Source organism: Gordonia sp. KTR9, assembly GCF_000143885.2.
Taxonomy (GTDB): domain Bacteria; phylum Actinomycetota; class Actinomycetes; order Mycobacteriales; family Mycobacteriaceae; genus Gordonia.
This window is the reverse complement of the sequence record NC_018581.1, coordinates 3,621,036-3,736,378: the sequence shown is the minus strand read 5'-3', so window position 1 is coordinate 3,736,378 and position 115,343 is coordinate 3,621,036. Positions and strand designations below refer to the sequence as shown.

The following is a 115,343-nucleotide window of genomic DNA, read 5'->3' as shown; positions in this document are numbered from 1 at the left end:
GTCTTCGGGTTGTAGTTCCCGGTGCCGATGTGGCAGTACCGCTTGATCGTCGAGCCCTCACGACGCACCACAAGGCAGGTCTTGCAGTGGGTCTTGAGTCCCACGAGGCCGTAGACGACGTGGACGCCGGCCTGCTCGAGCTTGCGTGCCCACTTGATGTTCGCCTGCTCGTCGAAGCGTGCCTTGATCTCGACCAGGGCGACGACCTGTTTGCCGGCCTCGGCGGCGTCGATGAGCGCGTTGACGATCGGGGAGTCGCCGGAAGTGCGGTACAGCGTCTGCTTGATGGCGAGTACCTGGGGGTCGGCCGCGGCCTGCTCGATGAATCGCTGGACGCTCGTCGAGAACGAGTCGTACGGATGGTGCACGAGCACGTCGCCGTCGCGCAGTGTCGAGAACACGCTCTTGGGTGTTTCCCGCTCGCCGAACGCCGGATGGGTGGCGGGGACGAACGGGCGGTCCTTCAGGTGCGGGCGGTCGAGCGCGTAGATCTCGAAAAGTGATGACAGATCGAGGAGTCCGGGCACCTGGATGACATCGGCGGGGTCCACCTCGAGCTCGCGCAGCAACAACTCGAGCATGTGCTCGGTCATGTCATCGGCCACCTCGAGCCGCACCGGGGAGCCGAACCGGCGCCGGGCGAGTTCACGCTCCAGGGCCTGGAGCAGATCCTCGTCCCGGTCCTCCTCGACTTCGAAGTCGGCGTTACGGGTGATCCGGAACACGTGGTGCTCAACGATTTCCATCCCCGGGAACAGATTGCCGAGGTTGGCCGCGATCAGACTCTCCAGCGGCAGATACACCGCGCGTTTGGCCGCCTTGTCGTCGGTGCCCCGATACGGCGACAACCGGTCGACCCGGATGAAGCGGTTCACGTTGTCGGGGACCTTGACCCGCGCGAAATGCTCGCCGCTCTCGTTGACGTCGCGGACCGTCACGGCGAGGTTCAACGACAACCCGCTGATGTACGGGAACGGGTGAGCGGGATCGACGGCCAGCGGCGTCAGGACCGGGAAGACCTCGTCCTGGAAGTAGTCCGTCATCCGCGCCTGCTGCTCGTCCGTGAGCTGTGACCAGGTCACCACGTAGATGTCGTTGTCGGCCAACGCCGGTCGGACCGAGTCGAGGAATACGCGCGCGTGGCGGTCGGCGATGGTCTGGGCACGGCCGGCGATCCGCATGAGCTGCTCTCGAGGCGACAGCCCGTCCGCGGACCGAACCGACAGGCCGGTCTCGTCACGACGTTTCAGCCCGGCCACCCGGACCATGAAGAACTCGTCGAGATTCGAGGCGAAGATCGCGAGGAACTTCGCGCGATCGAGGAGCGGCAACGAGGTGTCCTCGGCGAGCGCGAGCACGCGGGAGTTGAAGTCCAGCCAGCTCAATTCCCGGTTGAGGTAGCGGTCCTCGGGCAGGTCGGCGGACTCGTCGGGAACCAAGGTGGCGGCCGGCGGTGCGTGGGGTATCGGTGACATGGTGAACGTGGTGGTGGTCTTGGAGGAGTCGTCGTCGGCGGGGCTCACCCCCCAATGATGACCCATCTCGGTCCTCGGCGTACACGCCCGCCGGATAGACCGGGATCGATGCCGTGTGCGGGTCAGAGATGACGCAGCGCAGCGGTGGTGTGTGGTCCGAGACCGAGTTCGCGGGCGACGGCGAGGTCCGTCGCGGTGTCGACGTCGGTGCGCAGGTCGGGCCAGTTCCGGCCCGCGGGATCGAGTTCGACGGCGCCGGCCGATCGGTGTGCGGCCGCGGAACCGGGGCCGAAGCGCGGTGCCGCGTCGTCGGCGACGGTTCCGTGCAACAGGACCGTCCCGGTGCCGTCGCGGTCGGTGAGGAAGCTGGATCGATGGTGCTGTGCCTCACGCAGCACGGCGGTGATCGACGTGCTCGTCGCGGCGGGCAGGTCCGCCTGGACGTACATCATGCCCGTCGACTCGGGCCAGGCCTCGCGTGCCCATCGTGCGCCGTCGACGAATGCGGCATTGAGTCCCGCAGCCGCAGGAGCCGCCGACTCCCGCAGGCCGCGCATGCCCGAACGCCGCGCCGCGGCGAGGACCTCGTCGTCGGGGCTGACGACGACGATGCGGGAGATCCCCGCGCCGCGCAGGGCGTCGACGGTGTCGAGGAACATCGCGAGCACCAGCGAGCCGCGGGTGACCGGATCATCGCCTTCGAACGCGGTGGACAGGGTTGCGGCCAATCGCGACTTCGCGCGATGCAGGCTCTTCACCGCCAGCACAGCCGCGACGGTCGGCGCGACGGGCTCGCTGCCCCCGGCGTCGACGATCGTCGGGTCGGCGTCCGCGCCGACAGTGCCGTGTTCCATGCAGACCATCATGATGCACCGACCGATGGCCGGTGACATTCCGGGTCGGTCACACCGGGGAGGGCACTAGGGTGAGCAGGGTCGCCACGGCCAGGAGGCCGCCGGTGTGGATGTGGAATTGGGCTTGCCCGGTGGGAGGTTGCGGTGCGCGCGGCGGTGATGGGAGCGGGTTCCTGGGGAACCTCGGTGGCGAAGGTGCTCGTGGATGCCGGGACGGACACCGTGATCTGGGCCCGACGCCCCGAGCTCGCCGAGGCGATCAACACCGAGCACGTCAACGCCGACTACCTACCCGGGATCACGCTGCCCGGTGCTCTGACGGCGACGAGTTCGGCGGTCGACGCCCTGATGGGTGCCGACATCGTCGTCTGCGGTGTGCCCTCGCAGTCGTTGCGCCCCAACCTGACGCAGTGGACCCCGTACATCGGTTCGGATGCGTCCCTGGTGTCGCTCGCCAAAGGCATCGAATCGAACACGCTGTTACGGATGAGCGAGGTCATCGCCGAGGTGACCGGCGTCGACGACAACCGGATCGCGGTGCTGACCGGTCCGAACCTGGCCCGTGAGATCGCCGAGGGGCAGCCCGCGGCGACGGTCATCGCCTGCGCCGACGAGGCGCGGGCGGTGACTCTGCAGAGTGCGTTCAGTACGCGGTACTTCCGGCCGTACACGAACACCGACGTCGTCGGATGCGAGATCGGCGGTTCGGCCAAGAACGTCATCGCGCTGGCCTGTGGGATGGCGAGCGGCATCGGGTTCGGTCAGAACACGTTGGCGACGATCATCACGCGCGGGCTCGCCGAGACGATCCGCCTGGGTGTCGCGGTGGGCGCGCAGATCGAGACCTTGGCCGGCCTGGCCGGGATCGGGGACCTCGTTGCGACGTGCTCGTCGCCGTTGTCCCGCAACCGGTCGTTCGGTGCACGGCTGGGGGAGGGCGCCACCATGGCGCAGGCTCAGGAGGCCACGAACGGACAGGTAGCCGAAGGCGTCAAGTCGTGCTCGTCGGTGCGCGCGCTGGCCGAGCGGCATCAGGTGCCGATGCCCCTCACGGACGCGGTCCACCAGGTCTGCCACGAGGGGATGTCGGTGGCCGACGCCGTCGACTCGCTGCTCGGCCGCAGTACCAAGCCGGAGATCTACCGGGACTGATCTCCCCGGCTCGGAGGATCAGCCGAAGTCGAGCGGTCCTCGTTCGAGGGTGCGGTCGATCAGGCCCGAGATGTCGGTGATGGGTCCGTTGCCGGCATTCGCCGGAATCCACATCGCGACATACGGCCGGTGATCGACGCACACGTAGGCCTGGCCCGAGCCGTCGACGGTGTCGGTGATGAACCACTGGACGCCGGCCTGACCGACCGCGTGGATCTCCTGGAGATTGCTCGTGGGAGACAGCTCCGCCGGCCGGGTCACCCCGCACCGCAGTGTCATGTCGTCGCCAGAGCCGGTCGCCGGCCACGTCGCGCTGTCGCCGGACACCTCTTTCGGGCCGAATCCTTCGAAGGTCTCCGGTGCTTCGGCGAGGAGTCGGCTGCACCCCTCGGCGACCGGGCCGGCGGAGTCGTAGGACTCGATCGGGGTCACCGGGTCGGGACGCAGCGCGGCGAACACGATGAACCCGGCGAGCACCATCACCGGGATGGCGACCAGCGTCGCGACGAGTGCCGGGCTGAGCCGCCCGCCGCCGCCGTACCGCGAGGTGTCCTCGGTGGGGTCGTCGGGATCGCTGCCGAGGGGGCTCTGCGGAGTGTCATCCGAACCTGCTGACGTCACCCCACAACAGTAGGAGTCCGATTGTCGGACCCGCGCGCGGGGACCTGTCGCCCGGAGATGCGCGCGGACGGCGGCCGCCGAAGGTCAGCGTGTGGTCGTGACCACCGGGCAGGTGAGGGTACGGGTGATCCCGTCGACCTTCTGGATCTGCGGAACCACGTTCTCGGTCAGATGCGTGACATCGGCCGCATCGACCCGGACGATCACGTCGTACGGCCCACTGACCTCCTCGGACGAGGCGACCCCGGCGATCTCGGCGATGGTCGCCGCCGCGAGTGCGGCCCTGCCGACCTCGGTCTGGATCAGTATGTATGCCTGAACCACGGACATCCTCTCCGTCTGTGTCGTACCCGGGCCACCATCATCTGGGGCACATCGCCGACACGGGCTGTCGATACCGGCGGCTCGGCGCGTGCACGATCGTCGGGCAGTGTACGACGCCGTCGGCCGACCCGGGGTCTGCTCCGAACCGGTCTCGCCCGGCGGCCCATACACTGTGGCACACATTGTCACCGACAACCCCGTGCGCGCGCGACCGGAAGAGGAAAGGCCCGACGAGTGACCTTCGACGAGACCGGTCGGTCCGATCTCCCGATCGACCGGACCGCCACGGTCGGTGCGATCGGTGAGCGTGCCGTGATCGCGGCGCTGACCGCATCCGCGACATCTGGTGAGCCCACGCAGGACATCGTGATCGGATCAGGTGACGACGCAGCCGTTCTCGACATCGGCGGGTCGGCGGTGATCAGCACCGACACCGTCGTCGAGGGTCGCCATTTCCGGTTCGACTGGTCGACGCCACAACAGGTCGGTGCCCGCGCGGTGGTGCAGAGTTCGGCCGATGTCGCCGCGATGGGTGGTCGCACAACGGGTCTCGTCGTATCCATCGCATGTCCGGCGGAAACGCCGGTCGGCGTGGTCCTCGACCTCAACGACGGCGTGGTCCGTGCGGCGCACGACCTGGGCGCGCGGGTACTGGGCGGTGATCTGGTCGCCGCGGGTCAGGTGGTGGTGAGTGTCACCGCGGTCGGTGCCCTGGAGGACCGCCGCCCGGTGTCGCTGGGTGGCGCGCGAACCGGTGACGTCCTTGCCGTGAGCGGTCCGCTCGGAGCCAGCGCGGCGGGGCTCGCGGTGCTGTCCGATCCGCGTGCCGCCGACGAGGATTGGCCGGAACTCGTTGCGCTGCATCGTGTGCCGGCTCCCGACCTCACCCAGGGGCCGGTCGCCGCAGCGGCGGGCGCGCGCGCCATGACCGACATCTCCGACGGTCTGGTCGAAGAACTGCTCACGATGTCGAGAGCCGCGGAGCTCACGATGACCGTCGATTACGATGCCGTGCCGCGACGCCCCGATCTGGCCGAGGCGGCAGACCGGCTCGGGGTGGACGTCGCGCGGTGGGTTCTCGCGGGGGGCGAGGACCATCACCTGCTCGCCGCGTTCGAAGCGACGTCGGTGCCCCCGGGCTGGAGTGCGATCGGCTCGGTCGGTGCGAGGTCGTCGTCGGCGCCCGAGGTCTGGATCGACGGCCGGCGCGTCGGCGGGCCCGACGGACCGGACCTGCACGGGTGGCAGTCCTTCGCCGACCCGACCGGTGACTAGCGAGACGCCCCACTAGAGTCGCCGTCATGGCGATCTACGCACTCGACGATCGAGAACCGGTCCTGGGACAGGATACCTACGTGCACCCGGACGCGGTGGTGATCGGCGCGGTCACCCTGGGCGACGGGGTGTCGGTGTGGCCGGGCGCGGTCCTGCGGGGCGACTACGGGACCATCACCGTCGGTGCTCGCACCAACATCCAGGACGGCACCGTCATCCACTGCACGGTGTTCGAACCGACAGTGATCGGCGAGCGGTGCGTCGTCGGCCACAACGCCCACATCGAGGGCGCGACGATCGGTGACGACTGCCTCATCGCATCGGGCTCGGTGGTCTTGAACGGCTCGACGGTCGGCGACGGCGCGATCGTCGGCGCCGGCGCGGTGGTCCCGTTCAAGTTCGACGTCCCGCCGCGACGGATGGCGCTCGGTGTGCCGGCACGGCTGCGCGACGGCTACGAGGTCCCGCAGGGGCACACCGAACTCAACTGTGAGATGTACTTCCAGAACGCACAGCACTACCGCACCGCGCTCAAACGACTGGACTGACGACCACGCACGACGGAGGCAATCGAGTGACCGCACCACCCAAACCCCTCGCCGAACTGATCGACCCGGGTTGGGCGCAGGCGCTGGCCCCGGTCGAGCCGCTCATCACCGAGATGGGCCGGTTCCTGCGCACGGAGATCACCGAGGGGCGCCGCTATCTGCCTGCGGGACAACATGTCCTGCGGGCATTCACGCGTCCCTTCGAAGACGTGCGCGTCCTGATCGTCGGGCAGGATCCGTACCCCACGCCCGGACACGCAGTCGGACTGAGCTTCTCGGTGGCGCCCGACGTGCGTCCGATCCCTCGCTCACTGACGAACATCTACACCGAGTACTGTGCGGATCTCGGCTACCCGACACCGACCACGGGTGATCTGACGCCCTGGGCGGACAATGGTGTGCTCCTGCTCAACCGTGTGCTCACGGTGGCGCCCGGCGAACCGGCCTCCCATCGTGGCAAGGGCTGGGAAACGGTGACCGAGTGCGCCATCAAGGCGCTCGCGGCTCGCGACGAACCACTCGTCGCGATCCTGTGGGGCCGGGACGCCGCGGGTCTGGAGAAATGGCTTCCCGATGTACCGACCATCGTGTCGGCGCATCCGTCGCCGCTGTCGGCCTCGCGCGGCTTCTTCGGCTCCCGGCCCTTCAGCCGGGCCAACGAGGAACTGCTCGATCTCGGCGCGGAGCCGGTGGACTGGCGCCTGCCCTGACCCTTCGAGGCTCGTCGCTATCGCTCCTCGCGCCTCATAGCTCCTATGTCAAGCGGCGTCTTGTTGTGGGGTTGTGCGGTTGTGGTGGTCGAGGGTGAGGTTGTTGTAGACGACGCGGGCCAGACGTCGTTTGAGGCAGCGCATGGCTTCGCGTTTGGTTTTGCCTTCGTCGCGTTTGCGTTGGTAGTAGGTGTGGCCGAGGGACTCGGGCATGCGGGCTTGAGTCAAAGCGATCCGGTGCAGGGCGGCGTTGAGCTGTCTGTTCCCTGAGCGGGTCAGGCGGTGGCGGCCGGGGTTGGCTGACCACACCGGCACGGGTGCGACACCGGCGTTCCGGGCGAACTGCGCCTCGGTACCGAAGCGAGTGATGCCGGCGGATTCGCCGAGTAGTTTCGCCGCGGTCAGTTCCGCGCAACCGGGCATCGCCATCAACGTCGGCACGGCGTCGCGCGCCAGGGTGGTGATCTCGCGGGTGACCTGTTTGATCTCAGCGGTCAACGCGATGATCGCGGCGACCTCGTGGCGGGCCAGTCGGGCATCGATCCCGGGGCGGTCGACCAGCCACGCCGCGAGGTTGTTCTGGTGTTTGTTCAGCGTCAACCCGCCCCGAGGAATGTGGTATTCGGGGTCGAGTTGATGCACCCGCCACAACACCCGGTTGATCTTCGACGTGCGTTCCCGCACAAGGGTTTCCCGATAGTCCACCAACGCCTTGGCCTCATACGACACCTCATCGTGGGAGGCCACCGGCAGATCAGGTTCACGGGCGGCGGCCCGCGCCACAGCCAACGCGTCGATGGGATCGGACTTACCACGTTCACGCCCGGTACGGCGGTGTTCGGCCATCAACCGCGGGGTGACCCGCACGACCTTCTGCTTTGCGCCGAGTAGGTCGCGTTCGAGGCGGGCGGACATGTTGCGACAGTCCTCGATGGCCCAGAGCAGTTCGTGACCGAACGTCTCGTTGGCCCAGCGCAGTGCTGTGTGATGACCGGCGGTCGTTGTGGGTACGACCGTGGATCCGAGTTTGCGGCCGACGTCATCGACGGCGACAAAGGTGTGGGAGCGCTTGTGAACATCAGCACCGATGACGATCATGGAGCTTGCCTTCCTGTCACAGGGTGGGCGGACAGTCGGGCCGGTCGGTGGACATACTTCAGTGGAGGGGCGCTGCCACGCTCCTATCAAGTCACGCCGGCCGGTCCGTCACACCAGATGTCGGCACGATGAGGCAACACCAACCCAGCAGGGGTGGCAGGGAGCAAGAGAGCCAAACACCTGGTGGACGAAACCCAATCACCACTCACGTGGCTCCACAACCCTGACACTGAAGGGAGCAGGGGGCGACGCTCGCGCTCCTCGCAGCTCAGGGAGCCGGGGGCGACGCTCGCGCTCCTCGTACCTGAGTGAGCAGGCGGGCCAGCGCGTCTGACGGTTCTCTGGGATCAGGGAGCAGTGTCGGCGCGCCCGCGGGTGAAGTCCGGTGCACGCTTGCCGACGAAGGCGTCGACACCCTCGATGCCCTCGGGCAGCCCGGACCGCTCGGAGATCGAGCGGGCCTCGAGAGCGAGGTGCTCGATCAGCGTGGTGTCGGCGGAGACGGCCAGCAGATGTTTCGTGGCGGCGTCGGCGGCGCGGGGGCCCGACGCGATGGTCTCGGCTGCCGTGCGCGCGGCGGATTCGACCTCGTCGTCGGCGACGATCTCCGAGAGCAGCCCCCACTGCTGGGCCTCCTCCGCGGTGATGACGCGGTCGGTCAGGATGATCTGTCGCGCACGGGCGGCGCCGACGGCGCGCGGGAGTGTCCACGTGAGTCCACCGTCGGGGGTCAACCCGATGCCGCGGTAGGCGGGCCGGAGCCTGGTCGACGAACCGCCGATGGCCACGTCGGCGTGCAGAACCAGGGACATGCCGGCGCCGGCGGCCCAGCCCTTGGCCGCGACGACGACGGGTCGGTCGGCCTCGTAGAGGGCGCCGACGAGCCGATGGAAGTTGTCGGCGATCTCGCGGAGATAGGTCGGACGGTCGTCGGCGCCGGCGAAGGCGCGGACGTTCCCACCGGCGCAGAAGTTCTTGCCCGGCCCGACCAGCAGGACGGCACCGACGTCGCGCTGACCGCGCGCGACCTCGCGCAGCGCCTGTGTGCCCGCGGCGACCGCCGCGTCGTCGAGCGAGTTGCCCGCGCCCGTGGTCGACACCGCGAGGGTGAGTACTCCGTTGTGTTCGGTCACCAGGGCGTCGGTGTCCGCCTCGGCGGCGGTTGCGGTGGGGGCGGCGTGGTTCGATGAGGCCATGTGCGAAACCCTATCGCGCACACGACAAAGACCCGACGCCGGGGAGCTTGCGCTCGCGGCACCGGGTCTCGCGTCTCGGCTTCTGCACCCGCGGGGGTGCGGAAGATCAGACAGCTGCGGTCTTGCCGGCCTTCAGGCAGGAAGTGCAGACGTTCTTGCGCTTGCGGTTGCCGGGGGCGACCTCCACGCGAACGGACTGGATGTTCGGGTTCCAGCGTCGGTTGGTACGGCGGTGCGAGTGAGACACCGACTTGCCGAAGCCCGGGCCCTTGCCGCAAATATCGCAGACGGCAGCCATCGTCGAACTCCCTTGGTAGATGATCATGGTCTGTGGTCAGCCTCTCGGATCGATCGGCACCACCTGGAGGTGTGCACGCCCGAGGCGAAAGGCAACCCTGCAAGGATAACCAGGTCGTGGGGGCGTGACCAAATCCGGGTCGATCCCGGCACGCGGTCCAGCTCGGTCGCGTCGCACGGTCGGACACCCCGAGTAGCCTTGCACACAACCTCACCCGCCGGTCACGTCGCCCGCGAGAGCACTGCCCGTCGCGCGCCGCGTCTGCAAGAAAGAGTCACCGTGTGATCGCCCGCACCGTCAACCCGCAGTTGCTGCGCGACTGGGCCCGTGCCTCGGTCGACCAGCTCGAGTCGCTGCGCGGTGAGATCAACGACCTGAATGTCTTCCCGATCCCGGACTCGGACACCGGCAGCAACATGCTCTTCACGATGCGCGCGGCGGCCGAGGCAGTGGAGAAGACCCCGCCCGACGCATCCCTGCCCGAGGTGGCGCGTGCGATGGCCGACGGTGCGGTGGCGCAGGCGCGCGGCAACTCGGGGATCATCCTGTCCCAGGTCCTCGTCGGCTTCGCCGACGGTGCGGAGATCCTGGGCGACACCGACGCGCTGACCTTCGCCGAACTGTCGACGCTGGGTCTCCGGCTCGGTTCGCTCGCCGCGACCCGCGCCGTGAGCGAGCCGCGTGAGGGCACGGTCCTCACCCTCGTGCGGGTGGCCGCCGAGTCGGCCGCGGCACACGAGAGCGAGTCGCCGGCCGACCAGGTGCGCGCGGTGGCCGACGACTGCGCCGAGGCGCTCGAACGCACTCCGGAACAGCTGTCGGTGCTCGCGAACGCGGGTGTGGTGGATGCGGGCGGACGCGGATTCCTCGCGATCGTCGACGCCATGGTCAAGGTGATCACCGGCGTCTCCCACCGCCGGCGCCGCTACCGGGGCATCCTCACCGACAGCACCACGCTCGGACACGGGCCGGACGACAGCTGCGTCGACGGCAGTGACCAGGACTTCGAGGTCATGTACCTCCTGGACGGGGCGGCCGGTGAGCAGATCGCCGAACTCCGCGCCCGGCTCGACGACCTCGGTGATGCCGTGGTGATCGTCGGCGACAGTTCCAGCGGTGAGGGCGAACGCTTCTCGGTGCACGTCCACACCTGCGATCCGGGTGCGGCGGTCGAGGCCGGCGCCGGGATCGGCCGGCTCTCGGACGTCCGGATCAGCTGCTTCGCGCTCGACGCCATTCGGGCACAGGCTGATTCGTCGGAGCCCCCGCCTCGGCACAAGCGTGCGGTGGTGGTCGTCGTGTCCGGTGACGGTGCGGCCGAGTTGTTCGGCGAGGCCGGCGCGGTCGTGCTGCGCGCCGACGAGGGTCTGTCCGCCCACGACCTGGGGCGGGCGATCCGCGACACCGACAGTGCGCATGTCGTCGTCATGGCCAACGGGGCGTTGACATCTCAGGATCTCGTCACGGTGGCCACCGAGGTGCGCTCCACCCAGCGTTCGGTACTCATGCTGCCGACGTCCTCGATGACCCAGTGCCTGGCGGCGCTCGCCGTGCACGATCCGAGTGAGGTGCCCGACGTCGACGCCTACGCGATGGCCGAGGCCGCGGCCGGTGCGCGGTGGGGCTCGCTGCAGTCGGCGACCACGAGGATGATGACGCTGGCCGGGATGAGCGACGTCGGCGACGTGTTGGGGTTGATCGGCGACGACGTGCTCGTGGTCGCGCCGGATCAGACGTCGGCGTGCACCGCCCTCGTCGACCTCATGCTCTCCACCGGAGGCGAACTCGTCACGGTGCTCGCCGGCGTCGACGTCGACGAGGCCGCCCTCGAGGCCGTCGCCGAACAGATGAGGCGCAGTTACCCCGGTATCGAGCTGGCGGTGTATCGCACCGGGCAGCGCACCGATCTCGTCCAGGTGGGTGTGGAGTGACGGAGCTGATGCTGTCGGATTCGCTGGCCGACGTGCTGGGGGTCAAGCCCGCCGAACAACTCGCCACCGTCGGAGTGCACACGGTCGGCGAACTGCTGCGGTACACGCCGCGCCGATACATACGACGCGGCCACGTGGCCGACCACGAACGTCCCGAGCCCGGCGAGTGGCTGACGATCGTCGGGCGGATCACCAAGTCCGATCTCATCAAGATGAGGAGCCGCAAGGGATCGTTCCTCAAGGTGAAGATCACCGACGACAACGACGTCTACGAGGCCAGCTTCTTCAACCCCTACCGGATCAAGGGACTGCTGCGTCCCGGTGCGCGGGTGATGATGGCCGGCGCGGTCAAGTACTTCCGCGACCAGATCCAGTTGTCCCATCCGGAATGGATGATCCTTCCCGACGGCGACCCGGAGATCGAGGACGTCGTCGGTTCCAAGATGCTGACCGAGATGTACGCGATCGAGGAGCAGGTCACCGGAGAGCACGGTGACCATCCGCTGATCACGATGTTCGACCGGGACATCCTGCCGATGTACCCGGCCAACAAGAACATTCAGACCTGGGACATCCTCGGTGCGGTCCGGCGGGTGCTGAGCGAGAGTGCGCCGATCCCCGATGCGCTCACCGAGTCCGAACGACGGGCGCGGGGGCTTGTGAGCACCGACGAGGCGATCCGCAAGATCCATCTGCCCGAGTCCGAGGACGACGTGAAGATCGCGTCCCATCGGCTGAAGTTCGACGAGGCGCTGGCCATCCAGACCGTGCTCGCCCAGCGTCGGCTGGCGGGACGGAATGAGTCGGCGCCACCGTGTCCGCGTGTCCCCGGCGGTCTCGAGGACAAGTTGCGTGACCGACTCCCGTTCACGCTGACCGATGGTCAGGTCGAGGTGGGGGAGGAGCTCGCCGAGGATCTCGCCCGCGCGCAGCCGATGTCCCGATTGCTGCAGGGTGAGGTCGGCTCCGGCAAGACCCTCGTGTCGTTGCTCGCGATGCTCCGGGTGGTCGACAACGGATTTCAGTGCGCGATCCTGGCGCCGACGGAAGTTCTTGCCGCTCAGCATCATCGGACGATGAGGACGATGCTGGGCGACCTCGCCGAGGCGGGTGAGCTGACCGCCGCCGAAGGTGCGACGCGAATCGCGCTGCTGACGGGTTCGATGAAGACCAAGGGCCGGCGCGAAACGCTGCTCGACGTGGTCACCGGGCAGGCGGGGATCGTGATCGGGACGCATGCGCTCCTCGAGGACAAGGTGGAGTTCTTCGACCTCGGCCTCGTCGTGATCGACGAACAGCACCGATTCGGTGTGGAGCAGCGAGACGTCCTGCGCGGCAAGGGGCGCAACGGACGCATTCCGCATTTCCTCGTGATGACCGCGACGCCCATCCCGCGAACCGTCGCCATGACAGCCTTCGGCGACCTGGACACCTCGGTACTCCGGGAACTACCGCGCGGCCGTCAGCCGATCACCACCTCCGTGGTGCCCACGAGCAGAGCCTCGTGGGTCGACCGGGTCTGGTCGCGCGCCAATGAGGAGATCGCGGAGGGTCGCCAGGTCTACGTCGTCTGTTCGCGCATCGGCGACGGTCCCGAACCCGAACCGGACGGGGACGAGGAGAAGGGCCCGAAGACGACGTCGGTGCTCGAGCAGTACGAGGCCCTCGTCTCCGGACCGTTCGCACACCGGCGGGTGGAACTCTTGCACGGCCGGTTGCCCGCCGACGAGAAGAACGCCGTCATGGACGCGTTCGGCCGGGGCGAGATCGACGTCCTGGTGTCGACGACCGTCATCGAAGTGGGTGTCGACGTACCCAATGCGACCACGATGGTCATCGTCGACGCCGATCGCTTCGGCGTGAGCCAGCTGCACCAGTTACGCGGTCGCGTGGGGCGCGGTCGGCATGCCGGACTGTGCCTGCTGATGACGAACGCCCGGGACACGTCTCCGTCGATGGACCGCCTGCGTGCCGTCGCGGGATCGAACGACGGATTCGAACTCGCGCGAGTCGATCTCGAACAGCGGCGGGAGGGCGATCTGCTCGGGTCGCTGCAGTCGGGCGTGAACACCTCGTTGCGGTTCCTCTCGCTGCTCGAGGACGTCGAGGTCATCGAAGATGCGCGCGAACTCGCGGAAGACGTTGTGAGCGAGGACATCACGTTGCTCGAGCATCGGCCTCTCGCCGACCTCGTCGACGGCATCCTCGTCCCGCACAAGATCGCGTACCTCGACAAGTCCTGACGGACACGACCGGCGCTCAGTCGTAGTGCGCCGTTGCGCGGGGCGCCACGATCTGCGGCACCTGCGCGCGACCGCGTTCCCGACGGAACCGGATGCGCATCGCGTGCGTCTGAGCATGCATGGTGGTGCGTGATCTTCGGCTGCGTTCGCCGGCACTGCGGCGCCTGCGCATGCGGGTGCGATGGATGCTCTCGAATCCGCGGAACGCGCCGTCCTGGCCGACGCGCCGGTGGGCGGCGCTGGTCGCTGTCGTCGTGACAGCGGTGGCGGTCGCGGTCGGCGTCGACGGTTTTCGGGCCGATCCCGACGTCGGTCCGAGGATACGAGCGATGGCGAGTGAGGCGGCAGCGTCCCTGGCCGCGATACCGGTCTCTGCGAGCCGTACCGACCGCGAGGACTACGACCGGTCCGCGTTCGGCAGTGCCTGGTCCGACGCCGCGTCCGTACCCGGGAGTGCCAACGGATGCGACACGCGCAACGACGTTCTGGCGCGAGACCTGCGCGAGGTCGACGCCGGCCCGGTGTCGAGTTGCCCGCGCGCGGTGCTGGTCGGCGAGCTGCGGAGTCCCTACACCGGCGACTTCGTCGTCTTCCGACGAGACCGAGGCGCGTCTGCGGTACAGATCGACCACATCGTCCCGCTGTCGTACGCCTGGGACATGGGTGCGTGGTCGTGGACGGCCGCCAAGAGACTGGACTTCGCGAACGATCCGGCCAATCTCGTTGCTGTCGACGGGCATTCGAATCAGGACAAGAGCGACTCGGAACCGGCGCGATGGATGCCGCCCGCGACGGGCTTCTGGTGCCAGTACGCAATCCAGTTCGTGATCGTCACCGCCGCCTACGGATTGGCGATCGACGAACCATCACGTCGCGTCTTGTCCGAGGCGTTGCGGTGCGGGGGATAGCGTCAGTGCGCCTCCGCGCCCGCCGTGTTGTGCAGGAGATTCAGTCCGACGACCCCGATCAGGATCAGGAAGATACATCCCAGGCGAGCGAGACCGGCGGGTTCGCGCAGGTACAGGATGCCGTAGATCGCCGTGCCGACCGCGCCGATCCCGACCCAGACCGCATAGGCCGTGCCGAGCGGGATCGAACGGATCGCATAGGCGACACCGGCCATGCTGATGACGACGCCCACGACGAACACGGCCGTCCACAGCGGGCGTGTGAAGGTGTTCGACTTCTCCAGGGCTGCCATGTAGATGATCTCGACCAGACCCGCGGTCACCAGGACAAGCCACGCCACTTCGCGATACTCCCGTCGTCGGACATCCGTACCGGCGTCACAGTAGGCGGGTGACGGGCGGGATGCGCGCCGAGTTCAGTCCGAGAACGTCGGAGGTCCTCCCGCAGGCCGCTTCACCTGTGAGAACACCGACACGCCCGCGAGCGTCACCAGCGACGAGAAGAGTGCGTTCGCTTCGTCATCGGTCGGGATGTCGGAGAGGACGGGACCGAAGAAGTGCGTCCCGTCGACACCCAAGATCGGGCTGCCGCCGGTCTCGCCCAGCGCATCCTGGCTTCGGCGGTGCGACTCCCGCAGTGCGTCGTCGAATGACTCGTCGTCCATTGCGTCGGACAGTTCCGCGGGGAGGCCGTCCGCGGCCAGGGTCTCGGCAACCGCAGCGGGCGTCATCTCATCGCCTGCATGGTGTAACCGGGCGCCGATCGCGGCGTACAGGGGTTCGACCGATTCCGCACCGCCCTTCTCGACGGCCGCCATGAACACACGACCGAGTCGCCGGGATGTGTCGAGCTGCCGACGTTGCTCGTCGGAGTCCGGTTCCTGGTCTTCGTTGAGGATCGCGAGACTCATCACATGCCAGTCGACGGTCGCGCCGTGCGCGCCTGCCTGGTCGGTGAGCCACCGCGAGGCCGCCCAGGCGAAGGGACACACGGGGTCGAAGTAGAAGTCGAAGTGAGCCGTCATGAGAACTCCTCGGTAGGGGCGGGGGCCCGGTGGTCAGGACTGTGTGGACAGGGCGTCGATCGCGGCGCGCAGCTTCTCTGCGGCGTCACGGGCGACCGGTTCGAGTCCTGGCTCACCCGAGACTTGCACCATGAGACCGGGATCCATCGCTTCGATCAGAGTGCTGCCCGGGTTGTCCGGGTCGGCCCGGACGACGACGTTGCAGGGCAACAACAGTCCGATCTGTCGTCGAACGCTCAGCGCACGGTGTGCCAGGGGTGGGTTACAGGCGCCGAGGATGAGGTACGGCTCCATGTCCTCGTCGAGTTTTGTCTTCAGCGTCGCCTGGACGTCGATCTCGGTGAGGACACCGAACCCCTGGTCCGCGAGTGCGGTCCGAGTCCGTTCGACCGCCTCGTCGAACGGGACAGTCAGTGTGGTGGCCAGTGCAAGTGACATCGTGTTTCCTTTCTCTCCGACCGTTCAGGTCGATGGTCTACCCGGTTCGGGTGGGTTCAATGCGAGAAGCTGATCGAGGGGAGTACCCGCCGCAACCAGGCGGGCGTCCACCACGCGGCCCGGCCGGTGATCCGCAGCAACGCCGGGAGGAGAGTGAGACGGATGAGGACGGCGTCGAGCAGAACCGCGACACCCAGGATGATGCCCATCTCCTTGGGGGGAAGCGGTTCGGCCAATGCGAAGGTGAAGAACACCGCCACCATGACCGCGGCCGCGGCGAAAATGATGCGTCCTGAGTGAGCCATCCCGTCCACCTGGGCGGTCGCCGGATGCCCCGAACGCTCGAGGTGTTCCTTGGCCGTTGCGAGGAGGAAGACGGTGTAGTCCATCGCGATCGCGAAGATCATGGCGAAGAAGAACACCGGTCCCCACCCGTCGAGGAAGCCCTGGGGTGTGAAACCCAACAGGTCGGAAAGGTACCCGTCCTGGAAGATGAGCTTCGCCACACCGAATGCCGCGGCGGTCGACAGCAGGCTCACCACGGTGCCGATCAGGGCGATCAGCGGTGCTTGCAGCGAGACCAGCAGCAGGAGGAAGCCCAGGACGAGAATGACCGTCACGACGAGCGGGAAGTGGTCGTTCAGTGCCTGCTGCAGGTCGAGGTTCTCGGTGGGCGCCCCGCCGACGAGCGAGCCGTCGGGTAGAGCAGCACGGAGATCCTCGACAACCGGCCCCATCCGCGAGTCCGATGGATCGACCGACGGAATCGCTTGCAGCAAGACGTATCCCGAGTCGTCTGCCGCTGGCATCGGCGGGGTGACCATCTCGATACCCGGTGAGACCGCGGCGATCTCGGCGCTCTGCGCGGCCTCGGCTGCCGGGGCAACGATCTGCAGCACCCCCGGTGCGCCCCTGCCCATTTCGGACGCGACGAGCGCGTAGCCCTGGCGGACCGGGGCGTCTTCGGGGACGACGCTGATCGACGGCATCGCCACCTTCAATCCGAAGACCGGGATCGACAGTGCGATCAGGACGGCGAGCGATCCCACCGTGACGGTCCACGGATGGCGGTGCAGGAAGCCTCCCCAGCGGGCGAAGACCGGTGACCGGTGCTGTTGGCGACGTGCGTAGGGCAGCGACACCGCATCGACCTTGCCGCCCAGTTTCCCGAGTGCAGCGGGCAGCAGGGTCAGCGTTGCCGCGAGGACGAAGACGACCGCCAGCATGATGCCCACCGCCATCGTCCGCACTGCCGGCGCGGGGACCAGCAGCACCGCGGACAGGCTGACCAGGACAGTGATGCCGGAGAGCAACACCGCCTTGCCCGCGGTGTCCATGGTCTCCGCCACCGCGGCGCGGATGTCCTCGCCGTGTGCCCGGATCGAGTCGCGGAACCGCGAGACGACGAACAGCGCGTAATCGATGCCCAGCGCCAGCGCGAACATCATCGCGAAGTTGATCGCCCAGACCGAGATCAGTGTGACCTGGTTCAGCAGGACCAGGCCGCCCGCCGAGGCGACGAGACCGGCGATGGTCAGCAGCAGCGGCAGTCCGGCGGCGACGAGCGACCCGAATGCCAGGACCATGATCGTCAGCGTGACCGGCCACGAGAACAGTTCGGCCTTGATCATGGCGTCGTGGTTGGCCTTGTTGAAATCGCTCCACAAGGCGGAGGCGCCCGTCGGGTACACCTCGATCCCGTCGGTGGACAGTCCGGTCAGCTCCGCCTTGTGCTCGTCGACGGCGCGCACCATGTCGTCGGTGTCGGCGGCGGCGCCGATGATGACGATTCCCGTGTGACCGTCAGGGCTGATCGACGTGCCCGGCTGTGGTGGGATGACCTCGGCGAACCGGCCATCCGTCGCGGCCAGATCGGCGATCTTTGACACCACCGCCTGTACCGGGGCGCTGTCGATGCGTGTGTTGTCGGAATGGACGACCACCTGCACCGCGGCCGAGGAGTTCCCGCCGAAGTGCTGTTGGGCCAGCTCGCGGACCTGGACGGACTCGGATCCGTCTGCCTGCCAGCCCGCGCCCGCCAGGGAGGAGAACACCGACGGGGCCGCTGCGCCGAGGGCGACGAGCAGGAGCACCCACACGCCGAACACCCATGTCGCCCTGCCGACCATCGCCGCTCCCCATCGGCTGAGCGCTCCGGGTGCGGGACGCGTTGTGCCGGGTGTCGTTTCGTCTTCGGTCAGGGCCGGTTCGGGCGTCATGGGCTTCCTTCCGTCTATACCCCCAGGGGTATTGCATCTGGCGGCCAACATACCCAAGGGGGTATGTTGGCGTCAAGAATTCCGCATCCAACCGGACGTTCGGTGGTGCCCGATCCCGAGGAGGCCGCGATGGCCGGTGACGAGAGGCCGCACATGGCCGTTGGTGAAGAAGCGATGAGTGCCGTGCTCAATCGCCTACGCCGGGCGCAAGGACAACTCGCGGGGGTGATCGCGATGATCGAAGCGGGCCGCGACTGCAAAGACGTCGTCACCCAACTCGCCGCGGTGTCGCGGGCGCTCGACCGCGCGGGCTTCAAGATCGTGGCCTCGGGAATGCGACAGTGCATCGAGACCGTTGACGGTGAGCAACCGCCGCTGACCGAGGCCGAACTGGAGAAGTTGTTCCTCGCCCTCGCCTGACGAGCGGAGACCGGTACCTATCGTCGGGTACCAGATCTCGTTGGGTACTCCGAACGGCCGGCGCTACTCTTGAGAACGGCACTTTCCGGCGATGCCGCCCGGAACCACCGCGAAGTCGAGGATGTTGATGAGCGCACCCACCGCAGAGCAGTCCGTCGCAGGAGGCGGGCCCGGCTCCGAGAAGTCCGCCGGCGAGAAGTCCGACATCGAGAAGGTCGTTCTCGGACTCGCCCGAGCGGCCCGGTCGGCGTCCCGCTCGCTGAGCGGTCTGACGACAGCCGCCAAGAACGAGGTCCTGCTCGCCGCGGCCGATGCCGTGGAGGCCGCGACGGAGACCATCCTCGCCGCCAACGCCGAGGACATCGCGCGTGCCGAAGAAGCCGGCACCGAGGCGAGCCTGCTCGACCGTCTGCGGCTCGACGAGTCGCGCGTGGCGGGGATCGCCGACGGTCTGCGGCAGGTCGCAGTGCTGCCCGATCCGATCGGCGAGGTGGCCGCGGGCAAGACCCTCCCCAACGGCCTGCAGCTGCGCCAGCTCCGTGTACCCCTCGGTGTCGTGGGCATCGTGTACGAAGCGCGGCCCAACGTCACCGTCGACGCATTCGGGATCTCCTTCAAGTCCGGCAACGCGGTCCTGCTGCGTGGCTCGTCGTCCGCTGCGTCGTCGAACGCCGAACTCGTCCGCGTGCTGCGGGAGACCCTCTCGTCGAAGGGCGTCAGCGCCGATGCGGTCTCGTTGCTGCCCAGCGACGACCGGTCCAGCGTGACCGCACTCATCCGGGCGCGCGGACTCGTCGACGTGGTCATCCCCCGTGGTGGCGCCGGGCTCATCGAAGCCGTGGTGTCGAATGCGACCGTGCCGACGATCGAGACCGGTGTCGGCAACTGCCACGTCTACGTGCACGCACTCGCCGACCTCGACGTCGCGGCGCGTGTCATCCTCAACTCGAAGACTCGCAGGCCCAGCGTCTGCAACACCGCGGAGACCGTGCTCATCGACAAGGCTGTCGCCGCCGACGCACTGCCGCGGATCACCTCGGTCCTGCAGACACAGGGTGTGGTCATCCACGGCGACGAGCCGGGCATGGAGCCGGCAACCGAGGACGACTGGTCCAAGGAATACCTGTCGATGGACATCGCCATGAAGGTGGTCGACGACCTGGACGCGGCTGTCGCCCACATCGACACCTACGGGACCGGCCACACTGAGGCGATCATCACCACCGACCTGTCGGCCGCCGACGAGTTCACCCGGCGCGTGGACGCCGCCGCGGTGATGGTGAACGCCTCCACGGCTTTCACCGACGGCGAGCAGTTCGGTTTCGGGGCCGAGATCGGCATCTCCACCCAGAAGCTCCACGCCCGCGGCCCGATGGGTCTGCCGGAACTGACCTCGACCAAATGGGTGGTCTGGGGCAACGGCCACGTGCGGCCCGCCTGATGAGCGGCACCACCCCGGGCGAGGGGACTGCTCAGTACACGGGTTCGGGACCGGCCGTCGTGCCCTCGTTCGAGGGTGTCGACGACGTCGTCGGGCGTTTGCGGGCGACGGGTTATCTCGCCGACGACGCCACCGCGACGTCGACCTTCCTCGCCGATCGGCTCGGCAAGCCGCTTCTGGTCGAGGGGCCCGCGGGTGTCGGCAAGACCGAACTGGCCCGATCCATAGCGGCGGCCACGGACGCCGAACTCATCCGACTGCAGTGCTACGAGGGCATCGACGAGGCCCGCGCCCTCTACGAGTGGAATCACGCCAAGCAGATCCTGCACATCCAGGCGACGGGGGACCGCGCCTGGGATGAGGCCAAGGCCGACATCTTCTCCGACGAGTTCCTGCTGCCGCGGCCGTTGCTGAAGGCGATCTCGCGCGAGGGTGCCACCGTGCTCCTCATCGACGAGGTCGACAAGGCCGACGTCGACATGGAAGGCCTGCTGCTGGAAGTCCTCAGCGACTTCGCCATCACCATTCCGGAGATGGGAACCGTTGCCGCGCAACGGCGTCCGATTGTGTTGCTCACGTCGAACGCGACCCGCGAACTGTCCGAGGCGCTCAAGCGCCGGTGTCTCTACCTCTACATCGACTTCCCGGACGCCGAGCGCGAGAAGGAGATCCTCGCGTCGCGGGTGCCCACTCTCTCGGACTCGCTCAGCGCCGAACTGGTGCGGATCGTCGGTGTCCTGCGCACCTTGGACATCCGCAAGAAGCCGTCGGTCGCCGAGACCATCGACTGGGCCAACACGCTGCTGGCGCTGGGAGCCGGCGAGAAGGCAACTGCGCGAAGCGGGGGCGGATTCGACGACGGGCTCATCGCCCGCACGCTCGGTGTGGTCCTCAAACACCGACCGGACCTCAAGACGGCCCTCAAAGAACTCAAGCTGGGCTGATGACGGCTCCGCTCGTCGCGCACCTCACCGACTTCGTCGATGAACTACGCCGACGCGGGATCGTGGTCGGGCCGTCGGCGCTGATCGACGCGGCTGGTGCGATGGAGGTTCTCGACCTCCTCGAACGTCCACGGCTGCGGGAGGGCCTGGCGACGACGCTGCTCGTCGATCATGCTCATCGCGGTGTGTTCGACCGTGTCTTCGACCTGTGGTTCCCGGTCGGTGCCGGAATGCGCACCGTCACCGAGGATCTGCCGCGCACGCCCGACGGCCGACTCGACATCGACGCGGTGCGGGACGCGCTCGCGGAGATGCTCGCCGACGACGCGGCAGCCGGCGACGGCCGGCTCGATCAGGCCGTCGCGATGATCGTCGACGAGTTGGGGCGATACGGATCGACGCGCGGCGAGGCGTTCTCGGCCTACCAGGCCATCAACGCGGTGAGCCCGCAGACGCTGATCGCGAAGATCGCGGCGGCCATGGCCGGCGAGTCGGGCGGTGATGACGGCGGACGAGCCGGCACCGAACCGCTGTACCGGCGGGCGGCGCGCCAGAAGGCCGGCGATCTGCGTGCGGCGATCGAGCGAGAGACGCAGCGACGCATGGCCGACCGCAACGGTCGCGAGAAGGTCGGCGCCTACGCGGTGCCGGCCCTGCCGGAGAACGTCAACTTCCTGTCGGCGGGTGCCAAGGAACAGGTCGAGATCCGCAAGACCATCGAACCGCTGGCCAGATTGCTGGCCGCGAAGCTCGAGACTCGTCGGCGCCGAGCTCATCGGGGCGCGGTCGACGTCCGGAAGACGTTGCGCGCGTCGATGTCCACCGGAGGCGTGCCCATCGAACTCAGCCACCGCAAGCCACGGCCGGGGCGTCCGGAACTCGTCATCATCTGCGACGTGTCGGGCTCGGTCGCCGGGTTCAGTCAGTTCACGTTGCGGCTGGTGTACGCACTGCGACAGCAGTTCTCGAAGGTGCGGGTGTTCGCGTTCGTCGACACCGTCGACGAGGTGACGGACTACTTCGACCACGGCGAGGAGGACTTCGGCGCGGCGATGCACCACATGATCTCCACCGCGCGGATCTCGACCCGCGACGGTCACTCCGATTACGGCAACATGCTGGCCGGGTTCGTCGCCGACTATGGCGACTCGCTGACCCACCGGGGTGCGTTGCTGATTCTCGGTGACGGCCGGAACAACTACCACGACCCCCACGCAGCCGCCCTGGCGGAACTGGTCGAACGTGCCCGCCACGCCTATTGGCTGAACCCGGAGGCCAAGCAGCACTGGGGCACGGGGGACTCGGTCGCGACCGACTACGCGGATGTGATCGACATGTTCGAATGCCGCAACGCCACGCAACTGGGCACGGTCATCGCCGACCTCCTGCCGATCTGAGCAGCGCCGCCGTTTTCGATCAGCGCCCGACGCGTAGACTGACCGTCCATGTCACCCGACCGCCCACGTGCGCGCCGTATCGGCGTGATGGGCGGCACGTTCGACCCGATCCACAACGGGCACCTCGTCGCGGCCAGTGAGGTCGCCCACCGGTTCTCGCTGGACGAGGTGATCTTCGTCCCGACCGGCCGTCCGTGGCAGAAGATCGGCGAGCAGGAGACCGTGAGTCCGCCGGAGGATCGATACCTCATGACGGTCGTCGCAACCGCGTCGAATCCGCAGTTCAGCGTGAGCCGCGTCGACATCGATCGCGACGGCGACACCTACACCGTGGACACCCTCCGCGATCTTCGGGCGCTGCTGCCGGAGGCCGAGCTCTACTTCATCACCGGTGCCGATGCGCTGGAATCGATCCTGTCGTGGCAGGACTGGGAAGAACTGTTCGGGCTCGCCAGGTTCGTGGGCGTCAGCCGGCCGGGTTACGAACTCGACGCCACACACCTGGCGCACCACCTCGAAGCGATGCCCGAGGACACCCTTCACCTGCTGGAGATCCCGGCTCTGGCGATCTCGTCCACGGAGTGCCGGACGCGCGCGTCGCTCGGACGGCCCGTCTGGTACCTCGTGCCCGACGGCGTCGTCCAGTACATCGCGAAGCGGAAGCTGTATCGTGCGCCTCGGGCGTCGTCACCGGGCGTTTCCGCCCCCGCTCTGCCGGGGGCCAACCGCCCCGAGAAGCTCCCGGCCGAAGAGTTCCGGCCGGGGGAGTCGACGGACGGTACCGATCGATCGGGCCGGGCCGTGGGCGAACAGGCCGTAAGCGAATGAGAGGACAAGTGTGACTGCGTCAGCTGAAGCGCTGGAGATGGCCAAGGTGGCCGCCCTGGCCGCGGCCGAGAAGCTCGCCCACGAGGTGACGGTGATCGACGTGTCGGAGCAGTTGGTGATCACCGACGCCTTCGTCATCGCGTCGGCGGACAACGAGCGTCAGGTGAATTCGATCGTCGACGAGGTCGAGGAGAAGCTGCGGGAGGCCGGTCACAAGCCGCTGCGGCGTGAGGGCACACGCGAGGGTCGCTGGGCGCTCCTCGACTACGCCGACATCGTGGTGCACATCCAGCACACCGACGAGCGGCGCTTCTACGCGCTGGAGAGCCTCTGGAAGGACTGTCCGGTGGTCGAGGTGGAAGGGCTGTCGTGAGTGGCGGTCCGGATTCACATGACACCGCGGTCGAACGTCTCACCCCGGTGGTCCGACGCCTGATCCTGTTGCGGCACGGGCAGACCGAATACAACGCGGCGAGTCGGATGCAAGGCCAGCTCGACACCGATCTGTCCGAACTCGGTGTGAAGCAGGCCAATTCGGCGGCAGTGGAGCTCGCCAAGCGACAACCGGTCGTGATCTGGTCGTCGGATCTGCGGCGGGCACGTGACACCGCCGAGGCGCTGGCGCAGCGCACCGGGTTGCCGGTGACCACCGACGCCCGCCTGCGCGAGACGCATCTGGGTGAGTGGCAGGGGCTGACCCATCTGGACGTCGATGCCGCGATGCCGGGGGCCCGTGCCATCTGGCGTGACGACGCGACATGGACGCCGCCGGGCGGTGAGAGTCGCGTCGACGTCGCCCGACGTTCCACCCCGCTGGTCGACGAGTTGATCGAGCAGCTGCCGGAGTGGGGTGTCGGCGACAATCCGGAGGCTCCGGTGGTGCTCGTGGCCCACGGCGGCGTCATCGCCGCGATGACGGCGGCACTCCTCGGACTGCCGGTCGAGAACTGGCCTGCCTTCGGAGGCCTCGCGAACACAAGCTGGGTGCAGCTGTCGGGTCACGGTATGCCGGGCGAACTGCCGCGATGGCGCCTGGACGTGTGGAACGCGTCCGCCGAGGACTCCGACCCGGCGGTGCAGTGAACTCCGGTCCTGCGATGAGCGGGACTGCCGGCGGTCCTCGTCGGTCCCCCGACGCGCCGGACCGGTGCGTGCTGGTCCTGTCCGACTCGCTGGCCTACTACGGCCCGCAGGGCGGTCTGCCCGCGGACGACTCCCGTATCTGGCCGACGCTCGTGGGGGCCGCGACCGGTTCGCCGGTGCGGCTGTTCGGCCGGATCGGCTGGACCAGTCGGGACGTCTGGTGGGCGCTCACCCAGGATCCGAACATCTGGGCCACCGTGCCCCGTGCCGATGTCGTGGTGCTCGCGTTCGGCGGGATGGACACCTTGCCGTCGCCACTGCCCACGGCGTTCCGGGAACAGATCCGCTATATCCGGCCGAATGGATTGCGGCAGAAGATCCGTGAGGCCTACGCCTGGGTCCAGCCGCGGGGCGCGCGCCTCGGGTGGCCGCTCGCATTGCCGCCGCGCGTCACGATCGAATACCTCGAGAAGATCCGGGCGGCGCTCACCCAGTTGCGACCGGATCTCCCGATCGTCGTGTGCCTGCCGCCCACCCACCGCAGTCCGTACTACGGCAACGTCCACACCGGCCGGATCCCGACGACCGCGGCGATGTCCCGGTGGGCGTCGCGCCATTCGCTGCCGTGCGTCGACTTCTACCCGGTCACCCGGGACTCGTTCGACGACCCGGAGGTCGAGATGAACCCGGACGGGATCCACTGGGGATTCGAGTGTCATCGCGGGATCGCCGAGCTGGTCTCCCCGGTCATCGACGCGGTCCGGGGGAGCAGGGACCGCGACATCGAGGGGCCGACGGCGACGCCCGTGTGAGCTCGGCGCGTGAACCCGTTAACGTAGACGCGTGCCTGTCGTCGTCGTCACAGACTCCTCGTCCCGACTGCCGCGGTCGGTGACCGAGCATTACGGGATCCGGCAGGTCCCGCTGCACGTCACGGTGGATGACAAGGACTACCGCGAGGGCGTCGACGACATCCCCACCGACATCGTGTCGACGCCGGGCGTGACCACATCGGGCGCGAACCCCAGCGATCTGTCCGAACACTTCGACGCCGCGCTCGAGGCGAGTCAGGGCGACGGGGTTGTCGCCGTCCACATGTCCCGCCGGCTGTCGGGAACGTGGAGTTCGGCCCGGATGGCCGCGGAGAAGTTCTCCGGGCAGGTGCGTGTCGTCGACTCCCGATCTGTCGGTCTCGCAGTCGGTTTCACCGCCGTCGCGGCCGCCCAGGCCGCCGCGGGCGGAGCCGACCGCGACCGGGTGTACGAGTCCGCCATCCGGCAGGCCGCGACGGTCGACTCACTGCTGTGCGTGCAGCAACTCGACAATCTGCGCAACAGCGGCCGGATCAGTGCCGCGGGCAAGCTGTTCGGGTCGGCGTTGTCGATCAAACCGATCCTGCACATGGTCGACGGCACCCTGACGCTCAGGGAGCGTCATCGTACGTTCTCCAAGGCGCTGGACAAGATGGTCGACGCCGCCGTCGACTCCGCGGGTGGCCGCGCGGTGACGGTCGGGATCCAGCACTGCCAGAGCCCCGACGTCGCCGAGGAACTGCGAGCCGCGGTCCACGCCAAGCTGCGGGTGGTGACCTCCGAACTGATCGTCGACCTCGGACCCATCCTCGGCACCCACGTCGGCCCCGGCGCGGTGGGCGTCGTCATCGCCGCGCACCTCGACCCGATCGAGGGTCTCGAGGAGCACTGAGAACGGGCAGGCCCGCCCGTCCGGCACCATCCACAGGTCGCAGTGACCGTCCACAGATTCCGGTGTTCGCCCGTCCGGACGTGAAGAAGTGGTGGTGACGGGACCTACCGTGTGGCGTCATGAGCGCATCAGGACGGCGGAATCCGCTGGACCGGCTGGCGCCGGTGGCCGAGCTGCCGGGCCGCCGGAACGGCGCGGCAGGGATCGATCCCGATTCCCCGGCGCGCGCAACGGAGACCGATGACCCGGCCGGACCGGTCGGGGAGCTCGAGCACCCCGGGTGGGGGATCGGCGGGATGCCGACCTGGCTCGACACCCCGCCGGCGCGATCGCCGCGTCGGCGAACGGACCCTGGCGACGTCGACACCGAGGACGATGACGACGCCGACGATCCCTTCCCTCGACGACGCTTCGCGGTCGCACCGCCGGCCGCCCTCGCACTGATCGCGGTCGGTGTCGTCGTCTGCGCGGTGGCGGCGTTCGGGCTCTTCCGTGGTTCGGAGTCGGCGCCCGTGGTGGATTTCGGTGCGGTGGCCGGCACGTCGAAGGTGCCGGATTCATCGTTGCCTGCGACGCCGGCCGAGCCGACTCCGGCGCAGATGGTCGTCAGTGTCGTCGGGCTGGTCCACAAGCCGGGGCTGGTGCGCCTCGCGCCGGGGGCGCGGGTCGCCGAGGCGATCGACCGGGCGGGTGGGGTGCGCAAGAATGCCGATCTCCTGTCCCTGAATCTCGCGCAGGTGCTTCGGGACGGCGATCAGATCCTCGTCGGCTATGCGGGCGGCGAAGGACAGATGTCGTTGCGCAGTGCCGTCGTCGGGGCTGCCGGCGCGCCATCCCCGCCGGCAGTGGAAAATCCGGCGGGTGCCGGTGCTCCCGCCGGCGGTGCGGAAAGTACGCCGGACACCGGTGGACTCGTGAACCTCAACACCGCCACCGAGGCCGACCTGGACGAGCTGCCCGGAGTCGGACCCGTCACCGCGAAGGCCATCCTGTCGTGGCGGGAACGGAACGGACGCTTCACTTCCGTGGAGGAGCTCGCCGAGGTCGAGGGGATCGGTCCGGCACGTCTGGCCAGACTGCGCGACCTCGTGACGGTGTGAGGGGTGGACTACCGCCTGCTGGTGCCGGCGGCGGCGGTGTGGTCGGTGACGGCGCTCGGGCTCGCGGTGCCGACGGCGTACACGCTCGCGCTGGCGATCTGCTCGGGCGCGGTCGCCCTCGCCGGCACGGTGGCCTGCCTCGCCGGTCGGATCGGTTGGGACACGGTCGGTCTGGTTGTCGTGGTCGCCGGACTCGCGGCGGTGTGCGCGACCTCGCTGGCCCTTCGGCAGGAGGCCCGCACCGAACATCCGCTGGCGACGACGACGGGCAAGGCGACGGTCGTGCTGACCGTGCGCGGCGACCCGACGATCGTCGGACAACCGTCCGCAGGGCGGGTGCGCGTCCGGGTGGGGGTGGAACAGATCGGATCGCAACGAGTTCGACCGGCTGCTGCCGATCTGATGGGTGATGTGCAGGAGTGGTCGGGACTGTTGCCCGGCCAGCGGGTGGTGACGATCGTTCGGGTACGACCGCCGCCCGCACACTCACTTCTCGTGGCGACGGTGACGGCACAGCGGCCCCGGCCGGTCGGACCACCGCCCGGCCACCAGGAGGTGGCCGGTGCGATCCGAGAGCGGCTGCAGACGCTGGCCGCACGAGGACTCGATGCGGATGCGGCCGGACTCCTGCCCGGGCTCGTACTCGGCGACGAGAGCTCCCTCGACGACGGCCTACGCGAGGACTTCCGCGACGCGGGACTCAGTCACCTCACCGCGGTGAGCGGCAGCAACTTCGCGATCGTGTGCGGCGCAGCACTTCTGGTGGTACGCAGTGTGGGTGTCCCGCCGCGGGCCGCCGCGATCGTCGGCTTGGTCGTGATCCTGGGGTTCGTCGTTCTCGTCCGCCCGTCGCCGAGTGTGCTGCGTGCTGCCCTGATGGGCGCCGTCGGGGTGCTGGCGCTGTTCGCCTCTCGTCGAGCGCAGGCTGTTCCGGCGTTGGGAGCGGCGGTCGTCGGCGGCCTGCTGTGGTGGCCCGAACTGGCGCTGCAGCCGGGGTTCGCGCTGTCGGTCGCCGCGACCGGAGCCATCGTGGTGTGGGCGCCGCGACTCCGGGATCGGCTACGCGAGTGGCGATGTCCGCCCGGCGTGGCCGAGGTGATCGCGATGGCGGTCACCGCCCAGGTGGTGACGGCGCCGATCGTCGTCGTGGTGACCGGAACGTTCTCGGTGGTGGGGATCGTCGCGAACCTCCTCGTCGCGCCGGTCGTCGCCGTGATCAGTGTGGTCGGCACCCTCGCCGCACTCGTCGGTGCGATCGGGCCGCCCGACGGGCCCGGGGCGCTCGTGGGCGAATTGCTGGTGCGCGCCCTCGCGCCCGAGCTGTGGTGGATGGTCGCCTGCGCGCGCACCCTCGGCGGGGTGAGCTGGGCGAGTGTGGACGTGTGGTCGCCATTTGGGTGAGGGCGTCGATGCGCCGGCCGACCTCGGCGGTCAGACCTCGCGGTCGGCCAATTCGCCCGCGGTACGGTTCCACACCAGGTAGCCGATGCCGACGGCGGTGAACCAGACCGCCCCGACGACGAGCGCGATCCGGCCGTCGCGGTCGAAGAACAGCAGGACGAACACGAGCGCGAGGAAGCCGAGTGCGAGCCACGTGGTGACCGGGGCGCCGGGCACCCGGTAGTCCGAGCGAGGCAGTTCGCCGCGCGCGACCTTGCGCCGGTACGCCATCTGGCACAGCAGGATCGTCGACCAGATGACGATGATGCCCACCGTCGACACCGCGGTGATGTAGGCGAAGGCGTGCTCGGGGTCGATGACGTTCACCACGACGCCGATCGCCATGACCGCGGCGCTCAGGGTGATGCCCGCGGCCGGGACCTTGCGGCTCGAGAGCCAGGTCAGCTGGCGCGGGGCGTCGCCGGTGTGGGCGAGGGAGCGCAACATGCGACCGGTGGAGTAGATGCCGGAGTTGCACGATGACAGGGCGGCGGTCAGCAGGATGAAGTTGACGATGCCGGCCGCGCCGGGGATGCCGATGTAGGAGAACACCGAGACGAAGGGGCTCTCGCCTTCCTGGAAGTCCTTCCAGCTGCGGACCGAGAGAATCACGATCAGTGAGCCGACGTAGAAGATGCCGATGCGGAACGGCACGGTGTTGATCGCCTTGCGCAGCGTGACGCGCGGGTTCTGCGCTTCGCCCGCGGTCACGCCGACGAGCTCGACACCGACATAGGCGAACATCACGATCTGCAGGCTCAGCAGGGCGTTGCTGAACCCGGTCGCGAAGAAGCCGCCGTCGTTCCAGAGGTTCGTCACCGACGGCCCGGTCTCGGGTCCGAGTCCGGCGATCGGGAGCAGCACGCCGATGCCGACGATGATCATGCCGAGGATGGCGGTGACCTTGATGGCGGAGAACCAGAACTCCGCGCGACCGAACACCCCGACCGAGATCAGATTCGCGCCGAACAGCACGATGAGCGCGATGAGGGCGGTGACCCAGACCGGAACCGACGGCCACCAGTAGTTGATGTACTTGCCCGCCACGGTGATCTCGGCCATGCACGTCGTCGTCCACACGGCCCAGTAGGTCCAGCCCTGGCTGAAACCGGCGAAGCGGCCGAGGAACTCGTCGGCGTACTCGCTGATGCCCCCGGAGACGGGCCGGTAGATGAGCAGTTCGCCGAGGGCGCGCATCACGATGAAGATCGCGAGCCCGGCGAGCGCGTACGCCAGGATGAGTGCGGGTCCCGCCTTCTCGATCGCACCACCCGCGCCGTAGAACAGTCCCGTGCCGATCGCGCCGCCAATGGCGATCATCTGCACGGTGCGGGCGGTGAGGCCGCGCTGGTATCCCTCGTCGGTGTCGGCACCCGTGTCGGTGCCGGGATGCTCGACAGTCACGCGGGCGACTCCCTGAAATGTCGGTGGACCTCTGGCAGAAGCTCACCGTAACGAGCCGCGATCACCCCGATTCATTCGGCCACAGGCGTTGTCCACTTTGTCGTATTCGGCCGACCTGGTGGCGGTCCGGCGATCGTGTCGGGTTCGTCTGGCACCATTGTCGCCGTGACCGATCGCCTGCACCTGCTGCTCGGAGACGACGACTTCCTCACCGGCCGGGTGATCTCGGCGGTGGTCGACGCCGCGACGAAGGCTGCGGGAACCCCCGTTCCGGTGACCCGGGTGCGCGCCGGCGATGTGAGCGAACACGAACTCGCCGAACTGCTCAGTCCGTCCTTGTTCGCCGAGGAGCGGATCGTCGTCGTCGAGGCCGCCGCCGAGGCGGGCAAGGAGCCGGCCGGGCTGATCGTCGCGACGGCGTCGTCACTGCCCGAGGGCATCACCCTGATGGTCGTGCACCACGGCGGAGGGCGGGCCAAGTCGATGGTCCCCGCACTCAAGAAGGCCGGTGCCGTCGAACACGAGACCACGGCCCCGAAGTGGCCGTCGGAGCGGATGACATTCGTGCGCAACGAATTCCGGTCACTGGGCGTGAAGGTCGGCGCCGACGTCGTCGAGCAGGTCGTCGAAGGCGTGGGATCAGAACTGCGCGAGCTGGCCGCCGCGTGCGCGCAGCTCGTGGCCGATACGGGTGGCAAGGTCGACCGCGACGCCGTGCGGTTGTACTACCAGGGTCGTCCCGAGGTGACCGGTTTCGAGGTGGCCGACCGTGCGGTGACGGGCGACCGCGCGGGCGCGCTGGAGTCCCTGGCCTGGGCCCTGCACCACGGAGTGCCACGGGTGCTGCTGGCCGACGCCCTCGCCGAGGCCGTGCATGCGATCGCACGCATCCGGCCGATGGGGTCGATCAACCACTTCGATGCGGCCCGAGAGCTCGGCATGCCGCCCAACCGGGTCAAGAACGTGCAGGCGAAGGCCAAGGCGTGGGATTCGGAGTCGATCGCGCGCGCGATCGGCGTGGTGGCCGCGCTCAACGCCGATGTGAAGGGGCAGGCTGCCGACCCCGACTACAGCCTCACCCATGCGGTCGCGACGGTCGCCGAGCTCAGGCCCGACGGGCGTCGACGCAGCTGACCCACCTGACAGAACGCCGCTCACCCCGGCAGCTGCGTGGACGCTGCCGGGGTGAGCGGAGATATGAAGAGATGGCGACGGGTCAACCCGTCGGGCCGACCGGGGTCGGTGTCAGATCAGAGCTTGTTGACCGCGAGGGCGATGGCCGACTTCTTGTTTGCGGCCTGGTTGGCGTGGATGACGCCCTTGCTGGCAGCCTTGTCGAGCTTGCGGCTGGCGGTCTGGCCGAGCTCGGCAGCCTTCGCCTTGTCGCCGGAGTCGACAGCCTCACGGAAGCTGCGGATCGCGGTACGAAGGGCCGACTTCACCGACTGGTTGCGCTGGCGGTTCGCTTCGTTGGTGCGATTGCGCTTGATCTGAGACTTGATGTTTGCCACGCGTGTTACCTCTGTCGTTGCTGGTGGATACGTCTGTCTGTTCGGGTCGGGCGGTCGGCCTGGGAGGTCGAACTCGCACCGGGCGGCGTCGGCGCGTGAAGCATCTCCACGGCGTCACCGCAACAGCGCACAACATTACCAGTCGGGGTCAGCCCGCCAAAATCCACGCCGCCGACACACCCCGTGCTCGCGCCGCACGATAAGAATCATCGTGAACGAAAGTCTACGGTGGACTCATCATGTCCGTCGTTTATGTGCACATCGGCCTCCCCAAGACCGGGACCACCCATCTGCAGGATCGCCTCTGGCGAAACCGCGACCTGGCGTTGCAGTCGTCCGGACTGCTGTACCCGGGAAATGTGATCTCCGATCACTTCCACGCCGCGGTGCACCTGCAGCCCGAGCGATACCTCGACTGGGTCGATCCCGCCTTCGCCGGCACCTGGCCGAAGCTGCTCGGTCAGATCCGCGCCTGGCCGCAGATCTCCCTGCTCTCCCATGAGCTGTACAGCACAGCGACGGTCGACCAGATCGAACGGCTGATGACCGATCTGTCCTTCGCCGACGAGGTCCACGTGATCGCGACCGTCCGCGACCTGGGCCGTCAGCTGCCCTCCGTGTGGCAGGAGAATGTCAAGAACCAGCGCCGGGCCTCGTTCGACGAGTTCGTCGATTCGGTGGCGTTCGCGTCCGAGGGGCGCAGCAACGGCGAGCCCGTCACGGCGGATGCCATGGACGAGGAGCCGTTCTGGGAGTTCCAGGACTACATCGGCATCCTCGAGCGCTGGTCTCGATTCGTCGGCCCCGAGCGTGTGCACGTGGTCACCGTGCCGGGGCGTGGGGCCGCGCCGGGTGACACCTTGTGGGACCGGTTCCTGGGGGTGATGGGCATCGACCCCACACCGCTGCGCATTCCCGTCCCCAGCCTGAACAGTTCCCTGTCCGCGCCGCAGGCGGAGTTCCTGCGCGGGCTCAACCGCCGGCTGCAGCCCGAGGTCATCGAATGGCGCCGGTACGAGCGGATCATCAAGGGTCAGCTGATCGGCGAGATCCTGTTCGAGGCGCCGTCCGGTCCTCCGCAGGGACTCTCGGACAAGAGTCGGGAATGGGCGGCGGGGGAGTCCCGGCGGATGGTAGCGGCGGTTCGTGAGGCCGGCTACGACGTCGCCGGCGACCTCGCCGACCTGGTGGTGTCGGCGGAACACGACGCCACGGACGTACCGTCGCCGTCGGAGGGCGAGGTGCTCGACGTCGCACTCGACACGATCGCGGCGATGGTGCTCGCGGCGCCACTGCCCAAGGTGGGTCCTCGTGCGCGGACCCGCGCGGCGAACGTACTCAGGAGGGTCAAACGGCGGGTGATCGCCGCGCGCCGATCATCCTGATCGGCGACCTCCGCGCGACGTTCGGGACCTCGTCGATGACACGGCCGGGCGACGTCGTGCCGATTTCGACATTCTGTAGCACCATGGCAGTTTATGACCCCCGCATCGACAAGTGCGCCTACCAAGAAGGCTGCGCGTAAGTCCGCAGCCCCGAAGTCGGCGTCTTCGAACTCATCAGGCCGTGCTGCATCCGGACGTAACGGCGCGGCGAAGGGCGCTGGTTCGGGTGGCAAGTCGGCGAAGTCGACGACCGTGGACAATTTCACCGGCAACTTCGGTGGATACGCAAAAGGCCCGTACGGCAAGGCATATGACGAGATGTTCGACGCCGCCGGCGAGGTGCGCACGCCGTACCGCGGCATCTACAAGGCGATGGCCGACGAGGATCAGTCCGACCTGGTCGAGGCCCGTGTGGAAGCCCTCGGACGTGCCTACCTCGACCAGGGCGTGACCTTCTCGCTCTCCGGTAAGGAACGTCCGTTCCCGTTGGACGTTGTGCCACGGGTGATCTCGGCGGCCGAGTGGAACAAGCTCGAGGCCGGCATCACCCAGCGGGTACAGGCCCTCGAACTGTTCCTCGACGACATCTACGGCGAGCAGGAGATCCTGCGTGACGGGGTGTTGCCCAAGCGACTCGTCCACTCCTGCGAGCACTTCCACCGGCAGGCCGCAAACATCCGGCCGCCCAACGGTGTTCGCATCCACGTCGCGGGCATCGACCTGATCCGCGACGAGAACGGTGACTTCCGCGTCCTCGAGGACAACCTGCGGTCGCCGTCGGGTGTGTCCTATGTGCTCGAGAACCGGCGGGCAATGGCACGCGTCTTCCCGGACCTGTTCTCCAAACACAAGGTGCGCGCGGTCGCCGACTATCCGAGTCATCTGCTCCGCGCACTGCGCGCGTCGGCGGCGTTCAACGAGGCCGACCCGAACATCGTCGTGCTCACCCCGGGCGTGGCGAACTCCGCCTACTTCGAGCACTCGCTCCTGGCGCGGCTGATGGGCGTCGAACTGGTGGAGGGCCGGGACCTCTTCTGCCGCGACAACGTCGTGTACATGCGCACGACCGAAGGTGAGCAGCGAGTCGACGTCATCTACCGGCGCATCGACGACGACTACCTCGATCCCATGCAGTTCCGTCCGGATTCGATGCTGGGCGTGGCCGGTCTGCTCAACGCGGCCCGCGCGGGCAACGTCGTGATCTCCAGCGCCGTCGGCAACGGCGTCGGCGACGACAAGCTGATCTACACCTATGTCCCCGAGATCATCCAGTACTACCTCGGGGAGAAGCCGAGCCTGCAGAACGTGGACACGCTGCGGTGCTGGCTGCCCGACGAGTGCGAGGAGGTGCTCGACCGCATCGACGAGCTCGTCGTCAAACCCGTTGAGGGATCGGGTGGTTACGGCATCGTCTTCGGGCCCGACGCCAGCGGGGCGGAACTGGATGCGCTGGCACGCAAGGTCCGCAACGATCCGCGCGGATGGATCGCCCAGCCGGTCGTGCAGCTGTCGACGGTGCCGACCAAGATCGGCGACGACATCCGCCCGCGTCACGTCGACCTGCGTCCGTTCGCCGTCAACGACGGTGAGTCCGTGTGGGTCCTGCCCGGGGGGCTCACCCGGGTCGCGCTGCCGGAGGGATCGCTCGTCGTGAACTCGAGCCAGGGTGGCGGTTCCAAGGACACCTGGGTGCTGGCCTCGCGCACCTCCGAGGGAGACCGCGAACTGTCGGGCGCCAAGGTCGTCACGACGAGCGGTGTCGCCGCCGCCCGGCCCGCCGAGAGCGCCCCCGATCCGGTCCACACGCAGACCCAGCAGCAACAGCAGGGTGCCATGACGCAGCACCTGGGCGGCATGACGCAGCAGCTGACCCCGATGTCCCAGTCTGCCTCTATGTCCCAGTCTGGCTCGATGACCCAGTCCGGCTCGATGTCCCAGTCCGGCTCGATGACGCAGCGCGAGGACGGTGATGTCCGATGATGCTGGCGCGGAACGCCGAGTCGCTGTACTGGATCGGCAGATACGTCGAGCGCGCCGACGACATGGCGCGGATTCTCGACGTCGCGATCCACCAGATCCTCGAGGACACCACGGTCGACGTCGACCGGCAGGCACGGCTGATCATCCAGGTACTCGGGCTCACCGCGCCGGAGGACGACGAGGAACTCGACGTCTGGTCGCTGACCGAACGGGTCGCCTACGACGCCGACGCGGTGGGATCGATCGTCGACCTGATCCGCGCGGCGCGTGAGAACGCCCGCGGCGCACGCGAAGTCACCTCCAGCGAGTTGTGGGAGTGTTTGAACACCACATACAACGGGCTCGACGCCGCCGAACGTCGTTCGCGCCGTCTCGGTCCCCACGAGTTCCTGTCGTATGTGAAGAACCGGGCGGCGATGTTCGCCGGGTTGGCCGACGCCACCCTCAGCCACGACGACGGTTACCGGTATCTGTTGCTGGGCCGGTCGGTGGAGCGGGTCGACATGACGATCCGGATGTTGTTGTCGCGCGCCGGGGATCGGACGTCGTCGCCGGCGTGGGTCAACGTGCTCGTGAGTGCGGGCGGGCACGACACGTTCCTACGGACATACCGAGGGGTGCTGGACGCAGAGAACATCGTCGAGTTCATGCTTCTCGACCGGTTGTTCCCGCGGTCGATCTTCCACGCCCTCAGCGTCGCCGAACACAACCTGGGTCAGCTCGAGAAGGGGCCCAGCCGTGTCGGTGCGCAGGCGGAGGCCCAGTTGCTCCTGGGCCGCGCGCGCAGTTCACTGGAGTTCCTCGAGCCCGGCAAGTTGCTCGACGATCTGCAGGACCGGCTCGTCGACCTGCAGGACACCTGCCGCGCGGTCAACGAAGCCGTGACGAAACAGTATTTCCATGTGTCGCCCTATGTCTCGTGGGCGGACGCCCGGGTGAGCGACGGGAATGTCATCGAGGAGAGTGAGCTGTGAGCTGGCGTCTGCGTGTTGTCCATTCCACCGGTTTCGCCTACCACAGTCCTGTCACCTCGTCGTACAACGAAGCCCGGCTCACCCCGCGCAGCGACACCCGGCAGAACGTCATCGTGAACCGGGTCGAGACGGTCCCGGCGACGAGGTCGTACCGCTACACCGATTACTGGGGCACGGCGGTCACCGCATTCGATCTGCATGCGCCGCATGACGAGCTCGAGGTGTCGGGTCTGTCGGTCGTCGAGACCGAGCGCGGACATCGTCCGTCCGAGGACGACGAGGCGTCGTGGGATGACATCAACGGCGACGCCGTGAAAGACCGGTACGACGAAATGCTCTCGTACACAGAATTCGTGGCGAGAAACAGGCAGCTGTTGTCGACAGCCAAGAGAGTGACCAAGGGCCTGACGCCGCAGGAGGCGGTCGAAGAGGTGAGCCGGTTCGTCCACACCGAGATGGAGTACGTGCCGGGGACCACCGGGGTGCACACCACGGCCGTCGATGCGTGGACCGATCGTAAGGGCGTGTGTCAGGACTATGCGCACCTGACCCTGCTGATGCTCCGTGGTCTCGGCATCCCTGCTCGGTACGTATCCGGTTATCTCCATCCCGAACCCGACGCCGAGATCGACAAGACGGTGCAGGGGCAGAGCCACGCCTGGATCGAGGCGTGGACGGGTGGCTGGTGGGGTTACGACCCCACCAATGACACGCCGATCACCGAACAGCATGTGTCGGTCGGGGTGGGCCGTGACTACGCCGACGTGTCGCCGCTGAAAGGGATCTACACCGGCGGGGGTGCCACCGACCTCGACGTCATCGTCGAGATCACCAGGCTCGCCTGAGGATTCACGCCGGTCAGCGCCAGCCGTGGTGTTCGCGCAGTTCGTTCGCGACGGCGTCGAACATCGGACGACCGAGGATCGCGCCCTCCCGGCGGATTCCGTCGTCGTCGACGACGAGTACCCGGTCGAGTCGCACGAAGCTCGGCCGGCCCTGAGGATCCCACGCTCCCGATCCGACGGGAAGCCAGTTGCCGCCGGATCGGTGGTCCTTGCTCGACAGCATGAGACCGAGCACGGAGTCGGGTCGTCCGGCGCGGGCGTCGCGGCCGACGACCAGCACCGGCCGGTCCTTCCCCTGGCTCGGGTCGTCTTCGTAGGCGACCCAGGTCCACACGATCTCGCCGGGATCGGCGTCCCCGTCGAGGTCGGGGGAGTAGCTGATGGTGCGGGCGAGATCGGTGGTCGGCCGGAGGTCGGGCCGGGCGTCGCGGATCGTCACTTACGCATCTCCTCGGTCTGACGGGAACAGGGGCATCAGGAAATCCCGGACCGCGTCGGCGGTGAGGGAGGCGGTCGGCTTCTTCTTCGGATTGAGGTCGTGCCCGACCTTCTCCAGTTCGACGACGTGCGTCGGCGCACCGATGAGGCCGACCGCGCGGCTCATCTCGTCGGTGGTGCCGAACGGGTCGGTACTGCCGTGGACCACGAGCGTGGGGACCGTGATCGACGGCAGGTGCTCGGTGCGCAGCCGGTCGGGTTTTCCCGGCGGATGCAGCGGATACGACGTCAGCAACAGGCCGTCGGCCAGGTCGGCCCCGTCCTCGGCCACGGCCATCGAGGCCTGCCGGCCGCCGTAGGAATGCCCGCCGACGATCAGCGGCCCGTCGGACTCACCGCGGAACATCGCGCACGCGGCGCGAATGCCGTCGCGGTCGGCCGGTGAGGTGGACGGGCTGGGCGGCCCCTTCGGCCGGCGCCGCCGGTACGGCAGGTCGATGCGGGCCACGACGTATCCGCGGTCGCACAGCTCCTCGGCCAGCGCGCGGAGGATCACGGCGTCACGGTTGCCCCCCGCGCCGTGCGCGAGGACGAGCGTGGCCCGGGCCGGGCTGCCCGGACGGTGAACCTCGGCGGCGACGTCGTCGGTCTCGATGGTGGTGACGGTGGACGCGGACACGGCTGCCACCGTAGCGCCTCACCGCGTGTTCGCGGACTTCCCCGATCCCTGAGGAGGCCCGGAGCTTGCGGAGGGCCGTCTCGAAGGGAAACGTGGCCGGGCGCGGTGCGTCGGCGGGTCATGAGAAACTGGACCACAACCTGTATCCGCGCCCGTTCTCTACCGCAGTTCTCGTTCGAGGAGTAGTTCCCATTCCCAACTTCGCCGACACCACCTTCACCGATCCGGCACGTATCCGGAACTTCTGCATCATCGCCCACATCGACCACGGCAAGTCGACGCTGGCGGACCGGATGCTGCAGCTCACCGGCGTCGTCGAAGAACGGCAGATGCGGGCGCAGTATCTCGACCGGATGGACATCGAGCGCGAGCGCGGCATCACCATCAAGGCGCAGAACGTGCGTCTGCCCTGGACGGTGAAGTCCCCGGCCGGAGACGAGGACTACGTCTTGCACCTCATCGACACCCCCGGGCACGTCGACTTCACCTACGAGGTCTCCCGCGCGCTCGAGGCGTGTGAGGGGGCTGTGCTCCTCGTCGACGCCGCGCAGGGCATCGAGGCGCAGACGCTCGCCAACCTGTATCTGGCGATGGAGAACGACCTCACCATCATCCCGGTGCTCAACAAGATCGACCTGCCCGCGGCCGACCCCGAGCGCTACGCCGCCGAGCTCGCGCACATCGTGGGGTGCGAGCCGGAGGACGTGCTGCGCGTGTCGGGCAAAACCGGTGTCGGCGTGACCGAATTGCTCGACGAGGTCATCCGGACGGTGCCCGCCCCCGTGGGCGACCCCGACGCTCCGGCGCGCGCGATGATCTTCGACTCGGTCTACGACACCTACCGCGGCGTGGTCACCTACGTCCGGGTCGTCGACGGGAAGGTCGTGCCGCGGGAGAAGATCCTGATGATGTCGACCGGCACCACGCACGAGCTTCTCGAGGTGGGGATCGTGTCCCCGGAACCGAAACCGACCAAGGGTCTCGGTGTCGGCGAGGTCGGTTACCTGATCACGGGTGTGAAGGACGTGCGGCAGTCGAAGGTCGGTGACACCGTCACCACCGCCCGGCACGGTGCCGAGCAGGCGCTCACGGGGTACCGGGAGCCGCGGCCGATGGTCTACTCGGGTCTGTACCCGCTCGACGGCTCCGACTATCCGGTGTTGCGCGAGGCGCTCGAGAAGCTACAGCTCAACGACGCCGCCCTCACCTTCGAGCCGGAGACCTCGGTCGCACTCGGGTTCGGTTTCCGCTGCGGATTCCTCGGCCTGCTGCACATGGAGATCACCCGCGAGCGACTCGAGCGCGAGTTCAACCTCGATCTGATCTCGACCGCCCCCAACGTGGTCTACCGCGTCGTGATGGAAGACGGTTCCGAGCACGTGGTGACCAATCCGTCGGACTGGCCGGAGGGCAAGACCCGGCACATCTACGAACCCATCGTCAAGACGACCGTCATCGCGCCGAGCGAGTTCATCGGCGCGATCATGGAACTGTGTCAGTCGCGCCGCGGCGAACTCGGCGGCATGGACTACCTGTCGGAGACGCGTGTGGAGCTGCGGTACACGTTGCCGATGGCCGAGATCATCTTCGACTTCTTCGACGCCCTGAAGTCCCGCACCCGTGGCTACGCCAGCCTCGACTACGAGGAGGCGGGCGAGCAGGAAGCCGACCTGGTCAAGGTCGACATCCTGCTGCAGGGCGAGGCGGTCGACGCCTTCAGTGCGATCGTCCACAAAGACGCCGCCTACGCCTACGGCAACCGGATGGCGATCAAACTCAAGGAGCTCATCCCGCGCCAGCAGTTCGAGGTCCCGGTGCAGGCCGCCGTCGGCTCGAAGATCATCGCGCGCGAGAACATCCGCGCCATCCGCAAGGACGTGCTCGCGAAGTGTTACGGCGGTGACATCAGCCGTAAGCGCAAGCTGCTCGAGAAGCAGAAGGAGGGCAAGAAGCGGATGAAGACCATCGGTCGCGTCGACGTCCCGCAGGAGGCGTTCGTGGCCGCGCTCTCCACCGACGCGGTGGGTGACAAGCCGAAGGGGAAGTGATGGGCGGGCAGACCATGAGTGGGGCGAGACGATGACCGCAGCGCACGACGCGGCGAACGTGAATCCGGTACTGGCACAGAGCGGTCTGCCCTACGATCTCCCCGATTTCGCGTCGATCTCCGACGACGACTTCCTTCCCGCGTTCACCGCCGCCATGGCCTCGCACGTGGCCGAGGTCGACGCGATCGCGGCCGACCCCGCGGCGCCCACCTTCGTCAACACGATCGAGGCGCTGGAGCTGTCCGGTCGCGATCTGGCCCGCGCATCGGGGATCTTCTTCAATCTGGTGGGACCCGACACGAACCCGAAGCGCAACGAGATCTCCCAGGAGCTCTCGACGCTCCTCACCGATCACGCGAACACGATCGCGATGAATCCGGTTCTCTTCGAGCGCATCTCCGATCTCCACACCCGCGCCGACGAGCTCGGACTCACCGAGCCGCAGCGTCGCCTCCTCGACAAGAGGTACCGGGAATCGGTCCGCGCCGGTGCCGGACTCGCCGCCGGCGAGCAGCAGGAGATGCGCGAGATCGCCTCTCGGCTGGCCTATCTGACCACCACGTTCTCCCAGAAGATCCTCGACGACACCAACGACTCGGCGGTTCTCGTGGCCGATGAATCCGAACTCGACGGCCTGTCGGCCGGACAGATCGCGGCCGCCCGCCGCGCGGCGGTCGAGGCGGGACACGAGAACGGACACCTCATCACGCTCGAGTTGCCGACGAGCCAGTCGGTGCTGATCGAGCTGACGAACGCCGATGTGCGACAACGGGTTTTCGACGCCTCGGTGAACCGGTGTGCTCGGGGCAACGAGCACGACACCCGTGAACTGGTCCTCGAGATCGTCCGCCTGCGGGCGCGTCGCGCCGAGTTGCTCGGATACCGCGACCACGCCGAGTTCGTGATCGCCGAACAGACCGCGCCCGACCCGGGAGCCGTCGACGACATGCTCCGGGAACTCAACGCGTCGGCCATGCGCGCCGGCGGCCGCGAACTCACCCGCCTCACCGAATTCGCGGGCGACGCGACCATCGGTCCCGCCGATCTCACGTACTGGCTCGACCGTGAGAAGCGGACGCACGCAGCGGTGCCGCTCGACGGGTTCGCCGACTACTGCGAACTCGACACGGTGCTGACCCGCGGCGTGTTCCACGCCGCGAACAAGCTGTACGGGCTGCGCTTCGTCGAGCTCACCGATCTGCCGCTCTATCACCCCGACGTCCGCGCGTGGGAGGTGCGCGACGACGCCGGCGTGGGCATCGGCCTGTTCCTCGGCGACTTCTACGCCCGTCCGTCGAAACGCGGCGGGGCATGGATGAACAACATCGTCGATCAGTCGTCGGTCCTGCACACCCAGCCGATCATCGTGAACGTGCTGAACCTGACGAAACCCGACGCCGGGCAACCGTGTCTGCTCACGATGGATCAGCTCACCACCCTGTTCCACGAGTTCGGGCATGCACTGCACGGACTGCTGTCGTCGGTCGAGTACCCGTCGCAGTCCGGGACGTCGGTGCCGCGGGACTTCGTGGAGTTCCCGTCGCAGGTGAACGAGATGTGGGCACTGCACCCCGAGGTACTGGGCAACTATGCCCGCCATCACGAGACAGGTGAGCCGATTCCGGCCGAACTGGCCGAGGCGGCAAGGGAATCTGCGGGAACCGAGTCGGCGCACGGCACCATCGAATACCTCGCCGCGTCGTCGCTGGACCTGGCCTGGCATCGGTTGTCGGTGTCGGAGGCCGAGGCGGTCTCCGATGTCGAGGCCTTCGAGTCGCAGGCGCTCACCGCCGCGGGACTCCACACCGACCTGATCCCGCCGCGCTACCGGAGTTCGTACTTCAACCACATCTTCGGCGGCGGCTACTCCGCCGGGTACTACAGCTACATCTGGTCAGAGGTGCTCGACGCCGAGACCGAACAGTGGTTCCTCGCCGAAGGCGGGTTGCAGCGCGAGAACGGCCGGCGGTTCGCCGAGGCCACCCTCTCCCGCGGCGACAGCGTGGATCCGCTTGTCGCGCACGAGGGTCTGATCGGCCGTCGACCGCGGATCGACCCGTTGCTGCGGCGCCGGGGACTCGCGGCCTGACCGGGGTGTGGCCGTGACGACGACGCGCAGCCCTCGCCGCGACCTGTCGGCGTTCGCGGTCCTGAGCATCGTGACCGCGATCGTCGTGATCGGTCTCAAGCTGATCGCGTGGCGGGTCACCGGCTCGGTCGGTTTGCTTTCCGATGCACTGGAGTCCGTTGTCAATCTCGTCGCGGCGGTGGGCGCCTTCGTGGCGCTGCGCGTGGCGGCGAAGCCACCGGACCGGAGCCACAACTTCGGGCACACCAAGGCCGAGTACTTCTCGGCGGTGTTCGAGGGGGTGATGATCGTCGTCGCGGCGGTCGTCATCATCGCGACGGCCGTCGACCGCCTGCTCGATCCTCGGGAGCTCGAGGAGGTCGGCGTCGGACTGGCGATCTCGGTCGCGGCGACCGCGGTCAATGCGGTCGTCGGGTGGGTGCTCATCCGTGCCGGACGCCGTCATCGCTCCATGACCCTCGAAGCCGACGGCAAGCACCTCATGACCGACGTGTGGACGACGGCCGGGGTGGTCGTCGGCGTCTTCCTGGTGGCCGCCACGGGCTGGCTACCGCTCGACCCGCTGATCGCCATCGCGGTGGCCGTCAACATCCTCGTCGTGGGCGGGCAGCTGGTGTGGCGATCCGGTGCGGGACTGATGGATTCCGCACTGCCCGACGACGAGCGCGCCACCATCGACGGGGTCCTCGCGGCGCACCGCGCCGACCGGATCGACTTCCACGACATCCGCACCCGCGAGGCGGGTCATGAACGTTTCGTGCAGTTGCACATGCTCGTGCCCGGTGACTGGTCGGTGCAGCGCGCGCACGACCTCGCCGAGCAGATCGAGAACGAACTCCGTGCCGCGGTCGAGGATCTCAACGTGACGGTGCACGTCGAACCGATCAACGACCCGCGCGCGTACGAGGACTGGCGGCTGGACTGAGCGGACGACGCTCTCAGCCGGCGGAGGTGCCGTCGCCCTGGTTCCCGTGCTCTTCGCCGTCCTCGGCGAGCACCCGGGACGCGATCCGAAACGCCGTGTTGGCATCGGGCACACCGCAGTAGATGGCGCTCTGCAACAGCACTTCCTTGATCTCGTCGTCGGTGAGCCCGTTGCGTCGAGCGGCGCGCACATGCATCGCCAACTCCTCGTGGTGGCCCCGGGCGATCAACGCGGTCAGGGTGATCATCGACCGTGATCGCCGGTCCAGTCCGGGCCGTGTCCAGATCTCACCCCATGCGTACCTGGTGATGAGGTTCTGGAAGTCGGCCGTGAAATCCGTGGTGGCCGCGAGTGCGCGGTCGACGTGATCGTCGCCGAGCACCTCGCGACGCACGATCATGCCGTCGTCGTCGATGGTCATGGTGTGTCCTTCAGGTAGTCGCGTGCGCGCTGCAGCGCGTTGTCGATGAAGATGTCGGAGGCGCCCAGGTAGTCGGGTGCGGGTTCCCTGCCGGTCAATTCGGCCATCTTGTGCTGTTCGGCGCGAATGCCCTGGGCATCGGCGAGGTTCTCGGCAGCTCGATCGGTGTCGACCTGCAGCCCGGCCAGCAGGTCTGCCGCCTCCGCCGCGGCGACCACGGTGCGACGCGTCAGAGTGGCGAGCGTGGCCCATTCGGCGTGCCATCCGCCGTCGGAGCGTTCGTCGACGCTGGCCGCGGACGCCGCGTGCAGGGTGGCCCCCAGTGGGGGAGCGGTCAGTGCGGCCCGGCGCAGTAGCACGGTGAGTACCGGATTGTTCTTGTGCGGCATGGTCGATGAGCCACCGGCAGATCCCTCGGACAGTTCACCGGCCCGGATTGCGGCGGCGACGTCGTTGGCGAGATGCCCCCAGGCGTCACAGCAGCCGACCAACGCGTCGCCGGCTCGGGTGATGACCGAACGGGTGGTGTGCCAGGGATCGCCCGCCGCCAGTCCGAGACCGTCCGCCCACGATCGGGTCAACGACACCGCGGCCTCCGGAGATCCGGCGAGCTCGGTGGTCGCGGCCAGGGTTCCGGCCGCGCCACCCGCGGCGATGGGCAAGGCGGGCAACGCTTTCAGACCGTCGGCGGCGTCGAGGATCGCGGTCAGCCAGACGGCGAACTTGCGGCCGACGGTGCCGGGCAGAGCGGCTTGGGTCAGGGTCCGGGTCAGCATCGGCCTGCCGCGGTTCGTCTCGGTCAGTTCGATCAGTTCGTGGAGCTGCCGACCGATGTCATCGCTGATGGTCTCCAGGGCGTCACGCAGGCACCACATCAGTGCGGTGTCCAGCACGTCCTGACTGGTCAGGCCGCGGTGTAGCCAGCGGGATGGTTCGCCTTCGACGCGGGACCGCATCAGCGCGACGAGGCCGGTGACCGGGTTGCCGTCACGCTCGGCGGCTCTGGCGATCGGGTCGAGGTCATCGGGCCGGATCAGGTCGGACAGATCGGCTGCGGCGGTGCCGGGCGCGATGCCGGAGTCGACAAGTGTTGCCAACCAGACATTCTCGGCGCCCACCATGGCGTCGAGGAAGGCGGCGGCGCTCATCACGTCTCCGGCCCGGTGATCACCCGGCCAGAACAGGTCACTCACCGGCCGAGAAGCGCAGGAAGACGGTTTCGTTCTCGCCCTGCAGTCGGATGTCGAACCGCAGCCCATGTGCGTCGCGCTCGGCGATCAGGGTCTGCCTGCGATCCTCGGGCAGGCCTGCCAACAGTGGCTCGTCGAGAAGGTTGGGGCCGGGCACGTATGCGCGGGTGAACAAGCGGTTGAGCAAGCCGCGGCCGAACACGGTGATGGCGATGAACGGTGCACGGCCGGGATCGGTCGGCCCGGGTTCGACAGTGGTGAAGCTGTAGCGGCCCTCGTCGTCGGTCGAGACCCGGCCCCAACCCGTGAACGTCCACCCGTCGCGGTGCAACGACCCGCTCGATCGGGGGGTCTTCCCGTCACTGTCGGCTTGCCAGATCTCCAGCATCACGTCGGGCACCGGCTCACCCGCACCGTCGGTGACGAGGCCGTGGAATCGGATCGAACCCGGAACGCCCGGCGGAACCAGCTCGTTGCCACGCTCGAACGGGAGGGCGTAGCCATAGAAGGGGCCGATGGTCTGGCCCGGCGTCGCGGTCAGCAGTGTGCCCATGTCAGTCCTCCTCGAAAAGCGTGCGGTGCGGGCCGGCCAGGACGATGTCCCAGCGGTATCCGGTGGCCCATTCATGGGTCGTGACGTCGTGATCGTAGGCCGCGACCAACCTGTCGCGGGCCTTCTGGTCGGTGATCGCCTGGTAGATGGGGTCCAGGGCGAACAGGGGGTCACCCGGGAAGTACATCTGGGTGATCATCCGCTGGGTGAAAGCCTGTCCGAACAACGAGAAGTGAATATGTGCCGGACGCCAGGCATTGCGGTGGTTCTTCCACGGGTATGGGCCCGGCTTGATCGTGGTGAATCGGTAGGTGCCGTCGTCATCGGTGAGGCACCGCCCGACGCCGGTGAAGTTGGGATCGATCGGCGCCTGGTGCTGGTCACGTTTGTGGATGTAGCGGCCGGCCGAATTGGCCTGCCAGATCTCGACGAGCTGGCGGCGCACCGGTCGCCCTTCGCCGTCGACGACGCGTCCGGTCACCACCATGCGCTCGCCGATCGGCTCACCGTCGCACTGGATCGTCAGATCTGCTTCCAGTGGATGGACGTCTCGCGCTCCGAACACCGGCGCCCAGGTTTCGATGGTCTCCGGATCGGCGTGATGGAGGTTCTTGGTGGGGTGGCGTAGCAGGCTACTGCGGTAGGGCGCGTAGTCCAGACGTGGCTGAGTCTCCTCGACACCGGTTTGTAGATAACCGGTTTCGATGGCGGAGATCTCGGCATTGATCTCCGCCTGGCTCGTCGACGCACTGTCGGGATTGGTGTCGATAGGGACTGTCATGACCGTGAGGCTAACTATTCCTGGCTCGCGAACGGAAGACTATACTTCCGCTCAGTGAAAGGACTGGACAAATGGCCGGAAACACTTCGGTGCCTGGGGCCACGGTGGCGTCGCGAGTGCTCGCGATCATCGGCGCCTTCGACGAAGGGCACCGTGCGCTGACACTGACCGAGCTCGCGCAGCGGTCGAACCTGGTGCTTCCCACAGCTTCTCGGCTGGCGGGGGAGTTGGTCGCGGGTGGGGCGCTGGACCGTCGTGACGACGGACGCTACGTCATCGGCAGGCTGTTGTGGGAGGCCGGCTTGCAGGCTCCGGTCGAGGGCAGGCTCAAGCAGGTGGCGGAGCCGTTTCTGCACGACGTCTACGCAGCCACGCTGGCGACCGTGCACCTGGCCGTGCTCGATGGCGCCCAGGTGTTGTATCTCGAGCGGATGGCGGGCCGTGCGTCGGTGCCGATTGTCAGTACGGTGGGCAGTCGACTGCCCCTGCATTGCACCGGCGTGGGCAAAGTCTTGCTCGCGCACGCCTCGAAAGATGTCGAGCGGCAGGCCTTGGCGAACCCCACCCGGGTGACGCCGTACACCGTCACCGCGCCCAACGTTCTTGTGGCACAGCTGGAAAAGGTGCGGCGCGACGGCGTGGCCACCACCGTCGAGGAGATGTCACTGGGGGCGTGCTCGATGGCGGTACCGGTGATACGGGTCTCCGACGACACCGTGGCGGCCGCGATCGGAGTGGTGGTACCCACTCTCAAACGCGACCGCCAACGGTTGCTCGGAGCCCTGCAGGTCGCCGCGCGAGGGATCGGGCGCCTACTGTAGCCGGTACTGGAAATCAGTGGTGGACAAGATCTTTGGCAGATTCTGGAACTTTGTGACCCAGCATCGTGGTGGGGACGTCCTTGGTTTCGCGTGCGGTCAGCGCCGCGGCGGCGGAGATGAGACAGACCACCGCGGTGAAGATGCTGATCACCACCCAGCCGCCTTCCCGCACCCCGCCCAGCGCGGTGACGATCGAGGGTGCGAACCCGGCGACGAGAAAGCCCAGTTGAGTGCCGATCGCCATGCCGGAGAAACGAACCCGCGTGGAGAACATCTCGCCGTAGAACGAGGGCCACACCGCGTTGGCGGCGGCGTAACCGCACGAGAACGTGGCCACCGCGAGTGCGAAGGTCAGCAGATTGTTGTCGCCGCTCATCGAGAGCATGTAGAACGGCATCAGCACGGCCGAAGAGACTGCGCCGTAGACGAACACCGGCTTGCGTCCGATGCGATCGGCGAGGATTCCGAACATCGGCTGGGTGCCGAGTGCGACGACGTTGGCGACCACGACCAGCCACAACGTGACGTCGGTATCCAGGCCCACTTCTTTGCCGTAGGCGATCGCGAGGTTGCCGAACACCGTCGACACCGCGGCGATGAACGCGCAGAGGATCACGCGCAGTACGTCACGCCAGTGGTCGCGAAGCAGCGGCACCAGCGGCACCCGCGCGATCGTCCCCGCTGCCTTGGCCTCGGCGAACTGAGGTGTCTCGTGCAGCTGGCGGCGAATGAAGTAGGCGACGACGACCACGACAGCGCTCAGCCAGAACGGCACGCGCCAGCCCCAGCTGTACTTGGCTTCGTCGGGCAGGGAAACGAACGGAATCAGCACGAGCGAGGCGAGGATGAGTCCGCCCTGGGTTCCGGTCAGGGTCCAGGAGGTGAAGAACGCGCGTCGGTCATCGGGTGAGTGCTCGAGGGTCAGCGAACTGGCCCCGGCTTGCTCTCCCGCGGCCGACAGACCCTGCATCAACCGACAGATCACCAGCAGGGCCGGGGCGGCCCAGCCGATCGTCTCGAAACTGGGCAGGCAGCCGATCAGGAACGTCGACAGGCCCATCAGCACGAGCGTGAACATCAGCACGCGCTGGCGACCGATCCGGTCACCGAAATGACCGAGGATGAACGCGCCCACCGGCCTCGCCACGTAGGCGAATCCGAACGTCGCGAACGACATCACCAGTGCGGCTTCGTCGTCGGACGGAAAGAACACGTGCGGAAAGATCAGTGCGGCAGCCGATCCGAACAGGAAGAAGTCGTAGTACTCGACTGCGCTGCCCATGAAGCTGGCCAGCGCGGCGCGTTTCGGTGTTCGTCCGTCTGGCTCGTCTGGCGTCGACGGGGCGTCGTTGGTCATCGGCTGCTCCTTAACGAGATGGTGCTGGATGTGAGGGGTCTAGGTGGCGGTTCGAGCGACGAGGTCGCGAAAGTGGGCCGACATTCTCTCGGCGTCCGGCGTACGTCCGGTGATCAGGGCGAAGGCGTCGACGGCTTGGTACACGGCCATGTGCCCGCCGTCCAGGGTCCGACAACCGGCCGCGCGGGCCGCCTGCAGCAGCGCGGTGTCGATGGGCCGGTAGACGATGTCGGCCACCCACAGGCCGGGGTGCAGCAGGGCGGCATCGAACGGCAGTCCGGGGTGCTCGGCCATGCCGGTCGGCGTCGCGTGGACGACGCCGTCGCTGTCGGGCAGCAGCACCGACAGCTTGTCGAGCGAGGACGCGTCGACGCGGGCCGACGCGTGTCGGTCGGCGAGTTGCCAGGCCAGCGTGGCGGCCCGGTCGACGTCGAGGTCGACGACTGTCAGGTGGGCGACACCCATCCGCAACAGCGCGTCGCCGACGGCCGAGCCGGCGCCGCCGGCGCCGATCAGCACGGCGGCGGCCATCGGCGCCGCGGGCAACCCCTCGGCGAAGCCGTGGGCGAATCCGGTGGTGTCGGTGTTGTACCCGACGGTCCGCCCGCCGTCGAAGACCACGGTGTTGACCGCTCCGAGCGTGCGCGCGGTCTCGTCGACGTCGTCGAGATGTTCGATGACGAGCTGCTTGCACGGATGGGTGATGTTCAGTGCGTCGTAACCGAGGGTCTGCGCCCACGACAGCACGTCGCCGATCCGGTGCGGGGCAACCCCGAATGTGTTGAGGTCGATCGTCCGGTACACGTAGTCCAGGCCCTGCGCACGGCCTTCGGCCATGTGCAGAGCGGGAGTCAGAGAGGGGCCCACACCGGTGCCCACGAGGCCCACCAGGTAGGGCCGTCCCGCGTCTGATTTGGAGGTCATCAAGCGCTTCCTTAATGTACGAACTAGTACGTACGGAAAGTACAGCACTGTGGTGCGGGTCGCGTCAAGACACCAATGTGAGGTGGGACTCGCCGACGGCGAAGTTATGGGCGGCTGGTGAGCCAGCCGACCACCATGTCACCGAGCATGCGACGCAGGTGGGCGCGCTGCGAGGTCTCGGAGAGGTCGACGTCGAAGAGGTAGCCGAATGTGTAGCGGTTGGCGACCTGGAACACGCAGTACGAGCTGATCACGAGGTGGACGTCGAGGGCGTCGACGTCATCACGGAACGCGCCGGCTTCGCGTCCGGCACGCAGGATCTCGTCGAGCAGCGACGTCGCCGGCCGGGAGAGTTCGGGTAGCTCGCGCAACTGTCGGACGAACTCTCCTCGGTGAATGTTCTCGATGGAGACCAGGCGGATGAACGCGTCGTGGGCGATGTGATGGTCGAACGTCACCTCGGTGAGCCTGCGGATCGCGACCACGGGATCGGAGTGATCAACCCGCAAACGCTGCTCAGCAGTGCGGATGCCGCGATATGCGTTGTCCAGTACGGCGAGATAGAGCTGCTGTTTGCCGCCGAAGTAGTAGTAGATCATCCGCTTCGTGGTGCGGGTGCGTTCGGCGATCTCGTCCACTCGCGCCCCGGAATATCCCGACTCGGCGAACACTTCGGTGGCCACCTCCAACAGCTCCGCTCGCGTGCGCTCGGCATCACGCTGCAGCTCGGCTCTCGGTTTGGCGACCATGTCGAGAGAGCTTACTGGGGACCCGGTAGCGGCCTGAGCAACCCTTCCGACTCAATTAACTGTTTGGTACATTGAGGAGGAAGTGGCACCCATCACAGGAGGAAAGATGAAGGCGTCGATCGCCACGGTCTCACTGTCCGGATCGCTCGTCGAGAAGCTGCACGCCTGTGCCGATGCCGGATTCGACGGCGTAGAGATCTTCGAGCCCGACCTGATCGCCAGTGAGCACTCGCCTGAGGAGATCCGACATCTGGCGCGTCGCCTCGGGTTGTCCCTCGACCTCTATCAGCCGCTGCGCGACCTCGAGGGCGTCGACGAGACGACCTTCACCGACAACATGCGCCGCGCCGGCGCCACGTTCGCCACGGCGCAGCGGCTCGGTATCGACACCGTACTCGTCTGCAGCAACGTCGCCACCGCCACCATCGACTCCGATGAGGTCTCCGCCGACCAATTGCGCCGCATAGGCGACCTGGCTGCCGGGTACGGCATCCGCATCGCTTTCGAGGCGCTGGCCTGGGGCCGGTTCATCGACGACTACCGCCGGGCCTGGCGGATCGTGCAACTCGCCGACCATCCGGCAGTGGGTATCTGCCTGGACAGCTTCCACGTTCTCTCCCGCGGCCACGATCCGGCGGCGATCGCCGACATCGATGGCCAGAAGATCTTCTACCTGCAGCTCGCGGATGCCCCGGCACTGAAAATGGACGTCTTGTCGTGGAGTCGTCACCACCGGTTGTTCCCCGGTGAAGGTGCCTTCGACCTGGCCGAGTTCGTGCGGTACACCCTGGCCGCCGGTTATACGGGCCCGCTGTCGCTCGAGGTTTTCAACGACACCTTCCGCCAGACCGACCCGGGCCACACCGCGGTGCACGCATTGCGGTCGTTGTTGTGGCTACGCGACCAGGTGTCGTCGACCCTCACCGACGCCAAACCGCCAACCGGGTTCGACTTCGTGGAGCTCAAGGCCGAGGACATGACCGAAGTCGAGGTCCTGCTCGGCCAACTCGGATTCACGCCGCGCGGCCGGCATCGCACCAAGCCGGTGTCGCTGTGGTCGGCCGGTGGTGCGCGCGTCGTGCTCAACGAGCAACAGGCACGAGACGAGGTGGCGCATGTCGCGGCCGTCGGGCTCCAGGTGCCGGATGCCGATGCCACCTCTCAACGGGCTGCCGAGCTGATGGCACCGGTCGCCTACCGACGCACATTTGCCGCCGAACAGCCGTTCGGCGGTGCGATCGCGCCGGACGGCACCGGATTCTTCTGGGTGACCGAGCCTGCGGGGGAGGGCATTCCGGCGTGGGTCGCGGAGTTCGAACGCGGTCTGCCGGATGCCGATCCGGGCTTCGTCGGCGCGATCGACCATGTGAACCTGACCCATCCGTGGCAGACCGCCGAGGACGGCCGGTTGTTCCTCACGAGTGTGTTCGGCATGACCGCCGATGCCCCCGCCGACGTACCGGGCCCCACGGGCCTGGTCCGCAGCCAGGTGCTGCGCAACGCGGATTCGTCGGTGCGGTTGCCGCTCAACGTCGCTCCCCACATCCTCGACGACGCCGGACTGCCACAGCACGTGGCGTTCGCGTGCTCGGACGTGATCGCCTTGGCTCGGTCGGCCTCGGCCGCCGGACTGGTGTTCCTGACCGTGCCGGACAACTACTACGACTACCTGTCGGGACGGTTCGGCCTGCCCGACGCCACCGTTGCCGAATTGCGTGAACTCAACCTGCTCTACGACCGCAGCCCCGACGGGGGACACTTCATCCACTTCTACACCCGCACGGTCGGCACGGTGTTCTTCGAGTTCGTCCAGCGGTTCGGCGGCTACGACGGCTACGGTACGGACAACGCGCCGGTACGCCTTGCCGCGCAGCGCGGCGTGGGTACCGTGCGCAGATAGCGCTCGTCGGGCGATCTGGTACGGCCGTACTCAGACGGCCGAGGCCTGAAAGTGCTTGAGCAGGTCCGGGTAGCGGACCAGGTGCGCGCCGCCGTTGAGGTCGAGACTCTCTCCGGTGAGCCAGGATGCATGAGTCATGTAGACCGCGGCCTCGGCGATCTCCTCGGGGGTTCCCGATCGCCCGAGCGGGGTGTTGGCCAGGTAGTCGTCCTCGAGGCCCGGCACCGACATCGACGGTGTGGTCAGGGGAGTCATCACGATCCCCGGCGCGATCGCATTGACGCGGATGTTCCGCCCCGCGAGCTCGAGTGCGGCGACCTGGGTCAGCATCGCGAGCCCCGCTTTGGCCGAGCAGTACGCGCTCATGCCGGTTCCCGGCTGCCGAGCGTTCAACGATGACAGCGAGATGATGACCCCGCCGTCGTCCATCGTGCGTGCGGCGTGTTTGATGACCGCGAACGCGCCGGTGAGACAGACGTCGACAACGCGGCGGAACTTGTCGATGGGCAGGTCTGTGACGGCTCCGGCCGCGCTGAGTCCGGCGCTGTTCACGACGATGTCCAGGTGCCCGCGGCGAGACCGTACCGACTCGAACAGATCACGGACCGACTCTTCGTCCACCACGTCGACGGTCGCTGCGTCGTGTGGCGAGCCGAGTTCGGCGGCAAGGGTCCTCGCGAGTCCGATGTTGCGATCGGCGACGGTGACGGCAGCGCCGTCGGCGGCCAGTGCGCGCGCGATGGCGGCTCCGATACCGGAGGCGCCCCCTACGACGACGGCACTACGAGATTCGGGAGAGGACAAGGCAGACATCCCTTCGACATGTGGGGATCACGAGGGTTCGAGACCCTCGGGAACGACCATCGCGTGGGCGAGCGCCGACAGCTGCTCGGCGAGGCCGGGACGGGTCTTGAGTTCCGGGTTCTGGCTGACGTCGGTGATGACCGAGATCGCCGCCTGCGCGAGCGCGCGCGCGTCGTCGACGGTCACCTCGTCGGACATCGCGCAGATCGCCTCTATCCACTCGGCGACGTACTCGCGCTGCGTTTCGCGCAGCCGGAACTGTTCGTCGTCGGAGAGGTAGAGAAGGTCCGCGGCGAGAATGTGCATGATGCGTCCGTGAACGCCGAGTGCCTGGTGAATGTAGGTGTCGACAAGCGATCTGAGGACTTCTTCGGGCGTCGTCGCATGTGCCAGTGCTTCGGCGGTGACGTACAGCAATCCTTCGGCACCGCGCTCCAAGATCGCTTTGAGCACCTGGGTCTTGCCGGTCACGTGCTGATAGAGCGTCGCCACCGACATCTCTGAGGCCTTCGCGATGTCGTCGATGCGCACGTCGTAGAAGCCGCGCTCGTCGAACAGGGCGGTCGACGCCGTGAGAATCCTCTCCCGCCGCCCGGCGGGTTTGCGATGGACCAGCACGGGGGCCGGCACGGAGTCGGCGTCGACAGCCGGCAGTCGGCAACCGATGATCTTGCGAGCGATCGTCTGCTGGACGGCGATCAGGCGCTCGGGCGTCAGATTGCCGCGGATGCTGGGCGTGTTGGAGTACATGGTCAACACGGCGAAACCCAGTAGCTCCCGATCCTGCCTGGCCGTCTCCGGTCGGACCGCGGCGATCTTTGCGGCGATGCGATCCCGGTTCTTCCGGAAGTCCTCCTGGAACTCGGCCCGGTCGGCTTCGCGCAGATGTCGTTGTTCCCGACGCCACAGGGTCGCTTCGTCGCCGTTGGCGGTGATGTCGGACAGTCCGTCGAGGAACAGATCCAGACGCTCCTGCGGGGTCGTGCCCTCTCGATCGGCGCGATCGGTGAGCTCCTCGACCAAGGCGACCTGGCTGCGCAACGCCTGCACCAGGATTGCGTACTTTCCCTTGAAGTGCCGATACATGGCCGGTCCCGTGAGACCCACCGCGGAGCCGATCTGGTCGATGCTGACGTTCTGGTACCCCAGATCTTGGAACAGGAGGGTCGCGGCCCGCACGATCTGTCCTGCTCGGTGTTCACCTCGGCTCGAGGAGGGAGGCGCGACGTGGGTGGTGTCGGTCATGGAGTAAGTGTCGCATTCGGGTCCCGGTCGGGACCGGACCAAGCCACGACGGCCGTGCCGGACAGCGTCCGGGTCCCATCCGCCAGCCGGACGTCGAGATCGAGTACGACGCGCTGCTCGTCCGCGACCGCGATCAGCTCCTTGACCGTGGCGGTGAGGACCGGCTCGGCGAGGACCGGGGTGATCGCGGTGAACCGGGTCGACAGCTCCCGGATGCTGCTCTGCGGGAAGTGCGCGGTGAGCAGGCGCCCGAGATAGGCCATGGACAACATCCCGTGGGCGAAGACGTCGTCCATGCCTGCGGCCCGGGCCGAGTCGATGTCGATGTGGATCGGGTTGTGGTCCCCGGATGCGCCGGCGAACAACGCGAGAGTCGTACGCGTCACCGCGCCGGGTTCGAGTACTCCGACGACGTCGCCGGACATCGGTGTGCTCATCTCGTACCCTCCGGATTCCTGATCACGCTCACGCTCTCCAATTCGGCGACGACCTCGTCGGAACGCCTCACAGTGGTGCGTCGGACCAAGAAGTCCAGAGCGCCACCGGCTTTCGAGTAGGTGTCGACGTAGCGGGTCTCGAAGCTCACCGTGTCGCCCGCATGCACGTCGGCGAAGTACCTGAAGCGTTGTTCGCCGTGGAGCACCGTCGCCAGATCGACGCCGTGCGCGGCGAGGTCGCCGAACACATCCGAGTTCTCCAACTCGAGACCGAAGAGGAAGGTCGGCGGCGCGAGGACGTCGGGATGGCCGGCGGCGACCGCCGCGTCGCGATCGTGGTGAACCGGATCGTCTTCGCCGATCGCCGTGGCGAACTGGCGGATACGGCCGCGTTCGACGTCGGCGACGACCGTCGGGGACACGACGTCGAGGATCGTCCGGTCGAGCGGCATCAGGACACCTTCTCGTACAGGCTGACGACACACGCACCGCCGAGCCCGAGGTTGTGCTGCAGCGCGATTCGCACACCCTCGACCTGACGCTCCCCGGCCTGACCTCGCAGCTGCCAGACCAGCTCGGCACACTGGGCCAGTCCGGTGGCGCCCAACGGATGTCCCTTGGACAACAGACCGCCGGACGGGTTGGTCACGACGCGACCGCCGTACGTGTTGTCGCCGTCGAGGATGAACTTCTCGGCCGTGCCCTCAGGAGTGAGGCCGAGCCCCTCGTAGGTGATGACCTCGTTGGTGGAAAAGCAGTCGTGCAGTTCGACGACGGGGATGTCGAGGGGGTCGACGCCGGACTGCTCGTAGACCTCCGCGGCGGCTTTGGCGGTCATGTCATAGCCGGCGACCCGCATCATGTCGGTGGTGTCGAAGGTTCCGGCCACGTCGGTGACGAGCGATTGGGCGCGGAGGCGGACGCTCGAGTCGATACCGCGGGAGCGGGCGAATTCCTCACTGCACACGATGGCCGCTGCCGCGCCGTTGGTCGGCGGGCAACACATCAGCAAGGTGAGGGGTCCCCAGATCTGCTTCGACGACATCACCGTGTCGAGGTCGATGGGGTCGCGGAACACGGCCAGCGGATTCCGGCCGGCGTGCGTGCGTGCCTTCACCGAGACACGGCCGAAGACCTCCGACGTCACGCCGTGTCGGTCCATGTATTCGACACCTGCGCCGCCGAACATCTTGGCCGCCATCGGCGCATCGGCGTCGCCACCGGGGCGTGACAGCGCGATCTCCTCGCCGCGTGCGGTGGGGCTCGGGCGATCGCCGTAGGCGTTGACCAGCGCGCCGGGCTGCATCTGTTCGAATCCGAGGGCGAGTACGCAATCGGCTGTGCCCGAGGCGACCGCCTGACGCGCCAGCCACAATGCGCTCGAACCCGTGGAGCAGTTGTTGTTGACGTTCACCGCCGGAATCCCGGTCAACCCGATCTCGTAGAGCGCGTTCTGGCCGGAGGTCGAGTCGCCGTACACGTAGCCGACATAGGCCTGTTGTACGTCGGTGTAGTCCAGCCCCGCGTCGGCGAGCGCCGCGCGGGCGGCGGTCGCGCCCATCCGGTCGTAGGTCTCGCTCTTGCCGGGCTTGGTGAACGGCATCATCCCGACACCGCTGATGCAGACGTTGGTCATGGGTCCAGCTTTCGTTTCGTCGAGCAGTCGTGGGGCAAGCTAATCACATAGAGTCGTCACTAACAATATCCACATATCACCAGCAAAAGCGCTATTGACTTGCGTCTGCAACTGAAGTTAGCATTCACCACAGTGACTGGGGTCACATACCCCACAATCGTGGACGAAGCGCAGGGTGCGTCGACCGCGAGAACACCGAAACCCTTTGGGAGGCAGCACGTGAGCGTGCAGAAACTTCAGGACAAAGTCGCACTCGTGTCGGGCTCGGGCCGGGGCATCGGGCGGGCCGTCGCAGTGAAACTCGCTTCCGAGGGCGCACGGGTGGTGGTCAACGACCTCGATCCGGAGCCCGCGAAAGAGGTTGTGGCCGAGATCGAGTCGGCCGGCGGACAGGCTGTCGCCTGCATCGGCAGCGTCACCGACCCCGAGTTCGCCGATCACTTCGTGACGACCGCGGTGGACAACTACGGCGGAATCGACATCATCGTGAACAACGCCGGTTACACCTGGGACAACGTCATCCAGAAGATGACGGACAAGCAGTGGGCGGACATCCTCGATGTCCACCTGACCGCCCCGTTCCGCATCCTCCGCGCCGCCCAGCCGATCATCAGCGCGGCGGTGAAGCGCGAGCGTGAGCAGGGCCCGGTTCCCTGCCGCAAGGTCGTCAACATCTCCTCGACCTCGGGCCTGCTCGGAAACCCCGGCCAGGCGAACTACTCGTCGGCCAAGGCGGGGATGGTCGGCCTCACCAAGACCATCGCCAAGGAGTGGGGTCGCTACAACGTGACCTCCAATGCGGTGGCCTACGGAGTGATCAGCACGCGCCTGACGTCGGTGACCACCGAGGCGAAGACGATCAAGGTCGAGGACCGCGACATCCGGGTCGGAATGGACCCGGCGGTGATGGATGCGGCGACCAAGGGGATCGCCCTCGGACGCGCCGGGACGGTCGAGGAGGCGGCCGGTGCCGTCTACCTGCTGTGCAGTCCGGAGTCGAGCTACATCACCGGACAGGTACTCGTCTGCGGCGGCGGACTGTGACGAATCCGCCTGCGGCACAGCATGCAATGGACAGACGATACGAGGAAGTGGGTTACGAGGTCGCCGACGGCGTGGCCGTGGTGACTCTCGATGCCCCGCACCGCCGCAACGGTATGCGGGTCCAGATGCTCGTCGATGTGCTCCATGCCCTCGATCGTGCCGACCGGGATCCCGAGGTCCGGGCGGTCATCGTCACCGGCGCCGGCGAGTCGTTCTCGGTGGGGGCGGATCTGGACGGGCCCGAGACGCTCTCGCGCGCACTCGTCGAGGACATCGACGGTCATACCCCTACCGGTTATCGCGAACCGGCCGGCCGGATCAGTGAGCGGCTGTTCGCGATGTGCAAGCCGGTGATCGCAGCCCTCAACGGGCACGCGATCGGCGGCGGGGCGACGATCGCCGCCGCGATGGACATCCGCGTCGCGAGCGAGAACGCCCGATTCGGGTTCGTGTTCACTCAGCGCGGGGTCGTCCCGGAAGGTGCGTCGTCCTGGTTCCTGCCGCGACTCGTCGGACTCGGTCGTGCCACCGACTGGCTGCTGACCGGCCGGGTATTCGATGCGGCGGAGGCGTACGAGGCCGGGTACCTCACGAAGGTGGTGCCCGCTGATCAGGTGATGTCGGCCGCCCGTGAGTACGCGCGGATCTTCGTCGAGGACACGTCGCCGACCTCCGTGGCGTTGTCGCGACGATTGCTCGCCAACGCCTGGCTGCACACGCACCCCGGCCCGGCTGCGGCCGAGGAGTCCCGCACCTACGCCGGACGAGTCGACTCCGACGACGCCCGCGAGGGCGTCATGTCCTTTCTGGAACGCCGACCCGCAGTCTTCCCCCCGCTCGACCCGCCGCCGGCGCAGCGCTTCTGAGCTGATCGTCGAAGACCAAGGAGCACAATGACCAGCCAGCCGTTCACCGTGTGCAAGTACGGCGCCGACGCCGAGGGGACACACGACTCCGTCGGAATCCACAACTTCAACGAGAGTGTCTATTTCAACTTCGTCGATCCCGTCTCTCAGCTGGGCGGTCTCGTCCGGATCGGTAATCGTCCCAACCTCGGTTACAGCGAGACCTCCGTGCAACTGACGCTGCCGGGCGGCGCCATCGCGTTCCGTGCGGGGCGTACGCCGCGCGACACCAACGACAGCTTCGCCGGACAGGGCCTCGAGATCGAGTTCACCGAGCCCACCCGGAAGGCGGAGATCACCTATCGCAACTCGGTGGCCCGCGTCACCCATCCGTCCCTGATGGCGGAGAACGGGCGGATCGCGCTCAAGAACGCGCCCGCCGAGGATTGCGAGATCGAGCTCACCTATGAGGCCTCGAGCCCGATGTTCGTGATCAACAGTGACGGCGACGGCGATTGCACGCCTGGCGATTCGACCTTCGCCAGCGATCACTACGAGCAGTTCGGTCACCTCTCGGGAACCATCCGGGTCGGCACCCGGAAGTGGGTTCTCGACAAGGTCACCTCGTTCCGGGACCATTCCTGGGGTCCTCGCGAATGGGCTTCGTACACCGGGGAATGGGTGGCCGGTTGGCTGGCCGACGGTACCGCGTTCAGCGCCTATGGCGAATACGAGAAATCCGGGGTCAGGGTGTCGGCGGGAGCCGTTCTGACCACCGACGGTGTCGCCCATCCGATCACCGATTACCGCGTGCTCACCGACTACGCAGGCGAATCCACGTACACGGGCCGGCACGTCGGCGTGATCCAGGCCGAGGGGCTCCCGACGATCGTCGTCGACGGGTCGATCCGCCACTTCGTCCCGGTCACCCAGCGCACCGAAGACCGCGCCGTGCGGATGGGCCAGATGACCGTCGATCTCGCCGACGGCCACGGTGGATGGGCCGTGGCCGAGTTCCTGCGACCGATCCGCCCGTAGAAGGAGTTCCTATGTATCCCGGACGTCATGCCGTCGAACATCCCGACCGCCCGGCCGTGATCATGGCGGGCAGCGACGAGGTCCTCACGTATGGGGACCTCGACTCGCGCGCCAATCGGCTCGCCGCGCTCCTGCGGGCGCACGGCTGTGAGCCCGGCGACCACATCGCCCTGTTCATGGAGAATCACGTCGAGATGATCGTGGCGATGTCCGCCGCCGAGCGCAGCGGACTGTTCTACACGCCGGTCAACTCGTTCCTGTCCGCTGCCGAGGCCGCGTACATCATCAACGACTCGCAATCGAAGCTCGTCATCACCACGGCAACGAAATTCGATGTGGCACAGGAGTTGCCGCAACTCTGCCCTGCGGTGGGTCGCTGGCTCCTCGTCGACGCGGATCAGGTCGTCCCGGTCCCGCACCCGTTCGAGTCCTTTGCCGAGGCCGTCGCCGGGTTCGACGACGCTCCCGGTGAGAACGAGCGACTGGGCACCCCGATGTTCTACTCCTCGGGCACCACGGGCCGCCCGAAGGCCATCAAGCGTCGCCTGCCGGACGCACATCCAGGGCAGATTCTCGACATCGAGGACTTCGGCCGAAAGGTCTTCCATCTACGGGAGGGCATGCGTTTCCTGTCTCCCGCTCCGCTCTACCACTCCGGACCACAGTCGTCGGTCGCCATCGGAATCCGTCTCGGCGCCACGGTCGTCGTGATGAAACGGTTCGACGCGCGCGAGTATCTGGACCTGATCGAACAGCATCGGATCACGCACTCCATGGTGGTCCCCACCATGTTCTCGCGCATGCTCAAGCTCCCCGAACAGGAACGGCAACAGGATCTCTCGTCGCTCGAGGTCGTGGTACACGGGGCCGCACCCTGCCCGGTCGCCGTCAAGCAGGCCATGCTCGACTGGTTCGGTCCGGTCATCTACGAGTACTACGGCGGCACCGAGGCCAACGGCATCTGTGGCTGCACACCCGAGGAGTGGCTGGCGCACCAGGGAACCGTGGGACGTCCCTTCATGGGTGAACCGGTCATCCTCGACGACGACGGGAACGAATGCCCGCCGCGAGTACCCGGAACCATCTGGTTCCGCGGCGTCGGCGCGACCTTCGAGTACTTCAACGATCCGGCCAAGACGGCCGAGGCGCGGGACGCCGACGGCACGATGTCGAAGATCGGGGACATCGGATACCTCGACGAGGACGGCTTTCTCTATCTCACCGACCGTCAGGCCTTCGTCATCATCTCCGGCGGGGTGAACATCTATCCGCAAGAAGTGGAGAATCTCCTCGTCACCCACCCCGAAGTGCTCGACGCCGCGGTCTTCGGCGTGCCCGACGAGGATTTCGGCGAGGCCGTCAAAGCGGTGATCCAACCGGTGGATCCGCACGTCGATCAGGGTCAGCTGGCCGTACGTCTGGCGGATTTCTGTCAGGCGGGCCTGGCGAAGTTCAAGTGCCCCAAATCATTCGACTTCATCGCCGAGATGCCGCGCCTGCCAACCGGAAAGCTCTACAAGAAGCCGCTGCGTGACGCGTATTGGCCGGCACGTGCGAGTGCACACGCGTGAGACAGACCGGGGCCACGATGAACACCAACACGATCGAGAGCTTCCTCGACGATCTCACCGCCGAACTCGATCGCGCGATCGGCGCGGACGGCACGCTGCGTCTCACCGATGTCGACAAGCGCGGGGAGGGCAACTCCTGGGAGACCTACCTCGTCACCGTCACCTGGGATGGCCCGGGGGGCCCGCAGGCGGTCACCTATGCCGTCAAGCGGCAACCCGTCAGCGGCATCGTCGGTGACTACGACGTGGCCCGCGAAGTCGCTCTGCTCGATGCCGCCGACGCGATCGGGATGCGCGTCCCGAAAGTGGTCGCGTCCGTCGTGCCCACCGGCGACGCCCGCGGATGGTTCGCGATGGAGAAGGTCCACGGGCAGATCCCGATGCCACCCACGATCTCTCGGATCGTCCCGGACCCGGCGGTGCGGGAGGAACTAGGTCGGGATGTCGCCCGCGAGATGGCGCGTCTGCACGCGGCCGATCCGCAGACCATGGGTCTGACCGTCCTGGGACCGGTCCCGGCGCCGGGCGACACCGGGAAGACGGAGAACGACAAGTGGTCGCAGGTCTATCGGGAGGTCGTCGACATCCCCATCCCGGTCCTCGACCTCGCCTTCGCCTGGCTCGATCATCGCCGGGACGCTGTCTCGGGCCGGGTCTCGCTCGTCCACAACGATTTCCGAATCGGCAACCTGGTGATCGCCGACGGCTCCATCACCGGGGTGCTCGATTGGGAGACCGCGCACTTCTCGGATCCGACCGCCGACATCGCGTGGTTCGCGCAGCGGACCTCGAGGGGACGTTCGCCCCTGCTGTGCAAGTTGATCGAGCTCGAACCCTTCCTCGACGAGTACGAGGCGGCGGGCGGTTGGCGACCGTCCCCGGCGGCGCTCACCTGGTGGACGGTGCAGTCGCTGACCAAGACGGCCGTCGGGTGCCTGCAGGCCGTCGACATCTACTCGCGCGGGGAGCGCGACGAACTGCGCTACTCGAACATGGCGCACAGCGTCTACTACAGCATTGGATGGCTGTCGAAGATGTTGCGCGACAAGGAATGGGGACTCTGACCATGACCGTCTACTCCACCGAACCGAGTCAGGTCTTCGCCACCATCCGCGACACCCTGGCCCATCGCGTCGCCGGGGATCTGACCGACACGACCGCCCGGCTGGAGCTGGCCGCGGTCATCGAGGCCCTCGACAACATCGTCGACCGGATCGACTGGAACGCCGAGAGATTGACGCGGAACATCCACGCGACCGACGTTCTCGCGCGCGATCTGGGTCTCGATCACGACGTCGTCGGCGAAGGCGTCGAGTGCCTACGGCAGGGGCGTCGAGCGATCTCGACGGCGCTGGCACGGTCATACGTCGATCCGGACACCTCGTCGAAGGCGGTGGACGCCGTCCTTCGCTTCACCGATGACGATGTCCACGAGCAGATCTCGACCGCTTTGCGCAGCGGACTGCCGGGCTGACGCTCCTCGACCGGCCGTAGTCGCATCACGCTGTATTTCGGCGCATCCCGTGCGGGTGTGGTGCCCGTGCCGCTCAATTTCCGACTGGCGCCGCCGGAGTGGGAGTACATCGTCACCGACGCGGGATGTCGTCTGGCCGTGGTCCACGAAGACCACGCCGCGGCTCTGGGTGCGGTTCTCCCGGCAGATCCAACTCGCCCTCGACGCGAATCGTAAGCGCACCCTGTGCATGATGCCGATGTTCCATGCCGGCGCGGCCTTTGCAGATCTGGCCTATACCGCGGGTGGCTGTTCCATCCGGGTGGTGCGCGACTACGACCAGGCTGCCGGGATGACCGAATGCTGCGCTGTCGCAACGGTCCTGGCGCCTGAAGACCACCGCCGCGCGCTGCGTTCGGATCCCGGGAACCTGGCGTCGGCCGGTCGGCCGGTGATCGGGTCCGCGGTCAAGGTCGTCTCTCGGGACGGTGTCGAACTGCCGGCCGGAGCGGTGGGCGAGGTGCTCGTTCACGGCGAGCAGCTCATGAGCGGCTACTGGGGTCTTGACGACGCCACCCGTACGACGCTGGTCGATGGCTGGCTGCACACCGGGGACGCGGGCCACCTCGATGAGGAGGGTTTTCTCTTCATCTCCGACCGGGTGAAGGACATGATCATCTCCGGCGGGGAGAACATCTACCCGCGCGAGATCGAAGATGTCCTCTTCGGCATAGACGGCATCGCCGACGCAGCGGTTGTGGGCGTGCCGAGTGACAAATGGGGAGAGAGCCCGGTGGCCGTGGTGGTTGCCTCACCCGACTCCGTCATCACCGACGACGACGTACTGGCTCACTGTCGTGCACACCTCGCTCGTTTCAAGGCCCCGGTCGACGTGCTGTTCGTGGACGTGCTGCCCCGCAACGCCGTGGGCAAGGTGCTCAAACGCGAGCTGCGCGCGCCCTTCTGGGATGGGCGAGCGCGGTCGGTGAACTGACTTCCGGTCCTCGACCCTCCGGAGACGCCCAGTCGACGGGATTTGACGCACGGTCGACGAAATCCGACGCACGCTCGACGAGCACCGGCGTTTCATGAGACCGGGCGCTCGACGGCGACCATGCCGCCGCCGAGACACTAGCAGGCTGAGGTTCAGCGGAGCGGGGTGCTCACGAAGTCGCTCGGCTCCGGGTGGGTCGTTCGGCTCCAGTATTCGCGAACCGGCCACGGCGAATTGGTCACCACGCGGCCGCTGGTGTTGCGGTAGTAGCTGTCGACGCCGTCCATGGCATAGACCATGGCGTCGTTCGCGGCGTCGAGCTCCTCGTTGTATCGCTCGTAGGGTTCGGGACGGCATTCGATCGAGGCCAGATCATCGGTGACCAGTCGAGAGATCGATTCGACGATGTAGCGCACCTGGGCCTCTGCGATGGTGATGTAGCTGCCCCCGGGAGGATTGGTGTTGGGCCCGTACAGGAAGAAGAGATTCGGGAAGCCCGGTGTGGTGATTCCCAGGTAGGCGCGACCGTTGTCGTCAGACCAGCTCTCCCGCAATGACGTTCCTTCCCGGCCGCGGATCTCCATCGGGAACAGGAATCGCTGCTGCTGGAAACCGGTGCACAGGATCAGCACGTCGATCTCGCGTGCCACGCCGTCGGCTGTCACGATTCCTGTCGGCGTGAGTCGCTCGACGCGGTCGGTGAGCAGCTCGACGTTGCTCTTGCGCAGGGTGGCGAACCAGCCGTTGTCGATGAGGAGCCGTTTGCCGAACGGAGGATGGTCAGGGGTCGTTCGGCGGATCAGATCAGCGTCGCCGCCGAGCTGATGTTCGAGATAGGCGGTGAAGTGTGCCCGGAAGGCATCGTTCAGCGAGCTGACCTGCTTCCCCTTCGCGGCGCGGTCCGGATCTACGGGAAGCGCGGCAAAGGTGCGTTCGGTGTAAAGCCAGTAGAGGCGGAAGCGGTACCAGCCGCGGTAGAACGGGATGTTGTCGAACAACCAGTGTTTGGCGGTATCCGACGGCGCGAAGTAGTGCTCGTTCGGAGTGATCCACTGAGGTTGGCGCTGCACGATCGTCATCGACTGGACCTGCTCGGAGATGGCGACGACGAGTTGCATCGCGCTCGCTCCGCTTCCGACGACCGCGACGCGTTTGCCGGTGAGGTCCACGTCGGCGGGCCATTGCGCGGAGTGGACGATCTGTCCGGTGAACTCCGATATACCCGGGTACGCGGGGATGTTCGGCGTGCTGTGCAGTCCGGCGGCCGTCACCAGCGCGGTCGCGCCGACGTCGTGCTGTCGGCCGTCGGCGCCGGTGACCGACAGCACCCACCGCTGGTCCGCGTCGTCCCACACCGCGGAGTCCACGGTGTGCCGCAGCCGAACCCGCTCGACGATGCCGTGTTCCCGGGCCACGTCCGAGACGTAGTCGAAGATCTCGTCCCGCCTGGCGAAGTACTCCGACCAGTTCTTCGGGTGGAAGGAGAACGAATAGAGGTCACTCGGGATGTCCACGCGAGCACCGGGATAGCGGTTGGCCCACCACGTGCCGCCGAGGTGTTCGTCTCGTTCGAAGATCGTGTACGGAATGCCCGCCTTCTCCAGATTGATCGCGCAGACCAGACCGGAGATTCCCGCACCGACGATCACGACATGGAAGTCGTTGCGCGAGTCCTGGATACGGCTTCCGATGTCGACCGGTTGATAGGGGGCGAAGCCGAGTTGCTCCGCCACCATCGGCGAGTACTCCGCACCGATCGACTCACCCATGGCGGTGCTCATCAGGCGGGCGAGCTCCGCGCCGGACGGTGACGGGTAGGCCGGTGGCTTCCCGTTGCACCAATCGAGGACCGCGTCGGTCACCGCATCGTGGATCTCGGCGCGGATCTCCGGCGGTAGACCGCCGTCGTTCAGCTCTTCGAACCCCCTGGGTGACCGTGGGGTGTACGGGGCCGACAACCACTTCTCCTCACCGGTCAGCTGGTAGAGGACCGGCAACAGGCAGGCGACATTGCCCGCCGAGACGACGCTGTGCACGGTCTCGCGGTCGAGTTGCGGATTCGGCGTGATGGTGAGGGTCATGACTCCTGCTTTCCAGGGGGGTCTGTTCGATCGACGAGGTCACGGAGAGACTCGACCGCGGCGAGGCGTTCGGGATGTGTGTCAGCCATCGGGACGACGTTCAGCAGGCCGACGCCGAGCTCCTCGAGCATGGCGACGCGTTCGGCGACGTAGGACACCGGCCCGATCAACGATGTCGCGCGAACCAGTTCGTCGGGCACGGCCGCTGCGGCCTCCTTGTGGCGTCCGGACAGGAACAGGTCCTGGATGGCGCCGGCCTCCGCGTCGAATCCGTACCGTCGCGCCAACGAGTTGTAGAAGTTCTTCTCACGCGATCCCATCCCGCCGATGTAGAGCGCGAGCTGGGGTCGGGCACGATCCAGCCACGCCGAATCGTCGTCGACGATGGCGAACGGTAACCGGACGATGATGTCGAGATCACCCAGAGCGGGATCGCGAGCCGCCTGACCGCGTCGCAGGGCCTCTCCCCAGACCGCCTGCATCTTCTCGGGATAGAAGAAGATCGGTTCCCACCCCTGCGCCAGCTCCGCGGTCAGCGCGACCATGGTCTCGCCCAGCGCGGCAATCGAGATCGGGATGTCCGATCGTACAGGATGATTGATCAACTTGAGGGGCTTTCCCAAGCCGGTTCCGCGCTCGGGCGGAACCGGTATCTGAAATCGGCGGCCATCGTGGCGGAGTGGTTCGCGCCGCCACACCGTGCGGCAGATGTCGATGATCTCGCGAGACTTTCCCACTGCGTGCTCGAATGCGACGCCATGGAATCCCTCCACGACCTGGGGTCCGGAGGCGCCGATCCCGAGGCGAAACCGCCCCTTCGACACGTAGTCGAGTCCGGCGGCGGTCATCGCCAAGGTCGCGGGGGTTCGCGCATCGAGCGCGAGTATGCCCGTGGCGAGCTCGATCGTGGTCGTCCGCGCGGCCAGATATCCGAGCTGAGACACGGCGTCGAAGGTGTAGGCCTCCCCGAGAGTTGCGGAGTCGAGTCCGACCGACTCGTAATCAGCTGTCTCGGTGGCGATCTGGTCGAAACTGCGGCCATGGCCGAGAACGGTGCCGATGCGCATGGTGGGAATCCCTGCTTCCTCGATGGTGTCGCCCGATCGCGAATTCGACAGTGGTGTGTGGCTCGGTCTGCTGTTGCTTCGAAGACCTGGTGTTAATGCTTACTATGGCTTGACTCGACGGTCAATAACCGCTTCACCTGCAAAATTGATGCTTGACATTAGTACTTACTATGTTAGCTTAATCACATCCGGTCGTTCGAGCAGCGAACGTCGAGCACCGAGAGTTCAAGAAACACCGGTCGCGTCCAAGGAAGTCGACGTGGGCACGCCGGATGGACATCCGTACGGAAGGCATGGTCATGACCGAAGTTCTGAGCCCCGACACCACCGCCACGTCCTCGAAAGAGGCCGACTACCTTCAGCGCGCCCGATCGATCACGTCCCTGATCCGTGACGAGGCCGCGGCCATCGAACGGGAACGCACCATCACCAAGCCGGTGGCCGATGCGCTGGTCGAGCTGGGATTGCACGGAATGCTGATCCCCGAGGATCTGGGCGGCGGAGGTCTTCTGCCCAGTGAGGGCATGCGCGTGTTCGAGGAGGTGACCAAGGCCGACGCCTCGGTGGGGTGGGCCTGGATGGCCAGTGAGTGGGGCACCGCGGGCGTCGTGGGATACCTCGCACCGGAGGTCGCCGCGACCGTCTTCGGTGCGGATCGCCCGTTCATCGCCGCCGGTCAGCTCCTTCCCCGTCACATGGGAGTCAAGGTCGACGGCGGCTACATCATCGACGGTGACTATTCGTTCGCGAGCGGTTCGGACCACGCGACCTGGATCGGGGCGGGGTTCGTCGTCGCCGACGAGAACGGCAACCCGATCCTGGGTGAGAACGGGCAACCGCAAGCGCGCATCGCCTTGATGCCCAAGGACCAGGTGGAGTTCTCGACGAACTGGGACGTCTGGGGTCTGGCGGGCACCGGCAGTCACGACTACCGGGTCACCAAGCAGTTCGTCCCGGCCGAGTACACGACGCCGACCTTCGGTGGCACACCGACTCGGCCCGAGGTCATGTACCAGCTGACCAACGAACTGGCCGGTGGTCTGCCGCACGCGTCGATCGCACTCGGGATCGCGACCCGCGCACTGGAACTGGTCGCGGATCTGACCACGGGAAAGATGCGCCCCAACTACACGATGCCGGTCGGCGAAGCCGATTTCTTCCGCATCGACTTCGCACGCAAGGAAGCCAACCTGCGCGCTGCCCGGCTCTACGTCTACGACGTCACCCGTGCAGCCGAGGCCACCGTGGCGGCGGGTGACCCGATCACTCCCGAGCACGTTGCGCGAGTCACCCAGATGCTGTCGTGGGTGCACGAAGTCGCGCTGGACGTGGTCGAGTTCGCGCACCGGTGGGGTGGCAGCAAGAGCATCGGCTCGACCAGCACACTCGGCCGTTATGTACGGGACATGCACGTGGCGACGCAGCATCTGCTCGTCGATCCCAAGATGCTCGTCGACTCCGCCGCCGTGCTCCTGCCGATCTATGCACAGGCGAAGGACTGACACAGCAGACAGCCGCCGGCCGCAGGTGATCCGGGCATCGCGGTTGCATGTGCGGTCATGGGATCGGCAAGTGAGGAGGTGATCGACAATGGGGCATTACCGTAGCAATCTGCGCGACATCGAGTTCAATCTCTTCGAGTTGTTCGGTCGCGACGCGGTTTTCGGTGTCGGACCGTTCGGGGATGTCGACGCCGATACGGCCCGCCTGGCGTTGCGGGAGGTGGAGCAGCTCGCGCGAGACCACCTCGCGGAGTCCTTCGAGGAGTCCGACCGCGCGGAGACGACATTCGACCCGGTCACGGGAACCGTCACGGTTCCGGCGTCGTACGCATCCACCTACAAGACGTGGCTCGACTCGGAGTGGTGGCGATTTCGGGTGTTGCCCGAGCTCGGCGGCACCGCCGCGCCGAGCTCGCTCAACTGGGCGCTCGCGGAGTTCGTCCTGGGGGCACATCCGACCCTGTGGACCTACCTCGCGTTTCCGACCGGGAGCCGGGTGGTGTGGCGCCGAGGGACCGACCGGGACAAGCGGATTGCCGAGATGGTCGCATCGAGGCATTGGGGAGTGACGATGATGCTCACCGAACCGGATGCCGGTTCGGACGTCGGCGCCGGAAAGACGACGGCAACCCCCAACGAGGACGGTACGTGGAACCTCGTGGGGGTGAAGCGGTTCATCACCGCCGGCGAGCACGATCTGGCCGACAACATCCTCCACCTCGTGCTCGCCCGTCCCGTCGGAGTCGAGGGTGCGGGTGGACCGGGAACCAAGGGCCTCAGCCTGTTCCTGGTGCCGAAGTACCACTTCGACGTCGCGACCGGTGACCTCACCGGTGAACGCAACGGGGTGTATGCGACCCGGATCGAGAAGAAGATGGGTGTCAAGGTCTCGGCGACGTGCGAGATGACGCTCGGCGCCGACAGGCCGGCTCGCGGGTGGCTCCTCGGTGAGGTCCACGACGGTATCAACCAGATGTTCGACGTACTCGAGGACACCCGGATGATGGTGGGCTGCAAAGCGATCGCCACGCTGTCCACGGGATACCTCAACGCCCTCGAATACGCCAGGGTTCGCGTCCAGGGTGCAGATCTCGCTGCGGGATCGAATCCGAACGCCCCACGCGTTCCCATCACCGCGCATCCTGACGTCCGTCGCTCCCTGCTCACGCAGAAGTCCTATGCCGAGGGTCTGCGGTCTCTGGTCCTGTATGCGGCGTCATGGCAAGACGAGATCGCGATCGGCTCCGCCGAAGGCACGGACACCCGCTTGGCCGAGGCGGTGAACGACCTGCTGCTCCCGATCGTCAAAGGGTATGGGTCCGAGCGGTCGTGGACCGTACTCGGTACCGAATCGCTACAGACCCTGGGCGGTTCGGGCTACCTGCAGGACTACCCGGTCGAGCAGTACGTGCGCGACGCCAAGATCGACACCGTGTACGAGGGCACGACGGCGATGCAGGCGCAGGATCTGTTCTTCCGCAAGATCGCGAGGAACAGGGGAGTCGCGCTCGACCACCTGCTGGAGGAGATCACCGTCTTCGCCACGCGGGAAGGCCGACGCGTGCCGGCCGACGCGAGCGCCTTGCTGGCCGAGGCCACCCAGGCCGTCCGCGACGTCGTGACCGCGATGCTCGCCGACTTGACGGCCTCTGATCCGAGATCCGAAGACGGCCGTGCGAAGGGCATCTACCGCGTCGGATTGAATGCGACGCGACTCATGTTCATGCTCGGTGACCTCGTGGTGGCCTGGTTGCTTCTTCGTGCCGGCGACGTCGCGGAGGAAGCTCTGCAACGGTCGGAGTTCGGCCGCAGCAGTGACCGATCGTTCTACGAGGGCAAGGTGGGCGCGGCAAAGTTCTTCGCCCGCAACGTGCTTCCGGTGGTGATCGCCGATGCCCGGAGCGCCTGCGACGTGGACGATTCGGTCATGGACTTGGCCGTCGATGCGTTGTGACCGCGCGACTTCACAGCGCCGATTCGACATGTAAACGCTCGAACCCAGACAGAAGATCAGTTAGTCGTCGCCACGCGAGCGCGATTCGCGTGGCGACACAGAACCACTCGGAGGAATCATGACCAGGACCCCTGCCCTCGAACGTGTCGAGAAGATGTATCTCGAGGGCTTCCCCGACCCCGCGACAGCGACGGTTGATGACTTACGCGAGGCCTACGACCGCCTGTTCCTGCAATTCGAACTTCCCGAAGGTGTGCAACCGAGGGAGGACGAGGTGGGTGGCGTTCCCGTGCTGCGGGTTGCGGCCAAGGGTGCAGTCGAGAACAAGGTCCTCGTCTGGTTCCACGGTGGCGGCAACATCATGGGCAGTGCCCGTGGCTTTCAGGAACTCGGACACAACCTGTCGCGGGCTTCGGGCGTCTCGGTCGTGCTCGCCGACTTCCGTCGTGCCCCCGAGCATCCGTTTCCCGCCGCCGCGCATGACGCCGTCGACGTGATCGCCGCGCTGGTCGCGGAGTACGGTGCGTCGAATGTCGCTGCCGGCGGCGACTCCGCAGGAGGCGGACTGGTCCTCTCGGCGCTGGTCACCCTGCGCGACAGGGGTGAAAGTCTGCCGGCTGCAGCGGTGTTCATCTCACCGCTGCTCGACCTGACCGCGAGCGGCGACAGCATCGACGAATTCGACGGTAAGGACATCGCCGTCTCCCGTGGGTCGATCGGCAACGTCAGCGAGGCCTACCTCCAGGGTCACGATCCCGCCGACCCGCTGGCCTCCCCGCTGTTCGCCGAACTCAACGACCTCCCCCCGGCCCTGTTCATGGTCGGATCAGGTGAAGTGCTGCGCGATGATTCGCGACGAGCGGCCGCCAAGATCGTCGAGGCGGGTGGCTCGGCCTCGGCATCCCTCTACGACGACATGGTTCATGTCTGGCCGCTGTTCTCGTCGATCCTTCCCGAGGGGATCCAAGCGGCCGACGAAGCCGGCGCCTTCCTCCGTAAGAACCTCTCGGTCTGACGACTGCGACAACGAAAGGACACTCTCATGGCTGCTCAGCAGGACGGTGACCTGATCGCCAGGTTCCGGGACGCCATGGCCACCGTCTGTACGCCGGTGGCGGTGGTGACGGCCATGGACGGGCAGCGTCCGCACGGCACGACCGTGAGTGCCTTTGCCTCGCTGTCGATGACACCGCCCTCGCTGCTGGTCTCGCTGGACCGTGGATCCGAGTTGCTGGGCCTGGTGTTGGGCTCAGGATTCTTCGGGATGAACGTCCTGGGGAGTTCGCAGTCGGGACTGGCCGGAAAGTTCGCCCGGAAAGGCGCCGACAAGTTCGACGGGGTGTCGTGGCGCGAGGATGCCGGAGTGCCGCGAATCGCGGGCGTCCAGCATTGGCTGGCGGCAGAGGTGATGCAGACCAGCGAGGTCGCGGATCACATCATCCTGTTCGGCCGCGTTCTCGACGTGGCCAGCGATACGGTCGCACCCCTGACCTACCACGCGCGCAGTTTCGGTACCCACGCGGCGCTGCCGCCGGTGGATGCGGCTCTCGGTGGCACCCGCTCGTGAGTACGACAGATGCGATCGACAGTGAACGCCGGGAGCCGCTCGCGCGGGCCCTCGACCGCTTCGCCGCGGTGTTCGGCGACGGCAGGCTGGGCGTGGCGGAGTTGCGCCGCAATCTCGACGCCATGATGCTCGAAACCGCACCGGCCGAGGATGTCTCGGTGACCGAGGTCGTTGTCGGTGGGGTGCCGGCGCTTCGTGTCGAGGCGGGTCCGGTGTCCGGTGACGGTGTCCTCGTGTGGTTCCACGGTGGTGGCTACGTGATGGGCAGTCCGCACGGATACCGGTACGCCGCGTCGGAGCTGTCGAGGTCCGCGCGGGTGCCGGTCATCGTGCCGGACTACCGGCTCGCGCCCGAGCATCCGTTTCCGGCCGCGGTCGACGATGCGGCAGCCGTCACCGCCGCGGTGATCACCGAACACGGGGCCCATCGCACGGTCCTGGGCGGAGACTCGGCCGGCGGCGGACTCACCCTCGCCGCGCTGCTTCGTCTGCGGGAGAACGGAGACGGGATGCCGGCCGCGGCGGTGGCCGTGTCTCCGCTGGCGGACTTCACGGCCACGGGTGACAGCGTCGCAGCCAACGGGGAATCCGACCCGGTGATCACGGAGCGCTCGCTGCGCAACCTCGGCGGCGCCTACCTCCGCGGCACCGCCCCGGACCATCCTCTCGCCTCGCCGGTATTCGCCGACCTCCGGGATCTGCCGCCGATCCTCCTGTTGGCCAGCGATTCCGAGATACTGCTCGACGACGCGGTGCGGCTGAACCGGTCGATCCAGGCGGCGGGCGGGCGGAGTGTGCTCTCGGTGTATCCCGACACCTGCCACGCCTGGACCCTCTTCAGCGACTTCCTTCCGCAGGCCCGGCGCGGCGTCGACGAGATCGGCACGTTCATCGATGCGGCTCTGAGCCCGACGGCGGCGTCCGGCGCGTAGATCGGGTTCGGGCCGGTGCCGCTCAGTGATTCGCGGGCTGGAAGGTGGCCTGGTGGGCTGCCTCTTCGGCACGGATCACATGCATCACCGCGTTGATGAGCGCGAGGTGGGTGAACGCCTGCGGGAAGTTGCCGAGGTGCTGTCCGGTCTTGGCGTCGATCTCCTCGGCGTAGAGCTTCAGCGGGCTCGAGTAGGAGAGCAGACGCTCGCAGAGTGTCTTCGCACGATCGAGTTCACCGATCTCCACAAGCGCGGAGACGAGCCAAAACGAACAGATCGTGAAGGTTCCCTCCTCACCGGTGAGGCCGTCGTCGGTCTCCTCGACCCGGTAACGCAGCACCAGTTCGTTCTCGGTGAGTTCGTCGGCGATCGCGAGAACCGTTGCGCGCACCCGACGATCGTCCGGCGGCAGGAATCGCAGCAGCGGGACGAGCAGCAGCGAGGCGTCGAGGGCGTCATCGCCGTAGCGCTGGGTGAACACCCCGCGCTCATTGACGCCGTGCGCGAGGACGTCGGCCTTGATCTCGTCGGCGATCGCCGCCCATTTGGTCGCATGGGCCTGCTCGCCGTGCATGGTGGCCAGACGCGACCCGCGGTCGAGGGCGACCCAGCACATCACCTTCGACGACGTGAAGTGCTGCGGTTCCCCGCGCACCTCCCAGATACCGCGGTCGGGGTCCTTCCAGTGTGTGATCGCCTCTTCGACCTGTGCTTTCAGCACCGGCCACAGGGTCTCGGGCACCGCCTCGTGTGACTTGATGTTCAGGTACACCGAGTCGAGCATGGTGCCCCAGATGTCGTGCTGCGCCTGGTTGTACGCGCCGTTGCCGATGCGGACCGGCCGGGCGCCGTCGTAACCGGACAGGTGCGTCAGCTCTTCCTCTTCGAGAGTGCGCTCGCCGCCGACGCCGTACATCACCTGCAGCGGATGGCGTTCACCGTTGGTGATGCCCGAGACATCGGCGATGAAGGAGAAGAAGTCGTCGGCTTCCCGGTCGAGGCCCAGCGTGTACAGACCCCACAGCGCGAAGGTCGAGTCACGCACCCACGCATAGCGGTAGTCCCAATTGCGTTCGCCCTGCGGTGTCTCGGGCAGCGAGGTGGTCGCGGCGGCCAGCAGTGCGCCGGTCGGGGAGTAGGTGAGGCCCTTCAGTGTCAGGGCCGAACGCTGCAGATGCGAACGCCACGGGTGGTCAGGGAAGCTGCCGATGTTGATCCACTGACGCCACGACTCGCTCGTCGCCCACATCTTCTGAGCCGCTTCCTCGAAGTTCTGCGGCGCCGGCTGGCGGGACCAGCTGAGTGCGACGAAGCGGTTGTCGCCCTCGACGAGCCGGGTGCGCGCCCGCGCTTCGCGACCCTCCAGTCCGAGGCGGAGATCCGTGGTGAGTTTCAGAGTGGGCGTGTCGGCGTCGGTGTCCTTGGCGTGTGCGATCGCTTCGCCATAGGCCGGCCCCGAGTACTCCCATTTCGTCGTCCCGCGGTGGTAGTCGAAGGCCGGTTCGCAACTCATGTGCAGTTCGACGGTGCCCGACACGCAGCGCACGGTGCGCAGCAGGATGTGCTCGGCGTCCCAGTCGGTGGGGGTCCGCCGGTGCGTCTTCGAACGACGCTCGTTGTCGTGCCACGGACCCATGACCAGTGCGTCGCGGATGATGATCCACCCGGTGTCGGTCTGCCACGTGGTCTCGACCATCAGACTGCCGGGCAGGTAGCGCCGGTCCACCGGGACGTTCACACCGTAGGGCGCGAGCCGGAAATGACCGGCGCTTCGGTCGAGGATGGCGCCGAAGACGCTCGGCGAATCGGGGCGGGGCACACACATCCACTCCACCGATCCGTTGCGCGCGATGAGACAGTTGGTCTCGGTGTCGGAGAGGAACGCGTAGTCGCCGATGGGTGGGAACGCGCTCGTGTGCGACGGCGACGGCGTCGGCGAAGGCACCGGCGTGACGTCGGCGTCGGCCGCAGTGCCGGACGCCCGCGTCGGCGAGGTCGGCAAGGACGTTACGGTGGAGTCATCTGCGACAGACATGGGTCCTATCATTGCGACGGGCGTTCACCGACGCCACTTGGCTCACGGGAGCCGGGCGGTGGCAGTGATCACGGACCACGAAACCGCAGCCGCGCGAACAGCCAGAACCGCTGTTCACGCGATCGGGTACTCGGATGACGGGGTGATGAGGTGTCGGCGTTCTTCGCCTGGTGGGACAGCGTGGAGGAGTGGCTCACGGGCCTGTCCTTCGTGCCCCAGTTGCTGGTGACGGTAGCCGTCGTCATCCCCGTGGCGATCGCCATCGCCTACGTGCTCAGTCTCCTGGTCGACGCCGCTGCCACGCTGGTCGACCGACGCCGCTTCGCCGACGACGACGGGACCGGATTGTGAAGAAGCTACTGCGCTCGCCCGTCACCCTGGCCCTGCTGGCGCTGCTCATTCTCGTCGTGATCGCCTGGCTGGTCACGGTCTGATACTCGCGGGGCCGAAGCGCAGCGCCTCGATGCGCCCCGGCGGCGGAGGTTTGGTGTGTCGGATCCCGGTTGACGTTCACGTCAACCCGCCACGTGGTCGGGGATCCGGGCGGATCTGCCAGTGCGAGGGCGACGCCACCTACCGGTGGCACCGCCCTCGTCTCTGAGCCGATTTCACCGGTTGCGCTCAGTCACCGTGTCCGAGTTCCCGTCTGACGCGCGCGATCCGGCGCTACGTGAATACGGCAAGCACCAGAACCATCGGGAGAGCGACCAGCGAGCAGATGCAGGTGTTGAGGGTGAGGGCCTTCAGTGCGCCGCCGGTGGTCACTCTCATGACCGTTTGGAACATCCAGAAAATGTTGCTGTTGACCTGCACGGCGAACAGACATCCCGCGCATACTGCGAGGACGAGGACAGCCGGGTTGATGGAGAGGTCCCCCATGATCGGACCCAAGATGCCCGCCGCAGTGATCGCCGCCACCGAGGCCGAGCCGATGATCAGGTGGAGGAGCGCGGCGACGCCGAACGCTACTAGCACCACCGTGATGGCGGACGCTCCGGTCTGCGTGCTGAAAAGGGAACCGAGAGTGTTCTTGAGGTCGGTTTCGGCCAGCACGGCGCCGAGAGACCCGCCCACGCCGGTGATGAGCAGCACTTGGCCGGTGGTGCTGAGCCCTTTGCTCATTACCTTTTCGGTCTGTTCGCCACCCAGGGTGATGCGGGCGATGGCGTAGGCGCCGATCAGCCCGATGAACAGCGCGAGGATCGGGTTCCCCACCCAGATGAGAGGTCCGCTTTCGACACCTGTCGCCGATGCGATGGACGAAGTGGCGATCAGCGCCAGCGGCAGGAGAATCGGCATCAGCATCACGGTCATCGGCGGCGTGCGTCGGCGTGTTTCGAGTTGCACGCCGGCAAGGGCCCCTGAGCCGCTGCCGGACTGGCCGTCTTCCCCGTCAGAACGCCCATCTTCAGCGCCCGACTCACCCTCGAGGAGTTCGATGTCGCCGGCGGTGCTCACGATCTCGTCCGTCTCTGGCTTCCAGAAACCCCGGCGAACCAGCAAACACCAGATCGCGACGGTGATGAGGGCGGCTCCCGGACCGACGATCAAGCCGAAGAGCAACACCGTTCCCAAGGACGCGCCCAGCAGGCCCGAGACTGTGACAGCGACCAGTCCAGGTACCACGAACATGAACCCGGCAGCCATGCCGATGGCTTGCGCGCCGGCAAGGAGGCCTAAGCCGTTGGGCCCGAGCTTCGGGGCGGCCGTTCGCACCAGGGGGGCCGCGAGGACAAGCTGGGCCTCCGGGTATATCGCGGGAAAGACCGTGCTGAACGTGGCGGTCATCGCGTAGGGAAACCGGCGAGGCCCGACGAGGTCGAGCAGGAGGTGTGTCAGGCGTTGGACTGCCCCCAGGCTCGACAGCAGTGCGCCCAGGAGAACGCCGAACCCTATGAGTAGCCCGACGTCGGTCATGATCTCGCCGAATCCGCCGGCGATGGTGGCGATGGTCGCGTCCATGCCGAGTCCGGCAGTCAAACCCAGGTAAAGGCAACCGAGTAACAGCGCGACAACCGCGTTTATCTTGAATCCGATGATGAGCACCACGATGCCGATCATCGCGATGCAGCTGTGTAAAACGTCCACGATTGCTCCTCGGAGAATGGGTGAAGAACCGGGAGCGCGGCTCCTCGGTCAGGCGCACGGTGGTGAGCAGAGAAACCTCAGGTTTGATTTGAGATCCACATCACGCACGTGCATCTCACTATGAGAGAAGGCGTGCTCCTCCGGCAACCCCCTGGGCAGAAATTGGTCAAATTGCTTGCCCGGGATCGAAACTGGACCTCTGGTCGCGTCAACATGCCCACCGACGAGCAGTTCTCCAGAACATCCTCGGTCGGGCACATGTCATCGTTACTTCGAATTTCGCGCAGCGACTTGCATTTTGGCGCACGCAAATTGGCGGGCCGGCGGCAACGCGACCCCGTGTGCCTCGCCGACGTCTCGATGGACCGCTATGTCGACCCGCCTACCTGTTGTGCTCCGTATGCGCATCCAGGAGTGGTTCGAGCCGGTGGGGGAGAACGTCAGCAACTATGACCGACGTCCTCACGCGTTGCGCAACATCGCATTCGGCTATGCGGCGGGCTATCCGTCCGAGGTCGGCGGTACTGCGGGCGACCACTTTGCAGAGAACGTCGTCGGCACCTGTCATGGCGTACGCTTCGACCACTTCGGGTATACGCCGAAGGTCAGCACAAAGATGATCGGAGTCAGATTGCCGCGCTTCAATGGCGATGAACGCCGTGATTCCGTACCCGAGCAGGGCCGGTATGCGGTGCAGGCTTCCGTAGCCGAGGATCCCCATTGCCTCGAGGCGAGCCAGACGCGTCTGGACCGTGCTCCTCGAGACCGCTAGAGCTTCTGCGACACCGACCACGGTTGCCCGTGGTCGATGGAACAGCGAGCGGATGATTCCCGCATCCATCTCGTCGATGAACGCTGAATTGCTCTCATTCACAGATAAACTCGATCCTGCGTCGGTCGTGCATCATGTGGTGAGAACCCCGAATGAACGTACGGAGTCGGCTTTGGTCTCTTCATCGCAGATATATCCCTGAGCACTGGGCTGCCGCGTTCTTGATCGATTCACCGACGACGACGTGATCCGACACGGCCAGACGATGCGACGGTGCCGAAATGCTCAGTGCAGCAACTGGCTGTCCGGTGCGATCCAGGATCGCAGCGGCGATGGCCGAGATGCCTTCATGTCGGGTGCCGTCGGTCACTGCGTATCCCTGGCGGCGAGCGGCTTCGACTCGGGCCTCGACATCGTCTGGTGATGTAGGGGTGTTGGCCGTCAATCGTTCTAGCGTCGGCGCCCCGGTCAGCAACGCGCTCGACTCCGCCTGATTCATCGAAGCCATGACGGCGATGCCAGAGGCAGTGGCATGCAACGGAAATCGATCTCCCACCTGTGCGTGTGTACGCACGGGAGACGAGGTTTCCAGGATTTCGACAGCGATCATGTGCCGCCCGTCCCGCAGGGAAAGGTGCACGGTCTCGCCGCATTCTTCGAGCAGGTGCTTCATCGTCGGGCGGGTCAGCTCACGCAGACTCGTAGTGCCTGAGTGTCGACTTCCCAACACCAGGGCCTTCGTCGTGATCGTCCATTTCGTCGAATCCGACTGCGTTGGTTCGATCCACCCCTCCTCGGCGAGCGAGCGCAGTGCTCGTTGGGCGGTTGATTTGCTCATGTCCAGCGCAGACGCGAGCGCGGACACCCCGACGGGCTGCCACTGAGACACCGCTTCGAACACACGGAACGCGTGCGTCACCGCGCTCATATTGACGTCCTCCTGTGGTTGATGCCATAGTTTCGTATCGCCAGCAAGCACACCGTACCAATATACGGCACAGGAGGCAAGTCATGACAACAAGGGCGGGCGCGTTAGCCGGAGTAAGAGTTCTCGACATCACTCAGGTGATGGCCGGCGCCTATTGCTCAATGCTGTTGGCCGACATGGGAGCTGACGTCATAAAGATCGAGCGTCCGAAGACCGGCGATGACACCCGTCGGATGTCGGCGACTTCAGATATCGAGGCGTCGCAGGCGTTCGTAGCGATGAACCGCAACAAGCGAGGGATCTCGCTCGACCTCAAAGACCCTGCGGGAGCCGATGTGGTTCGTCGGCTCGCCCGGACTGCCGACGTCCTCGTCGAGAACTTCCGACCCGGGACGATGGACAAACTCGGACTGGGATTCGACACCTTGAGCGCGATCAATCCCGAGCTGGTCTACTGCTCTATCTCGGGTTTCGGTGCCACCGGGCCGTACCGTGACCTGGGTGGCTTCGACCTGGTGGCCCAGGCCATGAGTGGGATCATGAGTGTCACCGGAACCCCCGACGGAGAACCCGTCAAGGTGGGAGTTCCCGTGTGTGACCTGAATGCCGGACTGTTCGGGGCATTCGGTGTTCTGAACGCCTACATCCACCGGCTGGCGACCGGCGAAGGCCAATTCGTGGACACCTCGCTCTTGGAAGCCGGTATCGCAACCACCGTGTGGGAGTCCAATGAATGGCTCGCGGAGGGAAAGGTGCCGGCGCCGACCGGATCGGCACATCGCCTGTCGGCTCCGTATCAGGCACTACCCACGTCGGACGGCCACATCGCGATCGGTGCAGCCAACCAACGCGGTTGGGAGGCAATGTGCCGCGCCATACATCGCACCGACCTGTTGGAGATCGAAGAGTATGGGTCCAACCCGCAGCGCATGGCCAATCAACGACAACTGGCCACAGAACTCGGCCGGCACCTGCAATCGCGCTCTACCGATCACTGGGTGGGTGTCCTTCGCGCGCACGGAGTCGCGTGCGGGCCGATCTATGACGTGTCTCAGGTCCACGCCGATGCGCACATGCAACACCGTGGGGTGACGACAACAACCAGTCACCCGATTCTCGGCCAGGTGCGCCATCTGACGGTGCCTCTGCGCATGTCGCAGACCCCGGCCGAGGTCCGACGTACAGCTCCACTACTGGGCGAGCACACACGTGAGGTGCTTGCCGCAAGCGGGTTCGCCGAAGCCGAGATCGACGAACTCGTCAACCGCGGCGTCGCCGAAGTGGCCGAGGGGGCCGCACTCACCAATCCCGCATGAACGAACTCCTACAGACACGAAATGGAAAGGCTCTATCACCCATGAGTAGACACGCTGTGGACGTGGATGACTCCACGGTCGACACCAATCCGGCCGCGACAGTCCATATGCACGGGCAACATGTGGCAGTCATCACCATGCGCACACCGCCGGCGAACGTGCTGACGGCAAGGCTGCGTCGAGCTCTGCTGGACGTCTTCGACGATCTCGAGAAGGATCTCGATGTCCGGGTGGTGGTAATCGCCAGTGATCAAAAGCATTTCACCGCCGGTGGCGACCTCAGCGAGGATCAGTCGTTGACAGACAACGAGATCCGAGGCTACATCGACGAGGGTTCAGCAGTACTGGATCGCATCGACGGGTTTCGTGTCCCGGTCATCGCGGCAATCAACGGGGGGGCTATCGGTGGTGGTCTGGAGTTCGCTCTGGCGTGCGATCTGCGCATCGCATCGACGGACGCCTTCTTCGTGGCAGCGGGTGTGAATGTCGGTTTGATCGTGTCGTTCTGGCGACTGCCGCGGCTGATCGGCCTAGCACCGGCCAAGGAGATCCTGCTGACCGGCGATCGTTACTCCGCGCAGCAGGCGCTGCGCTGGGGATTGGTGTCGGAGGTGCATGAGCCCGACGAGTTGATGGAGGCCGCACTGGCCAAGGCTGATCGCATTGCAAGCCGCGCGCCGTTGTCCGTAGAGCTGACCAAGCAGTCGGCCAATGAGGCCCTTGACCTCAGTGGTGAGCAGGGCAACGAGCTGCAGGTCGAGCGGTTCATCCGGATGTTTCGGACCCACGACCACAAGGAGGCGCTCGACGCATTCTTCAACCGGCGCGATGCAAGGTTCGAACGCCGATGACGGCAGAGGTCTCAACAGGCGGGGAGCAGGGGCTTTTCGACGGTGTGATCGTCGTCGATCTCACCAGGGCCCTGGCAGGACCGCATGCAACGATGATGCTTGCCGATCTCGGCGCGCGTGTCATCAAGGTGGAACCGCCACATGGCGACGAAAGCCGCGGATGGGGACCCCCTTTCGTGGGGAATGAGCCGATCTCGACCTACTTTCTGAGTTGCAACCGTAACAAGGAGTCGGTGACCGCGGACCTCAAATCCAGTCCAGGACAGCAACTACTGAGCGACCTCATTCGCGTCGCCGACGTGTTGATCGAGAATTTTCGTCCAGGAGTGCTCGCGCGCTTGGGCTTTGACGAAGACACGTTGCGTCAACTGAACCCTCGGTTGATCTTGTGCTCACTCAGCGGATTCGGACACGATGGCCCTGAGTCACAGCGGCCGGGCTACGATCAGATCGTGCAAGGCGAGGCCGGCCTGATGAGCCTCACCGGACCCGACCCTTCGAGTCCCACCAAGGTCGGCGTTCCCATCGCCGATCTACTGACCGGGATGAACGGGGCATTCGCCATCGCCGCTGCCCTGTTCGACGCGGCGCGGCGTCCCGTGCCGCGGGGCCGAACTGTGCGCACAAGTCTGCTCGCCGGCGTCGTGGGTGTACACGCGTATCAGGGCACACGCGTGACCATCGCCGGGCAGTCACCTCGAGCACAGGGCAACCGTCATCCATCGATCGCTCCCTACGGGATGTTTCACACCGCCGATGGTCCTGTGCAGATATCGGTCGGCAACGAGGCGACGTGGCAACGCTTTTGCGACGTGATCGGGCTCGATTCAGCGGACCCCACGTTCGCCGACAACGAACGGCGGGTCAGGAGCGTTGCCGCTCTCGACGAGCTCATCAACGACCGGTTGTCGACGGCCGATGCGGACCACTGGCTGAAGCGTCTCGCCGATGCCGCGGTCCCGGCTGGAAAAGTCCGCAGTCTCGAACAGGTGTACGAGTGGGAGCAGACCCGCTCGCAAGGCCTGGTGATAGAGGTCGACCATCCCGATATCGGCCCCGTCGAACTGACTGGTTCACCCATTCGGGTCGATGATCGACACGAAGCCGGCACTCGCGACAGCCATTCCGCACCGCCGCGGCTCGGCGAGCACAACGACAGCGTTCGTCGCTGGCTGGACGAGCAGCTCCACCAAGTGTCCTGACGGGGCCTCGCGAGCATCGGAGGGGCCTCGTCGATCGGCACGCAGTTGCGGCGACAACAGGGCCGGGTTCGAGTGCTCGAACCCGGCCCTGTTGTCTCGGCGGGCCGGTCGCGGCGTGCCTTGCCCGGGCCCGGTCCGCACTGTTCAGAGCAGTGCCGAGGGTAGGACAACCACCGTCCAGGCGAGGATCGGTGCGACGAGTGCAATGTAGGCGGTGTATTTGAAAAGCGTGCGCTGGAAAGCATCTCGATCAGAAACCTGCGCGTTGGCGAGAACCATGACCCCGTTGCTGGACAGCGGACTCACATCGACGATCACTGCGGCGAACGACACCGCGGCGACGAAAGCGGTGATCTTGATGTCTCCGGACATCAGCAGCGGAGCCGCCAGGGGCAGAACGATCCCGAGAGTTCCAATGGACGAGCCGACCGCTGAGACGACAGCCACTGCGTAACACAGGATGAGTGCCGTCAGCAGAGGTGAGTTCAGCGAGGCGGCGGCGTCGCCGAGAAACTGCAGGGTGCCGTTCTCTCTCAGCACACTCATGTACGTGAGCATGCCGGTGACCAGTAGTACTGCCGACCAGGTGACGTTGTTGACTGCAGGCTTGTGCTTGTTGGGAGCGATCACGAGCAAGATGGCGGCGATCACGATGGCGCAGACGCCGACGTCGATGCTGAAGACCGCGGAGCCGAGCAACAGGGCCAGCATGCCGATCAGAGTGATGACCCTGATGGGGGTGAACCGCGTTCCCTCGATCTCGCTCAGTCGGTCGGCCGGTTCGTGGTGTTCGTTCGGATCACGGTCAGGCATACCGGTGGTGATGACGGACGGTCCGGCTCCGGGTCGCGCGGTGACCGCCTGCTGGCCGGCGGCGGCGCCGGCGGACACGAGTTCACCGCCGCGCGGTTGCGGCGCCGGTTTGTCGCCGATGAAGGTGGAATCCACCTCTTCGGCGGAGATGACGTCGTCTGGACCCGAGCGGAGCAGGTTCCGCCCGCGCGCCACGAAGAGCACCAAAGCGAGCAGGAAGCTCAGGGTCAGCGGAGTGAGGTACAGCGCAAGCGGATTGGTCGGGAGTCCGGCGGACTTCAGCCAGCCGTTGGTGAAGGCGCCGTAGACGGTGATGGGCGAGAATGCTGCGCCGAGTACGCCGTGGCTGATCATGCCGCCCATGAGGAGGGGGTCTATTCTGTGGCGTTTCGCGATCGGCATGGCGATGGGAGCGAGCATGCCCACCGCCAGTACCGATCCCATGGTCATCAGCCCGGCTCCGAGGAAGAACATCAGCCAGACGATCGCCCATCGGCGGCCGCGGACCAGTTTGAGGGCTCCGTGGACCATCAGGTCGACGGTGCCGTTGACCCGAGCGATGCCGAACAGGAGTGTGATGCCGACGATGATGGTGAAGATGTCGCCGGGGAAGAACCCGAAGACATCGTCCATGGACAGTCCGGACAGGGTGCCGCCGATGATGAAAGCAGCGGCGAAGGCAAGAACGCCCATGTTGATGGGCGTCATGGTGCCGATCGCGAATAACGCGATCAGCGCCAGGATCGAGACGGTGTAGACCATCGAGGAGGTCCTTTCGAATGCATCCGGCGGCTGCGGGCGGGTTGTGTCGGGCCACCGCCACGTACCGGAGTAGTGGTGTCGTACGCCTTGTCATTGAAGAGTGACTGCAGTCACATGATCAAGCCAAGGTCGAGCAAAGCGACCAAATGTTCAGCCGACTTTGCTGATGCGCTCCCGATTTGAACCACCTGATCATCCGAGGCCGGTCTCGCGCACAGTTGGACCACTCGTGTGGGACGACTGCAACCAAGCGGTCAGGCCGCAAGTCCTCGAGGCGCGTTCGACGGCTCGTACAGTTCAGAGCTCGTTTCGCACTTTCTCGATGATCGGGATGGTTCGGGGCCAGATGTGGCGGTTGAGCACGATCTCACTGCGTGCGCGCAGCACACCGTCTGTCTTCAAGACCGCGCGGAGCACGGTCTCGAAATGGGCGTTGTCACGAGAGACAAAGCGGCACAGGAGATCACCCTCGCCTGAAACAGTGTTGGCCTCGATGAGCTCGGGGATCGCGGCGAGCCGCTCAAGGGTCTCGTCGACTCTGTTCTGTGCGATGTGGACGTGGACGAAGGCCATGACTGTGTAACCCAGCGGCGAGAGGTTGATCTGTGGCCGCCAACTGACGAGTACGCCTGCGTCCTCCAGCTTCCGGATGCGTGACTGCGCCGTGTTACGGGCGATGTTGAGCCTGCGTGAGAACTCGCGGACCCCCGCTTTGGGGTCTTCGACGATGATGCGCAACAGGTCCAGATCGAGTTTGTCGAACGTGGTCATGACAATCCTTTCTGAAGTCACAATGCTCACAAATAGGCGGTAGCCGCCCCGGCTGTTGATCACTTGGCATAGAAATCTTGTTTGAGCTTTGCTATCGGTATAGCACTTTCTATGGTGTGAGTCACACCGTTGGTCGCGTCAACGAGTCGTTGCAGTCAGCCCCAGCCCGGGCTGTGCGCTCTCACCGCATCGCGCTGCGCACCCTCACCGCGGAAGGAAACCGTATGCCGAAAACCCTCGCCGACAAGATCTGGGCCGAACATCTCGTCCGCTCGTCGGAGACCGAGCCGGATCTGGTCTTCGTCGACATGCACCTGCTCCATGAGGTGAACACCCCGCTGGCATTCGAGAACCTCCGGCGTGCAGGGCGCCAGGTACGACGTCCCGACCTGACGCTCGGGACCATCGATCATCAGAACCCCACCGACGAGGTGTTGCGGACTCTCACGGATCCCGCGGCCGTCGCACAGATCGAACACATGCAGCGCAACTGCGCCGACTTCGGCATCACCCTGTTCGACCGCGGCGACCCCAGGCGGGGTATCGCCCACGTCATCGGCCCAGAGCTCGGCCTGACCCAACCGGGAATGACGATCGTCTGCTGTGATTCCCACACCTCGACCCACGGCGCATTCGGGGCACTGGCCTTCGGCATCGGCACCAGTCAAGTCGAACACGTGCTGGCGACGCAGACCCTGCCCATGTCACCCATGCGAAACATGCGGGTGGTGGTCGATGGACAGCTCCGTCAGGGAGTCACGGCCAAGGACCTGATCCTGGAGATCATCGCGCACATCGGCACCGCGGGTGGACAGGGCCACGTTATCGAGTATCAGGGCGAGGCCATTCGGTCGCTGTCGATGGAGGGCCGCATGACCGTATGCAACATGTCGGTCGAAGCCGGGGCTCGTGCCGGCCTGATAGCGCCGGACGCAACGACATTCGAGTACCTCAGGGGCCGACCGCATGTGCCGCGGGGAGCCGAGTTCGACGCCGAGGCCGAGTACTGGTCGACGCTGCACTCAGACGCCGACGCGGTCTTCGACAAGGAGGTGTTCCTCGACGCAGCGCAGATCGCGCCGCGTGTCTCGTGGGGCACCAACCCCGCGCAGACGGTCGCACTCGACGGCGAGGTCCCGGCGCCGGAGTCGTTCACCGACCCACGAGAGCGTCGCGCCGCAGAACGTGCGCTGAGCTACATGGGCCTGGAGCCCGGAACCCGGATGATCGATGTCACCGTCGATGCCGTGTTCATCGGTTCGTGTACCAATGGTCGAATCGAGGACCTTCGCGAGGTCGCCGAGGTCTGGCGCGGCCGCCGTATCGCTGCCGGTCTCGAGGTCCTGGTGGTCCCCGGGTCAGACGTCGTTCGACGGCAAGCGATCGAAGAAGGCCTCGAGGACATATTCCGCGCAGCCGGCGCGTCTTTGCGTTATTCCGGGTGTTCGCTGTGCGTGGCTCTGAACGAAGACCGACTTCGTCCAGGCCAGCGGACGGCCTCGACGAACAACCGAAATTTCGAGGGTCGACAAGGACCCGGCACGCGTACCCACATCGTCTCTCCTGCAGTCGCCGCGGCAACCGCGATCGCCGGACACATCTGCAGTCCCGCCGACCTCTTGGAGCCGTCCCATGCGTGAGTTCAGCACACACAGTGGAACCGGTGTCCCACTTCGCATCTCTGACATCGACACCGACCAGATCATCCCCGCGCGCTTCTGCGGAGGCGTGAGCAAAGACGGACTCGGAGAAGCGCTTTTCGCCGACTGGCGGACGGACCCCGCGTTCGTTCTCAACCAGGGCAGGTACTCGGGTGCGACCATCCTGGTCGCCGGAGAGAACTTCGGCTGCGGATCGTCGCGTGAATGGGCCGTGTGGGCGTTGCAGGAGTACGGGTTCCGGGTCGTCATCGCTCCTCGATACGGAGACATCTTCCGAGGCAACTCGCTCAAGAACGGTCTGCTGACCGTCGAGATGCCGACAGAGTACGTGGAACGAATGCTGGCGTCTCTGGACGCTGACAGCGACGCTCCGATCACCGTCGATCTCGTCGAGCGGACAATCGCCTTTCGCGATCGTGTCGACGTGTTCGACCTCGATCCCGACACCCGTTGGCGTCTGCTCAACGGCAAGGACGACATCGGGCTGACCGAGCGCCACACCGACGAGATCACGGCCTACGAGCAACGCCGGCGCCCCTGCCGTCCGTCGCTGAAGGCGGAGACGACCAGATGAGCACCATCCCCGAACGCGCCAGACGACCAGGCAACATCGACGACGTCCTGATCGCAACCGAACACATTCAGCGCCACGGCGACGACTTGTCCCGGCGACTGCTCGTTCTGCCCGATATGAGCTCGGCAGTCGCCGACGCGCTCGACGAACTGTGCGTCGGTGCGGTCATCGCTGCTTCCGTTCTGACGCCCGTGTCGCCGGACAGCCGCATCTGCGGGCCGGCAATCACTCTGCGCTACGGACGACTCGACGCAGACGCATCCGGCAACCGGGTCAAGGGTCGGGGACTGCAGTTCGGCGACCGGGATCTCTACGGGCTGGGTAGCCCCGGCGACGTGGCGGTCATGGACTGCTCAGGTGCCACTGATGCGGCAGTGGTCGGAGGGCTCTCGGCGATGTGGGCACAGAAGGCAGGCATCGCTGGATGTGTGGTCGACGGCGCGATTCGGGACACCGACTCCATCCAAGAGACGGGCCACCCGACTTGGAGTCAGACGCGAACACCCCGAGCCGCCCGGTATCGCTACCAAACGCTGGCCATCAACTCTCCGATAGTACTGCAGGGCAACGTCGTACGCCCCGGTGACTACATCGTCGCTGACCGTGACGGCATCTGTGTCATCCCCTTCCACTCCGTGCCAGACGTTGTCGACCACTGCGAAGACGCCCAGCTGCGGGAAGACTGGCTGGCTCAGACCATTCACGCTGCACCCACCCTCGAGGATCTCATCGAGACTCTCGGGTCCGCAGCAGCCACCACGCCCACCTGATCCACCACAAAGGACCTCATTGCCGTGTCCGTCACACCATTGTCAACTGCCGCCAAGAATTTCAGCCTCGACGATCGCTACGTTCTCGATGATGGGCTGGTCTACCTGACCGGTATCCAAGCGCTTGTCCGCAATCTTCGCGACCGTGCCCGACTCGATCAACGCCGCGGACTGAACATCTCCACGTTCGTCTCCGGATACGAAGGTTCCCCGCTTGCGGGATACGACCTGGAGATCGCACGTCGTCGCAAGATGTTCGAGGGCCTCGATTTCGTTCACCAGCCCGCAGTCAACGAGGAACTTGCTGCCACGTCCGTCCTGGGCACTCAAACCGCCGGCCAGGTCGGTCATCTCACCACTGACGGTGTCACCGGCTACTGGTACGGGAAATCGCCTGGGCTGGATCGGGCGTCGGATGCGATCCGACACGCGAACCTGGTCGGCACCTCGCCGACCGGTGGAGCCGTCGCCATCGTCGGCGACGACCCGGCTGGCAAGTCGTCGAGTCTGGCATGCGCTTCTGAAGCCACTCTCGAAGATCTCTTCATCCCGACCCTGTATCCCGCGGACGCTCAGGAAGTCCTCGACTTCGGACTTCACGCCCCGTACCTGTCCCGATTCACCGGCCTGTGGTCGGCGCTCAAGATCGTCACGGCCGTCGCCGACGGTGCGACCACCGCCGTGGTTCACCCTGACCGTGTCGACCCTCGGTTCGGCGATCTGGGCCCCAGTACCTATGTCCCCAACGCCAACCTGGTCGGTCCGTACCTGCTCACGCTCGAACGAAGCATGGTCTACGACCGACTCCCACGCGCACTCGACTACGCACGCATCAACAAGCTGAATCACATCACCGCCCGCGGACCCAGCGACCGTATCGGGATCGTCGCAGCCGGCAAGACCTACCTTGACCTACGTGAGGCGCTGCGAATCCTGGGCCTCGACGACTCCGACCTCAGCAAATACGGCATACGCCTGCTGAAGATCGGAATGATCTACCCGCTTGATCCGGCGATCGTCGAAGCCTTCACCGACGGACTCGAGGAGGTCATCGTCGTCGAGGAGAAACGATCGTTCCTCGAGGCGAGAATGCGCGAGATCCTCTACGGACGGGCCAATTCACCGGTCATCGTGGGCAAGACCGATCCTCGCGGCAGGCAGCTACTGAATGCGTTCGGCGAACTCGATGCCGACCTCGTTGCGCGCGCGCTGGCCAAACGGCTCGGTGACGAGCACCTGATCGAGCCCGCTCGAGCATGGAAAGCCGCGCCCAAGCCTTCGACGATCGCCCTGCCGCTTCTCAATCGCACGCCATACTTCTGTTCGGGTTGTCCCCACAACTCGTCGACGAAGGTCACCGGTGACAGTCTCGTCGGTGGCGGGATCGGTTGCCACGCAATGGTGATGATGATGGACGACAAGCAGGTAGGCGATGTCATCGGCCTCACCCAGATGGGCGGTGAAGGCGCCCAGTGGATCGGAATGCAGCCCTTCCTCTCCGAGAGCCACCTGGTCCAGAATGTCGGCGACGGAACCTTCATGCACTCGGGAAGTCTCGCGCTGCGCGCCGCGGTTGCCGCTGGGGTCAACGTCACCTACAAACTTCTCTACAACGCCACTGTCGCGATGACGGGCGGCCAGGACCCGGTCGGCGCCATGCCGCTCGACCAGATCTGTCGTCTTCTCCTCGCAGAGGGTGTCCGCAAGGTGGTCGTGACCACCGAGGATCGGGACAGGATCAAATCCCTTCGCCTTCCTCGGAACATCGAGATCCGCGATCGAGACGAGTTGATCGAGGTGCAACGCGAACTCGCTGAGCTCTCTGGCGTGACCGTGCTCGTACATGACCAGGAATGCGCGGCCGAGAAGCGTCGTAAACGGAAGCGCGGCAAGTCGGAGACGCCGACGACACGGGTGCTGATCAACGAGCGGATCTGCGAAGGCTGCGGTGACTGTGGCGAAAAGTCGAACTGCTTGTCTGTCCAACCGGTGGACACCGAGTTCGGGCGCAAGACCGCGATCCATCAGTCTTCGTGCAATCTCGACTACTCCTGCCTCAACGGTGATTGCCCGTCTTTCGTCACCGTCACCCCCGGAACGGCCCAGAAATTCGAGTCCGCGCCCGACATCGACGTCGCCACGCTGGTGGCTCCCGAACAGGCGAACCTTTCGGACGCAGAGTTCGGTGTGCGGATAGTCGGCGTGGGTGGCACAGGCGTTGTCACCGTGGCCCAGATCCTGGCCACCGCAGCAGTGATCGACGGCCGTCACGTGCGGAGCCTCGATCAGACAGGGCTGGCGCAGAAGGGCGGAGCGGTGGTCTCCGACCTCAAGATCGCCGCTGATCCCTTCGAAGAAGGGTCCAAACTGTCCCAGGGCGCCTGTGGGCTCTATCTGGTGTGTGACACGCTCGTGGGTACCGACCCGACGAACTTGAAGGTCGTCGACACGAGTTCCACGCAGGCCATCGTGTCCACGACTCAGGTCCCCACCGGGCAGATGGTGATCGACACCTCGGTCACCTTCCCTGAACCAGCCCTGATCCGCGACGCGATCAACAGCAAAGTGCATCGAGCGATCTATCTCGATCCCGCCACCCTGGCGCGTGATCTGTTCGGCGACGAGCAGTACACCAACATGGTGATGGTCGGGGCCGCGTATCAGGCCGGGGCGCTACCGATCTCCGCGGACGCCATCGAGCAGGCCATCACCCTCAACGGGGCAGCCGTCGACACCAACCTGCAGGCATTCCGTCGTGGACGGCAAGCCGTTCATGACCCTGATGCACTCCAGATGACCATCGACGCCACCCGACGCGTCGTCTACACACCGCCACCGTTGTCGACTCATGCCCTCCGGTTTGCGGACACCACCGGAGCGGTGAGCGGGAGCGAACTCAGCCGCCTCGTCGCGGTCCGTGTCGACGAGCTGATCGCCTATCAGGATCTCGACTATGCGCGCAGCTACGCCGACGTCGTCCGGCGTGTTCTCCAGGCCGAAACCGAGGTGGTGCCAGGGCCGGGCTCACCACTCGCCGAAGCCGTCGCCCGAAATCTGTTCAAACTCATGGCGTACAAGGACGAATACGAAGTCGCTCGACTCGCGTTCGATGCCGAGTTCGCAGCAACGCTGCGCGACACATTCGGCGAGGATGCCACCACCCAGATCAGGCTGCATCCACCAGCACTCCGGGCCATGGGGATGAAGAACAAACTGGCTCTGGGTCGTTGGGCACACCCCACCCTGCGAACACTCGCGCGGATGAGGAGGCTACGTGGTAGCAAGCTCGACGTCTTCGGCTACCACCACATCCGAAAGATGGAGCGAGAGCTCATCGTCGAGTACCGCGAGGTCATCTCGACCCTGCTCTCCACTCTTGACGTGGACAATCATGACCGTGCAGTCGCCATAGCCTCGCTACCCGACATGGTGCGCGGGTATGAGCAGATCAAGGTCGACAACGTCGCCACCTACCGTGCAGCGCTCGTCGAACAGCTCGCCGAGTACGACTCGGTCTCCTTTGCGCGGTAGGGGAGTCGATGGGCAGTTCACTCGGACGAGGAGTCGGGGTTGTATGCCACGCCGAGGTCAGGGGGCGGGATGTCCGGCGGGCACCGTGGTCCGGGCGTTGAGTCGGTAGAGCGAACAGATCGCGTCCACGACATCCGGGTGCGTGCCGAGCGGCCCGGCCACGAGGGTCTCGTCGACGATGGAATCGAGGGCGCGCTCGACCCGATCGGTGAGCAACCCCGCCGAAAGGAAGTACGGACTCAGGGCGATCCGGCGGGCTCCACCGGAGCGCAGGCGGCGCACCGCGGAGGCCAGCACACGATCGCCGGTGCCGAGCTTGGTCGCGAAGACGACTTCCACGGGCCGGTGCAGTCGCGTCGACAACTCGAGCGCCCGGAGACGGACGGAACGGTCCGCATCGGGGTCGGACGAACCCACCGCCGACAGGATCACGCCGTCATGTGGTCCCAGACCGGCCTCGACGAGCCGATCGGCCATGGCGCCGGTCAGCGATCGCGTCCCCATGACCTCGGTCTGGCGGGCGGACGGGTGACTCGCGGCGATGATCGAGGGGAGATCGATCTTGTGGTGGAAGCCTGCCGACAGCAGCATCGGCACGACGATCGTGTCGCCATCGCCGCCCGCGGAGGTGCGCAGCCCCCGGAGCACGTCACCGACGAGTGGTTCGTCGAGGTCGAGGTAGGACAGGATCACCTCGACGCCAGGCAGCTGCGCCGCCACGGCGTCGCGCACACGGCGCGCGGTCGCGCCGAAGCGCGGATCGCGGCTGCCGTGTGCGACGAGAACGAGAGTCGGTGTCACACCAGCTCTTTGAGATGCAGCGGCGCCAGTGCGTCGCCGACGAGCCCCGCGGCCAGTGTGTTGCCGCCCTGCGGGTCGATGAGCAGGAAGCTGCCCGACTCGCGGTTGACCTGGTAGTCGTCGGCGGGGATCGGCTCGGCGGTCTGCACCGAGATGCGCACGATCTGATTGAGCTCCACTGAGTCCGGGGCGTCGACGAGCGCGAGGTTCTGCTCGTCGAACTGCGCGTCGAGTGCGCTGACAATCGCCTGGGTGGTCTTGGTGCCGTGTTTGAGCAGCAGTCGCGCGCCCGCCCGCAACGGCTTCTCGGCCAGCCAGCACACGGTCGCGGTGAACTGCTGCAACGGCTCCGGAGCGTCGGCGACCGCGGCGATCAGATCGCCGCGCGAGATGTCGACGTCGTCGGCGAGCAGGATGGTGACGCTGCGTCCGGTGTGTGCGGTCGCGAGTTGTCCGTCGGCGGTGTCGATCTGGCTGACGGTGGTCCGTTGCCCCGACGGCAGGACGACCACCTCGTCGCCGACGGAGACCCGGCCGGCGGCGATCTGACCCGCGTATCCGCGGTAGTCGGGGTACTCCGGCGTACGAGGACGGATGACGTACTGCACGGGGAAGCGCAGACCGACGTCTTTGCGCTCCACCAGATTCGGCACTGTCTCGAGATGCTCGATGAGTGTCGGGCCGTCGTAGAACGCGGTGGTCTCCGAACGGATCGCCACGTTGTCGCCGTGTAATGCCGACACCGGGATGGCGGTGACCTGCTCGTCGGTCCAGCCCAGCGACCGGGTGAGTTCGGCGAACTCGGCGGAGATCTCGGCGAACACCGACGCCTGATCCGAGACGAGGTCGATCTTGTTGACCGCGAGCACCAGCTGCGGGACGCCGAGCAGCGCCATCACCGCCGCGTGGCGGCGGGTCTGGGCGACGACGCCGGTCCGGGCGTCGACCAGCAGGATCACCAGCTGCGCGGTGGACGCCCCGGACACGGTGTTGCGCGTGTACTGCACGTGGCCGGGAGTGTCGGCGAGGACGAACGACCGCGCGGGCGTGGCGAAGTAGCGGTAGGCGACATCGATGGTGATGCCCTGCTCGCGCTCGGCCCGCAACCCGTCGACGAGCAAGGACAGGTCCGGGGTGTCGAGGCCACGATCCACCGATGCCTTCGTGACGGCATCGATCTGATCGGCCAACACGGACTTGGTGTCGTACAGCAGCCGGCCGACGAGCGTCGACTTACCGTCGTCGACGCTGCCCGCGGTGGCGATGCGGAGGAGATCAGGGGCGTGCTTCATCAGAAATATCCTTCGCGCTTACGGTCTTCCATGGCGGCCTCGGAGACCCGGTCGTCGCCACGGGTCGCGCCTCGTTCGGTGAGCCGCGACGCGGCGACCTCGGCGAGCACGGCCTCGTTGTCGGCGGCGTCCGAGAGCACCGCTCCGGTCGACGAGCCGTCGCCGACGGTGCGGTAGCGAACCGACAGGCGTTGCAGCTCTTCACCTTCGCGCGGTCCGCCCCACACCCCTGAGGTCATCCACATGCCGTCGCGCTGGAACACCTCGCGCTCATGGGCGTAGTAGATCGACGGGAGGAGTACCTGTTCCCGGGCGATGTAGCGCCAGATGTCGAGCTCGGTCCAGTTCGACAGCGGGAACACCCGCACGTGCTCACCCGGTGCGTGGCGGCCGTTGTAGAGGTTCCACAGCTCGGGGCGCTGGCGCTTCGGGTCCCACTGGCCGAAGGCGTTGCGCAGCGAGAAGATCCGCTCCTTCGCGCGAGACCGTTCCTCGTCGCGACGACCGCCGCCGAACACCGCGTCGAAACGGTTCTCGGTGATCGCGTCGAGCAGGGGGATCGTCTGCAGCGGGTTGCGCACACCGTCGGGGCGTTCGGTGAGGCGCCCGTCGGCGAGGTAGTCCTCGACCTTGGCGACGTGCAACCGCAGGTTGTGCCGTGCCACGACCTGGTCGCGGAACTCGAGGACCTCGGGCAGGTTGTGGCCGGTGTCGACGTGCAGCAACGAGAAGGGCAGCGGCGCAGGCCAGAATGCCTTCAGCGCCACGTGCAGGAGCACGGTCGAGTCCTTGCCGCCGGAGAACAGGATCACCGGACGCTCGAACTCGCCCGCGACCTCACGGAAGATGTGGATCGCCTCGGACTCCAAGGCGTCGAGTGTGGTGAACTCGTCGGCCTCGGCGACGACGCCGGATGCCTGCGGAACGGACGGTGTTTCGGTCACGGTCATGCGTGCAGCCCACATTCTGTCTTGGCGCGACCGGCCCAGCGGCCGCTGCGCGGATCGGATCCGGGTTCGGGTTTGGCGGTGCACGGTGCGCACCCGATGGAGGGATATCCCTCGTCGACAAGCGGATTCACCAGCACTCCGTTGGAGTCGATGTAGTCCTGCATCGTCTCGTCGGACCAGGCCGCGATCGGATTGATCTTCACCAGTCCGAAGCCTTCGTCGAAGGAGATGAGCGGGGCGTTGGCCCGCGTCGGCGCCTCCACGCGACGAATCCCGGTGATCCATGCGTCGTAACCGGCGAGGCCCGCCTTCAGCGGCACGACCTTGCGCAGGCGGCAGCATTCTCCCGGGTCGCGGGCGAAGAGGTTGCGGCCCAAGAGCTCATCCTGCTCGGCGACGCTGTGCTCGGGTGTCAGGTTCACCATCTCGACGCCGTAGACCTGCTCGACGGCGTCCCGGGTGCCGATCGTCTCGGCGAAGTGGTAGCCGGTGTCGAGGAAGAGCACCTTGACCGGGTCGCCGTCGAGGAGATCGCGGTCGATGTTCTTCACGGCGAGATCGACGAGGGCCGCGTCCTGCATGTTCGACGCGACGACGAAGTTGGTGCCGAAGGTCTGTGCGGTCCAGCGGATCAGTTCCTCGGGGGTCGCGTCGGAACCGAGGTCCGCAGCGCCCTTCTCCGCGATGTCGCGCAGCTGGTCTTCGCTGAAGCGTCGTCCCGGTGCCCTGGTGGTGGTCTCGATGGTCATCGCAGTGCCTCCTCGTCGGCACGAACGGCCCACTGCGCGAACCGTTCGCCCTCTTCGCGCTGGTCGACGAAGTTGCGGACCACGCGCTCGATGTAATCGCCCAATTCGGTGCCCAGCACCTTGTGCTGACGCAGTTTGCGACCGAAACCCGAATCCAGCCCGAGGCTGCCCCCGAGGTGGACCTGGAAGCCGTCGGTCTGGTTGCCGTCCGCGTCCTCGACGAGCTGTCCCTTGAAACCGATGTCGGCGATCTGCGACCGCCCGCAGGAGTTGGGGCAACCGTTGATGTTCACCGTGATCGGCACGTCGAGCTTCGCGTTGATGTCCTCGAGCCGCTCGTCCAGTTCCGGGGCGAGGACCTGCGAACGCTTGCGGGTCTCGGTGAAGGAGAGCTTGCAGAACTCGATACCGCTGCACGCCAGGAGGTTCCGGCGCCAACGTGTCGGCCGGCCGTGCAGGCCGAGCGGCTTGAGCTCGTCGATCAGCCAATCCACCTTGTCGTCGGGGACGTCGAGGACGATCAGCTTCTGGTACGGGGTGAAGCGGACGCGGTCGGACCCGGCCGCGGCGACGGCTTCCGCGGCCTTGGTCAGGATCGTGCCCGAGACGCGTCCGGCGATGGGGGAGAAGCCGATCGCGTTGAGTCCGTTGCGCAGCTTCTGCACGCCGATGTGGTCGATCGGGCGTTCGGGCTGTTCCGGTGCCGGACCATCGATGAGCTTGCGGCCCAGGTACTCGTCCTCGAGCACCTGCCGGAACTTCTCGATGCCCCAGTCCTTGACGAGGAACTTCAGGCGGGCCTTCGCGCGCAGCCGTCGGTAGCCGTAGTCGCGGAAGAGTGCGACCACGGCCTCCCACACATCGGGCACCTCATCGAGCGGGACCCAGGCGCCGACGCGCTGGGCGAGCATCGGGTTGGTGGACAGTCCGCCGCCGACCCAGAGATCGAGGCCGGGGCCGTGCTCGGGATGGACCACGCCGACGAAGGCGACGTCGTTGATCTCGTGCACCACGTCCTGCTGGCCCGAGATCGCGGTCTTGAACTTGCGCGGCAGGTTGGAGTACTTCGGATCGCCGATGTAGCGGCGGACGATCTCGTCGATGGCCGGGGTGGGGTCGAGGACCTCGTCGAGGGATTCTCCGGCGAGGGGCGAACCCAGGACGACGCGTGGGCAGTCGCCGCACGCCTCGGTGGTCTTGAGCCCGACACCTTCGAGGCGCTCCCAGATCGTCGGGACGTCCTCGATCCGAATCCAGTGGTACTGGACGTTCTCGCGGTCGGAGAGGTCGGCGGTGTCGCGGGCGAACTCGGTGGAGATCTCACCGAGGGTGCGCAGCTGCTCGACGTTGAGCGCGCCGGCGTCGCAGCGCACCCGCATCATGAAGTGGCTGTCCTCGAGGATGTCGATGTTCTCGTCGCCGGTCCAGGTGCCGTCGTAGCCCTCGGCGCGCTGGGTGTACAGGCCCCACCAGCGCATCCGGCCGCGCAGATCCTGTTTGTCGATCGAGTCGAAGCCCTGCTTGGAGTAGATGTTCTCGATGCGCGCGCGCACGTTGAGCGGGTTGTCGTCCTTCTTGACCTGCTCGTTCGGGTTCAGCGGCTCGCGGTAACCGAGTTTCCACTGGCCCTCGGCACGGCGCTTGGCCGGACGGGCCTTACGGGCCGGCCGCGCGGGCTTCCCGGCGGCAGGAGCTGCGGAGGCAGCCTCGTTCGGTGCACCCGGGCCGGAAGCGGCCGGGGCGTCGGTGGTGGACGTCATGAACTCTCCTGTGCCGGCGCACAGGGCCGGCGTTCGTTGCACGAGTTACGGGCTGAAACGTGCCGGCATCCCCTGTCTGAACAGGGACGATTCGGGGCCGAGACGTCGCTAGATGCGACAGAAAGCGCTGTTGACGCGCTTGAGATCAATGTGGCGTCGAGCTGCGAGCCACACCCCGGGGAAAATCACGCGGTCCATAGTGCCACGCTCCGCATCGGCTCGTCTACTTGGGGTTATTTTCCATCATCATGAGGGAAACCGGGCGGGACGGTCCCTACCTGAGCGGCACAACGCCGCGGATGGGGGAATCTGTTCCCGGAGGGACCGGCGATTTCCGGCATGTCGGTGCGATCGGCATGATGGGAAGGATGAACCTCGACCTCGCAGCGCCGGCGGAATCGTTGGTCGCGGCCGCCTGCGCCGAGGTCGACCCGGACGTGCCCCTCGCGCTCTACCTGCACGTCCCGTTCTGTGCGACCCGGTGCGGATACTGCGACTTCAACACCTACACCGCCGGCGAACTCGGGTCCTCGTCCTCGCCGGACTCGTGGCAGGAGGCGGTCGCCCGCGAGCTGGAGACCGCGGCGCGGATGCTGACGCCGAGCCGCCCGGTCTCGACGATCTTCGTCGGCGGCGGCACACCGTCGCTCCTCGGTGGCGCCGGTCTCACGCGGCTACTCGACGCGGTCCGGGCGAACTTCGATCTGTCCGGCAACGTCGAGATCACCACCGAGTCCAACCCGGAGTCGACCTCAGCCGAGTTCTTCGACGACCTCCGGTCGGCCGGATTCACCCGGATCTCGCTCGGTATGCAATCGGCGGCCGAGCACGTGCTGAGACTGCTCGACCGCACGCACACCCCGGGCCGGGCCGTCGCGGCCGCGCGAGAGGCACGGGCGGCCGGATTCGACCACGTGAACCTCGACCTGATCTACGGAACGCCCGGCGAGACCGACGCGGACCTGAATGCCACCGTCGACGCCGTGCTGGATGCCGGTGTCGACCACGTGTCCGCCTACGCGCTGATCGTCGAGGACGGCACCGCGCTGGCGCGCCGGATCCGACGTGGGGAGATGCCCGCTCCCGACGACGACGTCCTCGCCGACCGCTACCAGATCCTCGACCGCCGCCTGCGCGCCGACGGCCTCGACTGGTACGAGGTGTCGAACTGGGCACGCGGCGACGACTCGGTGTGCCGCCACAACATCGCCTACTGGCACAGCCATGACTGGTGGGGCATCGGTCCCGGGGCGCATTCCCATGTCGCCGGTGTCCGTTGGCTCAACGCCAAACATCCTGCGCGCTACTCGAAGTCGCTGTCGGAGGGCGTTCTGCCGATCGCGTCGGCAGAGCAGTTGACCGCCGAGGACCGGCACCTCGAGGCCGTCATGCTGACCACGCGGTGCCGGAGCGGGCTGCCGCGCGATCTCCTCGACGACGCCGAGACCGCGCATGCCGAGCAGCTCTGCGCCTACGGTCTGCTGAGCGCGAGCGCCGATGCCTACGTGCTCACCGACGCGGGCCGGTTGCTTGCCGACGGAGTGATCCGCCGCGTGCTCTGGGGCTGATGCGCGACCAGGCGTACGGCTACCAACTCTGATCGGGGCGAGGCGGACTCGTCCATCCCGTCGATCGGGCACCACGACGGTGCGCGCCCGCGCCATCGGGTGCGGTCGGCGGCCGACGTGCCGGGATCTCGGCGGTGTCCTCGAGCTGCTGGTCCAGCGGCTTGGCCGTCTCGGTCAGGTCCAGGGCGTCGAGGTCGAGCGTGCGCGCGTGGATGATGTGGCGGTTCCGCAGCGCCGACCGAACCGCGCGGTGCAACCCGTCCTCGAGGTAGAGCTCGCCCTCCCACCGCACGACGTGGGCGAAGAGGTCGCCGTAGAAGGTGGAGTCCTCGCTGAGGAGTTTGTCCAGGGCGAGGACCTTGGTGATCGGGATCAGCTGGTCGAGCCGGAGTTGTCGCGGCGGGATCTTGGCCCAGCCCCGCGTCGACAACCCGTGGTCGGGGTAGGGCTTGCCCTCCCGCACCCCCTTGAAGATCATGCGAACTCCTCCGACGCCCGTCCTCGACGATTGCTGCTCTTCGGCGACGCGTCGACGGTCAGTGCGCGACACCACGCCGTGACACGGTGATCGCGATCCCGTTTCGTACTATGGAACGCACCCAACTGTATGACAGGGGTCCGAGTCAGGAGGTGTACCGCGTGTCTACCACCGATGATCGTCGCTTCGAGATCTTGCGTGCGATCGTGACCGACTACGTCGACACGCAGGAGCCGATCGGTTCGAAGGCGCTCGTGGAGCGTCATCAGCTGGGAGTGTCGAGCGCCACCGTCCGCAACGACATGGCGGTGCTGGAGGCGGAGGGGTACATCACCCAGCCGCACACCAGCTCCGGCCGGGTGCCCACCGACAAGGGATACCGGATGTTCGTCGACCGGATCAGCGAGATCAAACCGCTGTCGGCCGCCGAGCGCCGCGCGATCCTCTCGGTACTCGATTCCGGCGTCGACCTCGACGATGTGCTCCGCCGGTCCGTGCGGCTCCTCGCCCAGCTGACGCGGCAGGTCGCGGTCATCCAGTACCCGGTGCTCTCGGCGGCGACCGTGCGTCATCTCGAGGTCGTCACCCTTTCGCCATCGCGTCTGCTGCTGGTCGTCATCGTCGACAACGGCCGGGTCGAACAGCGGATGGTGGCACTGAACGAAGACCACGACGAGGACGAGATCGCCCGGTTGCGCGATCTGTTCTCGGCCGCACTGCACGGCAAACGACTCGAAGCCGCGTCGGCCGCGGTGGCCGAGCTCGCCAACTCCGCGCCCGAGGATCTGCGCGGTGCGGTACTCAACATCGCGACCGTGCTGGTCGAGACCCTCGTCGAACGCGGCGACGACCGGCTGGTGCTCGGCGGCACGTCGAATCTCGCCCGCTCGGCAGCCGACTTCACGCCCGTGGTCGGCGGTATGGACACCGTTCTGGAGGCACTCGAGGAGCAGGTGGTCGTGCTCAAGATCCTCGCGACGACGCAGGACATGGGCCAGGTCACGGTGCAGATCGGCGAGGAGACCCGGACCGAGAACCTGCGTGGGACCTCGGTGGTGTCGACAGGGTACGGTGCATCGGGAACCGTGTTCGGCGGCGTCGGTGTGCTCGGCCCCACACGGATGGACTACCCGGGAACGATTGCCTCGGTGGCGGCCGTTGCCAAGTACATCGGCGAGGTGCTCGCCGAACGATGACCGCAGATTTCCCATGACCGCCGCTCGGCAGGCCGCTGTTCGGCGGCCCGCTACGTGGACGACGGCGGCCGCGCGCGAAGCAGCGTCGATGATCGGCGGTCGGGACGGCTCCCCGTACGGGTCCCGCGCGATCGTCAGAGCACACGCCGCCAGGCACCAACTGAGACCGAAGGATCACTACAACCGTGGCACGTGACTATTACGCAATCCTGGGTGTGGCGAAGGGCGCCAGTGATCAGGAACTCAAGCGCGCCTACCGCAAGAAGGCGCGCGAGTTGCACCCCGACGTCAATCCGGGCAAGGAAGACGAGTTCAAAGAGGTAAGCACCGCCTACGAGGTGCTGACCGACCCGGAGAAGCGACGCATCGTCGACGCCGGCGGCGACCCGTTGGCCGGCGCCGGTGCGGGCGGCTTCGGCGGTTTCAGTGGCGGCGGCGGGGGATTCGGCGACGTCTTCGAGGCGTTCTTCGGCAACGGCGGCGCCTTCGGCGGTGGCGGTGGGTTCGGTTCGGGTCGCGGGCCCAAGTCGCGGGTCCAGCCGGGCGAGCCTGCACTGGTGAACCTGACCCTGGATCTCGCCGAGTGCGCGAAGGGGGTCGCCAAGGAGATCACCGTCGACACCGCGATCCTCTGCGATGTGTGCACCGGCTCGGGCACCAACGGTGACAGCAAGCCGGTGACCTGTGACATCTGCAAGGGCGCCGGAGAAATCCAGTCGGTGCAGCGCTCGTTCCTCGGCCAGGTCATGACCGTGCGCGAGTGCCCGACCTGTCACGGCGTCGGCGAGGTCATCCCCGATCCGTGTCACAAGTGCGGCGGCGACGGACGCTACCGCTCGCGGCGCACCATGACCGTGCGTATCCCCGCCGGGATCGAGAACGGCATGCGCGTGCGTCTCACCGGCCAGGGTGAGGTCGGTCTGGGCGGCGGTCCCGCGGGCGACCTGTACGTCGAGGTCTCCGAGCGTCCGCACGAGGTGTTCCTGCGCGACAAGGACGACCTGCACTGCACCGTCAAGGTGCCGATGGCCGACGCGGCGCTCGGTGCCGAGTTCGAGGTGGAGACCATTCTCGGGGACCCGGTCACCGTGACGGTCGCACCCGGCACCCAGCCGGGGCAGATCGTGAAACTGCGGGGACAGGGCATGCCGCACGTCAGTTCCGGCGTGCGCGGCACCATGCACGTCCACCTCGACGTCGTCGTACCGACCAGGCTCGATGCGGCACAGACCGAGGCGCTGAAGAAGTACCGCAAGATCGCCGCCGACGAGATCGAGGTGGTCAACACCTCGGCTGCCGCGGCGCCGGGCGGCCTCTTCTCGCGGCTGCGCAACGCGTTCGCCGGGAAGTAGACCCGGCGTGGCGGTGGGGTCCTGGCGCGGGTGCTCGGCCCGGACGGCGGGTGTGCGGTGAGTCCTCCGCTGTTCTGGGCGGATTCCGTGCCCGCGCCCGGGGCGGATCTGACCCTGAGCGGACCCGAGGGCCGTCACGCCGTGACCGTCGCCCGGCTCGGGGTCGGCGAGCGGATCCTCGTCGGCGACGGCGCCGGTTCGGTGGCCGGTTGCGAGATCCGGGAGATCGTCGCCAAGGACACGCTGGTCGCAGCCGTGCACGACCTGTCCTTCGAGGCACGCCCCACCCCGCAGGTGACGCTGGTGCAGGCGCTGCCGAAGTCCGAACGCTCCGAGCTCGCGGTCGACCTCGCCACCGAGGCCGGCGTCAACGTGATCGTGCCCTGGCAGGCGCTGCGGTGCGTGTCGCGATGGACGGGCAAGGCGGACAAGGGCGTCGGCAAATGGCGGGCCGCGGCGTCGGCCGCCGCCAAGCAGAGTCGTCGCCCGTGGATTCCGGAGGTCACCGACCTCGCGACCACCATCGACGTCCGTGCCCGCTGCGCCGACGTCGTGACCAGGGGCGGCGTCGTCGCCGTCCTACACGAGGAGGCCGCGCAGCCCCTCGCGCGACTACCCCTCGCCGACGCCGCCGAGATCGTGCTCGTGGTCGGGCCCGAGGGCGGTCTCGACGGCGGAGAGATCGCGGACCTGACCGCGCTCGGTGCGCAGTCGGTCGTGCTGGGCCCGGAGGTGCTGCGCACGTCGACGGCAGCCGCGGTGGCTCTCGGCGCGATCGGGGTGCTCACCCGTCGGTGGACGCGATGAGCGTCGTCGGACGCCGCTCCGTGCGTCGAACGAAGATCGACTATGGCCCGGCGCCTTCACAATTCGGCCACCTGTACGTGCCCTCCGACGGTCTCGACGCGACGTCGCCCGCGCGGCTGGTCGTACTCGTGCACGGCGGCTCCTGGTCCGTCGAATTCGGTTCGACGACGCAGACCGCCATCGCCCGCATGCTCGCCGAGCGTGGGGCGGCGGTGTGGAACATCGAATACCGGCGGGTCGGTGAGGAAGGCGGCGGATGGCCGAACACCGGCCGCGATGTCATCGACGCGCTCGGTGCTCTCGACGGACCCGTCCGTGACCTGCTCCCGGCCGGTGGCGTCGACTTCTCCTCGACGGCGGTCGTGGGGCATTCGGCGGGTGGCCAGCTCGCGGTGTGGGCCGTCGGGCAGCTCGGCGCGCGCACCGCAACGGCCACCATCACCACCGTCGTCGCCCAGGCGGCCGTGCTCGACACCGTCGGTGCGGCCGACCGAGAGTCGGTGCGGGCGTTCATGGGTCGGCCGTTCAGCGAGTCGCCGCGCCGGTACCGCGACGCCTCGCCGCTGCTGGCGCCCGTCGTCGACGCCCACGTCGTGGCGATACACGGTGAGACCGACGAACTCATCCCCATCGAGTCCAGTAGGCGGTACGTCGACGCCGCGATCGAGCGCGGACAGTCCGCGGAGTTCCTCGCCGTTCCCGGTGAGGGACACGACGCCTTCGTCGACCCACGCAGCGTGTGCACGCGGCAGACGATCCGGGTGCTGGGGATCTGACGGAAATATTGCCTGCTGATCGGCTGTTGCACCGCGATACACTGACCACACCTCTGCGGGCCGCGATCGCGACGCGCAGGGACATCCAGATCAGAACATCCAGAACAGAACACCAGGAGTGATTTCATACGTGAGTGACGACAACCCCGACCAGAGCGGGCAATCCAGCCGTACGCAGCCGCGCCGGTCTGGGGTCACATCCACTGTCGAAGTCTCTCCCGGAGTCGTGTTCGGGCTGCTCGGCGCCAGTGACGTCAACCTGCGTACCCTTGAGCAGCTCTTGCCCGCCGACATCCACGTCCGTGGCAACCAGGTGACCCTGACCGGTGAACCCGCCGACGTCGCCGGCTCCGAGCGTGTCATCGCCGAACTCGTCGACCTCGTCGGCCGGGGGACCCCGCTGACACCCGATCTCGTCCGGCACAGCGTGTCCATGCTGTCCGACGGCACCGAGGAGTCGCCGGCCGACGTGCTGTCGCTCGACATCCTGTCGCGCCGGGGCAAGACGATCCGACCCAAGACGCTCAACCAGAAGCACTACGTCGACGCCATCGACAAGCACACCATCGTGTTCGGTCTGGGTCCGGCCGGTACCGGCAAGACCTACCTGGCGATGGCCAAGGCGGTCCAGGCGCTGCAGTCGAAATCGGTCAACCGCATCATCCTGACGCGGCCGGCGGTCGAGGCCGGCGAACGCCTCGGCTTCCTGCCGGGCACGTTGAGCGAGAAGATCGACCCCTACCTGCGCCCGCTGTACGACGCGCTGCACGACATGATGGATCCCGAGGCGATCCCGAAGCTGATGGCAGCCGGGGTCATCGAGGTCGCGCCGTTGGCCTACATGCGCGGCCGCACGCTCAACGACGCGTTCATCATCCTCGACGAGGCGCAGAACACGACGAGTGAGCAGATGAAGATGTTCCTGACCCGTCTCGGCTTCGGTTCCAAGGTCGTCGTCACCGGCGACGTCACCCAGGTGGACCTGCCGGGCGGTGCGCGTAGCGGACTCCTCGCCGCCTCGGAGATCCTGGAAGGGATCGACGACATCCACTTCTCCCGGCTCACCAGCCAGGACGTGGTCCGGCACCGGTTGGTCGCCGACATCGTCGACGCCTACGGACGGGCCGAGGAGGCGCAGCGAGGACTGCCCAACACGGCACTCGGCGGCAACCGTGCCGCACGTCGGGCCGCCGCGCAGGGACGTCGTTCATGAGCATCGAACTGGCCAACGAATCCGGGGTCGAGGTTCCGGCCGAGCTGATCATCGACGCCGCACGCTTCGCGGTGAACGCGATGGACGTCAATCCGGCGGCGCTGCTGTCGGTGCTGTGCGTCGACGAGGACACCATGGCGGACATGCACGTGCAGTGGATGGACCTGCCCGGTCCGACCGACGTGATGAGCTTCCCGATGGACGAACTGGTGCCCGGCGGGCGGCCGGACGCGACCGACCCCGGCCCGGCGATCCTCGGTGACATCGTGCTGTGCCCCGATTTCGCCCGGAAGCAGGCGCGCGAGGCGAAACGGTCCTTCGAGCACGAGCTGGCGATGCTGACGATCCACGGGGTGCTCCACCTTCTCGGCTACGACCACGCCGAGCCGGAGGAGGAGCGCGAGATGTTCGGGCTGCAGAACCGGATTCTCGACGCGTTCTACGCCGAACGCCACCGACGTGCCCAGGAGCAACGACAGACCGACCGCGATTCGCGGTTGCTGACCAACATCGGCTTCACCGGTCCCGAGGGCGGGTCGCCTGCCCCCGGCGCCCCGACCCGGTCCGAGGAGGACCGAGGGTGACCTCTGATTACTGGTTCATCGTGGCCGCAGTCGTGTTGATCGGGGTCGGCGGGGTGTTCGCGGCGGTCGACACCGCGGTGTCCACGGTGTCGAACGCCCGGGTGGACGACATGGTCCGGGAGGGGCGCGCTGGTGCCCGCCGCCTGGCGGGCATCCTCGGTGCACGCGCGACCTACGTCGGGCTCGTGGTGCTTCTCCGCGTGGTGTGCGAGACCGCGGCCGTGGCGCTCGTCGCGGTCGCCGCGACACAGCTGATCGGCGTCGGCGGGGGACTCGCGGTGGCCATCGCCGCCATGGCAGTCGTCTCGTACGTCGCCGTGGGCGTCGGCCCGCGCACCCTGGGCCGGCAGCACGCGTACACGATCGCGCTCGCCTCGTCGTACCCGCTGTTCGCGCTGGGAGTGCTGCTCAAACCGCTGACCCGTCTCCTGATACTGATCGGTAACGCCCTCACCCCGGGTCGCGGGTTCCGCAACGGCCCGTTCGCCACCGAGATCGAGCTGCGTGAGGTCGTCGACCTCGCGGAGGCCTCCGGTGTCGTCGCGGCCGACGAGCGCCGCATGATCCAGTCGGTGTTCGACCTCGGCGACACGAGCGCCCGCGAGGTGATGGTGCCGCGCCCGGAGATGGTGTGGATCGAGGCCGACAAGACCGCCCTGCAGGCCACGAGCCTCGCGACGCGGTCCGGGCACTCGCGGATCCCGGTGATCGGCGAGAACACCGACGACGTCCTGGGCATCGTGTATCTCAAGGACCTGGTGGCCCGGACGGTCGCCCAGCGCGTCGACCCCACGACCCTGCGCGTGGTCGACGTGATGCGCGACGCCGAGTTCATCCCCGATTCCAAACCACTCGACCGTGTCCTCGCCGACATGCAGCGCGAGCGCAATCACATGGCGATGCTCGTCGACGAGTACGGCGGTATCGCCGGGCTGGTGACCATCGAGGACGTGCTGGAGGAGATCGTCGGCGAGATCACCGACGAGTACGACACCGACGAGCTCGCGCCGGTCGAGGACCTCGGCGACGGGTCCTACCGGGTGTCGGCGCGGCTGCCGGTGGAAGATCTCGGTGAACTGTTCGACGTCGAGATCGCCGAGGAAGAGGTCGAGACGGTCGGCGGACTCGTCGGCCTCGAGCTGGGCCGCGTGCCGCTGCCCGGCGCCCGGGTCGAGTCGCACGGACTGCAACTGGTGGCCGAGGGCGGTCCCAATCGCCAAGGGCGCCAACGCATCATCACGGTGCTCGTGACACGGGTCCCCGGCGCGGAAGAAGATTCGCGAGGCGACGAGCACCGTGGCAACTCGAACCGATCGCACGGACGTTCCGACCGTGCCGCGGGCCGCGACCACGAGGACGAACGGCGAACCGAGCGCGCGGCGAGAGACAAGGGCGGCGACGACCCGGCTGTGGACTCCGCCGATCGCGACAGGGCAGACGACTCGAGAGCAAGGATGAACCAGTGACCGAGACCCTCACCGACGAGGATCGCAAGCTCGTGGTGCTCGCCCGGGGTGCGCTGGCGCGTGCCGAGTCGCCCTCGGGCGCCGCGGTTCGGGACGGTGACGGCCGCACCTACGCCGGGGCCGACGTGCGGACCCGCACCCTGACCCTCACCGGGTTGCAGGTGGCGGTGGCGTCCGCGATCTCGAGCGGGGCCCGCACCTTCGAGGCGGCAGTCATCGTCAACGGTGCGCCCGACGACCCGGGTCTGGACACCCTGCACGAGCTCAGCCCGGAGGCGTACGCGGTCCTCACCGACACCGCGGGTGCACCGCAACAGCGCATCGGGCGTGCGGATGCCTGAGTTCCGTTCGGGTTTCGTCTGTTTCGTGGGGCGTCCCAACACCGGCAAGTCCACGCTCACCAATGCCCTGGTCGGCGAGAAGATCGCGATCACCTCCAATCGCCCGCAGACCACCCGCCACACCATCCGCGGGATCGTCAACCGGCCCGATGCCCAGCTGATCCTCGTCGACACCCCCGGCCTCCATCGCCCGCGTACCCTGCTGGGTCAGCGCCTGAACGATCTCGTCCGCGACACCTACTCCGAGGTCGACGTGATCGGTGTTTGCATCCCCGCCGACGAGGCGATCGGGCCGGGTGACCGCTGGATCATCTCGCAGGTCCGCGAGATGGCACCCCGCACGACGATCGTCGGTGTGGTCACCAAGATCGACCGCGTCGGTCCGGAGCAGGTCGCCAAACAGCTGCTCGCGCTCTCCGCGGTCCTCGGACCCGACTCGGAGGTGGTCCCGGTGTCGGCGAAGTCGGGCAAGCAGCTCGACGTGCTGTCCGACGTGCTCGTCGGCCTCATGGAAGAGGGGCCGGCCTTCTACCCGGACGGCGAACTCACCGACGAACCCGAGCAGGTGCTGATGGCGGAGTTCATCCGCGAAGCCGCGCTCGAGGGTGTGCACGACGAGTTGCCGCACTCGCTCGCCGTCGTCATCGAGGAGGTCATCGACCGGGAGGACCGGGATCCCGAGCTTCCGCCGATGGTCGACGTCCACGCCGTGCTGTTCGTCGAGCGCGACAGCCAGAAGGGCATCATCATCGGCCGCAAGGGCGCGCGGCTGAAAGAGGTGGGTACAGTTGCCCGCGCACAGATCGAGCGGCTGCTGGGGACCAAGGTGTACCTGGATCTGCATGTGAAGGTCGCCAAGGACTGGCAACGCGACCCCAAACAGCTGCGTCGATTGGGTTTCTAGCAGCGTGTCCTGACGGCCTGGCGCCGACCGGGGCGGCCTGCGGGGAGGTACGCCGATGGGAACGCACGAGTCGCCGGTTCAGCCGGGGGACGCACTCGGTCAGGGAGCGCACGAGGCGCCGGACGCCGATCAGCCGACGGGGCGGACGATCGCGGGGGTGCTGGGGTCACCGCGATTCTGGCTCGCACCACTCGCGCTGGTGGCGGTGATGTTCTCGCTGATGGCCGCGTTGTACATGGCCGCTGTCGTCGACCCGCAGCGCCACCTGCACGACTTCCCGGTAGCGCTCGTCCAGGAGGACGCGGGCGGTGAGGTGCAGAACGCCGAGGGGCAGTCCACGCAGCAGAACTTCGGCGAACAGGTCGCCGAGGGCATCATCTCCTCGGCCGCGGAGAACGGGATCGTGGTCTCACGGACCGACCGGTCGACCGCCCTCTCCGAACTCAACAGCGGCAAGGTGTACGGCGTCATCGTCGTCGGGTCGAACTTCACGAATCGTGCTGTCGCACTCGGCCGGTCGACGGTTCTCACCGCCGAACCGGCGAAACCGACCATCGACATCTTCATCAACCGTGGCTCGGGTGCGTTCGCGTCATCGATCACCACCACCCTGGCCGACCAGGTCCGTACGCGCGTCAACGAGCAGGTCGGCACACAGCTGACCGAACAGGTCCGCGCACAGCTCGACCGCAACGACATCACCTTCACCGGCGCGGCGCAGCTCGCACTCGCGACCCCGGTGGCCGTCGAGGTCTCCGAGCCGACGCCGCTCCCCGACGGTGCGGGCAACGGTCTGTCGGCGTTCTATCTGACCCTGCTGCTCGTGCTCGCCGGCTTCACCGGGGCGATGATGGTCAGCATCGTCGTCGACGGCATGCTCGGCCAGACGCCCATCGAATACGGGCCGTTCTATCAGCTGCGTGAGCGGCTCGCGATCAGCCGGTGGGCGACACTCGCGGCGAAGTGGACGATCATGTTCCTGGTCGCGGTGGTGCTCTCGACCCTGTTCATCGCCGTCGGCGCCATGGTCGGGACATCGATCCCGAACGGATTCGTGCTCTGGATGCTGTCGGTGCTCGGCATCTTCGCCGTCGGGGTGAGTGCCAGCGCGATGATGGCGGTGTTCGGCAACCCCGGGCTGCTGTTCAACCTGATCTTCTTCGTGGTGTTCGGGCTGCCGTCGTCGGGCGGGACCCTTCCGCTCGAGGCGAGTCCGCGCTTCTTCGAGTGGATCGCCGCGATCGAACCGATGCATGTGATCTACCTGGGTGTGCGTGCGGTCCTGTATTTCGACGCCGACCTCTCGGCGGGCTTGGGCCGGTCGATCATCCAGTGCTTCATCGGTCTGCTCGTCGGGGTGCTCCTCGGTCTGCTCGGCACCAAGTACTACGACCGCAAGGGTTGGCACCGGTATCCGGGCGGCATGACGCTGCCGCCGAAGCTGGACAAGATCGTCAACGCCGGCTGACACCCCGGGCGCCCTCACGCCCCGACCGTTCACCCGGGTCTGACACCGTGGCCGGATGGGTACTCCCGTCGTCATGTCGATCCCCGAACTGTCCACGGCCCTGCACGAGCTGCGCGACGACCTCGACCGCGCCGAGCTGCAGGCCGAATCGCTCATCGCCGCGGTCGCCGACCAGCATCGGCACAGCGCCCGAAACCTCGTGCACTACGTCGCGGTCCGACGCCATGACCTGCGTCCGCTGCAGGAGTCGATGTCCGCACACGGACTGTCGAGTCTCGGCCGGATGGAGTCGATCGTCTACTCGTGGATCGAGACGGTCATCGAGACCGTGGACGCCTTGGCCGAGGGGCGCACCCGGCACCCGATCTGGGGTGATCTCGCCGGCGGCGTGCGAACCCTGACCCGCAATCGCGACCGGCTCCTCGGGCGCGTGCATCCCGGTGGCGGACACGACGCGACCGCCGACGGCCCCGGGGAATCACGCGGCGAGCGGGCCACCCGCGTGATGGTGACGATGCCGACCCCGGCCGCCGACGATCCCGACCTCGTCCGCGCCATGGGTGCCGCCGGGATGGACGTCGCGCGGGTCAACTGCGCGCACGACGGCCCGGCCGAGTGGTCGCGGATGATCGAGTCCGTGCGATCCCTCCCCGGCCGGGTGCGGGTGGCCATGGATCTCGCCGGCCCGAAACTGCGTACGGGGCCGCTCGAACCGGGGCCCGAGGTCATCAAGGTGAAACCGGTCCGCGCGGACGACGGCACGGTGGAACGGCGGTCGTGGGTGCGGTTCGCCACAACACCTTTCGATCCCGGCGCGCGGCTGCCCGACGGGATCGACGCGGTCATCCCGGTGGGCGCACTCGCAGACGTCGGGCAGGGAGACCGGCTGAGGTTGCGTGACGCCCGTGGTCGCCGGCGACGCCTCGAGGTGGTCGCGGTGTCCGAGGCGGGGATCGATGCCGAGAGCGATCGCACCGTCTACTACGAGACCGGCATGCCGATCGAGGTGCCCGGTGCCGACGGCGCGGACACCCGCCGATCCGAGGCCCGCTCGCGGGGCCGTCTCGTCGTCGGCGAACTGCCGGAGAAGCGACAGCATCTGCTGGTGCGCACCGGCGACGAGATCCGGTTGCAGCGCGAGCTCACGCCGACCCCGGCGACCCGGACCGGACCGCATCGGATCGGCTGCGAACTCGGCGAGGCCTTCGACGACGTGATGCCGGGCCACCGAGTGCTGTTCGACGACGGCAAGATCGCGGGGCGGGTCCGGGAGAAGCTCGACGACGAGATCGTGGTCGACGTCGAGCGCGCCGCCCCGGGCGGGACCAAGCTCCGTGCCGAGAAAGGCATCAACCTCCCGGACACGACGTTGCACATCCCGGCTCTCACGGCGTCCGACCGGCAGGACCTCGAGTTCGTCGCCGCGCACGCCGACATGGTGAACTGCTCGTTCGTCCGGTCGCCGGAAGACGTGGCCGACCTGATCGACGAACTGCGCCGTCTCGGTGCGCCGGACGTGGGCATCGTGCTGAAGATCGAGACCCGCGCAGCCTTCGAGTCGTTGCCGCAGATGCTGCTCGAGGCGATGCGCTGGGACTCGGTCGGGGTCATGATCGCCCGTGGCGACCTCGCCGTCGAGGTCGGCTTCGGCCGGCTCGCCGAGGTGCAGGAGGAGATCCTGTGGCTCTGCGAGGCCGCGCATGTCCCGGTCATCTGGGCGACCCAGGTGCTCGACGGGCTGGCCAAGAAGGGCGTGCCCTCCCGCGCCGAGGTCACCGATGCCGCGATGAGCCGCCGCGCCGAGGGCGTGATGCTCAACAAGGGGCCCTACATCGTCGAGGCGATCGAGGCGCTGACGTCGATCCTGGACCGGATGGGCGGTCACGTGGAGAAGAAGCGCTCGCTGCTGCGCCCGCTGAACTCCTTCGACATCGATCCGGGGTAGGCCGGCGGGCATGTCGGGACCTGTCGTGTCGGTGCTCGGTGGGAGAATGTCCCGGTGAGGTTCTACCGTGATGAGGCCGTCGTGCTGCGCCAGCACAAACTGGGCGAAGCCGACCGCATCATCACGCTGCTCACCGCCGAACACGGTCTCGTGCGCGCGGTCGCCAAGGGCGTCCGGCGGACACGGTCGAAGTTCGGCGCCCGGCTCGAACCGTTCGCCCACATCGACGTGCACCTGTATCCCGGTCGCAGCCTCGACGTGGTCACGCAGGTGCACAGCCTGCACGCCTTCGCCGACGCCATCGTCGCCGACTACGGGCGCTACACCACGGCCTGTGCGGTCCTCGAGACCGCGGAACGGCTCGCGGGTGAGGAACGAGCACCCACCCGCCAGCTGCACCGGCTGACGGTCGGAGCCCTGGAGGCGCTGGCCGACGACCGCCGGCCCCGGGAACTGATCCTCGACGCCTACCTGCTGCGTGCCATGTACAGCGCGGGCTGGATGCCGGCGCTGGAGGAGTGCGCGCGCTGCGCGACGCCCGGCCCCCACCGCGCCTTCCACGTCGCCGCGGGCGGCGCCGTCTGTCTGCCGTGCCGCCCGCCCGGATCGGCGACACCGTCCCCGGGCGTTCTCGACCTCATGGAGGCCCTGTTCCGCGGTCGGTGGGACGACGTGGTCGACGCGACTCCGTCGCTGCGTCGCCAGGCCAGCGGACTCACCGCCGCGCATCTGCAGTGGCATCTGGAACGTCAGCTCCGAACCCTGCCGCTGATCGAACGCACCGCCCCTCATAGGCTGATGGAGACGGGTGTGGACACGGGTGCGAGGAGGGTCGACGATGGCGTTGCGGCCGGGTAGTTCGGGAAAGGCACGCAAGGCCGCGAGTCTCCGCGCCGATGTCCGTCCACCCGACCCGCATCCGAGCGGCGCGCGGCCACCCGCCATTCCCGCCGAGTTCGTACCGAAGCACGTTGCGCTGGTGATGGACGGCAACGGACGCTGGGCCACCGATCGCGGCCTCCCGCGTACCGAGGGGCACAAGCGCGGTGAGGCCGTGCTGATGGACACCGTGTGCGGCTGTATCGAATTGGGGGTCGGCTGGTTGTCGGCCTACGCCTTCTCCACCGAGAACTGGTCCCGCAGTCCCGACGAGGTGCGGTTCCTCATGGGCTTCAACCGCGACGTCATCCGGCGCCGGCGCGACGAGATGCACGAGATGGGGGTCCGCGTGCGCTGGGCTGGACGCCGACCACGCTTGTGGCGCAGCGTGATCCGCGAACTCGAGATCGCCGAGGAGATGACCCGGGACAACACCGTGATGACGCTGACGATGTGCGTCAACTACGGCGGCCGCGCCGAGATCGCCGACGCCGCACGTGAGATCGCGCGTCGCGCGGCGCGCGGCGAGATCGATCCCGAGCGGATCTCGGAGTCGACGTTCGCGCGGTACCTCGACGAGCCGGACATGCCCGACGTCGACCTCTTCCTGCGCCCGTCGGGGGAGCAGCGGATCTCGAATTTCCTTCTGTGGCAGTCGGCGTACGCCGAGATGGTCTATCAGGAGAAGCTCTTCCCGGACTTCGATCGTCGCGACCTGTGGGCCGCCTGCCTCGAATACGCTTCGCGCGACCGGCGTTTCGGCGGGGTGAAGCCGTCATGACCGGCGCCGCGGGCCTCCTCGACCGTACGGCGGAGATCGTCGCAGAACTCGGACCCGTCGACCGTCCCGACGCCGATTCGCTCGTGGTGCAGGTCGGTCCGACGCGCGCGTCGATCCGCGTGCTCACGCTGGCCGATGGGCTCGACGTGCTCGCCCTCACGCAGATGGTGGCGATGGACCTGCCCAACACCCCGTCCCTGCGCGACGACGTCGAGGCGTGCGCCGCGCAGCTCAGCTTCGGCAGCCTCCGCCGATCCGATCGTGCCGGGGTCACCACAGATGTGTTGCAGTACTACACGTTTCCGGCCGGGCAGCTCGACGACGTGCCGCTGCTGACGGTGTTGCACATCGTGCTCGCCGCGGGTGTCGACGCCGCCGAACGACTGGTGGGCCCGACCTCTGCTTGAGGCGACCACCCCCTCGGCTCAGGGAGCAGGGTGGAGTGTCGACAACCGTTCTCGTTCAGTCGTTTCCGGCGACCCGACAGTCACCGCATCGTCCGAAGACCTCGACGGTGTGATTGATGTCGGTGAAGCCGTGCTGGGCGGCGATCTTCGCGGCCCAGCGCTCGACCGGCTCGGCCTGCACCTCGACGGTGGTTCCGCATTCGCGGCACACGAGGTGGTGGTGGTGTCCCGACGAGCAATGGCGGTACCGGGTCTCGCCGGAGCCGTCCCACAGGACGTCGATCTGCCCGGCCTGACTCAGCGCCTGCAGATTGCGGTAGACCGTCGTCAGGCCGATCGATTCGCCCCGGCCCTTGAGGATCTCGTGGAGTTCCTGGGCGGAACAGAAGTCATCGGTGCCGGCGAGGGCGTCGGCGATCGCGGCCCGCTGGCGGGTCGAGCGGATGCCGGTGACCGGCTGCGGTCCCGAGGCGACCCCGCTCATTCGTTCACCGCTCGGGAGGTCTCGGACGGCACGGCGCGGCCGTCACTGGTCTCGTTCGCGTGGATCAGGGCGTCGCCGACGATGTGCGCGACGTGGTCGTCGAGGAGTTCGTAGGTGATCTCGCGACCGTTGCGCTGACCGCGGACGACGCCGGCGTCCTTCAGGACGCGCAGGTGCTGGCTGACCAGTGGCTGACTCAGGCCCAGGTGCCCGACGAGCTCGTGTACGCACTGCACCCGCTCGCGCAGCGACAGCACGATCGCGACGCGGGTGGGGGAGGCGAGGGCGCGCAGGAGATCGGCCGCGGCTTCCCGCGCCGCTGCGTCGGCCGCCTCGGCCGGGTCGGGCCCGTCCAATGGTTGGGTCGACATCGCGCTCCTCTCGCCTGGCTCGCGCCTTTGATCCGCCCATTCTAACGGAAATGGTTTTCAATCCATGTCCGGGTGTCGTGGCAGGTCAGCCGCCGTCGGCGCGTCGTCGTTCGGCGACGGGCGGCACCCCGTTCTCTCCCGCGGTCGACAACGCGTAGGTCGCCACCGCGTACGCGACCGCGGACGAGTTGACGGCCAGGAGATCGGTGTTGACGTTGTCGAGGGTGTCGCGCGCGGTGTGATAGGCGGGATCGAAGGCCTCTCCTGCCCGGCCGCCCCACATCTCCGCCTGCGCCTCGCTCTTCTGGCTCTCCGCGCCGGTGAACACACCGCCGGCGGGGATGCCCACCGCGATGAACGGGCCGTAGTCGGAGCGCCCGTCGAAGTCGTCTGGGGCAAGGGGGATCCCGCGATCGGCATAGAACTTCTCGAAGGTCCGCTCGATGCCCCCGGAACCGTCCGGTCCGGCGCCGGCTCCCTCGCGTTCGGAGTCGTCGCCGTCGTGGGTGAAGTAGCCGCCGTTGGGCGAGGCGAGCATGTCGAAGTTCAGGTACAGTGCCACCGCCGCACGGGCGGCGGGGTCGAGCCCCCGGACGTACTCCGCCGAACCCACCAGCCCGTCCTCCTCCGCACCCCAGAACGCGAACCGCACCCGATGCGGAACGCGGGGGGTCGAACCGAGCCGCAGCGCGGTCTCGAGTACGGCCGCGGTGCCGCTGGCGTTGTCGTTCGCGCCGGGCCCTTCGACGACGCTGTCGAGGTGCGCACCGGCCATGACGACGTCGTCGGCGGTGCCCGTGCGAGTCTCGGCGATCAGCGAGCGCGTGCTGATCGCGGTGGTCTTCGCCTCGACCTCGAGAGTCACCGATCGCGCCGACCGCACCCGTTCGGCGTCGTCCGCGGAGACCCCGAGGACGGGGATCGACGGGCGGTCGTCCGGCCCGAGCGTGGCACCCGTGAGTGGGCCGGGCTCGTTGTTGACCATGATCGCCGCGACCGCGCCGGCCGACTGCGCGTTGCGCGCCTTGTCGGCGAAGGTGCAGGTTCCACGGACGATGACCGCGACGGCCCCGCGCACCGAGCCCGGGTAGTCGGTGCTCGCGCATCCGAGTCCCGCGACCGCCACGGGCGCGGCGGTGACCGGGGTGTCGCCGGTCCCGGCCGAGTACTCGACGATGCGCGTCGCGACCTTCAGGTCGTCGGCCGTCAGGCTCACCGGACCGCCGTCGAAGCGCTCGTAGTCGACGGTGGGCGTGGTCACGTCGAAACCGGCCGCACGGAGCAGACCGGCGACGTAGTCCAGTGAGGCGTCGTACCCTGATGTGCCGGCCGCCCGGTTGCCGCCGTTGTTGTCGGCGATCTGCTGGAGGGCGCGAACGTGCGCCATCACGTTCTCGATCCTGACGGCGTCGCTCAGCGCGGCCGGGGTGACCTCGTCTATCGGGGGTGCGGGGGTGGGGGTGGAGACCGGTGCCGAGGAAGGCCGATCGACCTCCGCGGTCTGATCGTCTCCGCAGGCCGCGACCAGCGACAGTGTCAGTACCAGGGACGCGGCGAGGGACACCGACCGGCGATACCGGGCCGGAGCGTGGACGCCGACGCGTCGTCGAACTCGAACGATCACAGTGCCACTCTGGCAGTTCCGGTCCGCCGGTGTGTGCCCTACGGTTCGCGACAGGGGGCTCGGTTGCCGGTGCTTTCGGGAAACGGGACACCTGCTCGGTAGTCTGTACGGGTTGCCGCCTGTATCTCGTGGATGCACGCCGAGCACCGAGCGTCAGCACGACCGTCCCAGCCGAACACTCAACCCGTGGAGAGCAGTTAACCGTGGCCGCCCAGTCCAATGTGGAATCCGTCGTCAACCTCGCCAAGCGTCGGGGCCTGGTCTACCAGTGCGGTGAGATCTACGGCGGTACCAAGTCGGCGTGGGATTACGGCCCGCTCGGCGTCGAGCTCAAGGAGAACATCAAGCGCCAGTGGTGGCGCGCGATGGTCATCAGCCGTGAGGACGTCGTCGGACTCGACTCGTCGGTCATCCTGCCGCGCCAGGTCTGGGAGGCCTCCGGCCACGTCGAGGTGTTCACCGACCCACTGGTGGAGTCGCTGCACACCCACAAGCGCTACCGTGCCGACCACCTCATCGAGGCCTACGAGGCCAAGCACGGGCACCCACCGGCAAACGGTCTGGCCGACATCAACGACCCGGAGACCGGGCAGCCGGGCAACTGGACCGAGCCCAAGGCGTTCAGCGGTCTGATGAAGACGTTCCTCGGCCCCGTCGACGACGAAGAGGGCCTGCACTATCTGCGGCCCGAGACCGCGCAGGGCATCTTCGTGAACTTCAAGAACGTGATGACCACCGCGCGCAAGAAGCCCCCGTTCGGCATCGCGCAGATCGGCAAGAGCTTCCGCAACGAGATCACGCCGGGCAACTTCATCTTCCGCACCCGCGAGTTCGAGCAGATGGAGATGGAGTTCTTCGTCAAGCCGGGCGAGGACGAGGAATGGCACCAGTACTGGATCGACCAGCGCTTCGACTGGTACGTGAACCTGGGCATCGACCCGGAGAACCTGCGGCTCTACGACCATCCGAAGGAAAAGTTGTCGCATTACTCCAAGCGGACCGTGGACGTCGAGTACAAGTTCGGCTTCACCGGTAACCCGTGGGGCGAACTCGAAGGTGTCGCCAACCGCACCGACTACGACCTGTCCACGCACAGCAAGCATTCGGGCGAGGATCTGTCGTTCTTCGATCAGGCGTCGGGCGAGCGCTACACCCCGTACGTGATCGAGCCGGCGGCCGGCCTGACCCGCTCGCTGATGGCGTTCCTGTGCGACGCCTACACCGAGGAGGAAGTGCCGAACGCCAAGGGCGGCACCG

109 protein-coding genes (2 of these 109 cut by a window edge) are annotated in these 115,343 nt (G+C 67.0%); 65 read left to right on the top strand and 44 right to left on the bottom strand.

Features of this window, described 5'->3' with window-relative positions; all coding sequences use genetic code 11:
- Together KTR9_RS17555 and cofC are read right to left on the bottom strand one after the other, a co-directional pair.
- Positions 1-1,523, bottom strand: the 5' portion of a protein-coding gene (locus tag KTR9_RS17555; protein ID WP_035717008.1) for an RNA degradosome polyphosphate kinase. It extends 676 nt beyond the left edge of the window; the window shows 1,523 of its 2,199 coding nt (coding positions 1-1,523); the start codon lies at positions 1,521-1,523; its stop codon lies off the left edge, out of view.
- 74 nt (positions 1,524-1,597) lie between these two features.
- Positions 1,598-2,329, bottom strand: a complete 732-nt coding sequence (cofC, locus tag KTR9_RS17550; protein ID WP_238553915.1) for a 2-phospho-L-lactate guanylyltransferase — start codon at positions 2,327-2,329, stop codon at positions 1,598-1,600.
- A 144-nt stretch (positions 2,330-2,473) separates the two neighbouring features.
- Between cofC and KTR9_RS17545 the strand changes: the two genes are divergently transcribed.
- Positions 2,474-3,481 (top strand): NAD(P)H-dependent glycerol-3-phosphate dehydrogenase, encoded by a 1,008-nt coding sequence (locus tag KTR9_RS17545; RefSeq protein ID WP_010841310.1) that lies wholly within the window; start codon positions 2,474-2,476, stop codon positions 3,479-3,481.
- Between the two features lie 18 nt (positions 3,482-3,499).
- Here the strand turns inward: KTR9_RS17545 and KTR9_RS17540 are convergent, their stop codons facing one another.
- Positions 3,500-4,102, bottom strand: coding sequence for a DUF3515 domain-containing protein (locus KTR9_RS17540; protein WP_014927484.1), 603 nt, complete (start codon positions 4,100-4,102; stop codon positions 3,500-3,502).
- A gap of 84 nt (positions 4,103-4,186) precedes the next feature.
- Positions 4,187-4,432 (bottom strand): Lrp/AsnC ligand binding domain-containing protein, encoded by a 246-nt coding sequence (locus KTR9_RS17535; protein ID WP_014927483.1) that lies wholly within the window; start codon positions 4,430-4,432, stop codon positions 4,187-4,189.
- A gap of 228 nt (positions 4,433-4,660) precedes the next feature.
- Between KTR9_RS17535 and KTR9_RS17530 the strand changes: the two genes are divergently transcribed.
- Genes KTR9_RS17530 through KTR9_RS17520 form a run of 3 tightly spaced genes read left to right on the top strand, consistent with a single transcriptional unit; the run spans position 4,661 to position 6,959 of the window.
- Complete coding sequence (locus tag KTR9_RS17530) at positions 4,661-5,701, top strand: thiamine-phosphate kinase (RefSeq protein WP_014927482.1); 1,041 nt, start codon at positions 4,661-4,663, stop codon at positions 5,699-5,701.
- Between the two features lie 26 nt (positions 5,702-5,727).
- Positions 5,728-6,249: a gamma carbonic anhydrase family protein gene (locus KTR9_RS17525; protein ID WP_010841306.1), complete on the top strand. Its 522-nt coding sequence runs from the start codon at positions 5,728-5,730 to the stop codon at positions 6,247-6,249.
- 26 nt (positions 6,250-6,275) lie between these two features.
- The gene (locus tag KTR9_RS17520) at positions 6,276-6,959 is read left to right on the top strand and encodes a uracil-DNA glycosylase (protein WP_014927481.1); all 684 of its coding nucleotides are present in this window, start codon (positions 6,276-6,278) and stop codon (positions 6,957-6,959) included.
- Between the two features lie 48 nt (positions 6,960-7,007).
- Here KTR9_RS17520 and KTR9_RS17515 read toward each other — a convergent pair whose 3' ends face one another.
- From KTR9_RS17515 to rpmB, 3 genes are all read right to left on the bottom strand, one after another.
- Positions 7,008-8,057, bottom strand: coding sequence for an IS110 family transposase (locus tag KTR9_RS17515; RefSeq protein ID WP_014927480.1), 1,050 nt, complete (start codon positions 8,055-8,057; stop codon positions 7,008-7,010).
- Between the two features lie 347 nt (positions 8,058-8,404).
- Positions 8,405-9,253, bottom strand: a complete 849-nt coding sequence (locus tag KTR9_RS17510) for an enoyl-CoA hydratase/isomerase family protein (RefSeq protein WP_014927479.1) — start codon at positions 9,251-9,253, stop codon at positions 8,405-8,407.
- 106 nt (positions 9,254-9,359) lie between these two features.
- A complete protein-coding gene (rpmB, locus tag KTR9_RS17505; RefSeq protein WP_004023092.1) occupies positions 9,360-9,551 on the bottom strand; it encodes a 50S ribosomal protein L28 in 192 nt (63 codons plus the stop codon).
- A 281-nt stretch (positions 9,552-9,832) separates the two neighbouring features.
- Between rpmB and KTR9_RS17500 the strand changes: the two genes are divergently transcribed.
- From KTR9_RS17500 to KTR9_RS17490, 3 genes are all read left to right on the top strand, one after another.
- A complete protein-coding gene (locus tag KTR9_RS17500; RefSeq protein ID WP_010841303.1) occupies positions 9,833-11,482 on the top strand; it encodes a DAK2 domain-containing protein in 1,650 nt (549 codons plus the stop codon).
- Between the two features lie 8 nt (positions 11,483-11,490).
- Entirely contained in the window at positions 11,491-13,725 is a 2,235-nt protein-coding gene (gene recG, locus KTR9_RS17495) for an ATP-dependent DNA helicase RecG (protein WP_014927477.1), read from the top strand.
- 119 nt (positions 13,726-13,844) lie between these two features.
- Positions 13,845-14,633, top strand: a complete 789-nt coding sequence (locus tag KTR9_RS17490; RefSeq protein WP_014927476.1) for an HNH endonuclease family protein — start codon at positions 13,845-13,847, stop codon at positions 14,631-14,633.
- A 2-nt stretch (positions 14,634-14,635) separates the two neighbouring features.
- Here KTR9_RS17490 and KTR9_RS17485 read toward each other — a convergent pair whose 3' ends face one another.
- From KTR9_RS17485 to KTR9_RS17470, 4 genes are all read right to left on the bottom strand, one after another.
- Complete coding sequence (locus KTR9_RS17485; protein WP_014927475.1) at positions 14,636-14,974, bottom strand: DMT family transporter; 339 nt, start codon at positions 14,972-14,974, stop codon at positions 14,636-14,638.
- Between the two features lie 75 nt (positions 14,975-15,049).
- Positions 15,050-15,658 carry a mycothiol-dependent nitroreductase Rv2466c family protein gene (locus tag KTR9_RS17480; RefSeq protein ID WP_014927474.1) on the bottom strand — a complete coding sequence of 203 codons (609 nt, stop codon included), beginning with the start codon at positions 15,656-15,658 and terminating at the stop codon, positions 15,050-15,052.
- A 33-nt stretch (positions 15,659-15,691) separates the two neighbouring features.
- Positions 15,692-16,096: a DUF302 domain-containing protein gene (locus KTR9_RS17475; RefSeq protein WP_014927473.1), complete on the bottom strand. Its 405-nt coding sequence runs from the start codon at positions 16,094-16,096 to the stop codon at positions 15,692-15,694.
- Positions 16,097-16,152: 56 nt separating this feature from the next.
- Positions 16,153-18,315 (bottom strand): MMPL family transporter, encoded by a 2,163-nt coding sequence (locus KTR9_RS17470; protein ID WP_083888981.1) that lies wholly within the window; start codon positions 18,313-18,315, stop codon positions 16,153-16,155.
- 153 nt (positions 18,316-18,468) lie between these two features.
- On the opposite strand from KTR9_RS17470, the gene KTR9_RS17465 reads away from it, so the two are divergent.
- The 11 genes from KTR9_RS17465 (at position 18,469) to KTR9_RS17415 (ending at position 28,633) form a co-directional block, all read left to right on the top strand.
- Complete coding sequence (locus KTR9_RS17465; RefSeq protein ID WP_010841296.1) at positions 18,469-18,735, top strand: metal-sensitive transcriptional regulator; 267 nt, start codon at positions 18,469-18,471, stop codon at positions 18,733-18,735.
- A 127-nt stretch (positions 18,736-18,862) separates the two neighbouring features.
- On the top strand, positions 18,863-20,176 hold the full coding sequence (locus KTR9_RS17460) for a glutamate-5-semialdehyde dehydrogenase (RefSeq protein ID WP_044508044.1): 1,314 nt from the start codon (positions 18,863-18,865) through the stop codon (positions 20,174-20,176).
- Entirely contained in the window at positions 20,176-21,120 is a 945-nt protein-coding gene (locus tag KTR9_RS17455; RefSeq protein ID WP_014927469.1) for an AAA family ATPase, read from the top strand. Before KTR9_RS17460 ends, KTR9_RS17455 begins: the two co-directional genes overlap by 1 nt.
- Positions 21,120-22,517 (top strand): vWA domain-containing protein, encoded by a 1,398-nt coding sequence (locus KTR9_RS17450; RefSeq protein WP_014927468.1) that lies wholly within the window; start codon positions 21,120-21,122, stop codon positions 22,515-22,517. Before KTR9_RS17455 ends, KTR9_RS17450 begins: the two co-directional genes overlap by 1 nt.
- Before the next feature lie 48 nt (positions 22,518-22,565).
- Positions 22,566-23,345, top strand: coding sequence for a nicotinate-nucleotide adenylyltransferase (gene nadD, locus KTR9_RS17445; protein WP_014927467.1), 780 nt, complete (start codon positions 22,566-22,568; stop codon positions 23,343-23,345).
- Between the two features lie 10 nt (positions 23,346-23,355).
- Positions 23,356-23,718: a ribosome silencing factor gene (rsfS, locus tag KTR9_RS17440; RefSeq protein WP_010841291.1), complete on the top strand. Its 363-nt coding sequence runs from the start codon at positions 23,356-23,358 to the stop codon at positions 23,716-23,718.
- Entirely contained in the window at positions 23,715-24,428 is a 714-nt protein-coding gene (locus KTR9_RS17435; RefSeq protein WP_010841290.1) for a histidine phosphatase family protein, read from the top strand. The genes rsfS and KTR9_RS17435 overlap by 4 nt, the downstream gene beginning before the upstream one ends.
- A 14-nt stretch (positions 24,429-24,442) precedes the next feature.
- On the top strand, positions 24,443-25,240 hold the full coding sequence (gene octT / locus KTR9_RS17430) for a diglucosylglycerate octanoyltransferase (RefSeq protein ID WP_193363199.1): 798 nt from the start codon (positions 24,443-24,445) through the stop codon (positions 25,238-25,240).
- 31 nt (positions 25,241-25,271) lie between these two features.
- Positions 25,272-26,132: a DegV family protein gene (locus KTR9_RS17425; protein WP_014927465.1), complete on the top strand. Its 861-nt coding sequence runs from the start codon at positions 25,272-25,274 to the stop codon at positions 26,130-26,132.
- Positions 26,133-26,251: 119 nt separating this feature from the next.
- On the top strand, positions 26,252-27,232 hold the full coding sequence (locus KTR9_RS17420) for a helix-hairpin-helix domain-containing protein (protein WP_014927464.1): 981 nt from the start codon (positions 26,252-26,254) through the stop codon (positions 27,230-27,232).
- 3 nt (positions 27,233-27,235) lie between these two features.
- A complete protein-coding gene (locus KTR9_RS17415) occupies positions 27,236-28,633 on the top strand; it encodes a ComEC/Rec2 family competence protein (protein ID WP_014927463.1) in 1,398 nt (465 codons plus the stop codon).
- A gap of 30 nt (positions 28,634-28,663) precedes the next feature.
- Here the strand turns inward: KTR9_RS17415 and KTR9_RS17410 are convergent, their stop codons facing one another.
- Positions 28,664-30,076 (bottom strand): amino acid permease, encoded by a 1,413-nt coding sequence (locus tag KTR9_RS17410; RefSeq protein WP_010841285.1) that lies wholly within the window; start codon positions 30,074-30,076, stop codon positions 28,664-28,666.
- A 165-nt stretch (positions 30,077-30,241) separates the two neighbouring features.
- Here KTR9_RS17410 and holA point away from each other — a divergent pair, with 165 nt between their 5' ends.
- On the top strand, positions 30,242-31,210 hold the full coding sequence (gene holA / locus KTR9_RS17405; protein ID WP_010841284.1) for a DNA polymerase III subunit delta: 969 nt from the start codon (positions 30,242-30,244) through the stop codon (positions 31,208-31,210).
- Positions 31,211-31,326: 116 nt separating this feature from the next.
- Here holA and rpsT read toward each other — a convergent pair whose 3' ends face one another.
- Positions 31,327-31,587, bottom strand: coding sequence for a 30S ribosomal protein S20 (gene rpsT, locus KTR9_RS17400; RefSeq protein WP_010841283.1), 261 nt, complete (start codon positions 31,585-31,587; stop codon positions 31,327-31,329).
- 239 nt (positions 31,588-31,826) lie between these two features.
- Here rpsT and KTR9_RS17395 point away from each other — a divergent pair, with 239 nt between their 5' ends.
- The 4 genes from KTR9_RS17395 (at position 31,827) to KTR9_RS17380 (ending at position 36,771) form a co-directional block, all read left to right on the top strand.
- The gene (locus tag KTR9_RS17395; protein WP_014927460.1) at positions 31,827-32,972 is read left to right on the top strand and encodes a hypothetical protein; all 1,146 of its coding nucleotides are present in this window, start codon (positions 31,827-31,829) and stop codon (positions 32,970-32,972) included.
- A gap of 93 nt (positions 32,973-33,065) precedes the next feature.
- Positions 33,066-34,952: a circularly permuted type 2 ATP-grasp protein gene (locus KTR9_RS17390; protein ID WP_014927459.1), complete on the top strand. Its 1,887-nt coding sequence runs from the start codon at positions 33,066-33,068 to the stop codon at positions 34,950-34,952.
- The gene (locus tag KTR9_RS17385; RefSeq protein WP_014927458.1) at positions 34,949-35,926 is read left to right on the top strand and encodes an alpha-E domain-containing protein; all 978 of its coding nucleotides are present in this window, start codon (positions 34,949-34,951) and stop codon (positions 35,924-35,926) included. The genes KTR9_RS17390 and KTR9_RS17385 overlap by 4 nt, the downstream gene beginning before the upstream one ends.
- Positions 35,923-36,771, top strand: a complete 849-nt coding sequence (locus tag KTR9_RS17380; RefSeq protein WP_010841279.1) for a transglutaminase family protein — start codon at positions 35,923-35,925, stop codon at positions 36,769-36,771. Before KTR9_RS17385 ends, KTR9_RS17380 begins: the two co-directional genes overlap by 4 nt.
- Positions 36,772-36,784: 13 nt before the next feature.
- Here KTR9_RS17380 and KTR9_RS17375 read toward each other — a convergent pair whose 3' ends face one another.
- Positions 36,785-37,210, bottom strand: coding sequence for a type II toxin-antitoxin system PemK/MazF family toxin (locus KTR9_RS17375; RefSeq protein ID WP_014927457.1), 426 nt, complete (start codon positions 37,208-37,210; stop codon positions 36,785-36,787).
- On the bottom strand, positions 37,211-37,897 hold the full coding sequence (locus KTR9_RS17370) for an alpha/beta hydrolase family protein (protein WP_014927456.1): 687 nt from the start codon (positions 37,895-37,897) through the stop codon (positions 37,211-37,213). It lies immediately after the preceding gene.
- A gap of 131 nt (positions 37,898-38,028) precedes the next feature.
- Here KTR9_RS17370 and lepA point away from each other — a divergent pair, with 131 nt between their 5' ends.
- From lepA to KTR9_RS17355, 3 genes are read left to right on the top strand one after another with little or no spacing between them, the layout of a single operon-like run.
- Positions 38,029-39,936 carry a translation elongation factor 4 gene (gene lepA / locus KTR9_RS17365; protein ID WP_044508042.1) on the top strand — a complete coding sequence of 636 codons (1,908 nt, stop codon included), beginning with the start codon at positions 38,029-38,031 and terminating at the stop codon, positions 39,934-39,936.
- A gap of 31 nt (positions 39,937-39,967) precedes the next feature.
- Positions 39,968-42,025, top strand: coding sequence for a M3 family metallopeptidase (locus tag KTR9_RS17360; protein WP_014927454.1), 2,058 nt, complete (start codon positions 39,968-39,970; stop codon positions 42,023-42,025).
- Between the two features lie 7 nt (positions 42,026-42,032).
- On the top strand, positions 42,033-42,950 hold the full coding sequence (locus tag KTR9_RS17355; protein ID WP_014927453.1) for a cation diffusion facilitator family transporter: 918 nt from the start codon (positions 42,033-42,035) through the stop codon (positions 42,948-42,950).
- 13 nt (positions 42,951-42,963) lie between these two features.
- On the opposite strand, the gene pcaC is transcribed toward KTR9_RS17355, so the two are convergent.
- Genes pcaC through pcaH form a run of 4 tightly spaced genes read right to left on the bottom strand, consistent with a single transcriptional unit; the run spans position 42,964 to position 45,895 of the window.
- Positions 42,964-43,371 carry a 4-carboxymuconolactone decarboxylase gene (pcaC, locus tag KTR9_RS17350; protein WP_014927452.1) on the bottom strand — a complete coding sequence of 136 codons (408 nt, stop codon included), beginning with the start codon at positions 43,369-43,371 and terminating at the stop codon, positions 42,964-42,966.
- Positions 43,368-44,564, bottom strand: coding sequence for a lyase family protein (locus KTR9_RS17345; protein WP_014927451.1), 1,197 nt, complete (start codon positions 44,562-44,564; stop codon positions 43,368-43,370). Before KTR9_RS17345 ends, pcaC begins: the two co-directional genes overlap by 4 nt.
- A complete protein-coding gene (gene pcaG, locus KTR9_RS17340; RefSeq protein ID WP_014927450.1) occupies positions 44,557-45,114 on the bottom strand; it encodes a protocatechuate 3,4-dioxygenase subunit alpha in 558 nt (185 codons plus the stop codon). The genes KTR9_RS17345 and pcaG overlap by 8 nt, the downstream gene beginning before the upstream one ends.
- Position 45,115: 1 nt before the next feature.
- Positions 45,116-45,895, bottom strand: coding sequence for a protocatechuate 3,4-dioxygenase subunit beta (pcaH, locus tag KTR9_RS17335; protein WP_014927449.1), 780 nt, complete (start codon positions 45,893-45,895; stop codon positions 45,116-45,118).
- Positions 45,896-45,966: 71 nt separating this feature from the next.
- Between pcaH and KTR9_RS17330 the strand changes: the two genes are divergently transcribed.
- Positions 45,967-46,716, top strand: a complete 750-nt coding sequence (locus KTR9_RS17330; RefSeq protein ID WP_014927448.1) for an IclR family transcriptional regulator — start codon at positions 45,967-45,969, stop codon at positions 46,714-46,716.
- Positions 46,717-46,729: 13 nt separating this feature from the next.
- On the opposite strand, the gene KTR9_RS17325 is transcribed toward KTR9_RS17330, so the two are convergent.
- From KTR9_RS17325 to KTR9_RS17315, 3 genes are all read right to left on the bottom strand, one after another.
- The gene (locus KTR9_RS17325; RefSeq protein ID WP_010841268.1) at positions 46,730-48,073 is read right to left on the bottom strand and encodes an MFS transporter; all 1,344 of its coding nucleotides are present in this window, start codon (positions 48,071-48,073) and stop codon (positions 46,730-46,732) included.
- 39 nt (positions 48,074-48,112) lie between these two features.
- Positions 48,113-48,997, bottom strand: coding sequence for a shikimate dehydrogenase (locus KTR9_RS17320; RefSeq protein WP_014927447.1), 885 nt, complete (start codon positions 48,995-48,997; stop codon positions 48,113-48,115).
- Between the two features lie 104 nt (positions 48,998-49,101).
- Positions 49,102-49,746, bottom strand: coding sequence for a TetR/AcrR family transcriptional regulator (locus KTR9_RS17315; RefSeq protein WP_010841266.1), 645 nt, complete (start codon positions 49,744-49,746; stop codon positions 49,102-49,104).
- Positions 49,747-49,852: 106 nt separating this feature from the next.
- Here KTR9_RS17315 and KTR9_RS17310 point away from each other — a divergent pair, with 106 nt between their 5' ends.
- Positions 49,853-51,646, top strand: coding sequence for a bifunctional sugar phosphate isomerase/epimerase/4-hydroxyphenylpyruvate dioxygenase family protein (locus KTR9_RS17310; RefSeq protein WP_044506978.1), 1,794 nt, complete (start codon positions 49,853-49,855; stop codon positions 51,644-51,646).
- Between the two features lie 30 nt (positions 51,647-51,676).
- On the opposite strand, the gene KTR9_RS17305 is transcribed toward KTR9_RS17310, so the two are convergent.
- From KTR9_RS17305 to KTR9_RS17285, 5 genes are read right to left on the bottom strand one after another with little or no spacing between them, the layout of a single operon-like run.
- Positions 51,677-52,459 (bottom strand): SDR family NAD(P)-dependent oxidoreductase, encoded by a 783-nt coding sequence (locus KTR9_RS17305; RefSeq protein ID WP_010841264.1) that lies wholly within the window; start codon positions 52,457-52,459, stop codon positions 51,677-51,679.
- A gap of 18 nt (positions 52,460-52,477) precedes the next feature.
- Positions 52,478-53,695 (bottom strand): TetR/AcrR family transcriptional regulator, encoded by a 1,218-nt coding sequence (locus KTR9_RS17300; RefSeq protein WP_010841263.1) that lies wholly within the window; start codon positions 53,693-53,695, stop codon positions 52,478-52,480.
- A complete protein-coding gene (locus KTR9_RS17295) occupies positions 53,692-54,132 on the bottom strand; it encodes a MaoC/PaaZ C-terminal domain-containing protein (protein WP_014927444.1) in 441 nt (146 codons plus the stop codon). The genes KTR9_RS17300 and KTR9_RS17295 overlap by 4 nt, the downstream gene beginning before the upstream one ends.
- Positions 54,129-54,584, bottom strand: coding sequence for a MaoC family dehydratase N-terminal domain-containing protein (locus tag KTR9_RS17290; protein WP_010841261.1), 456 nt, complete (start codon positions 54,582-54,584; stop codon positions 54,129-54,131). Before KTR9_RS17290 ends, KTR9_RS17295 begins: the two co-directional genes overlap by 4 nt.
- Positions 54,584-55,768, bottom strand: a complete 1,185-nt coding sequence (locus KTR9_RS17285) for a lipid-transfer protein (protein ID WP_014927443.1) — start codon at positions 55,766-55,768, stop codon at positions 54,584-54,586. Before KTR9_RS17285 ends, KTR9_RS17290 begins: the two co-directional genes overlap by 1 nt.
- Positions 55,769-55,987: 219 nt before the next feature.
- Between KTR9_RS17285 and KTR9_RS17280 the strand changes: the two genes are divergently transcribed.
- From KTR9_RS17280 to KTR9_RS17250, 8 genes are read left to right on the top strand one after another with little or no spacing between them, the layout of a single operon-like run.
- Complete coding sequence (locus KTR9_RS17280; protein WP_044506975.1) at positions 55,988-56,812, top strand: SDR family NAD(P)-dependent oxidoreductase; 825 nt, start codon at positions 55,988-55,990, stop codon at positions 56,810-56,812.
- A 26-nt stretch (positions 56,813-56,838) separates the two neighbouring features.
- Positions 56,839-57,678 (top strand): enoyl-CoA hydratase-related protein, encoded by an 840-nt coding sequence (locus KTR9_RS17275; RefSeq protein ID WP_014927441.1) that lies wholly within the window; start codon positions 56,839-56,841, stop codon positions 57,676-57,678.
- A gap of 27 nt (positions 57,679-57,705) precedes the next feature.
- Positions 57,706-58,695, top strand: coding sequence for a DUF7065 domain-containing protein (locus KTR9_RS17270; protein ID WP_010841257.1), 990 nt, complete (start codon positions 57,706-57,708; stop codon positions 58,693-58,695).
- An 11-nt stretch (positions 58,696-58,706) separates the two neighbouring features.
- On the top strand, positions 58,707-60,266 hold the full coding sequence (locus tag KTR9_RS17265; RefSeq protein ID WP_014927440.1) for an AMP-binding protein: 1,560 nt from the start codon (positions 58,707-58,709) through the stop codon (positions 60,264-60,266).
- A gap of 17 nt (positions 60,267-60,283) precedes the next feature.
- Positions 60,284-61,330 carry a phosphotransferase family protein gene (locus KTR9_RS17260; RefSeq protein ID WP_014927439.1) on the top strand — a complete coding sequence of 349 codons (1,047 nt, stop codon included), beginning with the start codon at positions 60,284-60,286 and terminating at the stop codon, positions 61,328-61,330.
- Between the two features lie 2 nt (positions 61,331-61,332).
- Complete coding sequence (locus tag KTR9_RS17255) at positions 61,333-61,740, top strand: hypothetical protein (protein ID WP_044506973.1); 408 nt, start codon at positions 61,333-61,335, stop codon at positions 61,738-61,740.
- Positions 61,741-61,764: 24 nt separating this feature from the next.
- On the top strand, positions 61,765-61,956 hold the full coding sequence (locus tag KTR9_RS28285) for an AMP-binding protein (protein ID WP_148281301.1): 192 nt from the start codon (positions 61,765-61,767) through the stop codon (positions 61,954-61,956).
- Positions 61,957-61,969: 13 nt separating this feature from the next.
- Entirely contained in the window at positions 61,970-62,713 is a 744-nt protein-coding gene (locus KTR9_RS17250) for an AMP-binding enzyme (protein WP_238553909.1), read from the top strand.
- Between the two features lie 152 nt (positions 62,714-62,865).
- Here KTR9_RS17250 and KTR9_RS17245 read toward each other — a convergent pair whose 3' ends face one another.
- Positions 62,866-64,794 (bottom strand): flavin-containing monooxygenase, encoded by a 1,929-nt coding sequence (locus KTR9_RS17245; protein WP_014927437.1) that lies wholly within the window; start codon positions 64,792-64,794, stop codon positions 62,866-62,868.
- Positions 64,791-65,861 carry an LLM class F420-dependent oxidoreductase gene (locus KTR9_RS17240; protein WP_014927436.1) on the bottom strand — a complete coding sequence of 357 codons (1,071 nt, stop codon included), beginning with the start codon at positions 65,859-65,861 and terminating at the stop codon, positions 64,791-64,793. The genes KTR9_RS17245 and KTR9_RS17240 overlap by 4 nt, the downstream gene beginning before the upstream one ends.
- A gap of 299 nt (positions 65,862-66,160) precedes the next feature.
- Here KTR9_RS17240 and KTR9_RS17235 point away from each other — a divergent pair, with 299 nt between their 5' ends.
- The 5 genes from KTR9_RS17235 to KTR9_RS17215 all read left to right on the top strand — a co-directional run bounded on the left by KTR9_RS17235 (position 66,161) and on the right by KTR9_RS17215 (position 71,816).
- Entirely contained in the window at positions 66,161-67,363 is a 1,203-nt protein-coding gene (locus KTR9_RS17235) for an acyl-CoA dehydrogenase family protein (RefSeq protein WP_238553907.1), read from the top strand.
- 88 nt (positions 67,364-67,451) lie between these two features.
- On the top strand, positions 67,452-69,317 hold the full coding sequence (locus KTR9_RS17230) for an acyl-CoA dehydrogenase (protein WP_014927434.1): 1,866 nt from the start codon (positions 67,452-67,454) through the stop codon (positions 69,315-69,317).
- A gap of 118 nt (positions 69,318-69,435) precedes the next feature.
- The gene (locus tag KTR9_RS17225; protein WP_014927433.1) at positions 69,436-70,332 is read left to right on the top strand and encodes an alpha/beta hydrolase fold domain-containing protein; all 897 of its coding nucleotides are present in this window, start codon (positions 69,436-69,438) and stop codon (positions 70,330-70,332) included.
- A 27-nt stretch (positions 70,333-70,359) separates the two neighbouring features.
- Positions 70,360-70,884, top strand: a complete 525-nt coding sequence (locus KTR9_RS17220) for a flavin reductase family protein (protein ID WP_010841246.1) — start codon at positions 70,360-70,362, stop codon at positions 70,882-70,884.
- On the top strand, positions 70,881-71,816 hold the full coding sequence (locus KTR9_RS17215) for an alpha/beta hydrolase fold domain-containing protein (protein ID WP_014927432.1): 936 nt from the start codon (positions 70,881-70,883) through the stop codon (positions 71,814-71,816). The genes KTR9_RS17220 and KTR9_RS17215 overlap by 4 nt, the downstream gene beginning before the upstream one ends.
- A 22-nt stretch (positions 71,817-71,838) precedes the next feature.
- On the opposite strand, the gene KTR9_RS17210 is transcribed toward KTR9_RS17215, so the two are convergent.
- Complete coding sequence (locus KTR9_RS17210; RefSeq protein WP_035717001.1) at positions 71,839-73,851, bottom strand: glycoside hydrolase family 15 protein; 2,013 nt, start codon at positions 73,849-73,851, stop codon at positions 71,839-71,841.
- A 150-nt stretch (positions 73,852-74,001) separates the two neighbouring features.
- Here KTR9_RS17210 and KTR9_RS17205 point away from each other — a divergent pair, with 150 nt between their 5' ends.
- Positions 74,002-74,202 carry a hypothetical protein gene (locus tag KTR9_RS17205; protein ID WP_014927430.1) on the top strand — a complete coding sequence of 67 codons (201 nt, stop codon included), beginning with the start codon at positions 74,002-74,004 and terminating at the stop codon, positions 74,200-74,202.
- 315 nt (positions 74,203-74,517) lie between these two features.
- Here the strand turns inward: KTR9_RS17205 and KTR9_RS17200 are convergent, their stop codons facing one another.
- The 3 genes from KTR9_RS17200 to KTR9_RS17190 all read right to left on the bottom strand — a co-directional run bounded on the left by KTR9_RS17200 (position 74,518) and on the right by KTR9_RS17190 (position 77,639).
- A complete protein-coding gene (locus KTR9_RS17200) occupies positions 74,518-75,939 on the bottom strand; it encodes a GntP family permease (protein WP_014927429.1) in 1,422 nt (473 codons plus the stop codon).
- A gap of 382 nt (positions 75,940-76,321) precedes the next feature.
- The gene (locus KTR9_RS28280; protein ID WP_044508038.1) at positions 76,322-76,780 is read right to left on the bottom strand and encodes an Lrp/AsnC family transcriptional regulator; all 459 of its coding nucleotides are present in this window, start codon (positions 76,778-76,780) and stop codon (positions 76,322-76,324) included.
- 112 nt (positions 76,781-76,892) lie between these two features.
- Positions 76,893-77,639, bottom strand: coding sequence for an IclR family transcriptional regulator (locus KTR9_RS17190; RefSeq protein WP_014927427.1), 747 nt, complete (start codon positions 77,637-77,639; stop codon positions 76,893-76,895).
- Between the two features lie 83 nt (positions 77,640-77,722).
- Here KTR9_RS17190 and KTR9_RS17185 point away from each other — a divergent pair, with 83 nt between their 5' ends.
- From KTR9_RS17185 to KTR9_RS17175, 3 genes are all read left to right on the top strand, one after another.
- Entirely contained in the window at positions 77,723-78,955 is a 1,233-nt protein-coding gene (locus tag KTR9_RS17185; protein WP_014927426.1) for a CaiB/BaiF CoA transferase family protein, read from the top strand.
- A 62-nt stretch (positions 78,956-79,017) separates the two neighbouring features.
- Positions 79,018-79,806: an enoyl-CoA hydratase/isomerase family protein gene (locus tag KTR9_RS17180; RefSeq protein WP_238553903.1), complete on the top strand. Its 789-nt coding sequence runs from the start codon at positions 79,018-79,020 to the stop codon at positions 79,804-79,806.
- Positions 79,803-81,008 (top strand): CaiB/BaiF CoA transferase family protein, encoded by a 1,206-nt coding sequence (locus KTR9_RS17175; protein ID WP_014927424.1) that lies wholly within the window; start codon positions 79,803-79,805, stop codon positions 81,006-81,008. Before KTR9_RS17180 ends, KTR9_RS17175 begins: the two co-directional genes overlap by 4 nt.
- A gap of 144 nt (positions 81,009-81,152) precedes the next feature.
- Here the strand turns inward: KTR9_RS17175 and KTR9_RS17170 are convergent, their stop codons facing one another.
- Both KTR9_RS17170 and KTR9_RS17165 read right to left on the bottom strand, forming a co-directional pair.
- Positions 81,153-82,583 (bottom strand): SLC13 family permease, encoded by a 1,431-nt coding sequence (locus KTR9_RS17170; protein ID WP_014927423.1) that lies wholly within the window; start codon positions 82,581-82,583, stop codon positions 81,153-81,155.
- A 297-nt stretch (positions 82,584-82,880) separates the two neighbouring features.
- The gene (locus tag KTR9_RS17165; protein WP_044506967.1) at positions 82,881-83,354 is read right to left on the bottom strand and encodes an Lrp/AsnC family transcriptional regulator; all 474 of its coding nucleotides are present in this window, start codon (positions 83,352-83,354) and stop codon (positions 82,881-82,883) included.
- A gap of 224 nt (positions 83,355-83,578) precedes the next feature.
- Between KTR9_RS17165 and leuC the strand changes: the two genes are divergently transcribed.
- The 4 genes from leuC to KTR9_RS17145 are packed head-to-tail and all read left to right on the top strand — an operon-like array spanning position 83,579 to position 89,890.
- Entirely contained in the window at positions 83,579-84,994 is a 1,416-nt protein-coding gene (gene leuC, locus KTR9_RS17160) for a 3-isopropylmalate dehydratase large subunit (protein ID WP_014927421.1), read from the top strand.
- Complete coding sequence (gene leuD, locus KTR9_RS17155; RefSeq protein WP_014927420.1) at positions 84,987-85,589, top strand: 3-isopropylmalate dehydratase small subunit; 603 nt, start codon at positions 84,987-84,989, stop codon at positions 85,587-85,589. Before leuC ends, leuD begins: the two co-directional genes overlap by 8 nt.
- On the top strand, positions 85,586-86,359 hold the full coding sequence (locus tag KTR9_RS17150) for an RraA family protein (RefSeq protein ID WP_014927419.1): 774 nt from the start codon (positions 85,586-85,588) through the stop codon (positions 86,357-86,359). Before leuD ends, KTR9_RS17150 begins: the two co-directional genes overlap by 4 nt.
- 24 nt (positions 86,360-86,383) lie before the next feature.
- A complete protein-coding gene (locus KTR9_RS17145) occupies positions 86,384-89,890 on the top strand; it encodes an indolepyruvate ferredoxin oxidoreductase family protein (RefSeq protein ID WP_014927418.1) in 3,507 nt (1,168 codons plus the stop codon).
- Between the two features lie 57 nt (positions 89,891-89,947).
- Here the strand turns inward: KTR9_RS17145 and KTR9_RS17140 are convergent, their stop codons facing one another.
- The 5 genes from KTR9_RS17140 to KTR9_RS17120 are packed head-to-tail and all read right to left on the bottom strand — an operon-like array spanning position 89,948 to position 95,442.
- Positions 89,948-90,691, bottom strand: a complete 744-nt coding sequence (locus KTR9_RS17140; protein WP_014927417.1) for a sirohydrochlorin chelatase — start codon at positions 90,689-90,691, stop codon at positions 89,948-89,950.
- A complete protein-coding gene (locus KTR9_RS17135) occupies positions 90,688-91,983 on the bottom strand; it encodes a sulfate adenylyltransferase subunit 1 (RefSeq protein WP_014927416.1) in 1,296 nt (431 codons plus the stop codon). Before KTR9_RS17135 ends, KTR9_RS17140 begins: the two co-directional genes overlap by 4 nt.
- Positions 91,983-92,948 carry a sulfate adenylyltransferase subunit CysD gene (gene cysD, locus KTR9_RS17130; RefSeq protein ID WP_425307016.1) on the bottom strand — a complete coding sequence of 322 codons (966 nt, stop codon included), beginning with the start codon at positions 92,946-92,948 and terminating at the stop codon, positions 91,983-91,985. The genes KTR9_RS17135 and cysD overlap by 1 nt, the downstream gene beginning before the upstream one ends.
- Positions 92,930-93,682, bottom strand: coding sequence for a phosphoadenylyl-sulfate reductase (locus tag KTR9_RS17125; RefSeq protein ID WP_014927415.1), 753 nt, complete (start codon positions 93,680-93,682; stop codon positions 92,930-92,932). Before KTR9_RS17125 ends, cysD begins: the two co-directional genes overlap by 19 nt.
- Entirely contained in the window at positions 93,679-95,442 is a 1,764-nt protein-coding gene (locus tag KTR9_RS17120) for a nitrite/sulfite reductase (RefSeq protein WP_044506962.1), read from the bottom strand. The genes KTR9_RS17125 and KTR9_RS17120 overlap by 4 nt, the downstream gene beginning before the upstream one ends.
- 368 nt (positions 95,443-95,810) lie before the next feature.
- Here KTR9_RS17120 and hemW point away from each other — a divergent pair, with 368 nt between their 5' ends.
- Positions 95,811-97,010, top strand: coding sequence for a radical SAM family heme chaperone HemW (gene hemW, locus KTR9_RS17115; RefSeq protein ID WP_014927413.1), 1,200 nt, complete (start codon positions 95,811-95,813; stop codon positions 97,008-97,010).
- Positions 97,011-97,029: 19 nt separating this feature from the next.
- On the opposite strand, the gene KTR9_RS17110 is transcribed toward hemW, so the two are convergent.
- On the bottom strand, positions 97,030-97,488 hold the full coding sequence (locus KTR9_RS17110) for a type II toxin-antitoxin system VapB family antitoxin (RefSeq protein WP_014927412.1): 459 nt from the start codon (positions 97,486-97,488) through the stop codon (positions 97,030-97,032).
- A 161-nt stretch (positions 97,489-97,649) separates the two neighbouring features.
- On the opposite strand from KTR9_RS17110, the gene hrcA reads away from it, so the two are divergent.
- The 14 genes from hrcA to KTR9_RS17040 all read left to right on the top strand — a co-directional run bounded on the left by hrcA (position 97,650) and on the right by KTR9_RS17040 (position 111,607).
- Positions 97,650-98,684 (top strand): heat-inducible transcriptional repressor HrcA, encoded by a 1,035-nt coding sequence (gene hrcA / locus KTR9_RS17105; protein ID WP_010841232.1) that lies wholly within the window; start codon positions 97,650-97,652, stop codon positions 98,682-98,684.
- 185 nt (positions 98,685-98,869) lie between these two features.
- Positions 98,870-100,036: a molecular chaperone DnaJ gene (gene dnaJ / locus KTR9_RS17100; RefSeq protein ID WP_010841231.1), complete on the top strand. Its 1,167-nt coding sequence runs from the start codon at positions 98,870-98,872 to the stop codon at positions 100,034-100,036.
- A gap of 57 nt (positions 100,037-100,093) precedes the next feature.
- The gene (locus KTR9_RS17095) at positions 100,094-100,843 is read left to right on the top strand and encodes a 16S rRNA (uracil(1498)-N(3))-methyltransferase (protein WP_044508037.1); all 750 of its coding nucleotides are present in this window, start codon (positions 100,094-100,096) and stop codon (positions 100,841-100,843) included.
- Positions 100,840-101,619, top strand: coding sequence for an alpha/beta hydrolase family protein (locus tag KTR9_RS17090; RefSeq protein WP_044508035.1), 780 nt, complete (start codon positions 100,840-100,842; stop codon positions 101,617-101,619). The genes KTR9_RS17095 and KTR9_RS17090 overlap by 4 nt, the downstream gene beginning before the upstream one ends.
- 130 nt (positions 101,620-101,749) lie before the next feature.
- Positions 101,750-102,832 (top strand): PhoH family protein, encoded by a 1,083-nt coding sequence (locus KTR9_RS17085; protein WP_035716998.1) that lies wholly within the window; start codon positions 101,750-101,752, stop codon positions 102,830-102,832.
- Positions 102,829-103,416, top strand: coding sequence for an rRNA maturation RNase YbeY (ybeY, locus tag KTR9_RS17080; RefSeq protein WP_010841227.1), 588 nt, complete (start codon positions 102,829-102,831; stop codon positions 103,414-103,416). The genes KTR9_RS17085 and ybeY overlap by 4 nt, the downstream gene beginning before the upstream one ends.
- Positions 103,413-104,882 (top strand): hemolysin family protein, encoded by a 1,470-nt coding sequence (locus tag KTR9_RS17075; RefSeq protein ID WP_014927407.1) that lies wholly within the window; start codon positions 103,413-103,415, stop codon positions 104,880-104,882. Before ybeY ends, KTR9_RS17075 begins: the two co-directional genes overlap by 4 nt.
- Positions 104,879-105,223: a hypothetical protein gene (locus KTR9_RS17070; RefSeq protein WP_014927406.1), complete on the top strand. Its 345-nt coding sequence runs from the start codon at positions 104,879-104,881 to the stop codon at positions 105,221-105,223. The genes KTR9_RS17075 and KTR9_RS17070 overlap by 4 nt, the downstream gene beginning before the upstream one ends.
- Positions 105,216-106,127 (top strand): GTPase Era, encoded by a 912-nt coding sequence (gene era, locus KTR9_RS17065; protein ID WP_010841224.1) that lies wholly within the window; start codon positions 105,216-105,218, stop codon positions 106,125-106,127. Before KTR9_RS17070 ends, era begins: the two co-directional genes overlap by 8 nt.
- 55 nt (positions 106,128-106,182) lie before the next feature.
- Positions 106,183-107,595 carry a YhgE/Pip domain-containing protein gene (locus KTR9_RS17060; protein WP_014927405.1) on the top strand — a complete coding sequence of 471 codons (1,413 nt, stop codon included), beginning with the start codon at positions 106,183-106,185 and terminating at the stop codon, positions 107,593-107,595.
- Positions 107,596-107,650: 55 nt separating this feature from the next.
- A complete protein-coding gene (locus KTR9_RS17055) occupies positions 107,651-109,540 on the top strand; it encodes a pyruvate kinase (protein WP_193363198.1) in 1,890 nt (629 codons plus the stop codon).
- Between the two features lie 54 nt (positions 109,541-109,594).
- Positions 109,595-110,398 carry a DNA repair protein RecO gene (recO, locus tag KTR9_RS17050; protein ID WP_010841221.1) on the top strand — a complete coding sequence of 268 codons (804 nt, stop codon included), beginning with the start codon at positions 109,595-109,597 and terminating at the stop codon, positions 110,396-110,398.
- On the top strand, positions 110,379-111,200 hold the full coding sequence (locus KTR9_RS17045) for an isoprenyl transferase (protein WP_014927403.1): 822 nt from the start codon (positions 110,379-110,381) through the stop codon (positions 111,198-111,200). Before recO ends, KTR9_RS17045 begins: the two co-directional genes overlap by 20 nt.
- Positions 111,197-111,607 (top strand): hypothetical protein, encoded by a 411-nt coding sequence (locus tag KTR9_RS17040; RefSeq protein WP_010841219.1) that lies wholly within the window; start codon positions 111,197-111,199, stop codon positions 111,605-111,607. Before KTR9_RS17045 ends, KTR9_RS17040 begins: the two co-directional genes overlap by 4 nt.
- Before the next feature lie 55 nt (positions 111,608-111,662).
- Here the strand turns inward: KTR9_RS17040 and KTR9_RS17035 are convergent, their stop codons facing one another.
- The 3 genes from KTR9_RS17035 to KTR9_RS17025 all read right to left on the bottom strand — a co-directional run bounded on the left by KTR9_RS17035 (position 111,663) and on the right by KTR9_RS17025 (position 114,086).
- Complete coding sequence (locus KTR9_RS17035) at positions 111,663-112,091, bottom strand: Fur family transcriptional regulator (RefSeq protein ID WP_010841218.1); 429 nt, start codon at positions 112,089-112,091, stop codon at positions 111,663-111,665.
- The gene (locus tag KTR9_RS17030) at positions 112,088-112,462 is read right to left on the bottom strand and encodes an ArsR/SmtB family transcription factor (protein WP_010841217.1); all 375 of its coding nucleotides are present in this window, start codon (positions 112,460-112,462) and stop codon (positions 112,088-112,090) included. The genes KTR9_RS17035 and KTR9_RS17030 overlap by 4 nt, the downstream gene beginning before the upstream one ends.
- Before the next feature lie 85 nt (positions 112,463-112,547).
- The gene (locus tag KTR9_RS17025; RefSeq protein ID WP_014927402.1) at positions 112,548-114,086 is read right to left on the bottom strand and encodes a M28 family peptidase; all 1,539 of its coding nucleotides are present in this window, start codon (positions 114,084-114,086) and stop codon (positions 112,548-112,550) included.
- Between the two features lie 203 nt (positions 114,087-114,289).
- On the opposite strand from KTR9_RS17025, the gene KTR9_RS17020 reads away from it, so the two are divergent.
- On the top strand, positions 114,290-115,343 hold the 5' portion of the coding sequence (locus KTR9_RS17020) for a glycine--tRNA ligase (RefSeq protein ID WP_010841215.1). The gene runs 332 nt beyond the window's last position; the window shows 1,054 of its 1,386 coding nt (coding positions 1-1,054); it begins with the start codon at positions 114,290-114,292; the stop codon falls past the right edge of the window.

Bases quoted from the DNA above. Each gene is read 5' to 3' on its own strand.
- leuD (WP_014927420.1), top strand. From the start codon at position 84,987: ATGCGTGAGTTCAGCACACACAGTGGAACCGGTGTCCCACTTCGCATC.
- KTR9_RS17240 (WP_014927436.1), bottom strand. From the start codon at position 65,861: ATGCGCATCGGCACCGTTCTCGGCCATGGCCGCAGTTTCGACCAGATC.
- cofC (WP_238553915.1), bottom strand. From the start codon at position 2,329: ATGGAACACGGCACTGTCGGCGCGGACGCCGACCCGACGATCGTCGAC.
- KTR9_RS17125 (WP_014927415.1), bottom strand. From the start codon at position 93,682: ATGACCATCGAGACCACCACCAGGGCACCGGGACGACGCTTCAGCGAA.
- KTR9_RS17035 (WP_010841218.1), bottom strand. From the start codon at position 112,091: ATGAGCGGGGTCGCCTCGGGACCGCAGCCGGTCACCGGCATCCGCTCG.
- hemW (WP_014927413.1), top strand. From the start codon at position 95,811: ATGAACCTCGACCTCGCAGCGCCGGCGGAATCGTTGGTCGCGGCCGCC.
- KTR9_RS17270 (WP_010841257.1), top strand. From the start codon at position 57,706: ATGACCAGCCAGCCGTTCACCGTGTGCAAGTACGGCGCCGACGCCGAG.
- KTR9_RS17470 (WP_083888981.1), bottom strand. From the start codon at position 18,315: ATGACGCCCGAACCGGCCCTGACCGAAGACGAAACGACACCCGGCACA.
- KTR9_RS17385 (WP_014927458.1), top strand. From the start codon at position 34,949: ATGATGCTGGCGCGGAACGCCGAGTCGCTGTACTGGATCGGCAGATAC.
- KTR9_RS17285 (WP_014927443.1), bottom strand. From the start codon at position 55,768: ATGACCAACGTCTGCATCAGCGGTGTCGGGATGATGCCGTTCACCAAG.
- KTR9_RS17260 (WP_014927439.1), top strand. From the start codon at position 60,284: ATGAACACCAACACGATCGAGAGCTTCCTCGACGATCTCACCGCCGAA.
- KTR9_RS17510 (WP_014927479.1), bottom strand. From the start codon at position 9,253: ATGGCCTCATCGAACCACGCCGCCCCCACCGCAACCGCCGCCGAGGCG.
- KTR9_RS17165 (WP_044506967.1), bottom strand. From the start codon at position 83,354: ATGACCACGTTCGACAAACTCGATCTGGACCTGTTGCGCATCATCGTC.
- leuC (WP_014927421.1), top strand. From the start codon at position 83,579: ATGCCGAAAACCCTCGCCGACAAGATCTGGGCCGAACATCTCGTCCGC.
- KTR9_RS17030 (WP_010841217.1), bottom strand. From the start codon at position 112,462: ATGTCGACCCAACCATTGGACGGGCCCGACCCGGCCGAGGCGGCCGAC.
- KTR9_RS17315 (WP_010841266.1), bottom strand. From the start codon at position 49,746: ATGGTCGCCAAACCGAGAGCCGAGCTGCAGCGTGATGCCGAGCGCACG.
- cysD (WP_425307016.1), bottom strand. From the start codon at position 92,948: ATGTGGGCTGCACGCATGACCGTGACCGAAACACCGTCCGTTCCGCAG.
- KTR9_RS17330 (WP_014927448.1), top strand. From the start codon at position 45,967: ATGGCCGGAAACACTTCGGTGCCTGGGGCCACGGTGGCGTCGCGAGTG.
- KTR9_RS28280 (WP_044508038.1), bottom strand. From the start codon at position 76,780: ATGGATGCGGGAATCATCCGCTCGCTGTTCCATCGACCACGGGCAACC.
- octT (WP_193363199.1), top strand. From the start codon at position 24,443: ATGAGCGGGACTGCCGGCGGTCCTCGTCGGTCCCCCGACGCGCCGGAC.
- KTR9_RS17450 (WP_014927468.1), top strand. From the start codon at position 21,120: ATGACGGCTCCGCTCGTCGCGCACCTCACCGACTTCGTCGATGAACTA.
- KTR9_RS17395 (WP_014927460.1), top strand. From the start codon at position 31,827: ATGTCCGTCGTTTATGTGCACATCGGCCTCCCCAAGACCGGGACCACC.
- KTR9_RS17255 (WP_044506973.1), top strand. From the start codon at position 61,333: ATGACCGTCTACTCCACCGAACCGAGTCAGGTCTTCGCCACCATCCGC.
- KTR9_RS17245 (WP_014927437.1), bottom strand. From the start codon at position 64,794: ATGACCCTCACCATCACGCCGAATCCGCAACTCGACCGCGAGACCGTG.
- KTR9_RS17305 (WP_010841264.1), bottom strand. From the start codon at position 52,459: ATGTCTGCCTTGTCCTCTCCCGAATCTCGTAGTGCCGTCGTCGTAGGG.
- recG (WP_014927477.1), top strand. From the start codon at position 11,491: ATGCTGTCGGATTCGCTGGCCGACGTGCTGGGGGTCAAGCCCGCCGAA.
- KTR9_RS17420 (WP_014927464.1), top strand. From the start codon at position 26,252: ATGAGCGCATCAGGACGGCGGAATCCGCTGGACCGGCTGGCGCCGGTG.
- era (WP_010841224.1), top strand. From the start codon at position 105,216: ATGCCTGAGTTCCGTTCGGGTTTCGTCTGTTTCGTGGGGCGTCCCAAC.
- nadD (WP_014927467.1), top strand. From the start codon at position 22,566: ATGTCACCCGACCGCCCACGTGCGCGCCGTATCGGCGTGATGGGCGGC.
- pcaG (WP_014927450.1), bottom strand. From the start codon at position 45,114: ATGGGCACACTGCTGACCGCGACGCCGGGCCAGACCATCGGCCCCTTC.
- KTR9_RS17220 (WP_010841246.1), top strand. From the start codon at position 70,360: ATGGCTGCTCAGCAGGACGGTGACCTGATCGCCAGGTTCCGGGACGCC.
- KTR9_RS17360 (WP_014927454.1), top strand. From the start codon at position 39,968: ATGACCGCAGCGCACGACGCGGCGAACGTGAATCCGGTACTGGCACAG.
- ybeY (WP_010841227.1), top strand. From the start codon at position 102,829: ATGAGCATCGAACTGGCCAACGAATCCGGGGTCGAGGTTCCGGCCGAG.
- KTR9_RS17265 (WP_014927440.1), top strand. From the start codon at position 58,707: ATGTATCCCGGACGTCATGCCGTCGAACATCCCGACCGCCCGGCCGTG.
- KTR9_RS17250 (WP_238553909.1), top strand. From the start codon at position 61,970: ATGATGCCGATGTTCCATGCCGGCGCGGCCTTTGCAGATCTGGCCTAT.
- pcaC (WP_014927452.1), bottom strand. From the start codon at position 43,371: ATGACCATCGACGACGACGGCATGATCGTGCGTCGCGAGGTGCTCGGC.
- KTR9_RS17465 (WP_010841296.1), top strand. From the start codon at position 18,469: ATGGCCGTTGGTGAAGAAGCGATGAGTGCCGTGCTCAATCGCCTACGC.
- KTR9_RS17390 (WP_014927459.1), top strand. From the start codon at position 33,066: ATGACCCCCGCATCGACAAGTGCGCCTACCAAGAAGGCTGCGCGTAAG.
- KTR9_RS17235 (WP_238553907.1), top strand. From the start codon at position 66,161: ATGACCGAAGTTCTGAGCCCCGACACCACCGCCACGTCCTCGAAAGAG.
- KTR9_RS17310 (WP_044506978.1), top strand. From the start codon at position 49,853: ATGAAGGCGTCGATCGCCACGGTCTCACTGTCCGGATCGCTCGTCGAG.
- KTR9_RS17535 (WP_014927483.1), bottom strand. From the start codon at position 4,432: ATGTCCGTGGTTCAGGCATACATACTGATCCAGACCGAGGTCGGCAGG.
- KTR9_RS17525 (WP_010841306.1), top strand. From the start codon at position 5,728: ATGGCGATCTACGCACTCGACGATCGAGAACCGGTCCTGGGACAGGAT.
- rpmB (WP_004023092.1), bottom strand. From the start codon at position 9,551: ATGGCTGCCGTCTGCGATATTTGCGGCAAGGGCCCGGGCTTCGGCAAG.
- KTR9_RS17045 (WP_014927403.1), top strand. From the start codon at position 110,379: ATGGCGTTGCGGCCGGGTAGTTCGGGAAAGGCACGCAAGGCCGCGAGT.
- KTR9_RS17090 (WP_044508035.1), top strand. From the start codon at position 100,840: ATGAGCGTCGTCGGACGCCGCTCCGTGCGTCGAACGAAGATCGACTAT.
- KTR9_RS17135 (WP_014927416.1), bottom strand. From the start codon at position 91,983: ATGAAGCACGCCCCTGATCTCCTCCGCATCGCCACCGCGGGCAGCGTC.
- KTR9_RS17060 (WP_014927405.1), top strand. From the start codon at position 106,183: ATGGGAACGCACGAGTCGCCGGTTCAGCCGGGGGACGCACTCGGTCAG.
- KTR9_RS17225 (WP_014927433.1), top strand. From the start codon at position 69,436: ATGACCAGGACCCCTGCCCTCGAACGTGTCGAGAAGATGTATCTCGAG.
- KTR9_RS17480 (WP_014927474.1), bottom strand. From the start codon at position 15,658: ATGACGGCTCACTTCGACTTCTACTTCGACCCCGTGTGTCCCTTCGCC.
- KTR9_RS17210 (WP_035717001.1), bottom strand. From the start codon at position 73,851: ATGTCTGTCGCAGATGACTCCACCGTAACGTCCTTGCCGACCTCGCCG.
- KTR9_RS17290 (WP_010841261.1), bottom strand. From the start codon at position 54,584: ATGCCGCTCGACCGGACGATCCTCGACGTCGTGTCCCCGACGGTCGTC.
- KTR9_RS17040 (WP_010841219.1), top strand. From the start codon at position 111,197: ATGACCGGCGCCGCGGGCCTCCTCGACCGTACGGCGGAGATCGTCGCA.
- KTR9_RS17055 (WP_193363198.1), top strand. From the start codon at position 107,651: ATGGGTACTCCCGTCGTCATGTCGATCCCCGAACTGTCCACGGCCCTG.
- pcaH (WP_014927449.1), bottom strand. From the start codon at position 45,895: ATGACAGTCCCTATCGACACCAATCCCGACAGTGCGTCGACGAGCCAG.
- KTR9_RS17455 (WP_014927469.1), top strand. From the start codon at position 20,176: ATGAGCGGCACCACCCCGGGCGAGGGGACTGCTCAGTACACGGGTTCG.
- KTR9_RS17120 (WP_044506962.1), bottom strand. From the start codon at position 95,442: ATGACGTCCACCACCGACGCCCCGGCCGCTTCCGGCCCGGGTGCACCG.
- KTR9_RS17300 (WP_010841263.1), bottom strand. From the start codon at position 53,695: ATGACCGACACCACCCACGTCGCGCCTCCCTCCTCGAGCCGAGGTGAA.
- KTR9_RS17230 (WP_014927434.1), top strand. From the start codon at position 67,452: ATGGGGCATTACCGTAGCAATCTGCGCGACATCGAGTTCAATCTCTTC.
- KTR9_RS17490 (WP_014927476.1), top strand. From the start codon at position 13,845: ATGGTGGTGCGTGATCTTCGGCTGCGTTCGCCGGCACTGCGGCGCCTG.
- KTR9_RS17190 (WP_014927427.1), bottom strand. From the start codon at position 77,639: ATGAGCGCGGTGACGCACGCGTTCCGTGTGTTCGAAGCGGTGTCTCAG.
- KTR9_RS17295 (WP_014927444.1), bottom strand. From the start codon at position 54,132: ATGAGCACACCGATGTCCGGCGACGTCGTCGGAGTACTCGAACCCGGC.
- KTR9_RS17320 (WP_014927447.1), bottom strand. From the start codon at position 48,997: ATGACCTCCAAATCAGACGCGGGACGGCCCTACCTGGTGGGCCTCGTG.
- KTR9_RS17110 (WP_014927412.1), bottom strand. From the start codon at position 97,488: ATGATCTTCAAGGGGGTGCGGGAGGGCAAGCCCTACCCCGACCACGGG.
- KTR9_RS17515 (WP_014927480.1), bottom strand. From the start codon at position 8,057: ATGATCGTCATCGGTGCTGATGTTCACAAGCGCTCCCACACCTTTGTC.
- KTR9_RS17460 (WP_044508044.1), top strand. From the start codon at position 18,863: ATGAGCGCACCCACCGCAGAGCAGTCCGTCGCAGGAGGCGGGCCCGGC.
- KTR9_RS17475 (WP_014927473.1), bottom strand. From the start codon at position 16,096: ATGTCACTTGCACTGGCCACCACACTGACTGTCCCGTTCGACGAGGCG.
- KTR9_RS17275 (WP_014927441.1), top strand. From the start codon at position 56,839: ATGGACAGACGATACGAGGAAGTGGGTTACGAGGTCGCCGACGGCGTG.
- KTR9_RS17185 (WP_014927426.1), top strand. From the start codon at position 77,723: ATGACAACAAGGGCGGGCGCGTTAGCCGGAGTAAGAGTTCTCGACATC.
- KTR9_RS17170 (WP_014927423.1), bottom strand. From the start codon at position 82,583: ATGGTCTACACCGTCTCGATCCTGGCGCTGATCGCGTTATTCGCGATC.
- KTR9_RS17150 (WP_014927419.1), top strand. From the start codon at position 85,586: ATGAGCACCATCCCCGAACGCGCCAGACGACCAGGCAACATCGACGAC.
- KTR9_RS17325 (WP_010841268.1), bottom strand. From the start codon at position 48,073: ATGACCAACGACGCCCCGTCGACGCCAGACGAGCCAGACGGACGAACA.
- KTR9_RS17175 (WP_014927424.1), top strand. From the start codon at position 79,803: ATGACGGCAGAGGTCTCAACAGGCGGGGAGCAGGGGCTTTTCGACGGT.